The following is a 115,343-nucleotide window of genomic DNA, read 5'->3' as shown; positions in this document are numbered from 1 at the left end:
CTGGCCCAGGGCGATGGCCAACGTCACGATGATGACGGCGCCGATCACCAGGGTGACGAAGGCCACCCGAACATCGAACACCGCGCCGAGAAACAGCGACACGCCATAGAGCGCGATGGAAGCGGTCATCAGGGTGAGAAGGATCTGGCTCACCACATAGAAGAGTTGGGTGAACCTGCCGTAGCTCATCCGAATATTGCAGACATACGACTAAAGATGTATAACTCGAAACCAAGAGATAAAACCCTATTTCACAATTTCTGGAATCTTGGCCCTATGGCTACTGAAGCGAAGGTCGACAACGTCACAGCGGTACTCAAGGTCATGGCGATCCTGGAGGCTCTGGATGAGGGCGGAGAATCCAGCCTGGCGGTGCTGTCCCAACGCGCCGTGATGTCAAAGAGCACCGCCTATCGCTTTGTGCAGACGCTCAAGAACCTGGGCTACGTCGCCCAGAATCCGGAAAGCGAGAAATACCGGCTGACGATGAAGGTCTTTGCGCTTGGCAGTTCGGCGCTCGGCAAGGCCGACCTGATCAAGATGGCCGATCCCGACATGGCGGCACTGTCCGAACTGACCCGCGAAGCCGTGCACCTGGGCACCCTGGACACCACCACCGCCGAAGTGATCTACGTGCACAAGTACAACTCTCACTTCAACCTGTGCATTCACACCCGCATCGGCGACCGTAGCCCGGCCTACACCAATTCCATCGGCAAGGCCCTGCTGGCCCACCTGCCCCCGGCGCAGCTCGACGCCCTGCTCGCGAACGTCAAGTTCGAACCACGCACCCAGAACACCGTGACCACCGAAGCGGCACTGCGCGAAGAGCTGGCCGAAATCGCCGAGAGCGAGCTGTCCGAGGATCTCGAAGAGATGGATGAAGGCGTCTGCTGCTTCGCCACCCCGATCTTCGATCACACCGGGCGCGCCATCGCCGCCCTGAGCATGTCGATCCCGAGCATCCGCTACCACCAAGACAAGACTTCGGAGTACAAGCGCATTCTGGTCGAGGCCGGTCGCAACATTTCGGGCAACCTGGGCTACCTGGCGCGGCGCTGACGCGACCTCCCTGCCCTGCCGCCTGCCATGACGAAAGAAGCCGCCCCTTGGGGCGGCTTCTTTGGTTGCGGCCTGTCCCTCGCATCGAGGGCAGGTGTCGCAACGGGTCAGTGCGAGTTGCGCCTCACACCAGGGTGCGGTGGCCCTTTTTCGCCTCACGACGATCGCGGGCAACGGCGCGGCAGATCAGCAGCAGCACGCCCAGGGTGAGCGCAGGCCAGATCAATACGTAAAAGCCAAAAAGCAGGGTCATGGGGAATCTCCGTCGGTGGGCGCCGCCAGCCTGCGGCGCCCGTCAAACAAGGGTTCAGCGCTGGGTCGCAAGCCCTGCCGGGGCGGACTTGGACGGGCGCTCGTCGGCTACCGTCACGGCCTCGGCGGCATCATAGTTGCCGACCCGCTCGGCGATGGTGTCGAAGTCGAACCGCTCGCGGCTGGCCAGGCTCATCACCACGCACACCAGGGTGCTGGTGCCGTAGGCGGTCAGCGACGCCAGCAGCACCGTGTACTCCCTGAGGAAACCGGTGGCGAACACCAGCATGGCGACAAAGGCAGCAAGCCCGGCGACGGCGCCGGCCACGCGGCCGAGGAAGCCGAACACCATCAGCGCGATGATGATGCCGCCACCGATGCTGGCCAGGAACTCGAAGCCAAGACCGGCCACACCGGTCATCGGCAGCCATTCAAAACGCGCCACGCAGAAGGTCACCATGGCCACCAGCACCGAGGTGGTGAAGGCCGCGTTGGTGACCCGGCTCCAGAAGCAACTGGCGATCACCGGGAAGACGATGGCTCCCCACAGTGCCCCGACGAAGACCAGCATCACCAGGATATCCAGCGAGAAGCTGGCGAAGACGATACCGATGGCGGTGGCCACGATCATGGTGATGCGCCCTACCAGCAGCATGCGGCGGGGGTCGGCCTTGCCTCGAGCGATGTTCTTGCCGTAGACGTCGGCCATCATGATCGCCGACAGCGCCGACAGGTCGGAATCGGCGGTCGAGGACAGCGAACCGATCACCAGAATAAAGAAGGCAGCGATGAACACCGGCGGCAGGTAGCTGGACACCATCTGCGGGATCAGGTTGTTCATGTCACCGTTGAGCGGCTCGACCCCCAGGGTCAACGCCATCAGGCCGATCATGCCAAGGCCGATGACGATGGCACCGTAGCCCACGGTGGCGGTGAGGAAAGTCGGCTTGATGTGGTCCTCGTTCACCGCGAACAGACGCTGGGAGATGGTCTGGTTACCGATGGCATAGGCCAGCACCGCAACGAAGAAGGGTGCGCCCTGATTGAGGATGGCGTCCATCGAGAAGAAGTTGGCCTGCTCGGCGGTGAGGTTGTCGAGCCCGGCCACCAGTTCAGTGGGCCCGCCCATGGCGAAGAACACCGCCGGGATGATCACCACGGCGATCGCCATCAGCGCCACCAGTTGGGCGAAGTCCGTCAGCACCGAGGCGCGGAAGCCCGACCACAGCGTGTACAGCAGCACCCCGACACCGGCGATGATGACGCCGGCCTGGAACGACAGCGGCGAAAGCACCGATACCAGCGCCCCGGCGGCGGTGAAGTTGACCATCAGGCTGATGATGCTGCCCAGCAGGTTCGATAGCGCCAGGATCAGCTGGCTTGAGGAGCCGTGGCGCGCGTGGATCAGTTCGCCCAGGGTGTGGGCATTGGGCGCCAGCCGCCGGAAGCGGCGGCCGAACGGATAGATGAACAGGATCATCAGCGCGCCCCACAGCCCGTAGTGGATCGGGCCGGACACACCATAGGTATAGCCGGAGGTGGCAGCGGCGTAGAAAGAAGCGGCCCAGATCCAGGTGGCCGTCATGCTGGCGGCACCGATGCCGAAGCCGACCCGGTGGTTCGAGACCATGAAGGCGTCGGCGTCTTCCTTCTTCTTGCGGATGCTCAGGGTCAGCAGGTAGGTGCCGCCATAAAAAGCGATCATCAACAGGATGACCGTCAGGGTCGAAAACTGGTGGAGGGAGGCGCTATTCAAGGGCAATTCTCTTGTTGATGGAACACAGGCGAGCGACGGTTCATGCGAACGCATGCCGGCACTTCACCGCGAAAAACTCACTAAACGAGCACGACAACGCCAAAGGAATACCGCCCACGAAAAGGACGAAACTTCCTCGGGATCATTGAAGTCTCAAGGGCCGAAATAAAACGGATTACTGCCGCTTTTTCGGTACAGAAAGGCGTCGGGACGCGCCGCAGCACATGGCCAGCCATTGCAGCAGGGGCAGGCGGGCCGACATTGCGACAACCAGCGGGGCGTATCGAAGACGCCAGCAGACCTCAGATGGGTCAGGGAGGCGGGCGGCGCGGCATGCAGCGGCCCTGGTCGGTGTAGTGGGGCGACATCTCGGTCCTCTCCAGCGACAACGCAGGAACAGCATTAGACAAGACAAACAGGTCCCCGCCGGGCCATTGGCCCCGGGGTAATCCAGTCGGGAAGGTGCCACATCCATCCAGCGATGGCACTTCTCCTGGCGGTATAACGCCAGCTTGGCATCGGATCGCGAGCCAGGATAAGGGCTCGGCGTCCAGAGCGACGTGAGGCCTGTAAAAGGCGGGATAAAACCATCGCTGCGGCGCACATACCCTACTGTGCTGTGCAGAAAATGTCCAACCTGACGGACGAAGGATAATTTACCCATTTTCGACAAGACGTCAAGATAGCGAAAATCCCGCGGCTCGCGACGCAACCTTTCCTGCATTAAACCCAGTAACGCCCCCCCTGAACCTGCTTCTCCAATAGACGGACACACCAGAAAAAATCAAGCGAACGATAGCGTTGAATTTGACGCCCCCTGGACGATTTCTCGCACGCGACAGAACACCCACTTGCGCCTGGTACGCGTCGGTTACGGCCGCGAGTTCGACCAACTACGATGCTATTGAGTCGTCGTCGGGTCAGCGTGCTGGACGGCCACGATGAGTTCGGTCATTCGTGGCAGAGCGTCAAACGATGCCTTTCCGGCAACAACATGGCGCCCCTTGCCGATCAGCGGTACGCCGGACACACTGACGATTAGCGGCGGCGGCGATGGACCGGCGCCGCGGTACCCCAGCCGACAACAGACTTCCGTCGCCCCCTCCCCGGACAAGCGAGGCCGCCGTGACCACATCGACTCCCACTTCCACCCTGTCGGCGGCCTGGAGCCTCTGGGCGCTGCTACTCGGCGTCGGCCTGCTGATGCTCGGCAATGGACTGCAGGGCAGCCTGCTCGGGGTGCGCGCCGCCGAGGAATCCTTCGGCAACACGGTCACCGGGCTGGTGATGTCTGCCTACTTCGTCGGCTTTCTGGCCGGCTCCACCCTGACCCCACGCAAGCTTCGCGACGTCGGCCATATCCGGGTGTTCGCCGCCCTGGCCTCGATCACCTCCATCGCCATCCTGGTCCACGTCATGTTCATCGACCCCTGGGTGTGGGCGGCGATGCGGTTGATGACCGGCTTCGCCTACGCCGGGCTCTACGTGGTGACCGAAAGCTGGCTCAACGGCCACGCCAGCAACCACCTGCGCGGGCGACTGCTGGCGTTCTACATGGTCATCAGCTATCTCGGCATGGGCGGCGGCCAGCTGCTGCTGAACGTGGCGGACCCCAGCGGCATCCTGCTGTTCTTGATCGTCTCGATACTGATGTCGCTGGCGCTGGTGCCGATCCTGTTGAGCTACACCCCGCAGCCGGACACCAGCCAGCCCGAGGCGATGAACCTGCTGCGCCTGTATCGACTGTCGCCGCTGGGCACCCTCGGCTGCCTGCTGACCGGGATCGCCAACGGTACCGTGTTCGGCATGGGCGCGGTGTTTGCCGCAAACCATGGGCTGGAAACCCACCAGATCGCCGCCTTCATGGGGGCGTTCATCCTCGGTGGGGCGCTGTTTCAATGGCCGCTGGGCAAGCTCTCCGACAAGACCGATCGCCAGTGGGTGATCCTCATCGTCGCCGCCCTGGCCACCGCCTTCTCGCTGGCCGGGCTGCTGTTCGACCAGGGCGCAAGCCATGCGCTGACGCTGCTCGGCGTGCTGCTGGGCGGCACCACCCTGACGCTCTATTCACTGTTTCTCGCCTGCGCCAATGACGTCCTGACGCCGCAGCAGACGGTGTCCGCCAGCAGCAGTCTGGTGCTGGCGCTCGGCATCGGCGCCATCCTCGGCCCGCTAAGCACGGGGCTGTTGATGGACCTGCTGGGCTCTGCCGGCTTTCTGTGGGACCTGGCGCTGATCCACGCGCTTATCGTGGTCTTCGGCGGCTACTGCCTGTGGCGCTATCCGAACCAGCCCTCGGACACCCACGGCCACTATGTCGCGGTCCCCGCCGGCACCGCCTCCCTGGGGGCAACCTGGGTCGAGGAAGCGGCCGACGATCCGGTGCAGCTCGACCTGGAACTGATGGACGCGGACGAGGACTCCTCCCTGGAGGAAGGTCAGGTGAGCGCCACCGAACCCGAGCGTACCTGACAGGCCCCTGCCGAACGCGCCCGCCAGAACACGCCTACCGTCGTTTGTCCCCGCCAGCGCCTTGCGCTGGCGGGCCTCGCATCACCGCCAATGCCCCTTCCCACCTCCAGCGGCGTCTTCTACCGCCGGCCGCCTTCTGCCAGATCGTCGTCTTGCCCCTGGTCGTTCGCGTCAGGGCTGCTCTTCTTGCCTGGTTTCCTCTTCTTGCCTGATCTTCTCTTGGTTCCTGACCTTCTCCGCTTGCCCGGCCCCTGCACCAGGCCAATGGTGCCACTTCGCCAAAAAGTTCTGCCGTTTTGTGCATTTGTGGCATCTCGCATAGACAACTTGGCAGCGCTCATAAACACCCGCCATTGGAAACGTGAATAATTTGCATTCTTAAAACATAAACAGGGAACCCCTTTCGTGCCGTACCATTCCGCTCCCCTCACCTGCCTTGTTCCAAGCCGTCTCGTTCCTGGCCACCTCGTTCCTGGCCGCCTGGCTATCGCCATTGCCCTGGCCTCCGGTGCCGCCCTGTCGACCCCGGTGCTGGCCCAGGACGCCGAGCAACTCGCCAGCATGACCGTGGTCGGTGACGACCTGCGTGCCACCACCGAATCGACCGAGAGCTACCAGGTGGCCTCCAGCACCAGCGCCAACGGCCTGACGCTGACGCCGCGCCAGACGCCACAGTCGATCAGCTTCCTGACCCGCCAGCAGATGGACGACGAGGCCATCACCAGCACCACCGAGGCGGTGGAACGGCTACCCGGCGTCTCGTCGATCCGTCTGGACGGCACTCGCACCAGCTTCCAGTCCCGCGGCTACACCATTCGCAACTTCCAGTTCGATGGCCTGCAGAGCAATACCAGCGCGTTCTGGCCGTTCGGCGACGCCGAGTGGGATACCGCCATCTACGACCGGGTCGAGGTCGTGCGCGGCGCCACCGGCCTGATGACCGGGGTCGGCGACCCTTCCGCCACCGTCAACTTTGTGCGCAAGAAGCCGCTGGACGAGGCGGCGGGTAGCGTGACTGCCGCGGTGGGCCGCTGGGACCGGGGGCGCGGCGTGGTCGATGTCAGCACCCCGCTGGACAGCGAGGGGCGCGTCGGCGTGCGCTTCGTGGCGGCCAAGGACAGCTCGGACAGCTTCATGGACGGCGTCGAGAACGACCGCGAGACCCTTTACGGGGTGATCGCCGCCGAGCTGACCGACAACACCGAGCTCAGCGTGGGCATCGAGTACCAGCACTACGACCAGGACGGCGCCTACATCGGCGTACCGCAGTACTACCTGGACGGTGGCCGTACCGACTTCGACCGCTCCACCGCCAACAACACCGACTGGGCCAACTTCTTCACCGAGAACACCCGCGCCTTCGTCGACCTGACCCACCACTTCGACAATGGCTGGTCCGCCCGCGCCGCCTACAGCTACGGCGACGCCAACTATGGCCTGACCTACAACTACCGCGGCGGCTATCCGGATCGCGAGACCGGTGTGCTTTACTACGCCCCCGGCGTCGCCACCGAGTCCTACCTGGTCGACTATCGCGGCGATCGCACCCAGAAGAATCTGCATGTCAGCGCCGAAGGTCCCTTCACCCTGTTCGGCCGCGAGCATCAGCTCGGCTTCGGCTACATGGACCTGCACGAGGACTACCAGATCAACAGTCGCGGCCCGGCCGGCGACGTGCCGGCGCTGGGCAGCTTCAGCGACCGCAACGACCCGGCCCTGGCAGAACCGGTCTGGGGCGAGTGGGGCCTGACCGATGACACAGTGACCGAACAGCAGGGCTACTACGCGGTATCCCGCTTCTCGCTGGCAGACCCGGTGCACTTTATCGTCGGCGCGCGCATGACCGACTGGAAGATCGACCAGGACTATCGCGGCGAGCGTGAGTACGAATACGACAACGAGTTCACCCCCTACGCGGGTCTGATCGTCGACATCACCGACGACCTCAGCGCCTACGCCAGCTACACCGAGATCTTCAACACCCAGAGCGAGCGCTCGCCCAGCGGCGCCCTGCTGGATCCGCTGGAAGGCATCAACTACGAGGCCGGTCTCAAGGCCGAGCTGTTCGACGATCGTGCCGACGTGTCCTTCGCGGTGTTCCACAGCCAGCAGGACAATCTGGCGGTGGAAATCCCCGGGGTCTTCGTCGCGGGCACCACCGACCAGGCCTACACCACCACCGACGGCGCCGAGGTCGAAGGCTTTGAGCTCGAGATCGCAGGCGAGGTGGCCGACGGCGTCAACCTGTCCGCCAGCTACGCCCTGGTGGACGCCGAGGACGCCGACGGTGAGCAGCTCAACACCAGCTATGCCCGCCAGCAGGCCAAGCTGTTCGCCAGCTGGCAGCTGCCTGGCCGCTGGTCGAACCTGACCCTCGGCGGCGGTGCACGCTGGCAGGGTGACACCTACCGCGACAACGACACCCCCAACGGTACCGAGAAGATCGGTCAGGGTGACGTCTTCGTCGCCGATGCCATGGCCCGCTATCGCATCAACGACAGCATGAGCGCCCAGCTCAACGTCACCAACCTGTTCGACGAGGAGTACTACTCGCAGCTCGGCTTCTATAGCCAGGGTATCTATGGCGAGCCGCGCAGCGCGCTGCTGAGCCTGACCTACGACTTCTAGTGCCCTGGAACGCCGAAACCTCGACATCCGCGTCGGGCGCTGTGCGCCCGACCGGCACTCGCGACACCACTGTCAAACCGGCTCTCCTGCGAGAGCCGGTCACCGCCTCTACACGGAAGACCCCATGCCCCTGATCCCCCCACGCTGGCCGCTCGGCCTTGTGTTACTCGCCGCCGTCCAGCCTGTCTTCGCCGCTGGCGACGATGGCTATCCGATCGAAATCGAGCACGCGCTCGGCGTCACCGTGATCGAGGAACAGCCCGAACGGGTCGCCACGGTGGCCTGGGCCAACCACGAGGTGCCGCTGGCGCTCGGAGTGGTACCGGTGGGGTTTCCCGCCACCACCTTCGGCGATGACGATGGCGATGGCCTCTGGCCCTGGGTGGAGCAGCGTCTTGACGAGCTCGACGCCGGCCCTCCCAACCTGTTCGACGAAGGCGATGGCATCGACTTCGAGGCGGTGGCCGCGAGCCAGCCCGACGTTATCCTGGCGGCCTATTCCGCCCTCAGCCGCTCCGACTACGACACCCTCAGCAAGATCGCCCCGGTGGTGGCCTACCCCGAAGCCCCCTGGTCGTCGGGCTGGCGTGACATGATCCGACTCAACAGCGCTGGCATGGGCATGGCCGAGGAAGGCGAGACCTTGATCGCACGCCTGGAGGCCCAGGTGGAGCAACAGATCGCCGAGCACCCGGAACTCGCGGGCAAGAGCGCCATGCTGATCAGCCATATCAAGCCCACCGACCTCAGTCAGATCAACTTCTACAACGACAACGACGCCCGGGTGCGCTTCTTGCACGAGATCGGCCTGACCTCGCCCCAGTTCGTCACCGACAGCTCCGTTGACGGCCGTTTCGCCGGCTCCATCAGCGCCGAGCGTATCGACGAGATCGCCGATGTCGACATCATCATCACCTATGGTGGCGAGCCGCTGGTGGAGCGACTCAACGAGCATATGCTGACCTCGCGCCTGCCCGCGGTGGAACAGGGCTCGCTGGTGCTGCTCGGCAACAATCCCACAGGAACCGCGGCCAACCCGACGCCGCTGTCGATTCCCTGGGTACTCGACGACTACGTCGAACGACTGGCCGAAGCCGCTCGCAAGCGTCAGCAACCCTGAATCAAGCGTCAGCAACCCTGAATCAAGCGTCAGCAACCCTGATTGGAGCGTCTGGACGGGATGGATACGTACAAATGAGCAGGAAGGGAAGGATATGAAGGCAAGGCCGCTGGCGCCTGGCAGGACAGGCCATTCGCGCCCGACCGGCGTCTATCTGCTGCTGGCGGCGCTGGCCGCCAGCGTCATGATGTCGGTGGTCATCGGCGCCAGATCGACGGATCTGACCGCGCTCATGGGTCTGCTGGATGGGCGTATCGACTCCATCAACGAAGCGGCGATCGCCAGCCGTCTGCCCCGCACCCTGCTGGCGTTGCTGGCAGGGGCCGCGCTGGCCGTGGCCGGGGCGACCATGCAAGGCCTGACCCGCAATCCTCTGGCCGATCCAGGCCTGCTCGGGGTCAACGCCGGCGCCGCGCTGGCAGTCGTCATCGGCATCGCCTGGTTCGATATGCAGCAGGCCTCTGGTTACATCTGGGTCGCCATCGCCGGCGCCGGCGCCAGTGCACTGCTGGTCTACCTGGTGGCCAACCTCGGACGAGGCGGCGCCACCCCTCTCAGGCTGGCGCTGAGCGGCGCGGTGGTGACCGCCGCCCTGACCTCGCTGACCTCCGCGGTGATTCTGCCCCGCGCCGACATCGCCGGGCTGATCCATTCCTGGCTGATCGGCGGCGTCGGCGGCGCTACCCTCGATCGCATCACCCCGGTGCTGCCCTTCCTGGCCCTGGGCCTTGCCGCGTCGCTGCTGGCGGCGCGCAAGCTCAACCTGATGGCGCTGGGCGATGAGGCGGCGACCGGCCTCGGCGAGCGCGTGGCCCTGGCCCGAGCGCTGGCCGCGGTGGGGGCCATCCTGCTGTGCGGGGCGACCACCGCGGCCTGTGGTCCCATCGGATTCGTCGGCCTGGTAGTGCCCCACGCGCTGCGCCTGCTGGTCGGTGCCGACTACCGCCGCCTGCTGCCGCTGTGTGCCCTCGGTGGCGCCCTGCTGGTCATACTGGCCGACACGCTGGGCCGGGTGCTGGTCCGTCCGGCAGAACTCGACGTCGGTATCGTCACCGCCCTGCTCGGCGGTCCGGTCTTCATCTGGATCGTCCGCCGCCATACGCTGAGGTCACTGTGACGACGACACCGACCACCTCCCCGCGAGCGACGCCCACTCACGCCATGTCCTGCCGAGCGACGTCCTCTCAAGCGAGGTCCACACCGTCGACCGTCAGGCACCTGCGACGGCAGCGCCAACGCCAGCGCCGGTGGATCATTGCGCTGCTGCTGGTCGCGGTACTTGCCGGGGTCTGCCTCACCCTGATGCTGGGCCAGTCATGGATCGACCCTGCCACGGTGATCGCGGTGCTGTCCGGCGAGCAGGTGCCCGGCGCCTCCTTCACCCTGATGGAGCTGAGGCTGCCCCGGGCGCTGATTGCCGTACTGGCCGGGGCCTGCTTCGGCCTCGGCGGCGCCGCCTTCCAGACCATGCTGCGCAATCCGCTGGCCAGCCCCGACGTGATCGGTATCAGCGCCGGCGCCAGCGCAGCGGCGGTCTTCGCCATCGTCATGCTGTCGCTGCGTGGCGCTCCGGTGGCACTGGTGGCCATCGTCGGCGGTCTTGGCGTCGCCCTGCTGATCTATGCCCTGTCGTGGCGCCGCGGTGTCGCCGATACTCGCCTGATTCTGACCGGCATCGGCCTCGCCGCCATGCTCCAGAGCGCCATCGCCTACCTGCTGACCCAGGCCCCGGCCTGGCCACTGCAGGAGGCCATGCGCTGGATGACCGGCAGCCTCAACAGCGTGCACCTGGATCAGAGCCTGCCCCTGCTGCTGGCGCTGGTCGTGCTTGGCCTGCCGCTACTTCACTTCGCCAGGGACCTGGAGGCGATGCGCCTGGGCGATGACATGGCCCGGGGGCTCGGTGTCAGGCTGTCGCTCACCCGCCTGGGCATCGTGATCGCGGCGGTGGGGCTGGTCGCCTTTGCCACCGCGGTGACCGGGCCGATCGCTTTCGTCGCCTTCCTCAGCGGCCCGGTCGCCGCCTGGTTGATCCGTCACAATGGCTCGGTGCTGATCCCCGCTGCCCTGGTCGGCGCCCTGTTCGTGCTGATGGGTGACTTTATCGGCCAGCATCTGCTGCCGACCCGCTATCCCGTGGGGGTGGTCACCGGCGTGATCGGCGCCCCCTACCTGATTACCCTCGTCATGCGCGACAACGCCCGAGGATCCACCTGATGACGCCTACCCGACTCAGTGCCCGAGGCCTGACCGCCGGCTACCGTGCCCGTGCGGTCCTCGACAACATCGATCTGGAGGTCAAACCAGCGGGTATCACCGCCATCGTCGGCGCCAACGCCTGCGGCAAGTCGACCCTGCTGCGTTCGCTGTCACGCCTGCTGGCGCCGCAGCGCGGCCAGGTATTGCTCGACGGCCACGACCTGCACCGGCTGCCCGCCAGGCGCCTGGCCCAGCGCCTGGGACTGCTGCCTCAGGCGCCACTCGCCCCTGAAGGCATCACCGTGCTGGAGCTGGTCAGCCGTGGCCGCCACCCTCACCAGGGCATGTTTCAGCGCTGGAGCCGCGACGACGATGACGCCGTCAGCGAGGCGCTGGAAGCCACCGACACCACCGGCCTCGCCGAGCGTGTGCTGGAGGAACTGTCAGGCGGCCAGCGCCAGCGGGTATGGATCGCCATGGCCCTGGCCCAGCGCACCGACGTGCTGCTGCTCGACGAACCCACCACCTATCTCGATATCCACCACCAGGTCGAGGTGCTCGATCTGCTCGAGGACCTCAACCGCCAGCGCGGCACCACCATCGTCATGGTGCTGCATGAGCTCAACCTTGCCGCGCGCTACGCCGATGAGTTGATCGCCATGGCCGCCGGCAAGGTCTACTCAAGCGGCCCGGCCAGTGAGGTGATGACCACCACCATGGTCAGGGAGGTATTCGGACTGGACAGCCACGTCTTCGCAGACCCCGTCAGCGGCCGTCCGATGATGGTCCCGCTGGGTCGACAGGACCGCAGGCCACACTCGCAGGCAAGGGCAGTGCACAAGGATCGTCGATCGACGGTCCCCGACACCGAAGCGTCATCATCGTGACATGACCTCGGCAGCACGCTGGGACTCGCGGTGGCGACGGTCGGCCGCCCTGATCACGATGCTGGCCATGATGTTGGCCAGGATACGGGCCAGGGTGCCGACGCGATGCTGGCGCGATGGTTGAGCAGCGCCGTCGCGGCACGTTAGGGTCCCGGATTGTCAAACGCCCAGAGGCAAGCACCCAGAGGCAAGCGCCCAATGGCCTTGTCAGGCGCTACGCCCAGGCGTGCCGCGACCGTTCCTTTTCCCAGACAGGAGCACGATGATGAAGACCATTCTGATCACCGGCGCCGGCAGCGGACTCGGCGAAGGTACGGCACTGGCCCTGGCCAGGGCGGGACACAAGGTCATCGCTACCACGGAGATCTGGCCCCAGGTCACCTCGCTCAAGGAAAAGGCCCGGCAGCAGGAACTGACGCTCACCGTCGAAAAGCTCGATATCACCGACAAGCGCGACCGCGACGCGGTGTTTTCCAGCTACGGGCACCAGGTCGATATCGTGGTGGCCAACGCCGCCATCGGCGAGACCGGTCCGCTGGCCGAGATCCCGGTGGACCGGGTACGCCGAGTGTTCGAGACCAACGTCTTCTCGACCCTGGAATTCGTGCAGCCCTACGCCCGCGAGTTCGTCGAGCGAGGCAAGGGCAAGATCGTACTGACCTCCTCCATCGCTGGTTTCACCACCTTCCCCTACCTCGGTCCCTACGTCGCCTCGAAGCACGCCCTCGAAGGCATGGCGCAACTGCTCTACGAAGAGCTCGCCCCGCTGGGCGTCAAGGTGGCCACCATCAACCCCGGCCCCTTCCGCACCGGCTTCAACGACCGCATGTACAACACCCTGGACCAGTGGTACGACCCCGACGCCTGCTTCACCCCTGAAAAACCGATTCGCTCGGTGCAGCAGCAGTTTGCCGGCGACGACCTGCAGCAGGACCCGGCGGCGATGATCGACGAGATGGCACGACTGATCCCGCTGGACGAGCACCGCTTCCGCAATGTCTACCCGGACAGCTTCGAGGCCAGTGCCAGGGAATATCAGGATGGGCTGTGGGATCGACTCATCTGAGGCTTTCCCGAAAAGTGCCTGCGCTCGGTAATACGGCGTTAAAAATCGGCTTATAATGCTCATTTACACCCCGTAAACTGCGCTTTCTCACCGATTTTTGCCTTGTCTAACCTTCGCTCGTCGACTTTTCGAATAAAGCCTGGGCGCCCCTGTTGATCGTGTCCCGGGGCCTGTAAGGTTGGTTGCCCTGCTAACGACCAACCCGGGACACCTTTCTTCAGGAGTAGAGGCCGACATGCCCACATCCCCAGATAGCCGCGACAGCGACACCACCATCACCGTCGACATCGTCTCCGACGTCGTCTGTCCCTGGTGCATCATCGGCTACCGCCAGCTCGCCGAGGCGGCGCGCCAGAGCGGGATCGACATCGAGGTGCACTGGCACCCCTTCGAGCTCAATCCGCAGATGGGCGAGGAAGGCGAAAACCTGCGCGAGCATATCGCCGCCAAGTACGGCACCAGCGATGAGGACTCGCGCAGCGCACGGGAACGGCTCACCCAGATGGGCGCCGACCTCGGCTTCACCTTCAACTACACCGATGACATGCGCATGGTGAACACCTTCCGCGCCCACCAGTTGATCGACTGGGCAGAGCAGCGCTCTCCAGATGAAGGCCACCGCATGAAGCAGGCCCTGTTCAGCGCCTTCTTCACCGAGCGCCGCGACCTCCACCGAGTCGACGTGCTGGCCGATGTGGCGGAGAGTCTCGGCCATGACCGCGACGAGGTCGTGGCGATGCTCGAGTCGGGCGAGCGCGGAGAATCGGTGAGACAGCGCCAGGCCTTCTGGCAACAGCAGGGCATCAGCGGGGTACCCGCCATGGTGTTCAACCGCCGCTACCTGGTCACCGGGGCCCAGGGCGTCGAAAACTACCAGGAAGTCCTTGCGCAGGTGGCCGCCGAGCGAGCCGAAGTGACGTCATGACGACAACGCCGGGTGCCACAACACCCGGCGTTATTGGTCAGGCCCGCGGGCCTGACCCTACGTTCTGACGAACGGAAAGGTCAGTTCAGCTCAACCCTAGATGGCTCTAAGACTCTTCGAGCGGAAGATCGACCGAGGCATGTAGAAGGACACCACCCAGTTGGGCTGATCGACGATCTCGCTGACCCGCAGCCGCCCTGCCACGCTGCAAAGCGCGTAGGCCAGCTGCTCATCCATGCCGGCCTGACGGTGCAACCGATCGATCATGAAGCGCACCGCGTCACGGGCGCCCTGCATCAGGTCCGGCCCCACCCCGGTGGTGACCAGAAAGCCCGCATCTTCCTCGCTCGACGCTCCCGGCGGCATGTCGAACATCGGCGCAGGAATATTGCCTGCCTTGTGCAGACGCAATGTGGCCGTGGCGGCCATGCGGGTCTCTACCGCCGTTCCGCAGACCTCACCATCACCCTGGCAGGCGTGGGTGTCGCCGATGCTCAGAAGCCCTCCCTTGACCTGCACCGGCAGGTACAGCCGAGCTCCCTTTACCAGGTCACGGATGTCGAGATTGCCGCCGCAGATGCGCGGCGGCACGATGGAGTGCTGCCCCGGCTCAGCAGGCGCGAGCCCGATGGTACCGGCGAAGGGCCGAAACGGAATCACGATGTCCTCGTCGAAGTACACCGACTCGCTGTCGTACTCCGACACCTTGAGCCAGGGCGAGGTGAAATCGTCGGCCAGCAGCCCGAAACCCGGGATCAGCCCCGTCCAGCCCCACTGCCCCGGCTCGAAGTCGACCAGCTCCACCTCGATCACATCGCCGGGTTCGGCATCCTCCATATAGAGGGGGCCACACACCGGATTGAGCTCCCCTGCCGGCAGTCGGGTCAGCGCGTCGGCCTGGCTGTGTCGGGTAATCAAGCCACCGCTGGCATCGAGAATATCGAAGCGCCGAGTATCACCGGAACTGATCGTTTCCTGCGGCTCGAGGGCGTGGTCAAAACAGTGATGAACGTCGTGTATCGTCTTGATCTTCATTCTTGCGTCTCCACCTCGAGGCGCCGGTCGTCTCCGCCGACCGGCGCCTCGAGAGTTTTTTTTTGGCCCTGGGCGCTGTTCTCAACATCGACGAGCGCAGGCACTTTTCAGACAAGCCTTAGATTTCCATCTGCACGGCACGTCCACCGCGCTTGGCAAAGGCGTAGACGCCGACACCGACAACCGCCCAGGCCAGCCCGATCAGCACGGTATAGGACTCGAACCCGCTCCAGATGTAGCCGACCACGGCGAGGCCGAGCAGCGGACACAGGATATGCAGGAAGGGATTGGCGGCCTTCTTCTTGAACACGAAGTAGTAGAGCGTGGTGATATTCAAGATGATAAAGGCGGTCAGGGCGCCGATGGTCACGATGGAGGTCAACAACGCCAGCTGCTGCATGAAGGCGATCCCCGCGACGATGGACACGGCACCGACCAGCAGCGCACTGACGTAGGGCGTCTTGAAGCGCGGGTGAACCCGAGCCAGCGGCGCCGGCAGCAGCCGATCACGGCCCATGCTGTAGAGGATCCGCGCGGTCGCGATCTGGGCCACCAGGGAGTCGGCGACGCCCCAGGCGATAGCGGTGGTCGCGGCGGTCAGCACCGCCAGCCAGCCGCCCCCGGCGATACGTGCGGTTTCATAGAAGGCGGTGTCGAGATTGTTGAACGAGGCGGGATCGGGCTGGATCAGCGCCGCCACCCAGGTCTGGGCGATGAACAGGCCACCGATGATCAACAGCACCAGGAAGATCGCCTTGCTGACCGCCTTGCCACCGCCCTTGGCCTCTTCCGCCAGGGTGGAGATGCCATCGAAGCCGAGAAAACTGAGCACCGCGATCGGCACCGCAGAGATGATCAGCCCCAGCGAGAAGTTATCGGCATCGTAGACCGGGGCCATCGAGAAGACGGCACCGTTGACGTTATTGCTGATGGCCACGACCCCCACCACCAGAAACACCGCCAGCACCAGCAGTTCGGCCACCAGCATCCAGCGGTTGAAGGCGGCGGTAAAGCTGATGCCGCGAATGTTGATGTAGGTGTTGAATACGACGAAGGCCACCACCAGCAGGATCGGTGACAGCGACGGGAAGATGTCGTGAATCGCCAGCGCCCCCACCACGTACAGCAGCGCCGGAATCAGGATGTAGTCCAGCAGCATGATCCAGCCCGCAACGAAGCCGGCAAAGCTGCCCGCCCCGCGGGACACGTAGGAGTACACCGAGCCTGCTACCGGAAATTCCTTGGCCATCTGGGAGTAGCAGATGGCGGTAAACAGCATCCCCACCAGTCCGATGACATAGGCGGTGACGATCATGCCACCGCTGGCGCTCATGACGTGGCCGAAGATACCGAAGGGAGCAATCGGCACGATGAAGATCAGGCCGTAGATCACCAGATCTCTCAGCTTGAGCGTTCGTGAGAGTTCCTGGGTGTAGCCCAGACTCTCCAGGGTATTGTCACTCATCGGTGATTTCCTCTTGTTCTAGTTGGCAAGGCGGGGATCTCCCGCCATCGAGCGGTCGAAGACGTCCACCGGGGGCGAGGCTGCCTGCGTGGCGACACTGGGCGGCCTCTTGCTGTGCATTCCCATGGCCGGTCAAGAATCTGACGGCGCCGTGTATACTCGAACCCGCCAGCAGACCCGGACGCGGTTCGCGACCTGCGACAGTGCGCCGGACACAGCGACGTTGGCCGCTTCATTTTTAGAAAATCACACTTAAAGGTATTGTGACAATACCTTTTGGAGAGAACCCTATGCTTGAACCGTCTCGAACCGACCTGCCAGGCGCCGGCGGCGCCCGCTCGGCCACCCAGGAGCTGGCGGACCGGATCGTGACGGCGATCGCCATTGGCGCCTACTCCCCCGGGGATCGCCTGCCGCCGGAGCGCGACCTGGCGGAGCGCCAGGGGGTCAGTCGCGTCACCGTCCGCGGCGCCTTGAAGATCGTGGGCGAGCTTGGCCTGATCGAATCCCGCCGTGGTCGTGATGGCGGTACCTTTGTCACCTTCAAACGGGTCGACGAGGCCTCGCCCAACACCGCCCAGCGTATCCTCGGACAGGAGCTGCCCCAGCTCAGGGACTTCTTCGACTATCGCTGTCTGGTGGAGGGGCTGGTGGCCAGAACCGCCGCCGAGCGTCACGACGAGGCCCAGGCCAAAACGTTGCAGGCGCTGCTGGACCGCTTCTGCGACACCGACGACGCCTCCGTCGCCCGCCAACTCGATGAGCGCCTTCACGACTGCATCATGGCGATGGCCGACAATCACCATCTGGTCGCCCAATCACGTCAGCTGACGGCGCGCGCCACCCTGGGATTCGGCTCCGAACCCTACCCCGCCGAATCATTGCCAAGGGCAAGACGGGAACATCGTGAACTGGTCCAGGCCATCCTCGAGCGACGCGCAGACGACGCCTTCAGCGTCGCCCAGCATCACTTCACACTGACGCTTGCGATCATGGAGCATTCACTGGATGGGCGACCGCTCTAGCCCGGCTCCCGGGAAAGCGGCTTTGGTGAGGGGTTTGATGAAGGGCTTTGGCGCAGAGCTCAGGCGTAAACGAAGGGGGAATACTGGCCAAGCGGTAGGGACGTCGCACTAGCCTCAATGGCACCTCCCTGGTGGGGCTCCACCTCCACCATTGTCATGGTGACGAGATGGAACCCTGGTCGTTTGAAAACGTTCTTCAAACAGAAAAGTCGGTCGACTTCATGACCACAGATGGCCGTACCACCCAGGGACGACGATAGCGAAGCGGGCCGGCGACGTCGCCTTTTCTCCCATCGCGTCTTCGGGTACGGCCGGTTGCGCACGGCCCTTCAAGGCAATGGGCTAGCCGGAGGCGTCGTCGATCCAGCTATCGACCAGATCACGATTGTCGTTGATCCAGTCCCGGGCACCCTCTTCGGGATCCCCTGTTTCCTCTATCCGAGCCATCAGCGTTCCAAGGCTATCATCATCCATATGCCAGGCATTGAGCACCGATGTCAGCCAGGGATCATCCTCGTCCAGACCGGGGCGTGCCATCCAGTAGATGTCCTCGTTGTCACCATAGATCCCCTTGGGATCCTCGAGGTACTTGAGGTCGTACTCGGCGAAGGCCCAGTGAGGACTCCACAGCGTCACCACCATCGGCTCTTCGCGGCTGTAGGCACCATCAAGCGCCGCCATCATCGCCGGTCCAGAGCTATTGATCTGGTCAAAGGGCAAATCATAGGCGCTGATCACGTCGTCGGTCAGGCCCGCAATGGCAGACCCCGAATCGATGCCAAGAATTGAGGGGCCGCCCTGATACTCGTAACGCTCAGCCTGTTCCTTCAGCTCGGCAATGCTGTCGATATCGGCGTAGCTTGGGACCACCAGCCCCAGGCCAGTCCCGCGATACCAGACATCGTGGACGTCGATGCGATCGCGGTATGGTTCCAGAAAGGGCGCATCGGTGGTCGGCAACCAGATCTCGAGTGAAAGGTCGAAGTCGCCACTGGCAAGACCACTGTAGAGCACACTCTTGCCGACATCCGACAGCTCGATGTCATAGTCATGCTCCTCCTCGAGGAGAATCTTCCACATGTTGGCAACGGCGATGTTTTCGGCCCAATTGTTGGTGCCGATGGTCAGTGACTTGTCGTCGGCAACGGACACATTGCCAGCAGACATGACACCCAGCGCCAGCAGAGTTACGGAAAATTTCTTCATGAAAACTCCTTCTTCTGATTGTCGGCAAGGCAAGTGGAAAAGCCTAGCATGAGACGATGCTGATCAAGCCGACGCATTTCTCATACCTTGCATGAGTTAACGGAATGCGCCACCCACGATCGGTGGCGCATCCTGGGGATCGTCAGCCCAGCAGACGGGCATCGAATGGATAGTCCGACAGCAGCTCCACCTGGCCGTCTTCGCGGACGTATAGCTGTTCTTCGAGCTTCACCCCTTCGCCCCCAGCTTCATGACCGATGAAGCTCTCGACACACAGGGTCATGCCGGGTTCGATAACGCCGTCGTAGCCCTTATCGTCGATGTCCTCGCGGTGCACGATGTAGGGATACTCGCCATTCATGCCGACCCCGTGAGCCAGGGCAAAGTAGCGGCGAGACTTGTAGGCGGGAGGAATCTCCCAGGCACGCTCGGCGTATTCCTTGAAGCTCACCCCAGGCTTGAGGTTAGCCATGTTGGTCTGAATCTGGTCGTACGCCATGCGATACAGATCTTTCTGCGTCTGAGATGGGGCATCACGCCCGCACAGGAAGGTGCGCGAAAAGTCGGCGTAGTAGCCGTAGCGTCCGACCACATCGGTATCCAGCGCTACCAGCTCTCCTGACTGGATACGGCGGTCGGAACACTCCTGAAACCAGGGGTTGGTTCTCGGCCCGGAGTTCATCAGACGCGTCTCGATAAAATCCGCATCGGTCGCGACGATATGCTGGTGCAGCTTCGACCAGGCTTCGTTCTCGGTCACGCCGGGCCGAATGCTGGCCTCAAGTTGACGCACGCCCTCCTCCACAGCGCGCAACGACGAGCGGATCATCTTGATCTCATTGGGCACCTTGTAGGCACGGGCCTGCTCGAGTGGCTCCTGGGCATCCAGCACCCGGTAACCACGCTCCTTCAGCGCAAACGCCGCCTGGGAGGTCGCGCTCTCCAGTGCCACCTTGCCGCCACCGCCGCACTGGCGCTGAATCAGGTCGTCGATTTCATCGGCCCAGGCCTCGGTGACCGCGTGGGTATTACGCTCGTTGAAGTAGTACGAGATCGCCTTCGCCGGACGGATCTCGTCGATCGTCGGCAGATGAGAGGCCAGATGCTCGCACCCGGAAAACTCGAACAACACTACCGGCCCCTCGGCGGGCACGAAGGCATAGCGCGCCGGGTTGCGCGAGCTGTAGACCTGCATGTTTCTGGAACCGGTGGCATAGCGCACATGGGCCGGGTCAAACAGTACCGCGGCTGAAATGTCGCGCGACTTGAGCTGAGCCCGTACGCGAGCAAGCCGGTCAAGCAGGATCTGCGGGATCTCCTGCTGCGTCGGTTCACAGTCTTCGGGGCGATGGGTCGGGGGCAGGATGCCCATTGCGTCCAGATCCATATTCATCAGCGTTGCTCCCTGGGATTGAATGGCGAAGGGGCTCAGTCGAGCAGGCCATCGGCGCGTTCGGCCCGATCCTGTTCGGCCTGGATATGCAGCTCGGACACCCGGCCATACAGCTGGCGGGTGCGCTCGAGACGACCGACCACGCCAGGCGTCTTGGAATACGCAAAGATCGCCGTCAGTCGCGGCGTGTCACCCTCCACACGAGTCACGCGATGCAGGCTGAAGCGCCCCTTGAACAGCTGAAGATCACCGGGTTGCAGGTCCAGGCGACGCACGCCTTCACGTGTTTCGCCGCGAATCACCGCGCCGACTCCCTCGTAGTTCTCCTCCTGGGGCGTACGGATGTCCGGGCAGTACTCGAAGCTGCCGCCTTCTTCTGGCGCCTGGGTCATCATGGTGACGATGAATTCATTGGTGTCGTAGTGCCATGGCTGCTGGGTGCCGTCGGGCAGCACGTTGAGCACCAGCCCGGCATAGGGATCGGCATACTCATACACCTTGTCCTCGCCAAGGCAGCGGGCGACCAGCGACTTCATGCCTGGCGAAACGTACATGCGCTGCATGATGCGATCCGCCGTGATCATGTCGCGGGTCACGAAACCGCTGGTGCGGGTCATGAACAGCCGGCGAGGATCCTGCTCAGGCAACTCGGGATCGTCAGCGGTAAAGTAGGCGTTCACCTCACGGCTGTTGTAGAAGCTCTTCTGCGCCAGTTCATGGCACTCCTCGCGCATCTGCGCCAATCGGTCCTGGCGCAGGAAACCGCGAAGCACCGCACAGCCCTCGCGATCAAGGTCCTTGCGGGCCGTGGCGATGGCCGACAGCAGGACAGGATCATCAGGACGATCGAGAGGATAGCGTTCGCTATCGACCAGGTCTGTCAGGTCATGGCGTTCGGCATCGGCCAGTTGCTGTGCAGTAAGCATCAGGGTTCTCCTCGGTGAGCCGGGGAAGGGACGACCAGTCGACGCTGGTCTCGTCTTGGGTTCAGCGGCATAGTGGGGAAACTTCAATCATCGAGGAAACGATTCGTTCCGATGCATTCCATCGACAAAACCGATGGGCATAGCCTGCCGATCCTGGACACCGAACTGCTCAGCGCCTTCGTGGCGGTGATCGAGAATGGGGGATTCACGGCGGCCGCCCGGCAGTTGCACAAGACGCAATCGACCATCAGCCAGCGCATTCGCACCCTGGAAGAGCGCGTAGGCAGTCCGCTGGTATATCGCACCAGCCGTCAACTCAGCCTGACCGAGGATGGCGAGATCTTTCTGGTCTACGCGCGCCGCCTCCTGCAGTTGCAGCGCGAAGCCATCAGCGCTCTCGGTCATGGGGATCGCGACGGGGTGATTCGTTTCGGACTGCCTGAAAACTACGCCGAGATCTGGCTGCCGCGACTGCTGGATCGCTTCGCTCAGCGCCATCCTCGTATTCGCCCGCATATCCACTGCCGCATGTCGAGCGAGCTGATCGAGGCACTCGAGGCCGGCGAACTCGACCTGGCGCTCACGGTGCGTCACGCCAATCATGGCAATGGGGACATCCTGGCCGCCGAATCCCTGGTGTGGGCCGCCCATCGCGACTTCGATCACGACCCTCAGGCGGCGCTACCGCTGGCGCTGTTCCCCGACCACTGCCCCTACCGGCAACGCGCCCTCGACAGCCTGACGCGCCAAGGTCGCCAGTGGTCGCTGCACTACACCAGCCAGAGCCCCACCGGCCTGCGCATGGCGGTGAACCAGCGCGACGCAGTGACCGTCGCTGATCGCCGCACCCTACCCGATGATTGGCGCATACTCGGCGACACCGATGGCCTCCCGCCGCTGCCACCGGCCGAGCTCGAGCTCCATCGTTCGCCAAGCTTCCAGCACCCCGCAGGGGACGATCTGATCATGCTGATCCGTGAACTGCTGACCTCTGACGCAACGATCGGCTGAAGCGAATTGGCGCGTTTCCAGTGAGCGTCGACGCCACACTCAGGCAGGTGGATCGCTGATCTCCTGGCGCAACCAGCGACGAAACAGCGCCATGTTGGTGGAATCCTGCTGCTCTTGACGCGTCACCAGCCAGTAGGACTGATGGCCGGTGACCTCGACGTCCAGCAGTTGCACCAGATCCCCGCGCATCAATTCACGGCCGATCATGTGTCGATCGGCCACCGCCACCCCGATGCCATTGATGGCCGCCTGGATGGCGAGCTCGAGGACGTCGAAGGCCAGCCCCCCATCTGTCTCGACGCCTTCGATGCCTGCCGCTCGCAGCCAGTGCTGCCAGGTCTGGAAACGGTCATCGTCTCGAAGTACATGCAGCAGGGTATGACGAGTCAGATCCACCTCACGCCCTCGCCGCCCCTCCAGCAACTGCGGGGCACACACCGCCACATGGGATTCCTGCATCAGCAGCTCGGCGTCGAGCTCCGGCCATTCGCCGGCACCGAAGCGAATCACGCCGTCCATCTCGGCATGATTCAACAGATCATCTTCGAATCGGGTGGTGATCGACAGGTCCAGCGAGGGGTGCAGCGCGTGCAGCCGACCGAGCCGCGGCACCAGCCAGCGACTGGCAAAGGTCGGCGGCACATTGATCCTCAAGTGGGATAACTGCTGCTGGTCCTCCAGCGCACCGACGGTCCAGGCGATCCGATCAAAGGACTGCCTGAGTACCGGCAGCAGCCGATTGCCTGCAGCGGTCAACCGCAATTGCCCGCCACTTCGGTCGAACAGCGCCACTCCGAGCTGCTCCTCGAGCAGCTTGACCTGGCGGCTCACGGCGCTCTGGGTCACACACAGGCGGGTCGCTGCCTGGGTAAAGCTCAGACACTGGGCGGCGGCCTCGAAGGCCTTGAGGGCGTTGAGTGGCGGTAGTGAACGCTGCATGGGCTCCCCTTAGAAAAACTCGTGACGAATCATCAATTCTGCACAAAAAATCGAAGAATACCCCGATCTTCATGACTTTTACGAATGGCGCGACTGCAAAATGGTCGTTTGTTGCAGCGTCTGCTGCTGCCTAGGATGCCGACTACAGTTCATGACCTCGGGAGATTCACACGATGACAGAGCGCTCAATGACCGACTGGCAGCAACTGGCCAGTAGCCTGAGCCTGCCGCACCAGGCCTACCTGGGCGGTCAGTTCTGTGACGCGGCCGGTGGGGCGACCTTCACCGCCGAGAATCCCGCCACCGGCGAATCCCTCGTCGCCGTCGCCGCCTGCCAGGCGGAAGACGTCGATCGTGCCGTCACGATTGCCCGTGACACTTTCAATGCGGGGACCTGGCGCGACCAGCCACCCACCGAGCGCAAGGCCTGTCTGCTGCGCTGGGCGCAATTGATCGAGCAACACACCGACGAAATTGCACTGCTCGAGACCCTCGAGACCGGCAAACCCATCTCTCAGACCACCAGCGTCGATGTCCCTGGGCTGATCGGTGGTCTGCGCTACTACGCCGAAGCCCTCGACAAGCTCTACGGCGAGACCGCCCCGAATGGACCTTCCAGCGTGTGCATGATCGACCGGGAGCCGGTGGGCGTGGTCGCGGCGGTAGTGCCCTGGAACTACCCCTTGATCATCGCCGGCTGGAAGATCGGCCCGGCGCTAGGCGCAGGCAATTCCCTGATCCTGAAGCCCGCCGAGCAGTCCAGCCTGGCGACGTTGAAGGTTGCAGCGCTGGCCGCCGAGGCGGGTATCCCCGACGGTGCCTTCCAGGTCGTCACCGGACTCGGCCACGAGGCCGGTGAAGCCCTGGGGCGCCACATGGACGTCGATGCGGTTGGCTTCACCGGATCCACCGAGATCGGCAAGCGGTTTCTGGCCTACTCGGCGGAATCCAACATGAAGCGAGTCGGCCTGGAGTGCGGCGGCAAGAGCCCACATATCGTCACTCGTGACGTCGAGGATCTGGACAAGATCGCGATGTATGTCGCCTACGGCGTCTGGTACAACCAGGGCCAGACCTGCCACGCCGGCACGCGACTGATCGTCGACCGCGAGGTCAAGGAAGCCCTGCTGGAACGACTGGAAAGCTGGGCCGGCAAGCTGGCACCCGGCGATCCCCTCGACCCCGCCAATCAGATCGGCGCCATGATCGAGCAGCCCCAGCTGGAAAAGGTCCAGCACTACCTGGCCGAGGGCCAGCGGGAAGGCGCGCGGCTACGCTTCGGTGGTGAACGGGTTCACCGTGACAGCGGCGGCTACTACATGACACCGGCGGTGCTGGATGACGTCAGCAACGATATGCGTGTGGCCCGCGAGGAGATCTTTGGTCCCGTACTGGTGGTGCTCACCGTGGATTCACTCGATGAAGCCATCACCATCGCCAATGACACCGACTACGGTCTGGGCGCCGCTATCTGGACCGACAAGTTGAGCGACGGCCATCGCGCCGCCAGAGCCTTGCGCGCCGGTACCGTGTGGGTCAACTGCTATGACCACACCTCCATCAACGCGCCCTTCGGCGGCTTCAAGCAGTCGGGACAGGGCCGCGACAAGTCGCTTCACGCCTTCGACAAGTACACCGAACTCAAGACCACCTGGATCGAGATCTGAGGAGCCCAGCATGCGACAGGACTACGCAAACGGCCGCCAGGCTCCCGTCTTCGCAGGCCCCGGCTGCCTATCTCGCCTCCCGGAGCTGCGTCGACAGCACGCAGCCAAGCGCTACCTGCTGATTACCGACGCCGGACTCGAGGCCAGCGGTGTGCTCGCCCCCTTTGTGGCCGAACTGGAGCAGGATGCAGCGCTTAGCCGCTTCGTAGCTCCTCCTGGCGAGCCTACCGTGGCGACCGTCGACCAGGCGGCTCGGGTGGTCCGCGAGCTCGACGCTCCGCTGGTGATCGGCATCGGCGGCGGCACCGCACTGGACATCGCCAAGCTGGTGGCGGCTCTGGCGGGAAGCCCCGGACAAATGGATCAGTATCTGCTGGGCCGCAGCCCGTGGTGTGGCAGGGCACCGGCGGTGATGGTCCCCACCACCTCCGGAACCGGGAGTGAAGTCACCCGCACCTCGATACTGGCCGACGACACCAGACGCAAGATGTGGGCCTGGGGTGACGAGCTGCTGCCCGATGCCGTGCTGCTCGACCCGCGACTCACTTGCTCGCTGCCTGCCCCGCTGACCGCGGCGACGGGCCTGGACGCCTTCGTCCACGCCCTGGAGGCGACCACCGGCCGCAATCGCAACCGGCTGATCGAAAGCCAGGCACTGGCCGCCATTCGCCTGATTGGTGCCTCGTTGCCCGAGGCGGTGCATGACCCGCACAACCTCCAGGCTCGCCAACAGCTTCAGGAAGCCGCCTGCCTCGCCGGCATGGCCATCGACAACGGCGGCACCGGCATCGCCCACAACATCGGTCATGCCCTGGGCAGCCTCTACCATCTGCCCCACGGAGTGGCGGTGGCGATCGCCGTCGAGGCGACGCTTGGCTGGTCGGTCACCGGGCATGAAGCCATCTTCGCCCCCAGCGCCCATGCGCTGCTGCCTGGCAGCGGTGCCGAGGAGTTGCCGGCGCTGATCCGCGAACTCGCCGACGCCAGTGCCTTCGACCTGGCACTCGCGCCGTTTACCGGCGTCGAGATGGACGCCTCGCGATTGGCCGAGGAGATGCGCGACGAGGCCAACGCACCGATGGCCAACAACGCGGCACGCCGACCCGAAGGTGATGACTGGCAGACCCTGGCGGAACTCACCGTTACCAGCTTCCAGCGTCGCCGGCAGCGTCTGCAGCAGGGTTCGTCCGCCGAAGCGCAGGAGGCACTCGCATGACGACGCCGCGACTCAACGATACGCAGACCCCGCTCTTCACCGTCCCCGGCCAGGCGTGTCGAATTGCACGCATCGAGATCAGCCATCACCAGTTCGAGCTTGATCCCCCCTTTCCCGCAGCCTGGGACAGCCAACCGCGCCGTCGTTTCCCGGCGACCCTGGTGCGGGTGATCGACAGCGAAGGACGCGAAGGGATCGGCTCCGGGGATGTGATGTACGGCTTCGATGACTTTCGTCATCTGTTCATCGGCGAGGATCCACTCGATCTGGAGCGCCACGCTGGCGTGATCGATAACATCGGCTTCCACGCTGGCCGCTGCTGGCCCCTGGAGGTCGCCCTGTGGGACCTCGCCGGCAAGATCCTCGAGACCCCGGTCTGGCGCCTTATGGGCGGTGTCTCGAACCGTTTGCGTGCCTACGCCTCGAGCGGCACCCATCGTCCCCTCGACGAGGTGGTCGCTCTGGCAGAACAAGTGAAGGCGTCAGGCATTGCTGCCTTGAAGCTACGCTTCGGGCGTCCCCGTCTGGAAGAGGATCTGGCCGTGCTCGGCGCCGTTCGCAGTGCCGTCGGCGATGCACTGGAGCTGATGGTCGACTGCAACCAGGGATGGCGCATGCCCTGGGACGTCAAGGCACCCTGGCAGTTTTCCCAGGCGCTGGAAGTGGCCCGGGAGCTCGAGAACCAGGGCGTCTACTGGATGGAGGAACCTCTGTACCGCGGCGACTACGAGGGTATGGCCAGACTGAACGAGGCGACCTCGCTGCACATCGCCGGTGGCGAAATGACACGAGAACCCTACGAGTTCACTGAAATGCTGCGTCAGGGATGCCTCGATGTCTATCAGCCCGACGCCGTCTGCTCGGTGGGCATGCTGGGGTTGGCGCGCCTGGCCCGTCAGATCGTCGACGCCGGCAAGCTGTTCACGCCACATACCTGGGGCAACGGCATCGGCGTCATTGCCAACCTGCACCTGACCGCCGGTGCTGTCGGCCCGGCCGGCGCGCCCTATCTGGAGTATCCCTTCGACCCACCGGAATGGACACCGGAAAAGCGCGACTTCCCGCTGACAAGCCCACTACTGGCAGACAAGGAAGGATGGCTGACGCTGTCGGAGGCTCCCGGCCTCGGCCTTGACCTGGACGAAGAACGCCTGGCCGCCACCCGTGCCGACCAGGCCACCTACCAGTAGTTCGACCCACAGTCGTTCAACAAGGCTGGCACAGATCCAACTCGGCCGAGTTTGCACCACGCCGTCGTGCGTCGACGCCTGGCTTCCCCGCTCCACTGACTCTGGCAGGTCGCCCCGTGGCGTCCTGCCAGGGCTTCGCCCTCGCCTCCACAATAAAAGGAGTCGCTATGTTCCATCGGATGCGACCTCTGGTCTTCTGGCCCCCCTTCATCCTGCTGATTCTGTCGCTCGCCGCCAGCATGCTCGATCTAGAGCGTTTTCTGGACGTCACCGGCGGCCTCAACAGCGCCATTCTCGACAACGTCGGCTGGCTGTTCTCCCTTACCTCACTGGTGATGGTGATGACTTGCCTGATCGTCTTCCTGTCCCCTCTGGGACGAACCCGGATCGGCGGCGAAAACGCCCTTCCCATCCTCTCGCCGTGGCGCTGGTTCTCGATCACCCTGTGCACCACGGTGGCGGTAGGCATCATGTTCTGGTCGACGGCCGAGCCGCTCTATCATCTGCATAACCCTCCGGCGTCGCTGGATATCACCGCCAATAGCCTGGATGCGACCCGCTTCTCGCTGTCGACCATGTTCCTGCACTGGTCGTTCACGCCCTATGCCATCTATACCGTTCCGGCAGTGATGTTCGCCATCGCCCACTACAACATGGGCAAGCCCTTCTCGCTGGGTTCCCTGTTCACCCCTATCCTGGGCGATCGCCTTATTGGTCGCCCCGGGCGCCTGCTGGATGCGCTGGCGCTGTTTGCACTGGTCTGTGGCATGGCGTCGTCACTCGGCACCGGCGCCATGACCCTGGCCGGTGGTGTCGACCGTTTCCTCGGCACGGGAACCGGGCCGCTGGCACTGGGCATCGTGACCCTGGCGATCGTGGCGGTGTTCACAGCCTCCGCCGCCAGCGGTCTGCAACGCGGTATCGCAGTGCTGTCAGCCCTCAACGCTCGAGCCTTCTTCGCCTTCATGGCCTTCATCTTTCTGTTCGGGCCGACGCGTGACATCCTCGGTTACGGGGTGGAGTCCAGCGGTGCCTATCTCGGCCAGTTCATCGAAAAGAGTCTGTTTACCGGCGCCCTGGCCGATGACCCCTGGCCAAAGGACTGGAGCATCTTCTACTGGGCCAACTGGATGGCGTGGGCGCCCATCACGGCGCTGTTCCTCGGTCGCATTTCGCGAGGCTACACGGTGCGCCAATTCATGCTGATCAACCTGGTCGCCCCCGCACTGTTCGCCATTGCCTATGTTTCTGTCACCAGCGGCAGCATCCTGCACATGGATCTGAGCTCGGGCGGCAGCATGCATGCCCTGCTTCAGGAAAGCGGTCCCGGGGCCATGGTCTACGCGCTCCTCGACGAGCTGCCGCTGGGTGGGCTCAGCGCCATCGCCTTTCTGACAATTGCCTTTCTCTCCTACGTCACCGCCGCAGATTCCAACACCGAGGCCATCAGCCAGCTATGCAGCAACGACAGCCAGGCCGCCCTCGCCGGCGATGGCAACGATGACAATGCCAGCTACCGTCTTCCGCTGAAGATCCTGTGGGGCTGCACCATCGGTGCGGTCGCCTGGATCATGACCAGCTTCGTCGGCGTTGATGGCATCAAGATGCTGTCCAACCTGGGCGGCTTCCCGGCACTGCTGATCGTCATCCTGGCCACGGCGTCATTGCTGCGCCTGGTCAGTATGGGTACCGCTGGCGCAGGCATGGAACGCACCCCCTCGCGCACCTACTCGCAGGAGGCCCACGAACGCTGGCAAAGACACCAGCAGCTCAACGAGGCCGTACCGCCCGATAACCAGTGAATCCTCTGTCCCGATTCTCAGGCAGGCCAAGGCAAGGCCTGCCCCATAAACTGAGAGCCTCGGCTCCCGCATCCTGTTCGGCAGGCAACCTCGATGCCGGGCGGCTCGCCCCTTCGCCGCCATCACGTCTTGGCTTTCTACGCCTAAAAAAATGGCCCGCTATTCGCGGGCCATGGTCGTCTCGGCGCGTCCGTCTTCAGGCTTCGCAGAACTGCGCCACGCCATCCCTGAACGACCAGTCGATGTCCTGGTTCTCGGTGATGGTGATCATGACGTTGTGCGGGGGGATGCCGGGGTTTTCGGCAAGTGACTCGACGACCCTGGCGTAGAACGCCTTCTTGTCGGCGTCCGGACGGCCACTTCGCATCACCAGGTGCATCATGACGCGATCAGAATCACGCCGTTGCAACTGCAGGTTCTCCGGCTCGCACTCATTGATCACCTGGTAGCGATCGTCGTCGGGGAAGCCCATGGTATCGATGACGGCGGCGTTGACCTGATCCGCCACGGCCCTGACGTAGTCTCTCGACTTCCCTTTCACTAGATTGATCGTCACAAACGGCATCCACCCCTCCTGTCCCGGTCAATGATTGACGCTCTGTATTCGACGCTGTTGGTCGTCTTTCGTCGCGAGCTCGGCCGACGTCTAGCGATGGCGGAAGACCGGCGCACGCTTCTTGACGAAGGCATTCATGCCTTCCTTCTGCCCCTCGGTGGCAAAGGCCGCCTGGAACAGTAGACGCTCCTGGCGCAGGCCTTCCGCCAGCGGGGTCTCGAAGGCCGCGTTGACCGCTCGCTTGGCCATCTTGACGGCTGGCGCGTTGTAGCCTGCGATGGTGTGCGCCGCCTCGAGGGCAGTCTGCATCAGCTCATCCTTCGGCACGACTCGCGCCACCAGACCGATCTCCTTGGCCTCCTGGGCGCCGATGTTGCGACCGGTCAGCACCAGGTCCATCGCCATCGCCTTGCCGACCGAACGTGCCAGACGCTGGGAGCCGCCGATGCCGGGCAGGATCCCCAGCTTGATCTCGGGTTGCCCGAACTGGGCATCGTCTGAGGCGATGATCATGTCGCACAGCAGGGCCAGCTCGCAGCCTCCGCCCAGCGCAAAGCCGGCCACCGCAGCGATGATGGGCTTGGAAATCTGGCGCACCTCGTCCCAGGGGGCCAGGAAGTCATCCATGTAGAAATCGGTGAACGACTTCTCGGCCATCTCCTCGATATCGGCGCCGGCAGCGAAGGCTCTCGGGTTGCCGGTAATCACGATGGCACCGATGCCGGGGTCGGCGTCCAGCTCGCGCAGTACCGCGAGCGTTTCTTCCGCCAGTTGGCGATTGAGTGCGTTCAAGCTTTTCGGGCGATTCAGGATGATCAGCCCGACCCGTTCGCGGCGTTCCACCACGATCATTTCTGGCTCACCGTTACCTGCCTCAAGCGACGCCTCCGAGGCGACATTCTGTGTTTGTTCTTCGACTTTCTTGTTCATCTCTTGTCTCCTGACGTTACCCGTAAACCAGCTGCGTATCGGCTCGACACGCTCCCACCTGCGGCCGCCTTTTCGTCTGGCCGTGATGCGACCTGACAGCGCCGCGCCCCACCGGATATTCACGACCCGGTATCGCCAAGCGGCGTACATCTGATGAAAAAACGCGTCTGACGACTATGGTTTTCCGACCCGCTTGCCCAGATCTCGAGCGGGTTCTTGACCCTGTTTGTCGGAGGCCGACCGGCCACCCTTTATCCGGGTGGCGGCGCTGCCACTCGCCTTGCGCGAGTCTTGCCTGGCCATCGCTGCTTGATCGCTCTGGGCTCCTTGACGTTGCCCCGAGGATGTCGCGCCGGCCTTGGCCGACCGCGCCTTGCCGGCTTGCCCTGGCGTGGAAGGCAGGCAATAGGAACCGTGACGCGCCATCAACTCATCGAGAATGGCCTGTCGATGTTGACCCAGGCCTGGCGCCACCAGCGGTGTGTCGCTGCCAAGGTCCACCCTGCCGGTCATCTTTATCGGGTTGCCCGCCGTCCTGAAGGGCTTCCCGGCGCTTCCCTGGACCTGGACGATCATGTTTCTCGCCTTCAACTGGGGATGATCGAGCAGTTTGTCGATGGTGTTGATCGGTGAGCAGGGAACGCCTTCCTCGTTGAGCAGGTCGACCCAGTGCTGCACGGGCCTGGTCGTCAGGATGCGCTCCATCTCCTCCACCAGCGCCGGGCGATTCTGGCAGCGAAGATCATTGGTGATGAACCGGGGATCGAAGGCCAGTCGCGAGGCGCCGATGGCATCGGCCATCAGCAGAAACAGGGTGTCGTTGCCGGCGGCGATGACCAGCTTGCCATCCTCGGCCTTGAAGCTTTCGAAGGGCGCCAGCGACGGGTGGCAGTCACCGGTTCTATTCGGCACGACGCCTTCGATGTCGTAGCGTGCCAGCGCCGTTTCCATCATCGCCGCCTGGCAGTCCAGCATGCCGATATCGACACGGGTCCCCTGGGCGTCCTTGGTTCGGCTGTACAGCGAAGAGATGATGCCCACCGCCGCAAACAGGGCCGCGCTCAGGTCGCCAAAGCTGGTACCGACTCGGGCCGGTTCACCGTCCGGCCAACCGGTCAGACTCATCACGCCGCCCATGGCCTGCACCACCATGTCGTAGCCTGGCAACTCGCTGAACGGGCCGGTGTGGCCGAAGCCTGAAATCGAGGAATAGATCAGGTGAGGATGGGTCTGGGCGAGACGCTCCGGCCCATAGCCAAGACGCTCCATGACCCCGGGCCTGAAGTTCTCCACCAGCACATCGGCCTCGTCCAGCAGGCGCTCCAGCAACTCGCGATCACGCGGCGACTTGATGTCCAGTACGATGCTTTCCTTGTTTCGGTTGAAGCAGCTGAAGTAGGCGCTTTCGTTTTCGACAAAGGGGCCGAACTCTCGTGTATCGTCACCGGTGCCGATCTTTTCGACCTTGATGACGCGAGCGCCAAGGTCCGCCAGGACCATGGTGCAGTACGGCCCTGCAAGCACCCGCGAGAAGTCCAGTACCGTCACGCCGTCCAGAGGCCCTTTCTTTGGTTCGTCCAGCGGTGTGTTGGCCATCAACTTGTCTCCTGTGTTGTTGTATCGAGCGCCAGCGTCAGCTGGCGACTGGCCACACCGGAGGCACGGTGGCAGGCGTGCTGATGGCCCGGAGAGGCACGTTCACCGATCTGGCCAGCGACGAGATGGGAAGCGATAGCGGTCATGGGGATCGGCCCTTTATAAAACTTATTTAATCTGCACCGAGGGGAATCGACCCTTGGTGGGGCTCCTTCTTGGTTATGCCCCAGAATATGGGGGCTACAGACCAGTACAATTCAGTTATTCGCAATCCAGATATAATTTTTGAAAATATCAAAACCCACTAAGTGAGAACCCGATACGGTACTCACCGCCCGAGGCGCGCCAGCATCACGATGGTGTGCCCAGCCGATCGACATCACGACGACATCTCCGGCTGGTGAACATGTCCTGGCGTTGCATCTAAAGTTGAAGCCACAAACAACGACGCCCGGGGGACCGGGCGGTATTGGGCGTGCACGGGTTGGGGATGGTGTTCGAGCGCCGTTGCCTGGCCATCGGCGTGCAGGGGGCGGACAACTACCGCAAGGGGCTTGCCGTGGGGGCTGTTGAACAGGCCGATGTGTCTTCATGGCCTGAAAACGGACGCGGACGGTCTGAGGAATCGCTTTCAGGCCCCAGCCGCGCCCTGTTGCAGATCTTAAATCGCCTGCCATGCCTCCGGCAGTTCCACATGCCCACTCAGTGCCGATCCGACAAAGGAGGCAGCAGCCTCGAGTCCGGCCAGCGCCATGGCGCCACCATGCCAGCCGAAGATGCCGTCGCCCGAGTCCCGAGAAGATTCAGCGCTGACGGAAGCCTCGTCATCGAACAGGTCACCAAGGTGAAGGGCGTCGTCACGGGCCCCGGCCGAGAAGACGCTATCGCCGGCATCGGCAAGCGCGACCTCTTCCCTCCACCACTCGGCGCCTTGGCCGTCCTGAGGTGCATCGACGAAGGCAATATCGCGATCGAACCAATCGAATCGAAACTCGTCTTCCAGACGATCGTCTTCGATAACGTAGCGCAGGCCGGGACCGGCACCGCGAAAGCCGCCGCCATACTCGAACTCGATGCGCTCGATGCCGCCCGCCAGGGTCAGGGAATCATGGCCGGACACGCCAATCCGCCCATCATCCAGCCGGTAGACCTCGTAGTCATCCGCCTCTCCCTCGAATAACAGGGTGTCGGTGCCCTGCCCCCCTTCGACCTGGTTGGTGCCGGTCGAGACCCGGATCTCGTCGTCTCCGGCAAAGCCTTCGATGTAATCATCGGACGCGCCGTCACGCAGCAGGTCGTCAAAGACACTGCCGACAATAAAGGCCGGCTCGCCCGCGTGATTGGATGTCGGCGAGTCGATATCGCCCACCCAGTGTATCGCGCGCCCACCGGCACCAAGTGAGGACACCACCACTACGCTGTCCTGACTCATCAGCTCATAAAACGATGAGGAGACAATGCGCGCGACCGCGTCCGACGTGATGCCACCAAGATGCGCGCCCCAGGCGAAGGGATTCAGGCCGCTGTCGCTGGCCAACAGCCAGGGCGACTTGCTGTAGACAGCATCGAACAGCACCAGATTGTCCACGGAGCTTGAGTAGTTCTCATCGCTGTTCTCCAGAAAGCCATCGAAGCCCTCGAGCGCCGACTTCAGATCCTCGTGGTCACCGACGAAACGATGGATGACGTCGTTCTCGAAACCGATATTGAGCACATTGTCGGCTTCGAAGATCAGCGGTGACGCATGGCCAAGATAGTGACTGTCAGCGAAGAACCCACCCGCCAACTGATCCGAGAAACGCGCCTGGATATTGGCCAGCGCCCCACCCAGGCTGTAGCCGGTAATGATGGCGTCATCACCCTCAAGCCCATGCTGGTCCATGAACGACGCCACCCCGGACAGCACGGGCGCCATGGTCTTCGCGATCTCCTTGCCGGAATTCAGAAAGGAGTAGTCGACGATATCTACCGGGGCATTGGTACCGGCATAGGACACGCTGACGCGGCTGATGTTGCCCAGGGCGTCCTGCTCGGCCAGGACCTTGAGCTGGGGGCCACGGGAAACATTGCCGAGCAAGGGGCTCTGAAGCGTGATGTAGCCATCGACATCCACCAGAGAGGATGGCAACCCCAGTTCGCTGGCCGAGACTTCTCGCCAGCCACCCGGCAGGCCACTGGTGACCTGATTGGCTGAAAAGGTCCCCGGTCCTGCGATGTTGTCCAGAGTCACCAGCATCTGTCCAAGGGGAAGCCCGAGCGCACGGTCTGCCTGCGAGTAGGTCGCCAGCGCATGCGAGGTGACGGCAAGCTCGGCAGAGGCCGACGAGTCAAGCCCGGAGATCGTAAAAAGTGGCATAAGGCATCCTCACCTGTGAACTTCAGCACAAGAAAAGACAACAGCCTAGCCCAGTTTCTACGCTTTCCTACCCCACCATTGCTTCACCGACTTTTCAGGCAAAGCAGCTGCGATAAAGCGTCGAAAAAAGAAGCGATATGGAAAGAAGATTCCTCCCATCCATCTTGTATTTTACGAGCTATCAAGACGGTGAGTTTTACCGGGCCTCCATGCCGGAACCAGTGTCGATTGCTGCGTAGATGTGCCCGAACGGTGTCCTGGCAATGGCCCGCCAAGCACCTTGCCTGCTAGGGCTTGTCTGAAAAGTGTCTGCGCTCGGTAATACGGCGTTAAAAATCGGATCAAAATGCTCATTTACACCACGTAAACTGCGCTTTCTCACCGATTTTTGCCTTGTCTAACCTTCGCTCGTCGACTTTTCGGACTGAGCCTAGCGCTCACGGGCTATCGCGCTGCCGGACCAGCTATGGTTCAGCTAAGGTTCAGATAAGGTTCAGATAAGGTTCAGAAGAATGGAAATACATCGCTCTACGGGCGCACGACGGGCGCAACTCTCACTCAGTCTTGGTCCGATGCCTCAAGCACGCGAGTAGCCCCTGAAGCGGATGTGGCAAGTGGGCGCCAGAAAACCGCCGAGCCTGGCAGCGACAGGAATAGCCGCTGGCCAACAGGCGTCCCTGAAGATCCGGATCCTCGACTCGGGGCTGCCAGGATTGCGCATAGATAAGCGCAGACGTCTGGCGATGCTCCACTTCATGGCCGTAGGTGCCTGCCATGCCGCAACAGCCGCTTTGCAGCACCTCGAGCGACAGACCAAAGGCTTCGTACAGACGCTGCCAGTCCTTGGCCGCCCCGGACACATGGGTCGCCTCGGTGCAGTGAAGCAGCAACCGATAGTCCGGGTCCTTGACGACCGACGACCGTGCGGCTTGTTGCGCCGCTCGCGGCCTGCTCGTCAGCCACTGCGCCAGCCAGGAGCCCAGCAGTTGCACCTGGGGCACCGCAGCGGCGCCCAGTGCCTTCACGTACTCCTGGCGATAGGTCAGCGTCATGGCCGGGTCGATGCCGACCAGCGCCACCCCGGCCTCGGCCAGCGCCCGCAGGCGCTCGGCCTGCCTTGCGGCGGTGCGTTCGAAGGCTCCGAGAAAGCCCTGGACATGCAGCGGCTTGCCGTTGGGGCCATAGGGGGCCACGAACACCCTCACCCCGAGCCCTTCCAGCAACTCGACGGTATCCATCACCAGACGGGATTCGAAGTAGCTGGTGAAGGCGTCCTGTACCAGCACCACGCTGCGCGCCTTTTCCGCCTCGTCCAGGCGCTTGAGCGCCTCTGGCGTGGCCCGCTCGACCCCATGGCGATCGAGCCAACCATCAAGGCGCTCTGGCGACAGCCGCGGACTGTCGACCACACCGAACACACCGGCCATCAGGCGCGAAACTCCTGGTATTCGCAGCGTGGCGTTGTACAGCGGCGCAAACCGCGAAAGTGTCGGCAGCATGACTTCCAGCCCCCCGACCAGGTAGTCCCGCGGCGCGCGCAGGTAACGGCTGTGATAGAGCTCGAGAAAACGCGCCCGGAAGCTCGGTACATCGACCTTGATCGGACACTGGCCGGCGCAGGACTTGCAGGACAGACAGCCGGCCATGGCCTCATGCACCTGATGCGAGAAGTCTCGCTCGCCGCGACGGCGCCCCAGGCTTCGCCCCAGCCTTGCGGGGAAGGCCCTGAGCGCCGCCCAGGCGCTGCGCTTGCGCAGCCGTCGGGACACGTCCAGCACATCGACACCCGCCAGTTGCTGCTGGCGTAGCCATTCACGCATCAGGCTGGCACGCCCCTTGGGTGAGTGGATACGCTGCCGCGTCGCCTTCCACGAAGGGCACATGGCGTCGTCGGGATGGTAGTTGTAGCAGGCGCCGTTGCCGTTGCAGTACACCGCCTCGCCGTAGGCCTGCCACACCCGCTCATCGATCTGGCGATCGAACTGACCACGCAACGCCACCCCATCCACCGCGAGCAGCCCCGGGTCGCTCTCACGGCCCGTCGTCTGGACGGCGTCGTCGAGTGGATCGGTGGGGGGATCAGTGAGCGGTGTCGCGATCTTGCCTGGGTTGAGCTGATTGCAGGGGTCGAAGGCGCCCTTGAGCCGTTGCAGGCTGGGGTAGAGCGGGCCGAAGAAGGCCGGGGCATACTCCGAGCGAATGCCCTTGCCATGCTCGCCCCACAACAGCCCGCCGTACTTGTGCGTCAGCTCGGCGACCTCATCGGTGATCTCGCGAATCAACGCCACCTGGGCGGGATCCTTCATGTCCAGCGCCGGACGCACGTGCAGGACCCCGGCATCGACGTGCCCAAACATCCCGTACTCAAGCCCCCTGGCGTCGAGCAAGGCGCGAAATTCTGCGATGTAGTCCGCCAGGTGCTCGGGTGGCACGGCGGTGTCCTCGACAAAGGGCAGCGGACGCTTCTCGCCGGCCACATTGCCCAGCAACCCCACCGCGCGCTTGCGCATGGCATAAACCCGGGTAATCGCCTCGCGTCCCTGGGCCAGGGTGTGGCCCAGACGCCTGACACTCGAGTCTTCGTCCAGATACCGGCAAAAGGCCTCAACCCGGCGCCCCAGCCGTGCCGGATCATCATCGTTGAACTCGACCAGGTTGATGCCCTGGGTCCGGATATCGCCGGCATCGGGGAAGAACTCGCTGACCGAGTCCCAGACATAGTCACCACGGGCCAGCTCCAGCACCCGCTCGTCCACCGTTTCGATGGAGGTGGGAGCAGCGTCGCTGGTCATCAACGCCCGAGCGTCACCCAGCGCCTCCATGAAACCGGCGTAGCGAACATTGACCAGGGTCGAGTGGGCCGGGATCGGCAGCACCCGGAGCACCGCCTCGCTGGTGAAGGCCAGCGAACCCTCGGCGCCGCACAGCACGCTGTTGAGGTCGAAGCGGCCATCCGCCGTGGTCAGATGGGCAAGATCGTAACCGGTGAGGCAGCGATTGAGCGGCGGGAAGGTCTCGTCGATACGCTCACCTTCGCACTCGAGAATGTCGCGGACGACGCGGTGCACGCGGCCCACACCGTCCTTGCGAGCGCACAGCGCCGCCAGCTCGAACTCGTCCACTGGCCGGCTGACTAGGCGCTCGCCGCCCAGCAGAACGCTCTCGAGTTCCAGCACATGATCGCGGGTCTTGCCGTACTCGCAGCTGCCCTGGCCGCTGGCATCGGTGGCGATCATGCCCCCGAGGGTGGCGCGGTTGGAGGTGGACAGTTCAGGGGCAAAGAACAGTCCGTAGGGCTTGAGCGCGGCGTTGAGCTGATCCTTGACCACCCCGGCCTGGACGCGCACCCGGCGGCGTGCCACGTCGATCTCGAGGATGGCGTTCATGTGCCGCGACACATCCACGACCAGACCATCGGTCAGGGATTGCCCGTTGGTGCCGGTTCCTCCTCCCCGGGGCGCCAGCACCACCTGGCGGAACGCTTCGCGCCCCGCCAGCTCGGCGATACGCACCAGATCCTCGGTCCCGCGAGGATAGAGCACCGCCTGGGGCAGGCGCTGGTAGATCGAATTGTCAGTGGCCAGCACCGTGCGATTGGCGTAGTCAGGGGCGACCTCCCCTTCGAAGCCCTGGTCCACCAGGGCTTCGAGAAAACGCCGATAGCTCGTGGCCACGTCCATCCCCGCATCATCCCAGGCGTGGTGGCGGGAGTCGTGGCGGGCGTCATCACGGAGGGCGATCCGGGCAATCATGGCGTGAGCGTCGACAACGCGCGCTCCAGCCGCGCCATACCTTCTCTCAACACCTCAGGCTCTGCGGTCAGCGGGGCCAGCAGGCGCAGCACGTTGCGGCGACGCCCACTCGGCATCAACAGCACCCCCGCCTCGCGTCCGGCGGCCAGCAACGCGGCCAGGTGCTCGGCGCCGCTGGCCCCCGCGGTATCGTTGAACACGATGCCGCGCATGGCACCTACCCCGGTCAAGGCCCCCACCATCGGAAAGCGCTCCTTCAGGCGGGCGTGGGTCGCCACGATCAGTGACTCCTGGGCCTCGCTCCAGCGCGCCAAGCGCGCCTCGCTCATCACCTCCATCACCGTACGAGCCGCCGCACAAGCCACCGGGTTGCCGGAATAGGTCCCGCCGAGCCCACCCTTGGGCAGGGCATCCATGAATCGGGACTTGCCGGCCACCGCCGCCAGCGGCAGCCCCGCCGCCATGCTCTTGCCCATCAACAGCAGGTCAGGCTCGACGCCCAAATGGGTGAACGCAAAACGCCTACCGGTACGCCCGAATCCGGACTGGATCTCATCGAAGATCAGCGCCATGCCGTGGCGGTCGCAGAATTCGCGAAGGTGCGCGGCGAAGGTCGCATCGAGCAGGCGGAAGCCGCCCTCGCCCTGCACCGGCTCGACGATGATCGCGGCGATCTCGTCAGCGGGCAGCTCGACCTCGAGCAGACGGTCGAGGGCGTGTATGGCCTGCTCGGTGCTGACATCGTTGTCCCGGCTCGGGAACGGCAAGTGATACACCGGCCCCGGCAGACTGCCGAGCCCGGTCTTGTAGGGCTTGACCTTGCCGTTGAGGTTGAGCGCCGCGAGGGTGCGGCCGTGAAAACCGTCATCGAAGGCGATGACCGCCTGACGACCGGTCGCCGCTCGCGCCACCTTGAGGGCATTCTCGGTCGCCTCGGCACCGCAGTTGGTCAGCATGCACGACAGCGGGTAGGACACTGGCACGAAGGCATCGAGCGCCTGGGCCACCTCCAGGTAGCCGCGGTGGGGCAAGGCGTTGAAGGCGGAATGCATCAGCCGATCCACCTGGGCTTTCACCGCATCCACTACCGCCGGATGTCCATGGCCCAAATTGAGCACGCCGATGCCGCCGATAAAGTCGACGTAGTGTCGACCGTCCTCGTCCCATAGCTCGGCGTTGCGCCCATGCTCCACACACAAGGGGTGAACGATGCCCAGCGAGGCGCTGACGTGAGGAAAGTCCATGTCCGGTACCTGTCGAATCGTCGAGGAATTCAGGACGACGATGTAACCAGCGGCACTGGAGCTCTTCAAACGAAAAAAAGCGTCTTATGCATTCCAGAAATGAATACCAGGCGCGTCGATATCCTCTCGAAAAACTGCGGCATCGGCACGTGAATGAGCAAAAGGAATAGATCGAGTATTAGATTTCTTTTGTGGGTAACAAAGGCACGTGGTAACAATGCCCGCCGCTCTGCATGCGCCAGCAACAATAGCCAAAAAAACATGGCCAGAGAGCCACGACATCCCCTAAAACGACAGGAACGTCACATGACTCATCCCCTGAAGCCGACCGCGATCGCCATCGCCGCATCCACTCTTCTCAGCGCCTGCAGCGACGGAGCCTCCTCTACCCCGAACGTGGCGATCGGCCCGCCCGCCAGCACCACCCAACTGGTGTCCAAGCTGCTGCTCGACGCCCACGGGGTGAAGGAAGATGACTACAGCGCCTATCAGGAAGGTTTCGGCGCGGCGCTCGACGGTGTCCAGGACGGCAATATTGACCTGTCGATCGGCATCCTCGGCTTGCCGTCCGGAAGCATCGAGAACCTTCAGGCAGCCGCCGGTGACGTTCGCATGATCGGCCTGAGCGACGACGCGGTGGACTATATCGAAGCCAATAGCGAGTACCGTCGCTTCGTCATCCCCCAGGACAGCTACGAGTTTCTTGACCAGGACGTGACCACGGTGACCGCCTACGCCGTGCTGGTGGGCAACACCCACAGCATCGACGAGGAGCTTGGCTATGAACTGGCTCGCCTGATGCACGAGAAGGCCGAAGAAAACACCCACGCCCAGTCCGCCTTCATGACCCTGGAGAACGCACTGAACGGCTCCGCTGGCATCCCGATCCATCCGGGTGCCAAACGCTACTACGAAGAGCAGGGACTGGAGGTGAGCAACCCGGTGGCTCAGCTCGAGATCCAGGGCGACAAGAGCGAGTACATCCTCGGTACCGGCAGCCAGGGCGGCACCTACTACCCGCTGGGTGGCGAGATGGCCACCATCTGGAACAACTATCTCGACGGGGCCAACTTCACCAACATCGAGACCGGCGCCTCCATCGAGAACCTCGTCAGCATACGTGACGACCGCATGGACCTGGGCATGACCGTGCATGCACCGGCCAAGGACGCGGTATCCGGCAACGGTGAGTTCGACGACAACGCCATCGGCAACGTCGCCTTTATCGGCCACATCTATCCGGAAGTCATCCAGATCGTGACCCGCGAAGACAGCGGTATCACCAGCCTCGACGACCTCGCCAAGTAAACCATGTCATCGTCAGGCGCCGGCGTGTCGGCGCCTGGCGATCATCGGGAGATTCACGCCATGGTCGAAAAAACAACGGCCGATGCCCCTCGGCAATTGCTCGAGAAGTACGACCGGGAGTCCAGCGTTCGCGCTCACCTGGGCCGCTGGGGCTGGGCGGTGTCGCTGCTCGGCATCGCGCTGACATCCTTTCACCTCTATACCGGCTACTTCGGTACCCTGCCATCGCAACAGCAAGGGGCGGTACACCTGGGCCTCGCGCTCGGGATGATCTTCCTGCTATTCCCCGCCTGTCGCGGCGAGCGCGCCCGCCGAGCGGTGCCCTGGTACGACGTGGTACTGGCCTTCACCGCCACCTTTGGCGCCTACTACAAGATCCTGTTCTACGACGAGGTGCTGCGCGCCCGCATCACCGGCTATTCCACCCTGGACCTGATCGTGGCCGGCGCCGGTGTGCTGTTCGTGCTGGAAGCGACGCGTCGCACCGTCGGCTTGCCCATCGTGATCGTGGCCCTGCTGGCGCTGGCCTATGCCCTGCTGGGCAACCATATTCCGACGGCGCTGCTGTCCCACCCCGGGTTCTCGCTCGAGCAGGTCGCTCCCTATCTGTGGTTCCGCGAAAGCGGCGTGTTCGGCACGCCCCTGCAGATCTCGGCGAAGTTCATCTTCCTGTTTCTGTTCTTCGGCGTGGTACTGATCCAGACCGGGGTCGGCCGCTTCTTCAATGACCTCGCCTTCGCCGCCACCGGTCGCTTCACCGGCGGGACCGCCAAGGCGGCGGTGATCGCAAGCTCGCTGCAGGGCATGATCTCGGGCAGCTCGGTCGGCAATACCGTGGCCTCGGGCTCTTTCACCATTCCGATGATGAAGAATGCCCGCTTCCGTCCCGAGGTCGCCGCCGCCACCGAGGCGTCGGCCTCCACCGGTGGGCAGATCATGCCGCCATTGATGGGCGCGGCCGCCTTCATCATGGTCGAGTACGTCGGCGTGTCCTATCGCGAGATCATGTACGCCGCACTGATACCGGCGCTGATGTACTTCACCGGTATCTTTATCGGCGTGCACTTCGAGGCCAAGCGCAGCCGTATCCTGGGCATCCCCAAGGACCAGCTTCCCAGCAAGCGCAAACTGTTGATGCGTCAGGGGTACATGCTGCTTCCGCTGGCGGTGATCGTGACCACCGTCAGCGTCGGCTTCACCGCCCAGCGTGCCGCCCTGCTGGGCATCGCCGCAGCGCTGGCGGTCAGCCTGCTACGCAAGGAGACCCGACCGTCGCTTGCCGACCTGGTACGCCTGCTGGACAAGGGCGCCAGGGTCGCGCTGCCGGTGATCGCCGCGGTGGCCACCGCCGGCATCATCGCCGGGGTGGTGGGCATGACCGGGCTGGGCGCCAAGTTCGCCGCTGGCATCATCAGCCTGGCCGACGGCACCCTGATCCTCGCCCTGATCTTCACCATGCTGGCCTGCATCGTGCTGGGCATGGGCCTGCCGACCACCGCCAATTACGTCGTCACCGCGACCATCGCCGCGCCGGCGCTGATCAACGAGTTCGGCCTGGCGCCCATGGCGGTGCACCTGTTCGTGTTCTACTTCGGGATCGTTGCCGACATCACGCCACCGGTGTGCCTGGCGGCCTACGCCGGCGCAGGGATCGCCGGGGCCAATCCGATGAAGACTGGGGTGACGGCGCTGAAACTGGCCATCGGTGCCTTTATCATTCCCTACGCACTGATCTACAACCCGGCGCTGGTGATGATCGACGCCACACCGCTGGGCCTGGTACGCGATGTCGGCTTCCTGCTGGTGGGCCTGGTCGGCGTAAGCGCCGCCCTGATCGGCCACTTTGTGCGCGATGCCCTGATGTGGGAGAGGGCGGTGCTGCTGGCAGCGGGCCTGGCCATGGTGGCCCCGGCCCCCATCACCAGCAGCCTGGGACTGGTGGCCCTGGCGCTGGTGGCATTGTGGCAGTCACGCCGTCCCGAGGCGCCCATGGATACGGCAACGTCGGCCCAGCGCTGACGGCGACGGTGTCGATGAGCGCCAGTTCCCGGCGACCTTGGTCCCGGTAGCCCTGTTTTCGGCGGCCCTGTTCCCGGTCCCCCAGTGGCCGCCGGGAACAAAAATGAGCACCTCAGCAGGAGGTCGTTTCGAAAAACGTACCGGCAACAGCGGTAGTCCCTCGGTTGGGGTAGAATGGCGGTTTTTTACGCTGGAGTCAGCGTTCGATGAAGGCCCGTCATCTCCCCTCGACCACCACGCTTCAGTGTTTCGAAGCCGCCGCCCGGCACCTGAGTTTCACCCGGGCGGCGGATGAGCTGAGCATCACCCAGAGCGCCATCAGCAAGCAGGTGGCCCAGCTCGAGGACTACCTGCAGCACAAGCTCTTCCGTCGACTCAGGCGCACCCTGGTGCTGACGCCGGAAGGCTCGCTGTACCTGACCGAGGTGCGCAAGATCCTGGCCCACCTCGAGATGTCGGCCAACGCCATCATGACCTACAGCGGCCACGGTGACGTGCTCAAGGTGGCCACGCTTCCCACCTTCGGAACACGCTGGCTGTCGCTGCAGCTACCGGCCTTCTTCGAGGCTCACCCCGGTATCACCCTGCACCTGTCCGACCGCGTGGAGACCTTCGATCTGGAAAACGAAGGCATCGACGTAGCGATCTTCCACGGCCACGGCAGCTGGCCCAACCTCGAGTGTCACAAGCTGTTCGAGGAAGAGGTGATGGCGGTCGGCGCACCCGGCTATCTGGCGCGCCAGCGCATCGTCAGCCCCGCCGATCTGGCCAACTGCCGGCTGCTGCACCTGTCGACCCGCCCCGACGCCTGGCACCGCTGGTTCGACGAACAGGGCATTCGCACCGATCGCAGCTACCACGGTATCCGCTTCGAAACCTTTCAGACGCTGATTCGCACGGTCATGGCCGGCGGCGGCCTTGCCCTGATTCCACGCTTCATGATCGACCATGAACTAGAAGCCGGCGCCCTGGTCCCCGCCTGGCCCACCCTGTTGCGCGGTCCCGACGCCTACTACCTGGTCTATCCCGAGCACCTGGGCGAGCTCGCCAAGGTGCGCCAGTTCGTCGACCACCTCAAAGGCTGCGCCGCGCCACAGGCCCCAACCGAGTAGGCCCGGTCAAAGTAGTCCCCGCCCGACTAGGCCCGGTCAAAGTAGTCCCCGCGCGAGTAATCCCCGCCCGAGCTAGCTCCGCCCGAGTAAGCGCCATCCGAGTAAGCCCCGCCCGAGTAGCTCCCAGGGGGGCAGCCGGCTGAGACCCTCCGTTTTCGGTGGCTCGGCACATGGCCTGGCCCCTTCCCTGCTCCCGCACGAAAAGTTTGCTTCTGGTTGTAAGGTCCCGCTTTCAGGTGCGACACAGCCCCCCACGGCGCTCGCCCATCGAGCGCCATCCTCTAGAAGACGACCAAGGAAGCTCAGATGCACACTGAAGGAAACGAGATGGCGGGCCTCAAGGGCGGGCTACTGGCGATGCGTATCGGCATCTTTCTGGTACTGCTGGTCTGGACCCTGAGCAAGTTCATCAATCCAAGCCAGGGCAGCGGGATCATGGACAAGTACTTCGGCATCGCCGGCGTCGGCACCGCCGTCGTGGTGGCGCTGGGAGTGCTCGAACTGGTGCTGATCCTGGCCTTCGTCAGCGGCAGCTTCAAACGCATAAGCTATGGTGGTGTGCTGCTGGTGCACGGCGTCTCGACGCTGGTGACTATCCCGGCGATGGTGACCGATCCCTTCGGCCATATGCTGTTCTTCGCCGCCCTGCCGATGCTGGCCGCCTGCTACACCCTCTATCGCCTGCGCGACCACGACACCCTGCTGACGCTGGAACGCCCGGCATCACCCGTCACCGCCTGAGGCGACGTCGCCAGAACAGACGCGCCCCCGGTGAGCAACCACTCGCTCACCAGGGGCGCTTGATGTAGCGACTTCGCTAGCTCACTACTGGCGTACTGCGAGGCTCCAGCCGCCTCTCGGGCTCACTGAGTGGTCACCCCAGGCACCCAGGTCTTCCGCTCGACCCAGCCAAGCAGGCTTGCCACACTGGACGTCAGCACAAGATAGATGATCCCCGCCCAAAGAAACACGTGGAAAAAGTCCAATGTTCGCGAGCCGATATCCTGAGCAATTGCCGTAATCTCAACCACGCCGATGGTATAGGCAATGGAAGTGAACTTGAGCTCGATGATCGCTTCGTTGGACCACTGAGGTATCACCCGCCGTAACGCCTGCGGCAGCATGATGTGTCGGATAGCCTGCCATTTGCTCATCCCGCACGCCCTTGCGGCGGTCAATTGCCCTGAAGGCACCGACAGGATCGAACCACGAAAGTACTCTGCCTGGTAGGCGGCACTGTTCAAGGTGATGGCGATCACCGCGGAGGTGAAAGCATCAAAGACAATCCCAACGTGGGGGAGCCCCAGATAAATAAAGAACATCTGGACCAGCATCGGCGTCCCGCGAAAAAGTTCTATATATGCGGTACTGATCCAATACCAGACTCGCCCGCCGTAGACACGCGCCCAACATAGTGCAAGCCCGAGAAAGAAACCAAGCGTGATCGCAATCACCCAGAGGGCGAGGGTGATCGGGACCCCTGTGAGGAGTTGCGGCAGCCACTCAAGACCAAAGCTCAAAAAATCCATCATAGCGCTCACCCATGCTCTGCGATGACGTTGAGGAAAGCCCTGGTGCGCTCATTCTCTGCGCCTGTGAACAGGGTCTGAGGGTCACCCTGCTCAACGATATAGCCTTTCTCCATAAAGATGATCTCGTCGGCAGCCTGACGTGCAAAACTCATCTCGTGAGTTACCACGACCATCGTCATCCCGTCACTGGCGAGTTGCTGCATGACTTTGACCACTTCCCCCGTCAACTCCGGGTCCAACGCTGATGTCGGTTCATCAAACAGCAGCACGTCAGGGTCCATGGCCAGCGCCCTTGCAATAGACACACGCTGCTGCTGACCACCCGAGAGTTCTGCCGGATACGCATCCGCCCTGTCCGACAACCCCACTCGCTCCAACTCCTCATAGGCACGACGAGTCGCCTTATCTCGCTCGACCCCATTCACTCTGATTTGGCAAATTCGTACGTTATCCAAGACGGTCAGATGGGAGAACAGGTTAAAATCCTGAAAAACAAAGCCGATCCTCGCCCGCATCTTGTCGATATTACTGTCGGTAACTTCTTCACCCTTGAGGTAGACCTTGCCATCGTCGGAGTGAGTGAGATGGTTGATACTGCGCAAAAGCGTACTCTTGCCAGATCCGGATGGACCAATAAGAACTTTTGTTTCACCCCGATGGAGAGAAAAGCTGATGCCTTTCAGAACCTCGACACCGCCATAGCTTTTCTTCACACCTTTTACATCGAGAACCAGATCGCTGTCCATATCATTATCTCTCATCTTATTTTTCGAACCCCGGAACCGACAACTTCCTTTCAAAAGCATAAAGGGCACTATTCCCGGCTCTATTTAGAATAAAATAGAGAAGGGCGACTACCGCAAATACGATGAGGACGTTTCCTTGGGTACTGGTAATTATATAGTGAGCTTGACGCGTCAGTTCGACAACACCGATCACGTATGCCAGAGACGTTTCTTTTATCTGAGATGAAAACTCATTTGTCCAAGGCCCTATTGCATGTCGTATGGCTTGAGGTAAAACGATATATGCAATCGCCTTGGAACTAGACATTCCCATCGCCCTTGCAGCCAGCATCTGGCCCTCAGGAACAGACTGGAAGGCACTACGAAAAATCTGAGATTGATAAGCAGCAGACCTTAGCCCCATTGCCAAAACTGCTGCAGCGAAAGCGGAGATATCGTATACCCCAGATAATCCATAGAAAAAAATGAACAGCATTATAATGATTGGAATACCACGAAAAATTCTCTCGTAGACGACCAACGGCCACTGAACAAAACGAGAACGCGGCCCGTACAGCTGTACCAGGCATATAGCCAGGCCAAGAAATAAACCAATAACCAAAAGACAGAACAAGAGGGCAATCGCGACCCCCAGCCCTTTCAAAAGAAAGGGAAAGTCTCTAATAAGTACATCATAGATATCCATGACATCTGCCCCGATGAAAAAAGGCGCTTCCGGTCGAGGAAGCGCCTACAGCAATATAACGCTAGACTTATTCGTTTCCGAGCTCGGGAAGTCCACTCACCGGCTTGTCATAGGTATCTACGAAATCCGGCATATGGCCAGGAATGGCAGGCGCCACAACCCCGGGGATATAGCTGCTTACGATTTCCTGCCACTCACCAGAGTCATAAATATTCATGATACCCTGGTTCAACTTTCCAAGGACCTCCTGCGGATCATCCTTGGTGACAGCCAGCGCCAAAGGAGCACGAATATAGATCTTGCCAGCCATCTTTACCGGTCGGCCAGAGTTGATATATTCCTGAGCCGACGTATCGTCCACGATGACCGATGAAATCCTGCCGATCGCCATGTCATCGACAGCGGTCACATAGCTGTCGTACTTGGAGAGAGAAACGTCAACATCGCTATTGTTGATAACGTTCTCTTCCATCCATGCCTGCTGGGACGAACCACCTTGAACGCCGACACTAGCGCCGCAGCAGACTGCCGTAAAGACATTGGCGTCAGAGTCTTCAGGAACCAACACAACATCGTTGGTTTCCCACCAGGGTATACTGAAATCGATAGCCCCTGCCCGCTCCTCTGTCACAGTCAGTCCGGTCGCCAATATATCAATCTTTTGAGCCGCCAGCGCTGGAATCAGAGAAGGGAAAGGCATGTCCTGAAATTCAATCTCAAAGCCTTGATCTTCAGCAATTGCACTCATCGCATCGATGGCAATGCCCTTGAACTCACCACTTTCTACATATGCCCAAGGTGGAAAAGAGGCTTCAATACCCACCGTGTATGGATCTTGAGCCAATGCCGTCGAGGAAAGTCCCGTTCCTGCAAGACCCACTGTTGCTAGAGAAAAATAGGTGACCCAGGATGGCTTCTTGTTCTTCATAATTGCCTCATATTGTCTAACGAATTTATCGATTAACCAATCCAATATGGTGGCTATTAAGGCTGCATGTCAAGCCAGCATCCCTTCGTTAAAAATGAGTTGATGCATAATCGCGAATCAAACAAAAAAACCTTAACCCTCCCGCTGAATACAGAAAAAACCCATATTCATTGCTGCTCCGACAAAAAAAATGGCAGGCAGGCGCCCCTTGCCATCTTCTCGGGCATTCACTCACGGTGACGGCCATCCCCCGGAGCAGTTCAGCATCCGGCAGGCCCTGCCCTACCCCCGCCGTGCCGCCCTTTCCGCCAGCGTTGCCACCACCGAGCGCACCTGTTCGTAACCGGTCCTCAACAGGAAAGTGGGGGCGCGGCCGTAGCTCTTGATGCCCAGGATATACAGTCCCTGCTCCGGATGGCGGAGCTCCTCGGCGCCGTGGGAGGGTACCGAGCCACAGCTGTGTACGTTGGGATCGATCAACGGCGCCAGACGAACCGGGCTCTGGGTGGCTGGGTCCAGCTCGAGGCGAAGCTCGGTCAACAGCGACAGATCCGGCCGGAAGCCGGTAGCGACGATGACCTCATCCACCGGCGGCAGGCTCTGACCTTCCCCGTGGATGAGAAGACCATCGGCCCCCTTCTCAAGTCGCTCGATCCTGACCCCGGGATAGACCTCGATCCTGCCATCGCTCACCAGGCGCTGAACCTCCAGAGCGAGCCGACCACGTTCCTCGAGAGGATCGTCGGCGCACCCACAGAACATTCTAGCCGGTGAATCACCTCGGATCGCCCACAGAACCCTGGTATCCGGGGCTGCCTCGCCAAGCTCGGCCAGATCGCGGAGTAGATTGAAGGCCGAATGCCCGGCGCCGACCACCAGCACACGACGGTTGGCGTAGCGATCGCGCCCTTCCTTCAGCACCGCCGGCAGACCGTAGGTCACTCGCTGTGCCCGTCGCGCTTCCCCCAGCGCTGGCATGCCGTGGGCTCCCATCCAGTTGGGCTGGCCGAAGGTACCGGAGGCATCGATGACAGCATCGGCCAAAAGGTCGCGCTCGCCATCGGGGTCTTCGATCCTCAGGATGAACGGCGCCTCGAAGCGCCCCTTGTCCTTCAGCACATCGATCCCGGACCGACTCACGCCCACAACTCTACTTTGCAGGTGCACGCGGTCTCGGAGCTCAGGCAGGTTCGCCAGCGGCTCCAGATAGTGCTCCACAAGCTCCTGCCCGGTCGGGCAAGCATTGCCGCCGGGTGCTGCCATCCCGAAGCCTTCAACAGTGCGGCAGCGTGATCGTCGAGGTTGCATTCCCAGGGCGTGAACATTCGCACATGCCCCCACTGCCGCAGATGCTCACCGACGCCCGTGCCCGCTTCGATGACTACCGGATCGAGTCCATGCGCTAGCGCATGGGCGCAGGCGGCGAGCCCGATGGGGCCGCCTCCGATAATCGCGATCCTGCCGCTTGTCTGATTCATCTATCGCTCCTTCAATGAGTGGCATCTAGGCGGGAATGCCATCGCATCCGAACTTAGTTGTTAGTACCAACGAAATAGGCAAAAAAACTCAGGTCTCGTCCTCGACAGCACTCAGGGTCCCAGGCCCCGGACCACAGCGCCGTTGCGCGGCCTGGGTCAACTGCCGTATCAGGGTCAGCGCCGCCTGACGCATATCCGGGGTGAGTCCTTCGAGCATCGCCCGCTCTTCAGCGATCAGGTCGGCGCGTATCGTCTGGTACAGCGCTTCTCCCTGCACCGTGGGGCGAATCAGTGCGGCACGTCGATCTACTGGATCGGCAACCCGGTCGACATGTCCCTTGCGCACCAGGGCGTCCACCACGCGACTCGCCGTGCTCTTGTCCAGGTACATTTCGCTTGCCAGCCCCTGCAGACGCAACGGCCCTTGATGAACCAGGGTCTCCAAGGCATAGCACTGGGCCACCGAGAGGTCATAGCCGCAGATGCGATCACGATCTCGAAACTGATGGACCCGAATCAGTTGATTGAGCGCGTCGTAGAGTGCTCGGGCATCCCGGTCGAGGTTCTCGCCGCTCGGGAGGTCGCGAGGGTTGTCGCTGTCGCTTTGGTTGTCGCTATCGCTTTGGAGAGGCATCGTGTCTCAGGCAGTTTAGTTGGTACCTGCAACGTAAATGACCGCCCTGCGTGGGTCAAGCCGCTCTCTTGCCCCTCCTTCTCCCCTTTTCTTCACACCGGGCGCCTGTTGCCAGTCCTGCGACACCCCGGCCCCCGGGTCGGCGCTTGCCGACTCACAAGGGGGCCAGGAGACAGACATGACCACTTCCACACGCCCTGCTCGCAGCCTCACCACCTCTTCCAAGCCGTCCGCCCAACTCAAGACGCTGTGTCTGACACAGGACGATCTGGTGCGCCCGGAATTTTGCAATAACGCCATCCTTGCCGGCATCGGCCGCGACTCGAGCGGCTCCCACGAATCGCCGACAACCAAAGGGCCGACAGCACAATAGAGCCCGGTACAAGGGTCAGTCGTAGCCACATGACCTCGACCTTTCCCGCCTGAATCCAAAGAAGAAGTGATCGAACCATGCAGGACTCCCGGCCTATCCGAAGATAGCCTCACTGAAACATGGCAACGGCGTGACTCCCGCGGGACCCGACACGAATGTGCAATCTAGAAGCGCAAGGTAGTAAGCCCTCACTTTCTCTACCAATCGCTTTGTATCGGGTAAAATATGCTCAGCGGCGGGCATCATCACCCTTCTAATGATCTGTGACATCACCTTGGATAATCGGTGATTTCTTGTTCTGCTCTTCCGTCGATGCACTTGAACCAGGGCCAGCAAGCATTTACCATCCCCACCAAAATATAAAAAACTTCTTATATTAAGTTTATCGCAAGGGAATCAATAGAAAATGAAAAGAACTCGCACTTTTTTATCGCTTGTTGCGGCCGGGACAATGACCCTCGGCGGCTGCGCCAGTATCGTTGGTGAGCGTGAACAGGCAATCACGATCAATAGCACACCAGATCACGCCAATATCACGATTACTGACGAGCGTGATCAGGCAATATTTGAGGGAACGACCCCCACCAGCGTCACTTTGAAGAAGGCTGACGGCTCCTACTTTGGAGGAAAGGACTACGTCGTCACGATCAGCAAGGAAGGCTTCGAAAGTCGTTCCATCGACATCGAAAGCCACCCCAATGGATGGTACGTGGGCGGCAACCTGCTGTTCGGTGGCTTGATCGGCTGGCTGATCGTCGACCCGTTGACCGGCGCAATGTATTCGCTCAGCCCCGATGAGCTGAACGCTTCTTTGGGCGACAGCGTGGCAAACGCCGAAGATGGCTCCAAGCAGCTTAGCCTCGTGCTGATCGAAGAGGTTCCGCAGGAATTACGTCATGAAATGAAGCTGCTTGGCCAGCTATGAGCTTTATACGAAAAGTCGACGAGCGATGGTTAACAAGTCAAAAATCGGTGAGAAAGCGTAGTTTACGAGGTGTAAACGCGCATTTTTACCGGGCTGGCGCACCAGCAGCTTTTTTACGCCGTGTTACCGAGCACAGGCATTTTTCGTACAAGCCCTAGGTTCACCTGCATCACCGTAGTACCGGGACCCGCCCCCACTAGCGGGTCCTTTCGCCTTCTTTCCCCTTCGTCTTCCCCACCCTGCCCATCGCATCTGTGCTTTGATCGCTCTGCATGACCAGGTCGCTGTCGTTGGCGTCACAAGGAGCTACTGCTCCTTTAATGCCCTGCTCATCCGTCTCCCATTGGGCCGCACTGGACAAACGTCCGGCATACATCGGGTAAACCTCCATCCAGGTATAAAGAAAATGCATGGTGGAGGATAAGCCAGCGCCTCTACTCCTTCGCCGGGAGATGGCTCAGCATGCGCGCCGAACGTTTGCCAGACACCGGAGACCCGCGATGCGAAAGCCAACCTCCCGCCCTGAGTTCGTCATCCAAGAACAGTCCCCGGCCGTCGTTGTCGTCGACGGCCAGCAGTCCCGCGAGATCAGCCCGCTGTGGCTGCGCGAACGCACCCAGGCGCCGGATCAACTGGAGCCGATGACCCAGCAACGGCTGTTCGACTCCCACGCCATCGACGCAAATCTGACGCTGACCCAAGCTACAAAGGTCGATGAGCAGCAGGTGGCGCTGGCCTTCAGCGATGGCCATCGCGAGACCTACGATCTGCGCGTCCTGGCCGAGGAACTCGGTGAGAGTGAGCTGTTTCCGGCCGCCGAACCCTGGGACGCCTCGCTCGATCAGCAGCAGGTGCGCTTTGACTGGACCCAGGTGCTTGACGACCCCGACGTCTTTCGCGAGTCACTGGATGCCTATCTGCGCTTCGGCTATCTGGTGCTTTACAAGGTACCCACCGACCCGGAACGCATCCTTCAGGTCGGCAGCCACTATGGCTACGTCAAGGAAACCAACTTCGGTCGCTATTTCGAGGTCTATTCACGCCCCAGCGGCAATGACCTGGCCTATCGCAGCGTGGCGCTTGGTCCCCACACCGACAACCCCTACCGCAACCCGGTGCCGGGTATCCAGCTGCTGCACTGCCTGGTCAACGAGACCAGCGGCGGCCTGTCCACCCTGGTCGACAGCCTCAAGGTGCTCGAGCGGCTACGCCAGGAGACCCCCGAGGGCTACGAGCTACTGAAACATACCCCGGTACGCTTTCGCTTCGTCGACGCCGGCACCCAGCTGGTGACCCAGCGCACCATGATCCAGACCGATGACGACGGCCGCCCCACCGGGGTTCACTACAGCCCGCGCCTGGATGGCCTGCCGCTGCTCTCCGACGCCGAGACACGGCTGTTCCACCGCGCCCGCCAGCGCCTTGGCGAGCTGTTTGCCGACCCGACCTACGAGGTACGCTTCGCGCTCGGCGCCGGCGAACTGATGCTGTTCGACAACAGTCGCGTACTGCACGGCCGCACCAGCTATGACAGCAACGAAGGACAGCGCCACCTGCAGGGTTGCTACCTGGATACCGACGGCCCGCGGGAACGTTTTGCCAGTCTCTTGAAGCAACATGCGTCCATCGAGGAGGTCGCCTGAATGGAAAAGGTCACGTTTCGCCAGATGAAGGACGGGACCCGGGAGGAATACGTCTTTCTCGAGCAACTCGAAGATAACTTCAACCAGGGGTTAGTCGACCGCCTGCTGGACGCGCTGCGCCGACTCGAGAACAGCCTGAGCGGCTACCAGGTGACGCGCCTGGAACACTCGCTGCAGTCGGCGGCACGGGCCGAAGCCGACGGTGCCGACGAGGACATGATCGTGGCCGCGCTGCTGCACGATCTCGGTGACGACCTGGCGCCCTACAACCACTCCCAGCTAGCCGCCGCCATCATCCGGCCCTATGTGCGCGCCGAAGTGACCTGGGTGATCCATCACCACGGACTGTTCCAAAAAGTGTACTATGCGCACCACTTCGGAGAGGATCCGCACGAACGCGATCGCTACCGGGACCATCCCTGGTACCAGAGTTGCGTGGACTTCTGTGAACGCTACGATCAGGCGGCGTTCGATCCGGACTATCCGACGCCACCACTGGAACACTTCGAGCCCATGCTGCGGCGCATCTTCGCTCGCCAGCCCTTCGATCCGGAGGTGATCGGCGAGGAGCATCCGCTGGAGCCATGAGCCACAGGTCTGACGCGGCGGCTCGCCCCGAGCCGCCGCGCCGACAAGGCCGCTCACGGTAGCGGCAGCGGGATCGCCGGCCCGAGGTCCGGCTCAAGAGGACACAGACTATCGCTACTCCAGAATCATCTTCCCCGGGGTCTCCCCCCGACGACAATCCCCACGCGGTAATGGGCACCGACTACAAGGTGACCGAACTCGAACAACGCGGCCCCTTCCAGGGCATGCACCGCGGCATGACGATCACGTCAGGGGCGCTGATCCTGCTCTTCGTACTGTTCACCGGTCTCAGTTCCGACACCGCCGCCGTGGTCTTCGGCACCGCACGCGCCTGGATCGAGGGCACCTTCAGCGGCTACTACCTGGTGACCGTGGTCGCCCTGCTGGTGGTCTGCGCCTTTATCGTCTGCAGTCGCTACGGCAGCATCCGCCTGGGCACCGACGACAGCCGACCGGAGTTCAGCAACTTCGCCTGGTTCTCGATGCTGTTCTCCGCCGGCATCGGTATCGGCATCCTGTTCTTCGGTGTCGCCGAGCCGATCTTCTATCTCGATAACACCGACTCCTTCGGCTACCCCAACAACCCCCACGCCGACATGGCCGGGGCCACCGCCATCGGGCATGAGCGCGCCATCGACGCGCTGCGGGTGACGGTCTTCCATTGGGGACTGCACGGCTGGGCGATCTACGTCATCGTCGGCATGTCGCTGGCCTACTTCGCCTACCGCAAGGGCCTGCCGCTGGCGTTAAGATCGGCGCTGTACCCCTTTATCGGCGACCGCATCTTCGGGCCCGCCGGGCATCTGTTCGACATATTCGGCGTGCTGGGCTGCGTGTTTGGTGTGGCCACCTCGCTGGGACTCGGCGTCAGTCAGATGGGCGTGGGACTGGAAAAGTTGTTCGGCATCGACGATGGCCTGCCGACCCAACTGGTGCTGATCGCGGTGATCTCGACGCTGTCGATCATCTCGGTGGTCAGCGGCGTGCAGAAGGGCATCCGCATCATCTCGGTGCTCAACATCTGGGTATCCGCGGTGGTGATCGGCATCTTCCTGTTCGGCGGGCCGACCCTGTGGCTGATCCAGACCTTCGGCGAAACGCTGGCGGACTACGCCACCGAGGTCATTCCCATGGGCCTGTGGTACGCCGAGCAATCCGGTACCAGCGAATGGCAGCAGGCCTGGACCATCTTCTACTGGGGCTGGTGGCTCGCCTGGGCTCCCTTCGTCGGGCTGTTCATCGCGCGCATCTCCAAGGGCCGCACCCTGCGCGAATTCGTCCTCGGTGTGCTGCTGGTACCGACGCTGCTGGCCTTTGTCTGGCTGGTCATCTTCGGCGGCAACGCCATCCACCAGGAGCTGAACGCCGCCGGTGGCGCTGGCACTGCCGGCATCATGGAGATGGTGCGCGCCTGGGATCTGCCGTCTGCGCTGTTCGCCACCGCGGACGGGATCGTCGGCTCTGGCGTCTTCGGCTGGGTGCTGTCGGCCATGATGGTGTTCCTGCTGATGAGCTGGTTCATCACCTCATCCGACTCCGGCACCCTGGTGCTGACCACCATCCTGTCGCTGGGCGATGACGATCCGCCCAAGCTGTTCCGCGTCTTCTGGGGTGTGGTGATCGGCCTGGTGGCCGCCGTGCTGCTGGTGGTCGGTGGGCTTTCCGCCCTGCAGACCGCCCTGATCGCTGCCGCCCTGCCGGTCAGCGTGGTCATCCTGGTCATGACCCTCGGCGTGCTGCTCTCGCTGTTCCGCGAACCCGGCGATCCCTATCGCCAAGGCTTCCGACTGCGCCCGCGCCGGCGCTGACAGGCCGCCCCGTGCCCACATCGGGCACGGGGTCTTGGGCCCCGCCTCTCTCTATCCTCGTCACCTCTCTTCCTCTCTTCCTCTCTGCACCTTTGCCATCACCATGGCGAACGCATCCACGCCCAACGCATGCCCTGCTTTGCGTCAGTGCGTCTTATCAGCCCCGATCTGGCGCCCCTCAGCGCAACCGCCCCGGGTCTCCCGAGGTGGCTCCCTCGCCACGATGCACCGCGTCCAGCAGCCAGTCCCTGACCGGCTCCGTGACCGCGCTGCGCTGGTGTTTGACGCTCAGCCAGTAGCCATAGTCTTCCCGCGTGACCTGCGGTCCCAGGGCAGTGAGCTGGCCGGTGACCAGATACTCCTCGACCAGGTTCGACCAGCCCAGCGCCACGCCCTGATGCGCCAGCGCCGCGTTCAGCAACAGCGCGTAGTTGTGGTAGGCGAAGATATCCTCCGCCGGGGGTGGAGTGAGCCCCGCATGGCGGCACCACTGGGCCCAGTCGAGCCAGCGCGGATTCCTGATGTCCTGGTGCAACAGCGAGAGCCGTGACAGGTCCTGTGCTGACAGGGGGCCTGATAGCCCATGTGCCTGCGCGTAGTCTGGGCTGCACACCGGGAAGACCGCCTCCCGGGCCACCAGCCGCCCTTCTTCCTGGGGCAGATAAGGCCCGAAACGAATCGCGATGTCGGCGGCCAGCAGCTGCGGATCGTCCGAGCGATCGATCGGCATCAGGTGAAAGCTGAAGTCGGGAAAGGCCCGCTTGAGCGCCGGTAGCCAAGGCAACAGCCACAGGTGGGTAAAACCCGCGTCGGCTGCGATGACGACCGTTGGCGCTGGCCCCTGGCCGTGGCGCACGAAGCGATCACAGGTGTCTCTGAGGGTGGTGAGACTCGGCGCCATCTCACGGTAGAAGCGCTCGCCCTCGACGGTCAGGCTCAGCCGGCCGCCGTGCCGGTCGAACAGTACCAACCCCAGGTATTCCTCCAGCCCCCGGATTCGCTGGGAGATGGTCGGCTGGGTGGTTCGCTCGGCCTCCGCGGCGGCGGTCATGGAGCCGAGCCGGGCCGTGGCCTCAAAGGCGATCAGCGACTTCATGGAAGCGGGGTTGGGGTTCATAGGCAGAAGATGTGATGGGCCGGGTAGTTTGCAGGGACGCCCCTGGGGTGACAGACAGCGGCAGACAACGGCAGATAGCACCAGCCATCCAGTGCAAGGCAGGCGGTTGGCGAGCGCACCGCGAAGGGTGCGTTGATCTGGAGGGGATATGGTGAGGGAATAGGCAGGCAGATGCCAAGTCGTTACCGAAGACTGTGGTTTTCACATAGACAAAGACGTGACTGTCCCTCTTGCCACTGAATCCACACGAATGGCAAACCAGGACAACGCTTTGCTGGAGGCCAAAATGCTAAGGACTTGGAGCTGCCTCTCTTGCAGCTTCGCATGGGGTCGAATTGCGTCGATGTTGCTCAGCCAACTCTTTCTTCGACCAGCCCTATCAAGTTGTGCAGCGCAGGCGAGTCATTGTTCGAGCGCCAGGCGATCCACATAGGCATGTCACAGGTATCGAGCTCCGCCAGCTGTATGAAGCGGATACCAGGCATGGGGTGGGCACTGCTGGCCGAAGGTACGATCGCCACTCCAAGCCCCGCCGCCACCATGCTGAGGATGGTGATGTTGTCCGCCCCGTACTGGACGACACGTGGCGAAAAACCAAGACGTTCGAAGTGAGCCAACATGCGGTCGTAGTAGATCGGTGAGGCACTACGAAATCCCCAGACGAAATCGGTATCTTTCAGCTCATCAAGGCACGAGGGAGGCATTGATGCCCACGGCGAAGACTCGGGTACTGCCAGAGTCAGATGATCATGCGCCAAGGGGCGCATCGCAAGCCCTGGTTGTTCCGGGCCATCGAGATAGAGGATACCTACATCCAGGGTCCCCTCTTTCAGTCGCTCCAGCTGCGGGCCGGACAATAGCGGAAACACCTCGAAAGCAACTCCAGGGTACCGGGAGCGATAGTCCCCCATCAACTTGGCAACATCAGGCACCCAAAGATGGGTCACGGTGATCCCGAGACTCAACTTGCCGCTCACTCCACTCCCCAGCGACGTCAGGCGTGCCTTAATTTGTGCGCGCTGATCGAGCAACTGGACAGCCTCATCATAAAGCGCGCGTCCTGCCACTCCGAGGCGGACACCTCGGGCATGTCGCTCGAACAGGAGGGTCCCTACGTCGTCTTCCAGAAGCCGCATCTGACGGGTAAGCGCCGGCTGGGCAATGTGCACTCGACGACTGGCCGCAGAAATGGACCCCGTCTCCACAACCGCAACAAAGTACTCAAGCTGCCGAAATTCCATATAAGTCTCCACGCCTCGCTGACTCCAAGCTCATCAGTATCGACGCTGGCGACCTCTATAGCCATGCCCAGATTCTATGCCTAGCATCCAAAACCCATATTTTTGGTATCGAAAGAGCTGTTCCATAGTGATTGAACAATCCATAACAAGACTCGCTTCGGCGAGCTGGACAGCCACATGACCAAGACCTATCACCTGCTCACGGGCCTGCACTTTACGCTGTGCACCCTGGCGATGATCTGGCCCGGCGCGCTAATCGCCAATCGAATCGAGCCGACCGTGCTGGGACTGCCCTTTCTCTTCTTCTGGTACGCGCTGTGGATGCTGGTGCTCTTCGCCGGCATGTGGGTCGCCTTCGTCGTTCGTCACGGGGGAAGCCGTCATGAATGACACCGCAATCATCATCGGTATTACTCTGGCTTACCTGGCAATGGTGCTGGTGGTAGGCCTGCGCGCCCGAGGTCAAGCTAGTTCCAGTCTGGAGGGTTATGTGGCCGGCGGACGCCATGTCGGGGTAGTGATCCTGTTCTTTATACTCGGCGCCGAGATATTCTCCGCCTTCGCTTTCCTCGGCACCCCAGGCTGGGCCTATCAACACGGCGCACCGGCATTCTACATTCTGGCATACCTGTCACTGGTACCTATCACCATCTGGGCGCTGGGCCCGCGGGTGGCCAAGCTCGGCCGCGAACGCGGTTATCTTACCCAAGGCGACATGATCGCCGACCACTATCAAAGCCGCTCCCTTGGCATGCTGGCCGGTATCATCGGCGTAATGGCATTGGTGCCCTACCTGACCATCCAGATCGCCGGTGCGGGGCTGCTGTTCCAGGCCGCGACCGACGGCATGGTACCTTTCTGGCTGGGCGGCCTGCTGGCCTTTCTGGTGGTGGCCGCCTACGTGTTCTCCAGCGGCCTTAGCGGTATCGGCTGGACCAATCTGGTGCAGGGGCTGATGATGATCGTCATCGCCTGGTTCCTGGGACTCGCCATCCCCGGGCGTCTCTACGGTGGAGTGGGCGAGATGTTCGCCCAGATACAGCAACAGGCCCCCGAATATTTGACCATGCCTGGCGCCACCGACATGGGGTGGGGCTACTTCAGCACTGCGGTACTGGTCAGTGCCTTCGGTGGCGCCATGTGGCCGCACCTGTTCATGAAGTTCTATTCAGCGGACAGCGGCAGAACCCTGCGCCAGGTCAGTGTCTTCTACCCGCTCTATGCCTACCTGCTGGTGCCCCTACTGTTCATTGGTTTCACCGGAATCCTGGCCTTCGCCGATACTCCTCTTGCCCGCTCCGACACCGTACTGCTGAAACTGGTGATGGACGTGGCCAATTTCTCGCCGTGGGTCATCGGCCTGATGCTCTCCGGCGCACTGGCTGCGGCCATGTCCACCGGCGCCAATCTGGCTCACACCGCCGCCGTCGTGCTCGTTCGCGACGTGATGAGCCCCACCGTCATGAAGGGTGCCAGCGAGTCGACCTGCGTCGCCACTACTCGCTGGAGTGTGCTAGGCCTGTCCCTGGCTGCCTACCTGATGGCACTCCTCAATCCTGGTTCACTGGTCATGATCCTGCTGACAGCCTACGGGCTGATCGTGCAACTGTTTCCGATGGTAATTGGCGTGCTGTTCATACCTCGTTTGCGCCGAATCAGCGTGATGACGGGCGCTCTGGCCGGCAGCCTGTCCTTCCTGCTGATGGAATTCGTCGTGGGATCGCCGCTGGGATGGCACGCCGGTGTATGGGCAATGCTTGTGAACGCCACCGTCGTGACTCTCTGCCAGGCCCTGAGTCATGCACCCGACAAAAGCCAGATTCAAACCAGCAACAGCCACTAGTTTCCGGAGACCACAATGACGACAACAACAGCCGCAGCGGACCTGAAGCACGCCATCACGTCCCAGATGGAGAAGTCCTTCGAAGAAGTTCAGTCGCTTTATCACCAGATTCACCAGAACCCCGAGTTGCCGTTTGAGGAGCACGAAACCAGCAAGCGACTCGCCGAGGCCCTGGAAGCAAGAGGTTTCGAGGTGACGCGAGGTGTCGGAGGCACAGGTGTGGTCGCCTTGCTGCACAATGGCAACGGTCCGACAGTGATGCTGAGAGGAGATATGGATGCCCTCCCGATCAAGGAAGACACCGGCCTGGCGTTCGCCAGCACACGAACCGCGAAAACCCCGAACGGCAGCGTGCCGCTGATGCACGCCTGTGGCCATGACCTGCACAGCAGTTGCGTGGTGGGCGCAGCCAGTGTGATGGCCGGCCTACGGGAGCACTGGCAGGGGTCCTTGATGCTGGTCTGCCAGCCTGCAGAAGAGATCTTCGGCGGTGCCAAGGCCATGCTGCAAGACGGACTCTACACCCGCTTCGCCAGGCCAGATGTGGTTCTTGGCCAACACAACATGCCAGCCCTGGCGGGCACGGTTGGCCATATCTCCGGAACGGCCATGGCTGCCTGCACCAATCTTGCCATCACCCTCCACGGCGCTGGTGGCCATGGCTCCATGCCCGCCCAGGCGGTAGATCCGGTGGTCATCGCCGCCCACGTGGTCACCCGCCTGCAGTCCATCGTCGCTCGTGAGGTGCCACCGGACCAGTCAGTGGTCGTGACCGTCGGCAAGCTGCACGCCGGCACCCAGGCCAACATCATCCCCCACTCTGCAGAACTCGAGATCAGTATCCGCAGCTTCGACGACAGCCTTCATCGACAGGTGGTCGACGCCATCAAGCGTATCGTGCACGCCGAGTGCGACGCGGGCCGCTCCCCCAGGCCACCAGAGTTTCATACACTCAACGAGACTATCACTCTACAAAACGATGCCTCAGTGGTGGCGCGCATCCGCGACGCCCACGCGAATCACTTTGGCGAAGCCAACCTCTATGACATGCCGCGACTGAACGGCAGCGAGGACTTCCCCTTTTTCGGCAATGCCGAAGCGGGAGGCTTCAGTGGCGAGAATATCCCCTACGTCTACTGGTTTATCGGTGCCACGCCAGAAGATCGCTGGCAGGCCACACCAGGCAAGGACGTCGCTGAAAAAATGCGACATCTGGAAATGCCACATTCCCCCTACTACTTTCCGGGCAACCCGGTCACCCTGCGCACCGGTATCGAAGCCTTGGCCGCGGGTGCACTCGCCTACCTGACCTGAAGTCCTCCACCAAGACGCTCTCGATCTACGATCGCGAGCGTCTTGGTGTCTGAAGCAGCTACACATCACGCCTTGATGGGAAGCTCTGCAACCAGCGGCGATGTAATCCAGCAGGTCCCGGCCTACCGACAGCGTCACCCTGCAAAGGCCCGGTTCTCGAGTAGCTAGCCACCGGGTCAGACGCGTACAATGCGCCCTCCACTTTGGTCGAAGCCCCTTGCCGTGCCGGCCCAAGTCTCTCATTCATGTTCATCCCGCGAGATACTCCGCCGTGCTCTCTACCGCCAACATCACCATGCAGTTTGGCCCCAAGCCGCTGTTTGAAAACGTTTCTGTCAAATTCGGCCAGGGCCACCGCTACGGTCTGATCGGGGCCAACGGCTGTGGCAAGTCGACCCTGATGAAGATCCTCGGGGGCGACCTCGAGCCGACCAGCGGCCAGGTGATGAAGGACGCCACCACTCGCCTGGGCAAGTTGCGCCAGGACCAGTTCGCCTTCGAGGACGAACGTGTCATCGACACCGTCATCATGGGCAACGAAGAACTCTGGAACGTGACCGCTGAGCGCGAGCGCATCTACTCCCAGGCCGAGATGAGCGAAGAAGACGGCATGGCGGTGGCAGACCTCGAGGTGCGCTACGCCGAGCTAGACGGCTACACCGCCGAGGCTCGTGCCGGTGAGCTGCTGCTGGGTCTGGGGATTCCGCTTGAGCAGCACGACCAGCCGATGAGTGTGGTGGCACCGGGCTGGAAACTGCGCGTACTGCTGGCCCAGGCGCTGTTCAGCGACCCCGATGTACTGCTGCTCGATGAGCCGACCAACCACCTGGACATCAACACGATTCGCTGGCTCGAGGACATTCTTCGGGCGCGCTCGTCGACCATGATCATCATCTCCCACGATCGCCACTTCCTGAATAGTGTGTGCACGCACATGGCGGATCTGGACTACGGCGAGCTGCAGCTGTTCCCCGGCAACTATGACGAGTACATGACCGCCGCCACCCAGGCGCGCGAACGTCTGCAATCCGAAAACGCCAAGAAAAAGGCAGAAATTGCCGAACTCAAGCAGTTCGTCAGTCGCTTCTCGGCCAATGCCTCCAAGGCCAAGCAGGCGACCTCACGCCAGCGCAGGATCGACAAGATCCAGCTTGACGAGATCAAGCCGTCATCACGGATCAGTCCGTTCATTCGCTTCGAGCAGAACAAGAAGATCCACCGCCAGGCGCTGGAAGTGGAAGCGCTGTCCAAGGCCTGGGACGACAATGTCCTGTTCGAGCGCTTTGGGCTGCGTATTGAAGCCGGAGAGCGGGTCGCCATCATCGGCCCCAACGGCATCGGCAAGACCACCCTGCTCAACTGCCTGGTCGGCGCGATGGAGCCCGACGCCGGTGAGGTCAAATGGACCGACGCCGCCGAAGTGGGCTATTTCGCCCAGGACCACGCGGCGGACTTCGAGGGGGGCGAAACCCTGTTCGAATGGATGCAGCAGTGGACCACCGCCGGTGAGCAGATCGTGCGCGGCGCCCTCGGGCGGATGCTGTTCTCCAATGATGATATCGGCAAGTCGGTGAAGGTGATTTCAGGCGGCGAACAGGGACGCATGCTGTTCGGCAAGCTCTCGCTGCAGAACCCCAACGTGCTGGTGATGGACGAGCCCACCAACCACCTCGACATGGAGTCCATCGAGGCGCTCAACCTGGCGCTCGAGCACTATCCCGGCACCCTGATCTTCGTCAGCCACGACCGCGAATTCGTCGGCTCACTGGCCACCCGCGTCATCGAGATGAAGGACGATGGCATCGTCGACTTCAGTGGCAGCTACGACGACTACCTGCGTAGCCAGGGCGTGCTCGGATAAATTACCGCTCACACACGCAGGGCAGCGCGTGCTGCCCTGTGTCGATAGTAAGTGGAGACTCTACTGAGAAGCCGCCAGAAGTTTGAAAAACTCGATACGACTATCACATCGACAAAGCCCCCCTGCCGGCACGCACCGGCAGGGAGGCCTGGCCCTTTGTCAGCTCAGGTAATCTGACCCAGGAAGTTCTGCAGCCGTTCGTTCTGCGGGTTGGTGAAGAACCCGGTCGGTTCGTTGATCTCGACGATCTTGCCCGCGTCCATGAAGACGATACGATCGGCCACGGCCTTGGCAAATTCCATTTCATGGGTCACGCACATCATCGTCATGCCCTCCCCAACTAGACAAAACAGTCTGAGCCAATCGGCCAGCATAAACTTGCATCAAAACCGCACGTTTGTTGCACTACCCTTCCCCCTTCTTCTCGTGAATGGGATCAAAAAAAGGCGCGGCGACGAGTATCTTGTTCTCCTGGCTGACCAGGTACCCCGCCTCGGCGCTTTTCGCGAGATATTCTTTCCACTCCGGGTCTGCCTGTAGTTTCTGGCGCTTGGCTGCGCGGTCGGCCGCATCCTCGTACATCCACACATGAACATAGGAGTTGACATCACCCGTTTCAACCGCCCCATAAACAACGGGATAACCCAGGTGTTTACTCTGCACCTTCCACCCGTGGTCTTCATAGAGCTTCATGTGTTTCTTGATGGTACCCGGGCGGCAGGTGTATGTTCTTAGATCGTAGATCATCTTACTTCTCCTTCATCATGGTAGAAAATGGCGCTTTAACGTCCGCGATCGATTCAAACAGATCACGCAATGAGTAAATCATCATCAATGTTCCCGAGATGGGGATAACGGCATAGAAAAGCCCCGTCGGAAGGTTCAGTACAGGCGTTACTGCACTGCTCCGTGCCGTCAGCTCCCATCCGTACCACGTCATGGCGAGCATGAACCCAAGGGATAGAAATGCCAGAAAGGCCCTGAGCAACGGTGCCGCACGCTTTTGCCCTATCACCTGCTCGAGCCAATCCACTCTGAAATGTGCCCGCTCTCGCCATAAGGCAGCGGAGCCCATGAATACCATCCAGGAAAACAAGCCCCTTACCACCTCATCCAGCCATGCGAAGCTCGCAAGTTGAAAGCTGCGCGCAATGACGCTTGAAAACAGCAGGATGAACAACGCTGCCAAACAGAACGAGGCAATCGCGCGCAGGAGTTGGCCCATCACTCGATCAAGTTTATTCATGAGTTCATCACCAGATCAGGCAGCCATGTCGATATCGCTGGAATCACGATGACGGCCATCAACACCACGAAAAGACCAATCAAGTAAGGCGTCAAGGCACGCGACAAGCGGCCGACGCTGATTTTGGCAATCGACGATGTTGCAAAGAGAACCATACCCACGGGAGGCGTCAGCAAATCGAGCATCGAACACATGATCATGATGACGCCGGCTTTTAGGCTCAAATTAGTTTATGTCAGTTTGTCTGACAACTGTTTTTAATGCTACCTTTGTCGCACTAGCCCCTTGCAGGTCGCATGGCCTACGCTTCAACGACGCGTCGCGGCTTGAGCTGTTCAGACGATCAGGAAGACATCCCAATGCTGGATTTTGAAATCTATGGGCGTATTGATCGCCCTCGCCGGCTACCTGATGAGGTCGCGGTAGCCCTGACCAAGGCGATCGAAGGAGGCCAGCTTCAGCCTGGCGACCGCCTTCCCACCGAGGCGGTACTTTCCAAGAAATTTGGCGTCGCGCGCACGGTGATCCGCGAGGCGATTTCGCTTCTCAAGTACGATGGCGTCGTCGACTCACGACGTGGCGTCGGCACTTTTATTACGGAAACCACCAATCGGTCGGCGTTTCGCATCAGCCCGGGATGTTTCGAAAAACGCAAGCAGATCATAAAGTTGCTTCAGCTTAGAGCAGAGGTGCAGGCAGGAGCCTCGGCGCTTGCCGCCGGAACACGCACGGCTGAGCAAATGCAGGCTTTAGAAGAAGTCTTTGCAGAAATGGAGCGACTCGACGCACTCGGTCCAGATGGAGCACTTGAGCAAAGAGTCGACACCGAGCTCGAATTCTATCGCCGCATTACCGAAGCTTCTGACAATGAATATTATGTCGAGGTTATCGGCATGATTGAGGGAAATATACAGAGCAACCTGCGCTCGGCCTTTCTGAAGAATGCAGCGGCTTCTGAATTCGGCCCTTCCATTCTGGATGAACATCGCGCGGTGAGAGATGCACTGGTAATACAAGACGCATCGCTAGCTCGCAGCGCGACACGCCTACGCTTCGAACGCGCGGCTGAGCGCCTGGCAGCTCGCGAAGACTTTCTATAAGAACAAAGGTCTAGATTTATGAGTGAACTACCGTCACGTCATGGTGGAAAAGTTCTCGTCGAAGCCCTCGAGGCACAGGGGGTGGAACGGGTATTTTGTGTGCCTGGAGAAAGCTACCTGGCCGCTCTTGATGGGCTTTTCGAGTCCGGCGTGGACACCATCGTGACGCGACACGAAGGCGGGGCCTCGCTGATGGCCGAAGCCGATGGGAAACTTACCGGGCGTCCCGGCATCGCTTTCGTCACGCGGGGCCCCGGCGCCACCAACGCTTCCTGTGGCGTACATGTCGCCTACCAGGACTCGACGCCCATGATCCTCTTCATTGGGCAGGTGGCGAGCGATCAGCGCGACAGAGAAGCCTTCCAGGAAGTCGACTACCGGGCCATGTTCAATCCATTGGCAAAATGGGTCGCGGAAATTGATCGCGTCGACCGGATTCCTGAGTACGTAAGCCACGCCTTCCATGTCGCTCAAAGCGGCCGTCCGGGTCCTGTTGTGCTCGCTCTGCCCGAGGACATCCTTTCATCAGACTACACTGGCGCCCCGGCTGTACCGGCTGCCACGCTTCCTTCGGGCAAGGCGGCTGAGAGCGATGTCGGCGCCATTGTCGACATGCTGGCGAAGGCCGAACGCCCGTTGGTTATCGTCGGTGGTGGCCCCTGGTCACAGAAAGCCGCCAATGCGCTCGGACGATTTGCCGACAAGGCCGCGCTACCGGTGGGAGCCTCTTTTCGCTGCCAGGATTATCTCGACAACCGACATTCACACTATGTTGGCGACGTTGGTATCGGCATCAACCCCAAGCTCGCGGAACGCGTCAAGAATGCCGATGTCATTCTCTCACTCGGTGCTCGACTGGGTGAAATGACGACCAGCGGTTACACCTTGCTGACGCCTCCCCTGCCGCGACAGACCCTCATACACGTCCACGCAGACGCTGCGGAAATTGGTCGCGTCTATCGACCGGCCCTCGGCGTCGTCGCGAACGCTGCTGAGCTCGTCTGTCAGCTGGCCGATGCAGCAAGGTCGCCGGAGACACCGCGTGATCAATGGATCACCAGCGCGCGCTCGGACTACGAGGAGTGGCAGCAACCACAACAGAGCCCCGGTGACCTGAAGATGGAGCAAGTCATCTCTCACCTCAACGAGGCGCTCGGTGAGGATGCCATCCTGACAAATGGTGCCGGGAACTACTCCGCGTGGCTTCATCGCTACTATCGCTACCGCAACTGGCCCACCCAGCTTGCCCCCACCAGTGGCTCAATGGGCTACGGCTTGCCGGCAGCGATCGCCGCCAAATTGCGCCACCCCGAGCGAGACGTGGTCTGCCTGGCCGGGGATGGCTGCTTTCAGATGGTGATGCAAGAGTTTGGTGTTGCCTGTCAGTACGGCGCAAATGTCATCGTTCTGGTGTCCAACAACGGCATGTACGGCACCATCCGCATGCATCAGGAACGAAAGTATCCGGACCGCCCCTCGGGAACACGAATGCACAATCCCGACTTCGCTGCACTCGCCAGAAGTTACGGGGGCTTTGGCGCAACCGTGAGCAGCGATAGCGAATTTCCAGCCGCGCTGCAGGCAGCCAGAGAGGCAGGGGTCCCCGCGATCCTGGACTTGAAGGTAGACCCACACGCCCTGTCGCCCAAGCTGACCCTGGCTCATCCATGAAGGCAGTAGCCAAGAGATACCCGCGCGGACAGGAAGCTGCCCTGCCATCGCCAGGGTAGGCTTGATTCACCCCGACAAGCCTTCCGGGCCGCAGCAGCATCTCAGTCTCAAGCTGCACTTAATAGGAACCAGCTGCTCGCGTAGAAAGCAGCGCTCACGCAGAAAGCTGCCCTCGCGGCCCGGGATCGGCTAGCCTGATGGCATCTGATGTACAGCTTGGGCTATGGCATCCGCGGCGAGCGAGGATGGTATTTCACAGACCTTTCACTGGTAAGTGATCCACCGCCAATGCGAAAAGCTCGCCACACGTATTTCGATAGCCGGTGATCTTGCGGTACGGGCAATGAGCACCATCAGGCTGGTTTGCCGCGTCTTTCCACACCAGATCAGCCCCCCTCGTCAGGCCTCTCTGCGCAGGGCGTAGACGTAGGCCTCGACCCTACCGTCATCATCGAGGCTGACGGTGACTGGAGTACGTTGGTACTCGGGCCCCTCGAACTCGTCCAGGGCCGCCCAGTGTTCCGGTAGTGCGTCGGATACGAAGACGTGACCTCGGATATCGTCGCCGGCGTCATCCAGCACCAGGCCAGGGAAGCCCATCTCGGCGCCCCAACCCGCCTGGTGCAGCCGTCCCTTGATGCTGCCCGGTTGCCAATGGCCGCCGATGGCCTGCATGACGTGTTCGTTGGGTCCGCCCGGCCCCAAGGTCCCGTAGATAAACAGGTGTGCCAAAACGCACCTCCCTCTCAATAGGTAAACGACTAATTTTCTCCGCTAGCCCCTGGGCTGGGCAAGCCCGGCCTGCTGCCAGCGTGCTGTGCCACGCGGTGGAGATCTGCCGTTTGAGAGTGGGAGGTATCGTCAATTCCGGTGCTGTGAAGCGAGGCTTTACCGCTGCCAGATGGATCAGGCTGGCGAACCTGAGGAAGGACAGACACCCTGCATGGATTGGGGTGGGGTCAACGCGGATAGAATTCACATAGAAAAAAGCCGCTGAAATCAGCGGCTTTTTCGATATTCGTGGCGGAGGGGGAGTCCGCCTGTTTAAAATACAGAAAACCCCAGCCTAATCCATTTACTTATTGTTTTAGCTATTTTTTGCGATTTTCCGTCCAGTGGCATCCAATGCTGTATCGCTGATAGCAGAATCAAAGTATGGGCTAGAGTATGGGCCGGGATATGGTACGCTAATCCCTCCGACAACGAGGAGGCGGCCATGGGCAAGCTCACCACACGTGGGGTACAGAAACTGGTCAGGGAGGCCAAGCCCGGGTTGACCAATGATGGCGAGGGCCTGTATCTCAAGATCGGCAAGAAGGGAGGAGCAAGCTGGATCTATCGGTTCCGGCGCAATGGTAAGCTTCGCGATATGGGCCTTGGTAGCTACTCGGACGTCAGCCTTGCTGAGGCGCGTGAGCGTGCCGGCAAGAACCGTAGCCTGGTCAAGGAGGGCCTTGACCCCCTTGAAGCAAAGGTAGAGAAAGAGCAAGCAGACGAGACGACTCCCACCTTCACCAGCTGTGCCGCTCGCTACATCAAATCTCACCGCCGCAGCTGGCGAAACGCCAAGCATGCGCGGCAATGGGTCAGCACGTTGAAGGCCTACGCTCGACCGGTCATCGGAAGCAAGCCTGTCAATGAGGTCACCACCCAAGACGTCCTGAAAATCCTGTCGCCGATCTGGACCAGCAAGACCGAAACGGCTAAGCGCGTGCAAGGACGTATTGAGAACGTTCTCGACTACGCCGCAGCGCACAGCTATCGGGACCCCGTAAATCCTGCCCGCTGGCGTGGACACCTCGACAAGCTACTGGCCAAGCCATCAAGGGTCAAGAAGGTGACCCACCACCCAGCCATGCCATACGACGATGTCGCTGCCTTCATGGCCGAGCTTCAGGGCTATACCAGCATGTCCTCCAGGGCACTGCAGTTCCTGATCTTTACAGCTACGCGCACTTCAGAGGTCCTGCGAGCTGATTGGATGGAGATCGACGTCGACAATGAAACCTGGACAATCCCAGCTGACCGGATGAAGGCACGCCGCGAACACCGTGTGCCGCTGTCGCGGCAAGCGGTGGAACTGCTGACTCAGCTCCCAAGGATAAAGGACAACTCCTATGTCTTTCCGGGCGCACGACAGGGACGCCCCATATCGAATATGGCTATGCTCCAGCTGATGCGTGGCATGGGCTTCGGCCTCGACGGTGAGCGAGGTGACTACGTGCCCCACGGCTTCCGCTCGAGCTTTCGTGACTGGACTGGAGAGGTCACAAGCTACCCCCGCGATGTGGCCGAAATGGCGTTGGCGCACACCATCGAGAACAAGGTCGAGGCCGCCTACCGCCGTGGCGATCTTTTCGAGAAAAGGCGGGAGATGATGCAAGATTGGGGTAACTTTATTCAAAAATGAGTCACTGCCCAGACTATACATTGAATTCTGTTCTGCATACATCAGCTACTGAGAGATCACAGTTTTCATTTCACCTAGTCGGCTTTTCTTGAGATTACTACCATAGTGTCATCGAAAGCCCGAAGAAAAAGCCGCTGCCTGGCGCTGAGTACTATGGCGTCGCTTCAATTGGGTTACCTCTATGAATAGGTGCTGGACGCCATCACTACTTTAGAAAATGACTCGGTAACAGTCGCGCGGCCAGGGATAGTGCCCATAAAAAATGTCTGATAGATGACATTGGAACGCTGGTCAAGCCAATACAACGGCTTGTCACCAATTGAACTCTTCACGCAAGCCTTGAATGATATTCTTGACCATCTTGAAGACCTCCCTGGCCCCTCGACTGATAGGGCGATTTGTTGTGCTGGTTAAGATGGCCTGGCGGGTCAAGACAGGATTGATGATGTGGCTGGCACTCAGGGATCCTTCTGCCACTTCCTCGAACACCGCCTGGGGGCTCAAAATGGTGAAACAGTCATGCTGTTTGACCACGTCTTTTTGAACCTTCAATGAATCAGCTTCCAGCACGATGTTAAGCTTTATCCCATGGCGTTTGGCCGTGTCATCCACCAAGACTCTTAGCCCATTGGGATAAACTGGCAAGACCAATGGCAACCCCTGTAGGGCATTGAACGCCACGTCAGAGCCTGTGAGTGGATCACCAGAGGATGCAACAAGCATCAATCCCGAGTCCAACAGCACCTCTTCCTTATCCTGCCTGGCTGCGCGATAACGGCTTAGCACCCCGATATCCACGTGTCCCGTTGCCACCCAGTGCTCAATCTGGTCACTAAATCCCTCATAGATACGCAGCTGAATGCCCGGGAACCACTCCCGGATCTCATTAAACAACCTTGCCACCAGTGGCGTCGTCATGGATGGCAGCACCCCGAGTGTCACAATCCCCGTTGGCAACCCCCCGAGATCACGAAGATCCGAGGCCACCTCGTCGGCATGAGTGATCAGGCTGCGAATCCGAGGCAGCGCCGCCTCTCCAAGCTCGGTCAGGACAACCCCTCGCCCGGTTCGATGGAACAGTGCCCCTCCGAGCTCCTCTTCCAGTGCGCCAATAGCCCGGCTGAGTGACGGCTGGGTGATACCGAACTGGGCCGAGGCCTTGGTCAGGCTGCCCGACTCATGGACTCTCAAGAAAATTTCTAGGTTTTTCAATTTCATAACCAGACATCCACAAAACGCATACCTGATATGTTCGCCATGCTGTTCACAAATAACAAGACCGAAACCCATAGTCACGACAGCCCTGATGCCACCGCCACGCTCAGCGTGGCAGGCCATGAACCTAGCCACTCAGGTCAAAACATATAAGAACCCATCGGCAATCAAGAGATCCGCTCATGTCACAACTGGTAGTCAGGGAAAGCAGAGGTGATATTGCCACTCTCACCCTCAATCGTCCGAGTGTCCTCAACGCGATCAATGGCGCCATGCGTGATGCCTTGATCGAATCCCTTCAGGAGCTCAACCAGGACAGGTCGGTAAAGGCGATCGTTCTGACGGGCTCAGGGGATCGGGCCTTCTCCGCCGGTCAGGACTTGACCGAGGCCGCCGCCTTCTCGCCCGAGGAGGTGAAAGCCTGGATGACTCATCAGTGCCGACTGTTGCAGGCCATGCGCGACCTCGAGAAGCCAGCCGTCGCGGCCTTCAACGGCGTGGCCGCAGGCGTCGGTTTCCAACTTGGCTTGCTGGCGGATCTGCGTGTCGGCTACCAGGACATGCGACTCGGTCAACCCGAGGTCAAGGTCGGGCTGGCAAGCATCATGGGCTCCAGCTTGATGGCGCTCCATCTGGGCCATTCCCTCAACAGCGAATTGTCCCTACTCGGCAACTTGATCACGGGCCAGCGAGCCCATGATATCGGCCTGCTGAACCGCGTGGTGACCAAGGAGCAAGTGCTAGCCGCCGCCCGGACGCTGGCAGAAGAGTTCGCCGCTCTACCGAGCGAAGCCGTGCGTCTCAGCAAACAACGCTTTCGCGCACAGTCACAATCGGCGTTCGATGCCGCCTGTACGGATCTGGTCCGATATCAGTACGAACGCTACCTGACAGGAGAGCCTCAGGCCATCATGCAACGCTTCCTGAAGAAAAGCGCATAATTATCCTTTCAGAGCACAGTATTCTCATGAGCCATAACAAGACAACACACTCACTGATGGAACATGCCTTTCAGGCGCGTTCGATTGCCATCATCGGTGCCTCGGAGAGCCCCAATAGTGTGGGTGGCCGACCGATCCACTATATGACAAGGTTCGGCTATCACGGCGCGCTCTTTCCCGTGAACCCCAAACGCGAACAGGTTCAGGGCTTGAAATGCTACCCCAGTCTGGACGCCCTACCCACGTCGCCGGAGCTGGTCATTATCGCGGTATCCGCCAGGCGGGCATCGGAAGCGATGCAAGCCTGTGCCCAACAAGGCGTTCGAAGTGTGGTCATGATGTCCTCCGGCTTCAGCGAGACCGGAGACGCCGGCCGCCAGGCCGAGCAGGAACTCGTCGCGATCGCCCAGGAGGCCGGGATACGCCTCATCGGGCCAAACTCACAGGGCATCGCAAACTTCCGGGATGGGGTCGTCGCCAACTTCTCGACCATGTTCATGGAAGTGCCACCTCAGGACGGCAACATCGCCATCATCGGGCAAAGCGGTGCCGCAAGCGTCATGCCTTATGCGTTGTTACGCGAGCGAGGACTGGGCGTCAGGTATCTTGCGGCCACTGGCAACGATGCCGATGTGACCAGTGCGGACTTGATCGAGGCAGTGCTCCAGGATTCCGACATTCGTCTCGTCTTGCTTTACCTGGAATCGATCAAGGATGCGCACTCCCTCGCCCGAGCCGCAGAGAAAGCTCGTGAGCAAGGCGTCGCCATCGTGGCCCTGAAGTCTGGCACCAGCCGGAAGGGACAGTCGGCTGCCAGCTCTCACACCGGCGCGCTGGCGACAGAAGATGCCGTCGTCGATGCCTTCTTCCGCCGTCATGCGATATGGCGCGTTCGCGACATCCAGGAGCTGGCTGCCGCCAGCGAGCTGTACTTGGCGAACCTCTCCCTTGGCCGTGGCCGGATGCTGACCATGAGCCACAGCGGAGCCGTCGGGGTGATCTGCGCAGACGCGGCAGAGCGACTGGGGGTAATCCTCCCCGACCTGAGTGACACCACGGTCCACCGCCTGCGCGAGATCATGCCGGCCTTCGGTGCCATCCATAACCCCCTGGATCTGACGGCCGGCCTGCTGAGTGATGGCACTTTGTTCGGCAAGGCCCTCGACGTGCTCTGCGCCGACCCTCGCCTGGACATACTTCATATCGGCATGCCGGTGGCAGGCGAAGGCTACGACGTCAAAGGCTTCGCTCGCGCCGCCAGAGATGCCAGCGAAAAAAGCGGCAAGCCGGTGATCGTCTCCGGGCCCCAGCGCGCCATCCTGTCTCACTTCTCGGCCCAGGGGCTGCTGACGTATCAGAGTGACACCGAGGTCATTCGGCAAGTCCATCAGGTCGTTCATCATCGGCGTATCATGCAGCAGCCCCCATCTCAGATGGATGAAGCACCTCTGCCCCTGCACATCAGTGCCTCGGACGGGGGCATGGATGAAGCCGCCAGCCTGGGCCTGCTCAACGCCATGGGGCTCCCGGTCGTCGACCACCACGTCTGCCATGGTGCCGAGCAGGCTCGGCAGGCCTTTCAACGACTCGGCGGGACTTGCGTACTGAAGGCTTGCACGTCCGCCATTCCTCATAAGTCTGAGCATGGCCTGGTCTGGTTGAATCTCGATTCCGAAACGGCTGTCCAGGCGGCCTATGGCGATTGCCACACCCGGCTCGAGGAAATGGGCATCGACGGAACCGTCATCGTCGCGCGCCAGGAATCGGGCTTGCATGAGATTGCACTGGGGGGGCGTCAAGATCCGTTGCTTGGCCCCGTGGTGCTGGTCGGGGACGGCGGCAAGTATGTCGAAGCGGTGAAGGACTACCAGTTGCTGGTGCCCCCTTTCACCGCAGCCGAGGTCCGCGAAGCCCTCCAGAAAACTCGGATCTGGCCGATCCTCGAAGGCGTCCGCGGCGAGCCCCCTGCCGACATCAGGGCACTCTGCGATGCCGCGGTTCTACTCGGCAACACCCTCGCCGTGACCCGCACCCTTGACGAGATCGACCTCAACCCGGTGCTGATCAAGCCAGCCGGGCAGGGAGCCGTGATCGTCGACGCACTCATTTCGGTGAAGGCGACCGTCGACACCAACAATACCCACATGCTTCATCATCATGAGCCTGCTGGCGGGACCCGCGTCCGCCGCTGACCTGCTCACCATCAGCCGCGATGCCCTCGAGCACAACAGTACCCTGGCCTCGGCGCGCGCCCAGTTCGGTGGCGTGCAGGCGGGCGTCGACGTGGCCCGCGCGGACCTGCGCCCGCAGCTCGAGGCCTCGGGCGAGATCACCCACGACCGCCAGTACGAGAGCCCAGGCTCCTCCCTCGCCGGCACCGGCGGGAGGCAGGACGAGGACTACAACGGCGCGGCACTGACCCTGGCCGCGACGCAGGCGCTGTATGACGCTCGCAACGGCGCCGAGCTCGAGCAGGCCGAGCGCCAGCTCGACCAGCAGACCTATCGCCTGGCCGCCACCGAGCAACAGGTGCTGGTCGATGTCGGCTCGGCCTACTTCGATATCCTGCGGGCCCATGAGGTCCTGGAGACGCGCCGCGCCCAGGAGCGCGCCATCGGCCGCCAGCTGGAGCAGGCCGGAGAGCAGTTCGAGGTCGGTCTGATCGCCATCACCGAGGTGGAAGAGGCCCGGGCACGCTTCGACCAGTCTCGGGCCGAGCGCATCACCGCCGAGAGCAACCTGCAGGTCAGCTTCGAGGCCCTGGAGCGATTGACCGGCGAGCGCTACGACAGCCTCGCTACCCTCCAGGCCGCCATGCCGGTGATGCCGCCGACGCCCATGCGCCGGGACGACTGGGTGGCGATGGCCATGGAGCGCAACCCGCTGGTGCTGGCGAGCCAGGCCGGAGTGGAGGTGTCGCGCAGCGGCGTCGACGTCGCCCGGGCCGAACGACTGCCGGTGATCGAGGCGTTCGCCCGCTACCAGTACAGCGACGACGATCGTGAGGAGCTGGACGGCCATGCCTCCGCCAGCCAGGTCGGCGCTCGGGTGAGCCTGCCGCTATACACCGGCGGGCGCACCAGCGCCGGCATTCGCCAGTCCACCTACGCGCTGGAGGCCAGCCAGTACGACCTCGAGGACCGGCGTCGAGAGACCATGCGCCGGGTGCGCTCGCTGTTCACCCAGGTGCGCAACGACGTGGCCACGGTGGAGGCGCGGGCCCAGGCCATCGTCTCCAACCAGAGCGCCCTGGACGCCACCCGAGCCGGCTACGAGGTGGGCACCCGCAACATCGTCGATGTATTGAATGCCGAGCAGAACCTCTACGATGCGGTGGCCGCCCACGCCGAGGCGCGCTTGGAGTATGTCATCAATCTGCTGAACCTCCACCAACAGGCGGGCAGCCTGGACGTCGACTTTCTCACCACGCTCAATGGCTGGCTCACAGCCGAGGCCGCGGTCTCCGTGAGGCCCACGGCGCCGGATGCCTGAGACCGGTATGGACTGCCACATGGCGTGGAGACACCGCCCGCGACTAACCCCATCGTGACTTGGCGGCGGGCTTCGGTCAGGGACTGGCGGTACTCTTTGTGCTCGACCATGCCGCCATCTCAGGGCGGTAACGGCGAACTGAGTCATCCCGTGTCTTCCGGTGATTGGGCTGGGCGCGGGTCACGATAAGCGTCGCCTTGGATGGCATCGCTGTTGTCGCTCATCAGAAGGCCAGGGAAGCCCATCTCGGCTCCTCTGCCCACCTCCCACAAGCGCTCCTTGATGCTGCTCAGCAGCCTATGGCCACCGATGGGAGACTCGAGGTGATATTGGGGCCCACACCCGCGAAAAGATAGATAGGCTCGTGCGAAAAGCCCAGGCTCGATGGCCTGGGCTGTTGTGAGGACGACATTGATTCATGAGTCGTCCACTGGAAACGGCTCAGGGCGTGCGTGCTGATGCCATGTTGGCCAGACTTTGCCGTTCGGTGAGCAACGTGATGACGAGCCCCACCACCAAGGCCCAGAACGGCGCGGTGATATTCAGAAAACTCACACCACTGAGTGCCACCACGAAGGCTGCAAAGGCGCCTAGCTGAAAGGGAGCTTGTTTACTGCTAGAGAATGCCATCTGTAACGACTGCAGAAGGACATTGATCATTGCCAGACCCGCCACCGTGGCGATCAAGGCAATCGGCACCAGTTTGATGAAGCCGACAGCGTAGCTCGAGAAGACCCCAAACGTCAGGCAGATCACCCCACACACAATGGAAGCGACGTAGCGCTTGTCCTTTTGCTCACCGGCGACATCCGACGAGCAGATGGCCGTCATCGGTCCTGCGATATTGGCATTGTGAGCGCCAAAGAAGCAGGCCACCATGCCGCCGATACCGGAAAGCGTGGTCATCGTGTTCACCGGTGGCTTGTAGCCCTCGCTCATCAGCACGCCGGCCGCCTGGGCATTCTCGGCACCGATCACCAGAATGGCAACGGGCAGCGAAATGGCGATAAAGGCCTCCAGAGAAAACGCAGGCAGAAAGACGCCTGGCAACTGAAACTGCGATGCCGCCTGAACGCTGCTGTCTTCGCCGAACAGGAAGAATAGGGTCAGCCCGACGACTAGTGCCGGAATGATAGGCGTAACTCGAGGCAGCAGGGCCAGGGCGACGAAATACGTTAGCACGGTCGCCCCCGCCATCAAGGGAAGGTCCGCTATCCCGCCCATGATTCCCGTCGCAAAGCGCATCAGCGCTCCGGCTATCATCGCCATGATGATGGGCATTGGAATCAACCGGATCAGGCGATTGACCAGCCCCGTCACTCCCAGTAAAAAAACCAACCCGCCCGCCATGAAGTAAGCACCCACGGCTTCTTCAAAGGTAAAATTACCGAGCGTTCCTCCCAGCATGACCGCAGCGGGAATCGACCATGCACCACTGATCGGCTGACCTGTCTTCCAGGCCAGGTAGACACCCAAGCTTCCACCGAAGAACCAGCAGGAGAACAGCCAGCTGACGACCTGCTTATCGCTCAGCCCTGCTTGGGCGCCAGAGTTGATGATGATCAGTGACGTAGCAACGCAGCCAAAGATCGCTGCGAGCAACCCCGCGGAGACGTTCTCCTGGGTCAGATCCTTGATCGGATTCAAGATTCGACTTGTTGTTTTCATGTTGGTGACCTCAGAGAGCGCTGCCGTAGTCGCGCATGATCTGGCGAATCACGTTGCCGGAGAGGCTGCGCATCGCCACCCGATGATCCAGTGAGTACACCGCGGCCTGGGCGGCGGCATGGCCGTACTCGAAGCACTGGGCCGTTACCCTTGAGGAAGCCAGAGCTTCATGCTCTGCACTCAGGCACCTGCCGGCGACGATGATGTTCTCCCCGACTTCGGGAATCAGGGCCCCGAAAGGGACCTCATAGTAGTCATCCAGAAGCCAGTGTAGTTTGGGCTTTTCGCCATCGTGCAGCTCAATCGGCCAAGGCACCCTGCAGATGCCGTCATCGCGCTTTCTGCACTCAAGCACGTCCTCATTGGTCAGCATCTCGATGCCGACGATCGAGCGAGTCTGGCGAATGCCGACCTCGGTACCGGTGTCGACGACATAGGCATTCTCGCAGCCTGGTATATAACGATTGAGAAAACGTGCGTACTCGCGCACCTGCCGACGGCCCAGCAACTCGGCCTCGGTGAAGTCTGCCGGATCGATCACGTTCAGGGAGCGCCCGTCCTTTCCGGAGATGCGCGTGGCGTTGACCATCAGCTCCCCCGGTCGGGTCGTTGGGAACATCCAGATCTTGTTCCTCGGCAGGTCATAGTTCCCCGAGGACCTGGCGTCATTGATCGCATCGGTCACCTTGGGCGGGCAGATGGTGTCTTTCCCGTAGTAGTCGAGATAGGTCTCGATATCGACGCCACCGATCCGGAAGAACATCGTCGGGTTCTGAATGCGCCCATTGTCGCCATAGAAGTAGCGATAGCCCGCCCTGGCGATGACCGCGGCATCGCCGGAGGCATCGATGATGCGCTTCGCCATGACCACCGAGCGCCCTGCATTGGACTCGACGACCACTCCCGTGAAGGTATCACCATCCATGATGACGCCCGTCACGGCGGCATGCAGGTATAACTCGACACCCGCCTGCTCAAGCAACTCATCGGCCGTCTCTTTCCACATGAGGGGGTCGTGGGTCGCAGTATAGGTCTTGCCATAGGCCTGGGGAGGCGTTAGGCCGCCTCGCTTGGCCAGGGCGTTGCGAAACCGATCCGTAAAGCCAAAGACCACCTGCTCGGGCCCATTGGGATGCTCCTCCCTGGCGTAGTACATCCCGCAGATGGTGCCCGACATGCCCGCAACCGCTGCACCACCGCAGAAGCCATACTTCTCGATCAGCAGCACCGACTTGCCAGCTTCCCCCGCCACGGTCGCGGCTGCCACCCCGGCGGCACCGCCACCCACTACCAAGACATCCACACTGGCCAGCTGCGGTAAATCCGGCGGCTGTGTGAATCTGCATGGCGTCTTCCACGCTGCGAAATCCATCATCGTTTCTCCTTACGCTACTGATATATCACTGACACATCAAAAATACGTCAATGACATACCTTTCGTCATGCAACTTTAGTCGCATGAAAGGAAGTGACCTGAAAAGAAAGGGATTTCCAGAGGAAGGAAGGAGCAAACAGCGATCGCATCAGTGCTTGCGGAAGCGGTGCCGGAGCATCAGGGCGCGAATCAGCCCCTGCAACGAGAACAGCAATGATCAACCACTGCGACTCGGAGATTAGCTACTGCAAAGGAAGGCGTGCCGTATAGGGCACGGCACATGGAACATCAAAGGCCAGACATGGCCTGAACTGGAGACAAAGGGTAGTTACGCGATATCGCCGGCCTGGGCCATCGGGCGTCAGGCTTCCCTGCCGATCGTGGCGTATGCGAATTCGGTGAGGTAGTCGTTCAGCGCGTAGGAAGCATTCACGGCAGCATCTGCGTCGGTGTGACTAATGGCGCGCAAGACTTCACTGTGCAGTCTTGCTGCCTTGGGCAGATCGACGGACTCCCGCAGGTGAGCAAACCAGAAGCGTCGGGAAAGGCCTTGCAGGGGGGCCATGGCGAGTTGGAGGTAGTCGTTATTAGCAGCCTCGGGCATTAACTCGTGAATACGCTTGAGACAGTCCGCGAAGGCACGTTGATCCCCTAGACGGGCACACTTTTCGAGATCGGTGGCAAGAGCAAGCATCTTCTGCTTGGCTTCCACGTCAGCACGCATCACCGCAAAGCGAACACAGAGTGCCTCCACGCTGCGGCGCACCTCCAGAATCTTGAGCTGGTTTTCCACCGAGAGCGGCGCTATCTGGATACCGCGTCGGGAGTGGATATACACCATTCGTTCATAGGCCAGGCGCTGCAATGCCTCTCGGACCGGCGTACGCCCCAGCCCAAGCTCTTCGGCGAGCACCTTCTCACTGATCATGGCGCCGGGCTTCAGCTGCTGGAACGTAATGCGCTGCTCGATTTCGTTGTAGGCAACAGTCGTCTTGTTGATCTTTTCTTTCATCATGTGTCCTGAAACCATCTATATCCCGGCGCTGCAGCCATAGCGGGACACTTGACGACAAGCTTACCGACGCCCGCTCACCCTAGCAAACCAAACGACTCGACATGACCTTGCCCCCCTTCTCTTAAGCCAGATCGAACAGGAGAATCTCGGAGGCCTCGATGCCGACCACCTCGATGGGCTCGCCCGGCTCGAAGGCAGCCGCATCGCCGGCCGAGAGCGACTGGCCGTTGACCCTAGCCTCTCCCCGCGCGATGTGCAGCCAGGCATGGCGGACGGCCGGTATCTTCGCCTGCTCCCCGGCATCGAAAAGCCCTGCATAGAGGTTGACGTCCTGGTTGACGCTGACGGAACCGTCACGGCCTTCCGCGGAAACGACCAGGCGCCACTCACCCTGACGCTGTGCTGCCGGGAAGTGCTTCTGTGCATAGCTCGGCGCGACGCCCCGTCGCTGCGGCTCTATCCAGATCTGCAGGAAGTGAAGCTCTTCGTCGGTGGAGTGATTGAACTCGCTGTGCCGGACTCCGGTCCCCGCCGACATGCGCTGTACATCACCGGGACGCATGACCGTCCCATGTCCCATGCTGTCCTTGTGGGCCATGGCACCCGACAGGACATAGGAGATGATTTCCATATCCCGGTGCGGGTGAGTGCCGAAGCCCGCGCCTCCCTGAACACGGTCCTCGTTGATGACACGAAGTGTCCTGAACCCCATGTGGTCGGGATCGACATAGTGGGCGAAAAAGAAGGTGTGGCGGGAACGCAGCCAGCCGAGATCGGCATGGCCACGTTCATGGGCACGTCGCAGGATCATTGGGGGTCTCTCTTGAAGGCGGGCATCTCCTCGTCAACATCCGACCAGGCATGCTCTCGTGAACGAAAAAGGAAAGGGGCAAGAAAAAACGGCAAAGAGCGTCACCAGACGGCGCCTTGCCGAGGCGATTTTCTCGGGTGCTATCGGGTCACGATATCGCCGTCAGCCGTCGGCCTTGAGACGAACCGCCATCTTGGCCACCGTCTCACCCTGGAAGGGCGCTGTGGTCAGCTCGTGCTCATCGGGCTGGCAAGAGCCATCGCCTCCCGCAATGGTCAGCCTTGTCGGGATTCGGCCATGGCGGCGCTTTGGTCTGCATGCTCGTAAGCGCTGGCCATATCCATCACTGCTCCCTCCCTAGACGCATGGTAGGTGGCCGCTTGTTGGACCGCGGACAGCGGTTCGCTTAACTGCCTGGAGAACGCAGTAGCCAGACCCGCCTGTGCAGCCATGGCAATAGCAGCGATAAGAAGAGCGGCAAGGGTTGGCTTGATTGCCATGGTGTATCTCCTTGGCTTAGGTGAAATGTTTATTTGGTCGCGTTGCGAGCCAGCAGAAGTCCGGCATTGGTCGACTTCCCGCCATGACCGTCACCGGCCCGATACATCGCGTTCAGTCTTGCTCGGGAGTCGGCCATGGCGGCGCTTTGATCGGCGTGCTCGAGAGCGCCGGCAAGCGCCCTCAGGGTTTCCTTCCCAGACACACTCTGGGCGGTGCCCTGCTGGACGGCGGAGAGTGGTTCGCTGAACTGCATGGAAAGCGCCGAGGCCTGACCGGCCTGAACGGCCACGGGCATGGCGGTGATAAGAAGGGCGGCAAGGGTTGGCTTGAAGGTCATGATGTATCTCCTTGAGGTTGATCAGAGAAGCTCGGCGTGTGGATGAGCGCATACTAGACCTTTCAGTTAATCGAACAAAAGCGGCTTTAATAGACATATTTATTCGAAAAAATAGAAAAGAATTGCACCTAGATCAGGCTTGCGCCACGACCCACGCCGTTTCTGACCGGCGCCAGACACGACATCTCTGCCCCGGCACCCAGGACGAGAGGCTCCGCAGGGTTGGTCAGGTCGGAACGGAAGGGACGTTCGTGATGGCGGAGATGGCCAATGGAGAGCATGAAGACCGGATTAGATGAGTCGTTCGCATCATCATGATGGCGACTCGGTCCTCAGCAGAGAGATGGCGATATGTGCCTGACCTAAAGTTCTCGCGACAATCTATGCCAGGAACTCTGGCACGGATGGAACGGTGAACTCCTGCCAACAACCGCCGGCCCTCATCGCCCTCGGGGTAAAGAAAAAGCGATTCGCGGATTTACCGCAACGATGAAGAGCGAACAGCCGGTCTCATGCCTTGGTGCCCGACCCGCCCGCTACCTGGCCCCCTTCGCCAAGGGGGCCGTAGCCTTGTAGAACGACGATTCCATCACGCCATCGCCTCGGCGACTCGGGAGCGGTTCACCCGCCCCTGGAGCCACAGCGCGCCCAGCGCCAGCACCGCCAGGCCACTGCCGGCCAGCGGCGTCATCCCCAGCGCCTGCTGTGCGACCAGCGCACTCCCCACGGCCGAGCCGGCCGAGATGCCGATGTTGAACGAGGAGATGTTGAGCGCCGAGGCGAAGGCCACCGCCCGCGGCCGATGCTGCTCGGCCGTGGCCAGCATGCCGGACTGAAAGGCCGGCGACAGTCCGAAGGCCAAGGCGCCCCACACCGCCAGCCAAACCGGCATCAGCCACCTCGTCTCGCCCCAGGCGTGGATGATCGCCAGGATCGCCGCCAGTCCGACCAGCAGCCAGGCGGCCGTGCGCCGCCAACCGATGGCGCCGACCAGTCGCCCGCCCATCAGGTTGCCGACGAGAGTGGCGCCACCGAAGACCACCAGCAGGCCACTGGCGGCCGCCGTGGAGAAGCCCGTCTGCTCGGTCAGCCAGGCGCTGATGTAGGTAAACAGCGGGAAGGTCGCCCCGAAGCCCAGCGCCGTCAGGGTCATGGTCAACACGATGACCGGATGCCCGAGGGCCGACAGCTGCTCCCCCCAGCTCCCCGTCGGCTGAGCCGCCAGCGAGGCCGGGACCCAACGCCACAGCGCGATGAGCGCGATGGCCGCCAGGGCCAGAATCGCCACGAAGGGCATCCGCCACCCCATGCCGTTCCCCAGCAGGCTGCCGATAGGCACGCCCACGACCATGGCCAGCGTCAGCCCCGAGAACATCAGCGCGATGGCACTGCCGGATCGCCCCTCCGGGGCCAGCCGACTGGCCACGGTGGCCCCCAAGGCGAACAGGGCACCATGCGCCACGGCGGTAATGACGCGACCGAGCATCAGGCTGGTGAAGTCCTGGGCGACGACCGCCAGCAGGTTGCCGATCACGAAGAGCGCCATCAGCCCCGTCAGCACCCGACGCGGCGCAAAGCGGGACAGCGTCAACATGAGCAGCGGCGTGCCGATCGCCAGGGCCAGGGCGTAGCCACTCACCAGCGCGCCGGCACGATCCTGAGTGACGCCGAGATCGGAGGCGATCGCGGGCAGCACCCCGACCACGATGAACTCCGCCATGCCGATGGCAAAGGCGGCCACCGCCAATGCGAGGACGGCAGGATGCTGGCCGCGCATCATGCCGCCTCCCGGGCCATCAGGCGCGGCCCCAGCTGGGCAAGGGTCTCGTCCAGCTCGACGGTCGCGCCGGCCACGCCGACCGCCCCGACCACGCGCCGTTGTGCATCGCGCAGCACCACGCCGCCCCCGAAGCTGATCAGGCCCCCGTTGGTGTTCTCCAGGGTATAGACGGCCTCCCCCGGGGCGGCGATCTGGCCCAGCTGGGCACTGTCGGTCTGGAACAGCGACGCCGTGCGCGCCTTCTTGATCGCGACATCGATACTGCCGGGGACCGCGCCATCCATGCGTTCGAAGGCGACCTGGAGCCCGCTGGCGTCCACGATGGCCAGCGAGACGGCGAATCCCTCATCGGCGGCGGCCTGGCGGATACCGGCGATGATGTGGTGGGCATCGTCAAGGTGCATGTCATTCTCCTCAAGAATCTGGTCAAGATCAGCGCCGTCGGCGACGACGCGGTGAGGAGCATGCCGATGCCGCGCAGGCAGGCACAGGGGGGAGCGGCGGATGCCGACCAGGATTCGACAATGTCGAACGGCGAGGCGGACAGGAGGATCAGCGCGCCAGCAGCTGCTTCGCCAACCGATTCAGCCGCGACGGCGACCAGCGCGAGGCCGGGCCCGCCATGCCCAGTGCCGCCACGCAGTCGCCCCGCTGCCGCAAGGGGATCGCCAGGCAGCAAAGGCCCGCCTCGACGTCCTCGAGGTCCAGCGCGAAGCCGCGGGCGCTGACCTCCCGAAGCCAGGCCTCCTGCGCATCGCTCAGGGGGCCATCGCGCCTGACCTGGCGCAGCAGGTGGTCATCGTTGGCCAGGAAGACATGGCCGATCGCCGAATGACGCAACGATTCCCGGCGCCCTCGAGGACTCTGGACGCGACGCGGCTGCCGACCCTCCACGGCCTCGAGATACAGGTACTCCTGGCTGCCGCAGGGGGTGGCCAGATAGACGGTCTCGTCGCTCAGCGCCGCGGCCTCGTCCAGCAGCGCGCGGTAGTGCTGGCGGAGCTGCTCGCGCTCCTGCGCCAGGGGCTCGGCCAGCTCATCGAGTCGCAGGCCGAGCCAGTATCCCTCGGACAGGCGACGCACGTAGCCCAGCGCCACCAGGGTATCCAGCAGCCCATGGACGGTGGTCTTGCTCAGGCCCGCCTCGGCACTGAGGCTCGCCAGTGTCTGCGGCCTATCTGCGTGACGTAGCGCCTCCAGCAGCAGGAAGCTGCGTGATACCGACTGAATCATCCTGGTCACGAGCATGCCTCATCGTTTCGTCGGGGCCACTTCATAGGGTCTCCCAGAGGTCGCGGCGATCGCCCCGAGATCCTGTACAGGGTGCCGTCACTCCGCCACGACATCGGCCGGCAAGGACTCGCTCCATTCGCGCAACTCATCGAGCACCTTGATGGCCGTCTCCCCCAGCGGCGTGATCGCATATTCCACGATCACCGGGGACGTCTCGCGCACGTGGCGGGAGATCAACCCCTTCGCCTCGAGGAAGCGCAGTCGCTCGGTGATCATCTTCTTGCTGGCACCGCCCACCATCCGGGCCAGGTCGTTGAACCGCACCGGCCCGTCCTTGATATGCCACAGCAAGGACCCCGTCCACTTGCCACCGAGCACGCGCATGCCCTTCTCGATGGCGCAGGGTTCCATGCAGGGCGCCGCGACCCGGCGCCGGCCTTTCGGATCTTCCGTCACAAACGCATCCAATCGCACATCTCCTGTCGTGTCTGCCCAGCGCCAATCGGGTTCTGGGCCTGAAACCGCTCATCGATTCCCGAGAGCTCCCCGGAAGAGGCCATCCCGGGGCGGGCCCGGTCGATCCTCCGAAGAACAAGGTTACCAAAAGTATACTGGTTGTTTTTGGTTACCCCTCGCGTCATCTTAACGCCTGCAGAGCTTGTTGATCCACTACTCGTTGCCCGTCGTGGCAGAGGATTTCATGCGTAAGATCTTGATCATCAACGGACACCAGCCCTACCCGTTTGCCAAGGGCACGCTCAACGACAGCCTCGTCGAGCGCGCGCGCTCCTGGCTTGACGACCAGGGACACGAGGTGCGCGTCAGCCGCATCGCCGAAGGGTATGACGTCGAGGAGGCGATCGCCGATCACCAGTGGGCCGACGTCGTGATCATGCAGTTCCCGATCAACTGGATGATGGTGCCCTGGTCCTTCAAGAAATACATGGATGAGGTCTATACCGCCGGCATGGACGGCCGCTTCTGCGAGGGCGACGGGCGCACCGCCGAGAAGCCGAAGGAGAACTACGGGCTGGGCGGCACTCTCACCGGCACACAGTACATGCTCAGCGTCACGCTCAACGCCCCGGCCGAGGCCTTCAAAGACCCCGACGAACCCTTCTTCGCCGGCAAGTCGCTGGATGACCTGGTCGCCCCCGTGCATCTGAACGCACGCTTCTTCGACATGAGCGCCCTGCCGACCTTCGGCGCCTACGACGTGATGAAGAATCCCGATATCGACAGCGACCTCGCCCGCTTCGACGCCCACCTCGAGCGCGTCTTCGGCTGATGCCTCCGTCACACTCAGGAGAATCCCCCATGACAACGCCTCAATGGCCCGACGCTGGGCGCCCGGTACCGCTGGCCGACCAGGCCTCCCCGGAGTTCTATCGCGAGCTCATCAACACCGGCGAGACACGCCTGGTACACATGACCATGGCCTCCGGGGCCGCCGATGCGCCTCACCGCCATCCCGAAGAGATCGTCTACTTCCTCTCCGCCGGGCGCCTGCGCATCGCGCTGGAAAGCGGCGATGTCGTGGAGCGGGACGTGGTGGCAGGCGACGTCGTGCACAACGAGGCCTGGGCGCACCAGGTGACCAACGTCGGCGCGACGCACGTCGAGGCCATCATTTTCGAGCGCCTGGATCGCGACGACCTGGCGTAACCCCACTTATCTCGAGGAGAGAGACGATGAAAACCATTCTGATGACCGGGGCCGGCAGCGGCCTGGCGGAAGGGGCGGCACTGGCACTGGCGAGGCAAGGGCACCGGGTGATTGCCACGGTGGAAATCTGGCCCCAGGTGTCGGCCCTGAAGGAAAAGGCGCAGCAGCAGGGCGTTGACCTGGAGGTCGAGAAACTCGACATCACCGATGCCCAGGATCGCGACAGCGTCTTTGCGCGCTACGGCGCCGAGGTGGATGTCGTGGTGGCTAACGCGGCGATCGGAGAGACCGGCCCCATCGCCGAGATTCCCGTGGCGCGCGTGCGCAAGGTCTTCGAGACGAACGTCTTCTCGACGCTGGAGTTCGTGCAGCCTTACGCCAAGGCCTTCGCCGACCGCGGCCAGGGCAAGATCGTGCTGGTATCGTCCATCGCCGGGTTCACCACCTTCCCCTACCTCGCGCCCTATGTGGCGTCCAAGCATGCCCTGGAAGGCATTTCTCAGCTCCTGCATGAAGAGCTGGCACCGCTGGGCGTGAAGGTCGCCACCATCAACCCGGGCCCCTTCCGCACCGGCTTCAACGACCGCATGTACGACACCCTCGACCAGTGGTACGACCCGAAGACGCACTTCACCCCCGAGGCGCAGATCCGCGAGACCCAGCAGCTGTTCGCCGGGGACGATCTGCAGCTCGACCCCTCCTCCATGATCGATGAGATGGTACGCCTCATCCCGCTGGACGAGCATGCGTTCCGCAACGTGCATCCCGCACGATTCGAGGAGGACGTGAAGCGCTATCAGGAGAGCCTCTGGGACCGTCAGATGTGACCGTCCACAGGCAACAGGCCATGCGCGTCGGGCCCGATGCAAGAGGGTACCGGGCCCGACGCGCATTGCCCTACATCGCGTTACCCCATGAGGACGTTCCCCATGTCACAGCCGGATATTCACCTGTACACCGCCGCCACCATGAACGGCTACAAGCCGGTCATCTTTCTCGAGGAAGCGGAGGTGCCCTACGAGCTGACCTTCATCGACTTCGGCAAGAAGGAGCAGAAGGCGCCCGACTATCTCAAGCTCAATCCCAACGGGCGCATTCCCACCATCGTCGACCGGGGCAACGACGACTTCGCCGTGTTCGAGAGCGGCGCCATCCTCTGGTACCTGGCCGAGAAGTACGACCGCTTCCTGCCCAGAGAGGCCAAGGCCCGCAGCGAAACGCTGCAGTGGCTGATGTTCCAGATGGGCGGCATCGGCCCGATGATGGGCCAGGCCATGTACTTCCAGCGCATCGCCGCCCCCAACCGCCAGCAGGAACCCTTCTCCATCACGCGTTACGTGGAGGAATCCCGTCGCCTGCTGGAGGTCCTGAACACCCGCCTGGAAGGCCGCGAGTGGCTGGCGGGGGATCAGTACACCATCGCCGACATGGCGACCTACCCCTGGGCCCGCGCCTACGTCTGGGCCAAGGTGTCGATCGAGGGTCTCGACCACCTGAAGGCCTGGTTCGAGCGGCTCGATGCGCGCCCCCAGATCCAGAAAGCCTTGACCATCCCGAAGGCACAGCCCGCCTTCTGGGGTGACGCCGACGAAAGCGAGTTCCTCAGGGAGAATGCCGCTCGCTTCGCCACCGATGTGCGCACTTGAACTCGACCCGACGTGGCCCATCGTTGAAGGTGTGTAGCGACGCCATAGTGACAGCCCTTGGCCAGTGTGTATCGTAGGCGCTGTTCAGAATTATCCTCACAATGAGATCACCACCATGACCACCGCCGACGATATTAACCGCATGCTGGCAACACACTGGCCAAGCTGTCCGTTTACCTGTCTCGAACTTGCCGAGCGCCACGCCATTGCCACGGTCGAGGTCCGAGAAGAGGACCTGCGGCCCGGTGGCTATGTGTGTGGCCCTGCCCTGTTTGCCGCTGCAGACGCGGCACTGTGGTTTCTGGCTTCTGCTGGCCGTGAAACGCCACAGGCCATGGCGTTGACCTCTGACCTGGCGATTCGCTATCTGTCGCCGGCTGTCGGCCAGCGGATCATCGCCCGGGCCGACCTCAACAAGAGTGGAGGCAGAACCATGATCGGCAGCGTATCGGTGTGGATGGATGACAGCGAAAGCGAGCCCTGCGCCATCGCACAGGGCGCTTATATTCTTCCCGCCTGATCGTTGATGTCGGCTCCCGCACGTCTATCACTTGGGAGCATACAACCCTTTGGCCGGCCGGGCGCCGATGGCCTCAGGCCTGCTCGGCGTTGGTCTACCGCGGTTCAGCGTCGTGCTGCTTGCGGACATCCTTCAACGAGTTCTGACCCGGTTTTTACAACGCACTAGAGCTTATCGAACCAACCCCAGATCCGGGAGAAGGTGAGATCGTATTGGCGCGCCGTTTACCGACAGTGACCTTGCCTTTCAAGGTGTCAGTAACCACAGCTTTTTGAGTATCCCTGTTCGTCGTTCATAGTTCAGGGGTCGACGGGAGGTTCGTTGCTCATTTCACCTTCCTGATGGCTGCGCTATTGCCTGTGCAGCTTGGGAGGAGGGCACTTCCGACCGTCGAATCATCCTGCAGCTTAAGGAGGCCGCTGGGGCTGGTCGAAACTTAGCTCATCGATCACATCGAGGTAGGCAGTGAGGGGTGTCAGTCTTTTGCGGTGCAGGGATAACTGTAATTCTCATGAAGCGGCATAACGCTAGGGCTGCCTTATGGCAGCCCTAACACGCCTACTCTTTATTTTTTTCTGTGAGGGCTCTACTCGACATGGCTACGCTCCGGCAGTAACCAAGGGCGGTCTCAATGAGCAAGTGCAACACCTGATCGACCAGGTATGCTATCGCTATGACTCATTGCTACCACCACCTTACTGCTGGAGAACGTGCTACCATCATGCTGATGCGTGAAGGTTACTCGATACGCTCCATCGCCAAGTACCATGGGAGAGCTGCCAGCACGGTTTCTCGGGAACTGGCTCGGCATGCGGTACCTTTTTCATGCTGACTATGACGCCAGTCTGGCGAGTTTAAGGGCCACGCTGACGCGACGTCGAGCACGACGACAATCTAAGTTGTGCCTTGGTACGCCTCATTTCGATCTGGTGACCTATCTGTTACGCAAGTACTTGTCTACTGGCCAGTGAATCGGTGTTTAATGATTCTCACACCTTGGAGATGTAACGCCTTGGTCGCCCGCGCCTGCCCACCTGCTTCTTGTTAGTGCAAGAAAGCTGGACAAAGGTTTTCCTGGCAGGTAGCAGAGCACTCATGTAGTAATCGCTCTTGACAACGTAATCGATCACCACCCCTTTCAGCGCATCGACTTTGTTTTTTTCATGGTAGTTGATCGTCCCGATCCCCAACTCTTTGTAGAGGTGTTTGATTCGATTGCAGTTAAAATATCTGCCTTCGCCACATGTCACTTCGCTGTACCAATACTGCCCCGCCATCTTGGCAAAGTTAATGTCTTGTCGATGGTCGGATCCTTTCATGATGAGGACCAGATGGTAATGAAAGCCAGCCAGGACCCCGTATTCTAGCTTGCCAAAAACCGCCATCACATTCGGTATAACCTTTCCCGACTTAATACGATCACTCATTATCCTCCATTCATTCTTCACCATTTCCATGTCTTGTAGAAAATCTTCCGACTCAACAAACTTACCCTTTCGATACCCCAAGTCCACCCTGAGCACCAGTAGACGCGCCCGCTCAGAAAAGCACTGATCGATAATTGATGTCGCTTTCTCTTTTCTGTCTTTAGCTGCTCGATCAGCACGCCGTAAAAAGTCCTGTATAATCGGCCTGCTGGCCTCTGCCTTGATGTCTTCCATGACCGTATTCATGATGAGTACTGTTCTGGCGACACCCCCTTCCAGCACTCCATATTCCACCATTTTCCTCAACTCATATTGCCATTTCCTGGTGACCTTATGGTAAATGCCCACGTAAGGGTTCTGATTCACAACATGCAACTGACCGCACCTATCATCACAGCCCTTCTTCACCAGCTTTAAGAACTCTTTGCCATGTAAGGATTTGAAGAGCTTCAGCTTCCCATTCGTTTTCTCCACCACCTCGAAGTGATCTTTCCGAGAGTCAGATATTCCTTTTATTACCGCTTCTGCACGACGCAGGTGCGCAGTAAATTGCTTACCATCTTCTGTGAGCAGCTCTTCTTGATCATCAGGCATCTCCTCCTCAAAAAATCTCTCATAATCTTGCATATCCCTTTGTTGTAAGTCCTCATCTCTTGCCAGACGCTCCTCTACCTCCCACCAAGGTACATCATCATCGTAAGAAGACTGCTTCGCCTCCCAGCCCCAATCAATATTCCAGTCTTGGTCAAAAGGATGCGACGACTCACCTTGGCATGTTTCATATTCCATACACCACTCCATCATCGACTTCACGGTTGAGCATCTCATAATGAATATAAGACACAGCCTCTCTGCTCTACCTCGAGAATCCAATTTCAGTCTTACAAGTGTCATCTACCCACATAAAATTGAGCCATATGGTAAATACTATTTCACTATCTTCCTATTGTGAGCTCTTCCACTAGCACTTCCATTGATATAGTACATAGCTACCACTACTACCTTGGTAATGGTACCTGATACCCTGATACCCTGATACAACATATAAAGCAAAAATAAAACTAACCACCTCCTCTTCGACACTGCAGACATATCAAGGGTTGTAGAAAAACATCAGAGTTTTCTTTGCCAATAAAATAACGTTAAAATAACTTCAGCTACAAATAATCACATTCTTAATCTCAAGCTCTAGAATCCTTGATAAATTTATGGCATAATTTTCCAATTCTAAATTTTCGATCAAAGGAAATCCGCAATGAGAAATAATCCATTACCGGCCACCACCTCCATTTCAGAAAAGAAAGGAGGAAAATACAACCAGCACCTCACAAACAGAAACCTCACCATCCCTGACTATTACCACCAGATCTCTTCCATCCCGCTTGAAGACTATATTGGGAGGTTGAAAAGAAAGCTTTGCGAAACCTATTTTTATATATCTCAAAAACCTCCAAGCATTGGTTCAGCTCCATCGGAAGAAAATGAAGAAGAATTAGCAAACAAGCTCTTCCACCAAGAGTACTCTTCAGCTGAAAGTGCATTATCTTCTGGCACGCCAGCTAGCGAGTATCAAAAGATTTTGGAACTCACGCTGTGCGAAAACATTGATGAGAAAATAACAAAGCTATTCTCTACCTCCTTTATGTGGCTAGTCTGCGCTGACCTCCTGGCTCAAGAAGGCTTACGCGATAAAGCTTGGGCAGCGCTCGTTGAATTGGCCTCTCTAGAGACAAGACTTGAAGACGCATGCATAGCTGAAGAAAAACGCAGGGAAAAGCTCCTTCAACAAGAATATGGAAGGTTAGCCAACCAAAATCTAAAACACTTGAGACTCCATCTCATAGACCTCCTGTATAAAGATTGTCCAGATAATGGTTGGCGCTCAGTAAAAGTTGCCACACACAAACTGCATGAAAAAATACTCCAATTCCACGAGCAGAGCGATCAGCGGTCAGTGATAAAGCTCAATGAAAGTGACATTCAACGAATGATCACCAACTGGATGAACAAGAACAAAGAAGTCAATGAGACCTTCAAGAAATTGAAAAATCTCTAGGCAATATCAGGGTCATTCTTGGATTCCCCCTTGGTTTGCAAGTAACCACCTGTCGACATCCGGCTCGGACCAGCCTTTAGATCTAGCACCAAGATTGATCGGCAGAGGAAATGTTGGATCATATTGTTTCATCCGAGGATTCATCTTCGCATAGATGGAAGATCGGCTGATGCCTAGTTTTTGTACCAACTTCCCCATTCTCAGGATTTTCAGGGTTCCATCGTTGCTCATCGTCAAGTTCTCCATATCAATCAACTTACATTACGAATTTTATAGGAACCTGTTAAATAATCGAGCCGACTTGGCACCTATTCAAAAACCGGGCGCAAATACTGTACATAGATCCAGAAACCAATCATCCAGCGCGATTAAAATCATGTTTATTATTTATTTTTCAATGACTTACTGAAGCGTGTGTATTAGTGTCTACCTAATGCAAAATATTACTGACCCTGCCCCCTCCGCCGGTGTCCTGCCTACAGGCACATCTGCATGGTCAGACAGACGCCAATGCGGTGCGCATACAAGCAGGATTCGGAGCTAAGCGTGCCTCAGGCAGCTAGCCGACCAAATTGCTGTCAAGCGACACCAGAATCTGCCTAACTCCAACAGTGAAATCTGACCCCTTACCCCTCTGGCGACCTGCTCGGGATGGTGGATGCCATCGGGCTTAATCAGCCCGGCCTTGCGCTTGGCACACAGTCGGTAACTGTCATCACAGATGGTGATTACGTGACTGCGATGCCGCAGCCGGTCGAGGATGGAGGTGGCGACCACGGCTTCACCGAACACCTCGCCCCACTCGCTGACTGTCCGGTTACTGGTGACCAACAGGCTGTAGCGTTCTTAGCGCCGGGAGACCAGCTGGAAGAACAGATTGGCCGCGCCCGGCTCCAGCGGCAGGTAGCCCAGCTCGTCGATGATTAATAGCTTGGGCTTGGCGAAGAGCCTCAGGCGCTTCTCCAGGGCGCCATTGGCATGAGCCTGGACCAGCTGGGTGATCATTGCCGTGGCGGTGGTGAACAGCACTGAGTAGCCGGCCTTGACCGCTTCCCTACCCAGAGCCACGGTGAGGTGGCTCTTGCCCAAGCCCGGCGGGGTGAGCAGCAGCAGGGTATCGCCGTTGGCGATCCAGCTTCCGCCGGCCAGTTCGCGGATCTGGCCGAGGTCCACGGTAGGCTGAGCGCTGAAGTCGAAGCCTTCCAAGGTGCGCAGGAACGTGCAGCGGGCGATGCTCAACCCCATCTGGATACGTCGCTGCTCCTTGTCGGCCACCTCCTGCTCGAACAAGTAGGTCAGCGTCTCGCTCCGGGTCAGCTCCCGGCGAGCAGCCTCGACGAGCAGGGTGTCGAGCCGCTCGCGGATGGCGGTCAGCTTGAGGCGCTTCAGCATGGCGTCCAGACGTTCAGTAGCCGGCGTAGTCATCATCAGCCACCTCTCACCACGGCCTCATATGCTGTCAGGTCGCACTGCAACGGGGCCGGCGGCAAGGTGGCCACGATCTCGCTGGACGCCACGGTGTCCTCGGTAGTCGCCTTGGGCGATCGGTAGCCGACGATGCCCTGCACGTGCTCCGGCAGACAGCGCACCTGGGGGTGCCCACCCAGCTCCGGGTGGCGGGCCACCTCACGGAACGACATGGTGCACCCGCAGTTCGCCGTCGGTCACGCTGACCTGGACGGGGTCACCGATCAGGCGCCAGGGCACGCTGAAGCGGTTGATGTCGACCTCCACAGTGGCATCGCGCTGGACCCGAAGGCTCAGTTCACGGGCCTGCTCGAAGGGCACCCGATCGTTCAGCGGCTGCAGGCTGGCCTGCTTGGCAACGAAGCGCACCGCTAGCAGCTCTCCGGTGGTGCCGTGTACCCGCTAGTCGGCAATCTCACGCATCCACCAGATCAGGTGGGCTTCCAGCGCCGCCCAGGAGGCGAAGGTCCTGCCGGCGATGGCGTTACGCTTCACGTAGTCAACGCCACGCTCGTCCTTGCCTTTGGTACGGGCGCGGTACGGCGCTCAGGCCACCGGCCGGCCCCCCCAGTAGCGCGCAAAGGCCGACAGCCGCTCGTTGAACACCACTGCGCGGTTCGTCTCGTTGTGGTGATCAACCAGCGCCCGGGCGTTATCCAGCAGCATCTGCTCCGGCACCCCGTTGAAGTGGCGGAAGGCGCGGCAAACCACGCCGACTGGTGCTCGTGACAGAAGGCGCGGATGCAGTGGCGGCGGGAGGAGCCGAGGGTGGCGACAAACAGGAAGACCTTGACCGACTCTCCATCAATGGTGATATGGCGGCTGCCAAAATCGATCGGAAGCGGCTTGCGGGGTGGAGTCTCGAAACTCATCGTCGCCTTGTCTTCGACCCGGCGCCTAGCAGAGGGGCTCGCAGGTGCGTTACACCGTCCGCAGGCTGACGGTAAGACCATGTTCGAGTGAAGGACTTGCAGCATGATGTCGGCATTGTCGGCGTGCTGCAGGCTGGCCTGTCGCGACTCCCACCATGGCGCAGATAGCGCTTGACGGTATTCTTTCTGATACCAAATTCGTGGCGGGATGCCTGAAGCCCCAATTACTGGACTTCAGGCGCCGCTCGGGACGGGCTTCTTGAAAAATACTCATATGAGCTTGGTTACCATGGATGTCCAGAAACATCCAAAATCGACTTTTATCATCTAACGACATTCAAATCCATATTTTAAAAAATCTCATTATCCACTCCCTTTAAAACCTGCTAAATTTTTCAACATAAGCAATGAAGGAGATGAAAAATGAAGTAGTTTACAGAGGACGAGCCAGGCAGGATAAATGCTACATCAACGAAGCCAAAAACTTTTCAATGCTAATGAAATACGGACTTCAATGGCAATATTCATCAACCACTATATTCATGAAAAACCTGAGCCTCCGCATGCTCATGCTTACGAATATCCTGCACAAAAGGATCAACAATTTTTGGCAGAATCAAGGCGGTGCTCTATAGCACATTCAGCCTGGAATAATAGGAGGTATAGAGTAAATAAAGCAACGCGACTGCTCCAGCTTAAAACTGAAAATCATATTCAACTGACAGGAACATTTATATGCAAATACGCTACCCCCTGATAGTCCCCTAGCTCACAGGTACCGCTACGAAAAAAATGAGAAGGCAAGTAAAAAGCACGAATCTCATACCCTAAAAGCAAGCTAAGGACTCAGCCTAATGTACGATAATCCATATCCCCTCAACCAACCCTCAACAGAGAACGGTGCATGCCTCCCCCATCCATCCGCGTATCCCCAGATGGACTATCAGGCAATCTCCCCCGAGAGCACCGGTCTGCACAACTCGGGCCAGCAACGGTCTTTTTACCGTGTGGGACGGCCACCCAAGCCCTGCAAGGCCAATCTCATCCGGCAGATCCTTCACCAAGCCTATCGCCTTGTAGCTGATCCTAACGGCGTATATTTCCTTGTACCGAACTTAGGCGGTCCCGTACTGATGTTGGAAGCGGAGATGATTTCACCGATTATCAAGCACATAGCAGCGAGCACTAACAACCGCGACGTTTCCGACCAAAATGTCCGGGACGCGTTGGAAATCATTCGGGGGGATTACTCGGATTTTTCGACAATCGGCAATGGCCGAACCTGGCTGGACAATTACGATAATCGATATATCGCACTGAATGGCAAAGTGATGATGCTTCCGCCGAAACAGGAGAACATGATTCAGCCAGAGCTAGCCTATCCTTACTGGCATCCCGCCAATAGTCGTCCCTTTCACACGATGTATATTCAGGGTCACAGTGCGATGGACCTCTCAGGCGTGCGCATCATCGAGTCATACGTGCCGATCCCGAAGGATCGAGACCTGCTGATCTATACGTTCATGGTGCTTTGCCTAATGCCAGAACGTCAGCAGCTGGTCCTGGAACTCACAGGGGAGCTTAAATCTGGTATGGCACAACTACAGGATATCATCAAGCGCATAGTCGATCCAGTGATCAAGGAGAATGCGATTCGTGATACACCCACAAAGGTCAGGGACGTGGATCAGAAAGCCTGGCGGCACCATGTGCTCAATCTGGAATACGTCGAAGACGGGCTGAGTTCAGCGGTACAGCGACGTATGTTTGAGTTGCTCTGCAAAAGCCGGCTGGAATGGAAGGCTATTGGTTGCCATGAGATCACATCAAGTCTCGCTGTGCGGCGTGCTTTTTTGCTGAGCAGTCTGGAGCCGGTCATCACACAACCTGAATTAGTGGAACTCACCTTGAGTCTGGAAATGCCATCACCGTCAACAGATAAGACGGGCAAGGCGTCTTCCCAATGCCACACGCAGGAGAGTTTACCAAGCGAAGATCAGAGTCGCGTCTTCAACGCACTGCTGGGATTGCTCGGTAAAGCACATGCCAATATCGACCAAGTGCTCTTAGATCGGAGAGTACCAGAAGGCTGGCACGATCTCTGTCGAATCGGAATGATTGTTGCCGACACACTGACCGGCAGAGCAGAGGCCTTTTGGGCGCAGTACGAGGCATATCTCAATGAGCGGCTCTGCGAGATGACTGAAGAGGAGCCGATCGCCAAGGCAGTTGTTGAATATCTGAGGATCAACGGCATCACGGAAGCCATCGAAAATCCAGCGGGGGTCTGGCTGGCTATCTTGACCGAGTATCGGCCGACCTGGGTCTCGGATAGCCAATGGCCGCGTGAGGCGCGTGGCCTTGGCGCGGCCTTCAAGCGTGCCGCCCCGCTGCTCGATGCCCAGGGCATAACTTGCTACAGCAACGGCAAACGTGGCTCGAAACGCCATTGGGTGATAGGCCCAATAGGGCTTGCCATGCAGCATTTCTGACCAATCGGCCTTCATCGCGTGTCGAGACTAAGGCGGTTACCTGCCAGTTTGGAGGAGGAGTTGGTGGACCTGGCAGGTTTTCTACGTCGGCAGCCTAGCCTGTGTGTCTTTCAGGTAGGCGCGGGGCTCGTGGCGGTTAAAGTTGGTAGGCCGTCTCAGGCTGATCATGTTGGTGGCCTGCTGGCTCATTCGCAGTGGCCGGGCGAGTAGCCAGTTGGTTTTTCCCGGCGATGTGCCGTCATCGAAGTAGCGCGTGATCACCGTCCAGCGTTTCCGACGACTACCCTACCCCCTCGCCAGGACTCGGTTCAGTGGAGCGTGTCCAAGCAAACTCCCGAGGGCGGGCCAGATGCCCAGACCACTGGGAACCAGCATCTCCATCCGATTGCCACTACGTCGGCAAGAGGCAAGCACAGTGGGTCCGAGGCGAACCGAATGCCTTGACCACCCGGACTTTCGCAATATTTGGACCAGCCGACATATCCATCAGCCAGATCACCAGGCAATGCTCGCTGAACACCGCACAGCGTCGGTCCCTGGGCAACCCACGGTCATCGAGCCCCATGCCGACGAGTCCTGAGAACGACTCCTCAGAATAAGGCAGTGGCATCGATTGGTTACTGATTTCTGCCGGACCGGGAGAGGCGGCGCGGCCAACATCCAGCTCTGCCGCCTGGCCTTGCGAGTCAATGCTTGTCCAAGTTTGATATGGAGCCCCTGCTGCTGGGCGACCTAGACAATCGAGGTATCGTGCTGCAGGCAATCTGCCACGATCCAGGACTTGAGATCCGGATGTGTGCTCACTGGACATATACGAGACGTCCATGACAAGACGACGTTCGCTGCTGAAAATCTTGTCTGTTGTCCACTCCTGAGGCTGTTTTTTCGAAAAGCCTGGTGTTCAACGTCGTGATGTCGTGCTCAGAGGAACCCCCTTAGCATCGTGTTGGCCAGTTGCGATGACCGCTGCCCGGCCTCCCGCTCCTGACAAGCATGTCCAGAAGCAGCACTGACACGCTGTCGAAAGGTCCATCGGAGAGGTGGTATTCACTAAAATAGCAGGTTTTCTGTAGAGGTTATGTTCCAGTTTTTTTGAGACCTATATCACTCCTGTGAGCCCAGCCATTCCCAGGCTTGCTGCATCGCCACAGGAGACATGACATGCCCCCACCCTGCTCGCGCTGTGTCTCGCAGCGCGTGATCAATCTCGAGACCGCCCGCACGTTGGGGACGGCTACCGGCGCGTTGGCCGGCTCGCTCAAGGGCGCCTATGCAGCGCTCTACTCGCCCGGCCGATTACCGCCCTCCTCATCGCAGTTTCCCCTCAACCGAGTCGCCGTTGTCGCGATGGCCGCCGCTTCGAGCGGTATCGCCGGAGCCGCCGCCGGCTACCAGATGGTCCAGCACCTGTTTCCCCCCGGAGAGGGCTCGCCCTGGCTCTGCCTGGGCTGCGGCCACGCCTTCCGGTTACTGGACTGATTCCGTCACCCCGCTTCCCCCCCCCCTCAATGCCGGCGACTTTCCGGCTTTTTTTCGTCTTGGAGGTTTCTCATGGCACATGAGCTCGAACAGATGGCATACGTTGGCGATATCCCTTGGCACGGCCTGGGGCGGCAGTTGTCGCGTCATCAACCGCTAGAGGTCTGGCGGCAGCAGGCCGGCATGGACTGGCACATCGATGAATCCCCGGTGCGCTTCATTGCCGATGGCACGGGCCACCTGGGAAGCATCCATTCCTTTCCGGAGCAGAAGGTGCTCTATCGCTCCGACACCAAGGACCCGCTATCAGTGGTCTCCCAACGCTACAAGGTGGTGCAGCCGGAGGAGGTACTGGAGTTCTATCGCGATCTCACGGAATACGCGGGGTATGAGCTCGAGACCGCCGGTGTCCTCAAGGGCGGTCGCAAGTTCTGGGCGTTGGCCAAAAGTGGCCTGGGTGGGGCGCTGAAGGGTCAGGACCAGGTCAACGACTACCTGCTGTTGGCGACCTCCTGCGATGGGTCTCTGGCCACTGTCGCTATGCCGACCTCGGTGCGCGTGGTCTGCAACAACACCCTGACCATCGCCGTGGACGGTACTTCGCAGGGCGTGAAGGTGCCGCACAGCACCGAGTTCCGTCCGCAGCTAGTCAAGCAGCAGCTGGGGATCTCCGTGTCGCAGTGGGACGATTTCATGTACCGCCTGAAGACCCTGGCCGAGCGCAAGGTCAGCCAGGAGGAAGCGAGGACCTACTTCCAATCGGTGATCTGCAACGCCGAGGCGCCGCTGGAGGATCCGTCCAAGCTGCCCAACGTTCGCGCCCTCAATCGCGTTCAGAAGCTCTACCAGGGCGAGGGGCGCGGCTCCCAACTGTGCACGGCGCAAGGCACCGCCTGGGGGCTGCTCAACGCGGTCACCGAGTACGTGGATCACGAGAAGCGCGCTCGCAGCAACGACTATCGGATGGACTCCGCCTGGTTTGGCCAGGGGGCCGGTCTCAAGGACAAGGCCCTGGAGTCAGCCCTTGCGCTGGTGGGCTGATTTCCCAGTAGCGACACCCCCACTCAGTCTTTCCCTCACCACGGCATAACGCCCGGCCCCTTCAAAGGCCGGGCGTTACTGTTTCTGGAGATGCCAATGCAACCGCCCATAACGATCGAAATGTGTCGTGTCCTGACCCAGCTGACGCGTCAGTTGCTAGAGGCCGGCGAACACGAGACCGAGACCCATGTGCTGGCCGTGGGTCGTGTCTACCGCGTGGCCCTGACTCTTGAGCCAGTGCCTATCGAACAACTCCCTGACGTCATCCAACGCTATCGCTAACGGAGGTCATTATGGCAACACCCATTCATCCCAAGACCGTCAACAAAGCACCGGTTACCCAAGCCACCCCGGACAGCACCGCGATCATTCAGGTGATCGAGCGGGCCGCCCTCAATCCTGATGTCGATATCGAGAAGATGGAGCGCCTGCTGCAGATGCAGGAGCGCGTGCTGGATCGCCAGGCGCTGATGGCCTATAGCGCTGCCATGGCAGCCATGCAGACCGAACTGCCAAGCATCGCCGAGCGTGGAAAGACCAATAACGGGCACTACGCCACCCTGGAAGACATAGTCGATACCGTGCGTCCGATCATGAAGAAGCACGGCTTCGCGGTGAGCTTCCGTATTCAGACCCAGGAGCGTGGCATTCAGGTGACCGGCGTGCTGATGCACCAGGACGGTCATCGTGAAGAAACCAGCATGCTGTTGCCGGCCGATACCAGCGGCAGCAAGAACACCGTCCAGGCGTTCGGCTCCTCCACTAGCTACGGCAAGCGCTACATTCTGTGTGCCCTGCTCAACATCACCACCCGCGGCCAGGACGACAACGGTCACGCCGCCGCCCCGGTCAAGCTGGTTACCCCCTTCCAGGCCGGGCAGATCCGGCAGCTGATCGCCGCTTGTCCCCCGGCGACTCAGGAATGGTTCGTCGGCAAGTACGGCGATGCCGAGCAGGTGCCACGCGGCGACTTCGACAAGCTTCGGGCTTCCCTTCAAAAACGGGCTCACCCCAATCAGCACAACCATCAACATCACTGACCATCCGGCGCGGGGCCTCCCCTCGCCGGCTTATGCCGTGCCATCGAGAAGGAGAACGTCATGCAAATCCTGACACTGGACCAAGGCACGCCCGAATGGCATGCCGCCCGTCTGGGCATCATCACCATGTCCGAACTGAAGACTCTGCTGGTCAAGGGCAAGGGGCCGGGAGGCTTCGGTGCCGGTGCGATGAGCTACATGCACCAGCTGATCGGTGAGCGCATCACCGGCGAGCCCTCCGATGCCTTCCAGGGCAATACCTACACTCAGCGGGGACATGAGTTGGAGCCGGTTGCCCGCGAGTTCTACCAAGAAGCCACAGGACTACCGCGTCTCGAGCAGGTCGGCATCATCTTGAACCACGGGGTCGGCTATTCACCGGACTGTCTGGTGAACAGCCACGGCCTGGTGGAGATCAAGACCAAGTTGCCCAAGTACCAGATCGAGCTGCTGCTGGCCGACGAGCTGCCCCAGGAGCACGTCGCACAGTGCCAAGGTGGCCTGTGGGTCAGTGAGCGGGAGTGGATCGACTTCGTCAGCTACTGGCCAGGCATGCCGCTGTTCGTGAAGCGGGCCTACCGGGACGAAGCGATGATTCGCACCGTCGCCGAGCGTGTCGAGGCCTTCTACGAGGAGCTGGAGCGCCGCATGACCATGGTCATGGCGGCCTGAGGAGCAACATCATGAACCACGGCAAGCTGAGTGCCGGCGAGACTGCCGGCACCTATCGCATCACCGACACGGTGACCGAGGCGGAGCTCTTGGGCATCGCCAAGGCCTTCGCTCGTCGCCGGCTGGCCAAGGGACGCAAGATTACCAAACCCGGGCTGGCATTCGAGCACCTGCAGGTGCTGTTGCAGGAGTATGAGCACGAAGTATTCAGTGCCCTATTCCTCGACTGCCAGCATCGGGTGATCTGCTTCGAGGAGCTTTTCCGCGGCACCATCGACTCGGCGAGCGTTTACCCGCGTGAAGTAGTCAAACAGGCCCCAGCCTGCAATGCTGCTGCGGTGATCCTGGTTCACAACCATCCCTCTGGCGATCCCGAGCCCAGCGATGCAGACCGACGCATCACGCATCGGCTCACGGAAGCCTTGGGCCTGGTGGAAATCCGCATCATCGATCACATCGTGGTTGGGACAGAAGGGTGCTCATCCTTTGCAGAGCTTGGATACCTCTGAACGTCAACGAAACACAACGCCGACGCTGCCTTCAGAGGCGGCGCCGGCTTATCAGGCTACTAAATTTTTTTGGTGAACATTGGCAGGTACCGGCCAGGAGCTGACGTTAAGAAAGGGCTTATGTAACGCTTGGTACAGGTGTGCCGAAGGCATCACTTAGAACCAACTATTAATTTTTGGGTATCCGGAATAGATGGTTGATATGCCTGATAACACATTAAGGTCACATCTCGTCTACTCACCGGATTTTTTGGTTGATAAGCCTTTTCAGTGACGAATCCAAGGCTATCACTTCACCTAAGATGGCACCGACGCCACATGGCGATGCCAATGGAGAGCACGATCCAGGCATAGATGGCCGCCATGACATCATCCAGAACAATGCCCAGGCCGCCACCGATGGCTTCGATATGGCTGATGGGCAATGGCTTGGTGACATCGAACAGCCGGTATATCACGAATGTCACCCCCATCACCCACGGGCAGCGCGCCATGGCAAGCCCGATCATTACGATAGGAAACGCCAGGTATTCATCGGCAACGATCTGGGGAACATCTCCCCCCCAGCCACAGGGAAGCCCAGTGACAGAGCGGCACGGCCATGGCCAGCAGCACCACCATGATGACAACCCGCCGCCCTGGCGGATGGCCCAGCAGCCACCAGGCCAGCGGCAAACCGATTAGCGATCCGAAGGTCCCCGGTGCCCATGGCAGCCATCCCAGTCCGAAGCCGGTCGCTACCAGCAGAACCGCACTTTCTATCATCATGTTTCGTCATCCGCTTCATAGGTATTGAGACCACCCTCGATGCAGAATGCCCTTTCGGCATCTCGCTTAGGGGCCTAGGTGGGCGGGACTTTGGTAATGCGTTGCCTGGCGTCATTGGCCAGTCGTAGAAACTCGTCAGAATGCTTAGCCATTGAAGTTCAATCCTCACTCATGAGCGGAGAACGCCATCTTGTAATGTGGATGCTGGTTTGGTAAAACGAAAACCGATATCGATTTTCGTTTTTGGCAATGCAGGTGTAAACGCCATGGAGCATCATGACCTGCTCGCCGGCTTGGTAAGGCTACACGTCCTGCACCACGCAGCCGAGCATGAGATATACGGCCAGTGGATGATCGATGAGCTGGCTCACCACGGCTATCGACTGAGCCCCGGGACCCTTTACCCCATGCTGCATTCGATGGAGCGCAAGGGGTACCTGACCTCCCGGGAAGAATACCAGGGAAGCACACGCCGCAGGCTCTACCGTGCAACCGACCTCGGTCGGGAAGGGCTGGCGGTGGCCAAGCGACAACTGCGAGAGCTTACCGGTGAGGCCATGAATGACGAGACCTGCACTTCAATGAACGGTGGCAAGGAGTCCGATCAATGAGCCATACGCCACGTCCTGTCGGGCGCATCAGAGAAGTCTTCGGTGCCTTTCTGCTGCTGGGCCTGACCTCCTTCGGAGGCCCCATCGCCCACCTCGGCTACTTCCGCACCGAGTTTGTAGAGCGACGCCGCTGGCTCTCCGAACAGGCCTATGCCGACCTGGTGGCGCTGTGCCAGTTTCTACCCGGTCCCGCCAGTAGCCAGGTGGGATTCGCTCTGGGGCTGATGCGCGCCGGCCCCTGGGGGGCAGCGGCGGCCTGGACGGCCTTCACCCTGCCGTCGGCCATCGTGCTGGTGCTGTTCGCCTTGGGCTCTGCCGCGCTTGATGGCCCCATCAGCCAGGGCATCATCCATGGCCTAAAGGTGACAGCGGTGGCCATCGTCGCCCACGCAGTGTGGGGCATGGCACGCAGCCTCTGTCCCGATCCTCGGCGCGCCGGCATTGCACTGGCCGCAGTGTTCACCGTGGTGCTGGTTAGCGGCCCGCTGGGACAGGTGTCCGCCATCGTGATCGGGGCCCTGGCTGGCATGGCGCTGTGTCGAGCCCACGCCGAGGCCGACGTTCACGACCTGCCTTTGCCTGTCTCTACGCGTGCCGGCCATCTGGCGGGACTGGCCTTCGTTGCGTTGCTGCTCGGCCTACCACTGCTGGCTTGGGCCAGCCCCTCCGCCGCCCTGGCGGTCATGGACGCTTTCTATCGCGCCGGTGCCCTGGTGTTCGGCGGCGGGCACGTGGTGCTGCCGCTGCTCGAGGCAGAGGTGGTGCAATCCGGCTGGGTCGGTGCGGACGAGTTCCTGACAGGCTACGGTGCCGCCCAGGCCGTACCGGGGCCGCTGTTTACCTTTGCCTCCTATTTGGGCGCGGTGATGGCGCCGCTCGGCGGCAGCCTATACGGTGCCGCCCTGGCGCTGGTAATGATCTTCCTGCCCGGGATGCTGCTGTTGGTGGCAATACTACCCCACTGGAACCGATTCCGCCGCTGGGACAGCGCGCAAGCACTGATGCGCGGCGCCAATGCGGCAGTCGTGGGCATCTTGGGCGCCGCCCTCTACCAGCCGGTCTGGACCAGTGCCATTCTTGGCCCCCACGAGTTTGCACTGGCGCTGACTGGCTTCCTCTTGCTCAGTATCTGGAAGCTGCCGGCCTGGGCGGTAGTAGTCATCCTTGCCAGTGGCGGCATACTCATCACCATGTAGCCGGCACTGCCCTCCATGCCAAACAGGTACTATCCCGATAACCGATACTTGCCACGAAAACGCCCAAGACATGACGCGATTTGCTGACAGCATTCTCCATCTGCCGGAATACCACGTCCTGGGCGCCAAGGTAGAAGAGCATGATCTTCACTACCAGGTCGAAGCTCCTGAGCCTCTAGCTTGCGAGGAATGCGGCGTTGAGAGTGAGCTTGTCAGGTTCGGCAAGTGCGATGTGGCCTATCGTGATCTGCCCATCCACGGCAAGCGGGTCACCCTCTGGGTGGTCCGTCGCCGCTACACATGCCGAGCCTGCGGCAAGACATTCCGCCCAGCACTCCCCAAGATGGTTGACACTCATCGCATTACGCGGAGGCTTTACAGCCATGTCGAGAAGGAAGCCTTCAACCATCCCTACGCTTATGTGGCTGATACCACGGGCCTTGACGAGAAGACCATTCGAGAGATCTTCAAGAAAAAGGCTGAGTTCCTGGCGACCTGGCACCGCTTCGAGACACCCCGTTGCCTGGGCATTGACGAGCTGTACCTGAACCGCCGCTACCGCTGCATTCTGACCAACTTGGAGGAGCGCACTCTATTGGACCTGTTGCCCGGTCGTCAGCAGGATGCGGTGACGAAACGGCTCATGAGCATGACCGAGCGTGACAAGGTCGAGATCGTCAGCATGGACATGTGGAAGCCCTACCGACGTGCCGTTCAGGCGGTGCTGCCACAGGCCCGCATCGTGGTCGATAAGTTCCATGTTGTGCGTATGGCCAACGAAGCCCTGGAGAAGGTCCGAAAGGGGCTCAGGAAGGGGCTGACGGCCAACCAGCGACGGACCCTCAAGGGTGACCGGAAGATCCTGCTGAAGCGGGCTCACGACGTTTCAGACCGCGAGCATCTCATCATGGAAACCTGGACAGGGGCCTTCCCTCAGCTCCTGGCAGCCTACGAGCACAAGGAGCGGTTCTACCACATCTGGGACTGTGCCACCCGGCGAGATGCTGAGAAGGCGCTGGCTGCCTGGATTGACGACATCCCGCAAGGGCAGAAGGAGGTCTGGAAGGAACTTGTCAGCGCCATCAGCGGATGGCGTGAGGAGATGCTGACCTACTTCGAGACCGACATCCCGGTCACCAACGCCTACACGGAGTCGATCAACCGGCTGGCCAAGGACAAGAACCGCGATGGCCGGGGTTACTCATTCGAGGTGATGCGGGCCCGGGTGCTCTACACCACCAAGCACAAGAAGAAGGCGCCACAGACCAAGGAATCCCCCTTCCTGGGCAAGGCCACCATGACCTACAGCATGGGTCTACCCGAGCCCGAGAAGAACTACGGCGTCGATCTATCAACCTTCTGGGAAAATTAAGGTTTTGGTGGATCAGAAGGGATCATCAACCACTTAATCCGGATACCCTAATTTTTCTGATTATAAAGCTCTATAAACTGCTTAGAAAAGCCTTCAGCTAACTCTCTACTGTCAGTGACGGTTATGCTTTCGTTATTAAACTTGGCGTTGCTTGTCCAGTTATAGGACCCATGAATTACTTTATATAGATCAATTATGCAAAATTTATTATGCATCAACTTCTTACCCCAAGGGGAGTTTGGAGCAATAGTTTTATATTCAATACCTCTAGTATCAAATTTTAGCCCATGAAGCCTGGTAACTTCGTCATCGTTAACAATGACTCTAACATTTACCCCTGCCAAATGCTTTTCACGCAACTCATTTCCTATATCTTTATCAGTAAACCATGCCACAGCAACCCAAACAGTAAACTTCGCATCTCTAATACAATCAATGATTTGATTTTTAATTTCTTGGAAATGAGCTTCAACTAAGACAGGATCCTCGAGACCAAAGCCTGCCACCTTATAAATACCTGATTCATCCTTTTCTAGCGTGTAGCCATCATGCTTAATTATTTCTTTAATCTCATCAGCCACTTCATCAGGATTGCTTACTTTACGACTATCAGAAAGTGCTTCAACCAACCTCTTGAAGTCAGGTTTACCATTAACGTCTTTTAACCGCTCATAAGCATACTCATTCCTTGACCAAGCATTAGGCAAACCATTCCGAGCATATTCGTCTTTTAAGCCAAAAGCATTAAAGAACTTTATCAATTCTCGTCCTGACATATACGGGGCTGGAGAACCATCCCCAGTCACATACGGCTTGATAGCATTTAATGTTAGATCTGAAACTTTCAAGCTTAAATTAACTCCTTGCCTTTTCTGGACTGCTGACTTGGGTCGTCAGTTGCCGTACCTGATAAATATTATAGTCTGAAGTTCGGCGTTCGGCTAGGAACGGACTTTGTCGTCGGCGCCCTCTCCCTGCATCGGGGATAACTGCATACTCTATCTGTCAACCTTTACCCAACCGAAAAGAAACCTTGATATGGTGAACAGAACCTATCGACCAGTAGCGGACATTTAGGATAAGTTGATGTAACGCTACGCTCTTCGGCAGTTTTGGAGCGCAGCGGAAAAACTGTCCGAAAGCAGCTCCTGGTTATGTTGCTTATTACCGCAACCCGAATTCAGCAATTATCCCTGGTCTACTCGCAAGCAGTCGTTCCAAATGACTTTCCGCCCACATCTCAACTCGGAGAGCACTGTCGGATTGATTGTGCTTTTCAACAACGGAAACGGCATCTGATGTAAATCTACCCGAGGTCGCAATAACGTGAACATCCACTCTAGGAGGCTCCCAAAGCTTCATTTGTTCTTTAAGAGTCGCAATGTCAGCTGGCCCCACGCTCTTGGACTGCCAGTGTTTGCATTGAATGATGACTCTTTGCCTTAATGTACCGCCGAGTGCGTCGGAATGGAGCCGATGCACTGAGAGGTCTCGTCCACGATCTGGGGCATTGGTTTTCATCAACCATTCAGGATTTTCATAACCGCTCTCGGATGAAATTAGCGCAAAAATTAGACGTTCAAATTCTTCATCAGTAAGATTTTCCCATTTAAGCTTGGTTGCAACCGGGCCCCTCGGCTTTGCGCTTACCAAATCACCCAAATCTTCGACGTCTACTGGAACTGGCTCCGACTCGCCATACATCGATTTTCGAAGGCCCACTTTTACGCTCGGCCAATCGTGCTCGATAATGTCATGAAGGTCTCCCAGCGTTCCAAAATGCATGTGTCTGTGGAGGTCTTTCCAGCGCGCTGGCTTGGTTACGCTGCTGCCTAATAGTGTAGCGACCTGAGCAACATTCCCCTTGAGTGCATCAAACTCTGGGTCGGGAATTTCCTCATGCGACGGAGCCTCATCGGTAAGCAATTTCGCTAGGCTGCGTAGGTTAGCATCGACAGCATCAATAAGTTCATTCAGAGTATCCCGAATTAGCTCTCGTCGTTTTTGGTTAAATCGATAGCGATACTCCCGTAAGTTTCGTGACGGCTCCCCAATTTGCCTCTCAACAGAGACAATACACTCAATTTCACCTAGCTCATGCGCATCTAGCCGATTCTGTGCTATCTCATCTAGATCCATGAGGACTATTTCTGGCTTCCACCCGTCAATCTTGGGCAACATTGTAAGCAAAGCGTCAAAATTTCTGCAGTTCGTTTCATAGTCCGGATTATCGCTGAACGATATTCCTCTAGGAATCACAGCTTCAATCTCAGCCAGCAGCTTCTCGGCTTTAATAAGATTAGCCTCAACAGCCTCAAAGTGCCGAAGGGCTGCATTTAATGGGGTATCAGACATTCATCCTCCGAGGACGATAAAAGCAAAATAACGCCAAGACCAATCGCTATTAGATCGTCATCTCTTAAAAGCCATATTTATTGTCTCGCTGTACGTTTTCCGAAGTTTCTGATGTGATACTTCTAATAATAAAAGTACCACTATCTATTGCGTGTCTAATTAACTGTGGCGGGCACCCAGATAGACCATGCACATCACTAGCATTTCTTCGAAATGAACCCATAACATAAGCTGCTTGGTTAATCGAACCTCGATAGTTTTGCCATAGCTTATTAACTTCAGAGTTATCATCCGTCATCTGACTGAATCTGTGGCGATAGACATCTTCTAGTACAGCGAAAGAGCGAGACACCCTTTGCTGGTATGAGTCATCATGAGGATTCCCAAGATCGTGAACCGAATAGAGATGGTTTGTGACCGTATCGAGCGCACTACAAATGGCCGTCATTGCCCCTGAGTAGTCACTTTCACTAAATCTCCGATACGCATTGTTTAGAAGAACCTTCACTTCTTCGGAAAAGTCATTGACGGCTTCCTCCACTTGGAAGTCCAAAGGTCGAAGCTGTCCGTCAACAATCCTCCATCCAAATCTCTCGGCACAATCCGACATGCGGATTTCGAGATAGCGTTTTTGTTCAAGCATTGCGGCTATGAGATTCTGTATTGCCTTTCCCGGATCAGGCTCTCTAGCAATCAATCCATCTAGCGCATCAAGAAGCTCTCCCTTTGAGGCTCCTTTAGCTGGTAATGCTTTCTGTTGTAGGTGAGCTACCTCTTCCACCGGCAACGCAGCCGACGCGACCACATCCTTGGTTTCATTGAAGGTAAAATTTTCTTTAACCGTTGGCCTCAATGCCCGCCACACTTTTATAATATCGGCTTCCATATCTTACCCTTTCGTACAACAAGAATGAACGAGCATGCTGCCTTTGCCGGCATGTCGACTTTGGGTCGGCCCGCGACAGGTGGCGAGGTCAAGCCTACGCTAGGCATGGATTGAACCACACTTTCCTCTCCACCTATGGAGAACCATGCCATGAACGCGTCAACAACTGCAATTCGTGAGCCCTGGAACAAAGGCAAACTGGTTGGGCAGAAAGCACCACTTCGCCTAAAAGATATCTGGGCCATTCGTGTTCGGCTACAGCTCGCTGGGAAGAGACGCGATCTAGCGTTATTTGATCTGGCGATAGATAGCAAGCTACGGGCCTGCGACCTGGTCACTTTACGTGTCCGTGATATTGCTCATGGTAAGCACGTATCACCAAGGGCCATCGTTATGCAGCGGAAAACACAACAGCCAGTGCAATTTGAGATAACCGAGCAGACACGCGAGGCCCTAGCCGATTGGATTCAGCATGCCCGGCTTCGAAGCGAGAACTATCTGTTCCCGAGCCGCATCAGTAGCTCAGAACACCTGTCGACACGACAGTACGCTCGTATCGTCAAAGCTTGGGTAACCTCCATTGGCCTGGACCCTGCAATCTATGGCACGCATACCCTGCGCCGTACCAAAGCATCGCTGATATACCGCCGGACGAGAAACCTAAGAGCCGTTCAGCTACTTTTGGGTCATACAAAGCTGGAAAGTACTGTCAGATACCTCGGGATAGAGGTAGATGATGCCTTGGAGATGGCTGAACAAACAGAGGCATAGCAAGAGTAGAGGCGGTCTGATTCGGGCCGCCTCTACCAGCCAAAAGCGGACAATCAGTGTTCTCGTGCGTGTGATCAACGGCCTCGATGACATGCTGGGCAGCACCATTTACATCCATCAACTCTTCCGCCAAACTTCGTTCGTGCAGCCGCTGTCGCTGGGCCGCAGGAATCATGAATGCCCAAAGGCAGACGATTGTGGTCGGCTGGTGGATGCGGACATCCAGTCGTGTGGACTTCGTGATTTCCATTCTCGTCTGTATTCGTATTCGCGTAGTAACGTGGCATTCATTCTCTCCTTTGCTATCTAGTGGCGAATGGCGAAGAATGCAGTTTCAGTCGTGGTGTCATATCCCACTGCATCGCCAGCTTTTGCACTATCATCATCAGCATATACTAACATTCCTTATTCGGCCAGAAGCGGACGTAAAGTAATGATCATGTTCTAACGCTTTCAACACTGAAAACTTTTCGCAAAATGACAATTTAATGCGGTTTTCGCTAGTTATCCACCACACAAATCAGACAAAAAAATAAATCACATTACTTACAGTTAGCATGAACCAATAAACCAAAGAAACAGACCAGCCTATAGCCACAACAGGCTTATCTTGGTCAAATAAAACCGATAATAATTGCATTTTTCCTAAACAAGATATTATTAACATGCCACTAATTCCTCCATAAATTAGCAAAGAAAACAAAAAAAATGGCCATAATGTTGATACAACAATTACCCACCAAACCCCGTACTCCCAAGAAGTATAATAGCCTTCACCCAAACCAATAATATCGCTTGGAAAAAAGATATAATGGAGAGCATCCAATACAGAAGAAAACCTCCAGGATATCCAGTCAAGAAAATACTGTGCATTGGTTATAGCCTCGGGCCAAGTATCCAAAAGAATATCTATAATGATTAATGAAATTGCCACAAAACACATCGAGCTAACGAGGGTAATAAATGGAAGCACACAGAACAGAATGGCTTTTAGTTTTTTAAAGAACTTAAGCAGGAATCTTAAAAAACAGAACGAAATAAAATCTGTGAGTATATTTAATAAATAAAACAACCCTATGAAGGGGGTGAATATAAACCCTGGCTCTATTTCATCATCCATGATTCCAGAAAAATACAAAACAAAGAAGGCAACTATTATCGCCAGGTGTGTAAAAATGGCACTGGTGGCAATGGACTTTGCGCTAACTAAATGCTCCCCAAACACATTATCGCAAAAAGCATCAAAATATGTAATCCAAGCGACCATTTTTGGTATTTTTACGTCATAGGATATTAGATTTTTGGCTGCTTGGTTTAATGCTGGGCTACAGTCTTCTTGAATCTCACGGGAGAAGTATAGAATTGGTACGGCTGCTGAAAAAGCCACCAACAACGAAAAGAAACTGGAAAAGGTTGATTCTTCCATTTCAACTTATCCCTAATCATAAATCGATAAGACACGGTTAATTCATACCCTTCACTGGAACACATTTAAAGTGATTAAGCTGACCGATCTTATGATCGGATGAATGTGCCTGCGAATTATATACGGCTTTTACAGAAAATTTTCCGGAATATCGTCTCTAGAACGTCAACTTAATCACCAGTTTCATCAGAATAGACTAGAGTTCAACTTTCGGCCATAAACGGACGTTCAAAATTTGCTCATATAACTCCGAAGTTAGGCTTCATAAGATTATTGACAAATGAATCCACTTCCAGGGACTCCAGCACACCAACATGGGGACCCGGGAGGTCCGGGATTCACAGCTATTTGACACCATTTTCTACCCCATTGATCACAACAATATAAGCTTTGCTGCCGCGAGTGATCAGGAAATCGGTCTAAACTCCCCCTGTTTCGACTTACCTGACAGTCGGTTGTGTCGGTTCCAGTAGGACAAAGATTTGGTTCATCACATTCTCCGTCACGGGCGTACTCGCAACTATCCGGGCCTGAAGGCCTTAGCTCTTCGTCGCTACGAGTGCTCAGAGGACGCTCCTCAACTGGATCTCGCCTACTAGAACCAGCATCATCTTCAGCACCACATCGTGGGTCAGATTCGCAGGCATTTGTCCAGCCACTGGTAATGGCCGCTAATCGGTCATGCTTGGCTGGATGTGTAGCTGTTCCTGAGGGGCTTCCAAGTTCATCCATAGCAGTGCGAGCGTCATCTAAACTGGCTCCCAATCGTTGCAAGATAAACCCTGAATAGTAATCAGCCTCTAGCTCGATTCGAGGACGGCTACCACGGTTATCAAGAGTATGGCCGTTGAGATGGTGACCTACCTCATGAGCCATTATACTGATAGGTGCCCATGTATTATTGGTGCTTCTGCGAGTATTTTGCATGAAGTGTTGGTTATACAGAATATATCGCCTCTCTCCTCTTATTACTGCAGCAGCGTTTGGCACTCCTGCGGCGTGAACTGCGAAATTCTGGACCAACCCGGAAGCATCAACGATATCTTGAATAACTCTCTCAGCTTCTCGGTCAGATGAAAAGGTTATAACCGTCTCCGGAACTTGCTCACCAAAGTAGCTACAGGCTTCCCCCGTCTCAACTTCCTCAAATACCTGCCCCCAAATAATTGACGGCAGCGTGAGTGAAAGTAGTGGGAACAAGAATCTAGCAGTTTTTTTGATCGTGATTTTCATTCCACTCCCCTTACTAAGATGCCCAATAGATATTAGGCCGCATGCTTGCATAAACACCTGAACGCGCCCGTACGTTCTACAATGTTATACCGCATGTCACCTGCCCCCTAATCTACTGAAACACTTAATATTTAGTATAGCTCGGCAACATAACACCAACAATCTTGTATGCAGCATTACACGACTGAACGATCATGTATCCTTTGCCGACATGGTCTCTTTGGGTCGTCAGCCTCTATACTAGCTCAATCAGCGTAGCCTGAAGTTCGGCAGTCGGCCATGAGCGGACATTCATCTCAATCTAGTATACGCTTGAGTTTATCCGCAGGCCGTCAGGCCTAATCATCGGCAACAATGACTTGTTGAGCTGCAATGCGAGCACAACTCTGATGGTCATGCTAAAATAGCAATGAACACCTCTTCGAAAAGTATAAAAAATGTCGCGACGACAGAAGATAACACAAATAGTAACAACCCGTAAAATTGGCAAAGATCCGGGTGCTTGGCTAGCTGAAATGCACTTTTTCGCAAATTTTCAGATTGTTTTTGCAACTCATCTTTAGCGCCTTGTGGTGACATCTGATCATCCCGATCTAGCTCATGTATTTTTTCAATAAAACCAGCAACTCTTCGAGAAAAACTTGCTCGTCGAATCTGGGCAATGAGAACAGCAAATACAAACATCAAGAGGGATATGCAAAGCATCAACACAATTAAAGCAAGATGAGGAGAGAGAGACTCTGCTCCTTGAAGCTGCCTATATCCAGCAAGTGCGGCGATGCTCGCCAGCACGAGTGTTGTAAACCAACGAACATTGGCATCAATATCGGCGAGGTCTCGAGAGGCGTTGGAATGCAGTGTCGTGGTAAGTGACAACATTTGCTCTTTAAAATTGGAATCAATAGCCATTTTCAAGCCCTCACTAGACTAGACCTGTATCTTACCACCGCCCAATGCCGCACCAGCTCCATCAGCGTAGCCTGAAGTTCGGCATCCGGCCAGAAGCGGACCTTCAGTGAGTGCTGATTAGCGCCTGGGCTCAGCCGCCGTTTTTAGCGACAGCGAAAAACGGTCAGCTGCAGCCCCTTGTTCAGCATTTTCAATCTAATCCCGCGACAGCAAGCAATTCATCCCTATCTTGGTTATCCAACCAAATCAGAAAACTCCGATCCACTACGTTCAGCCGAAGATTAGTTTGATCGTAATCGAGAACCATAGGTTTGATGTCTTTCTTTATTTGCAGGGCAGCTGCAGATTGCAGTGCCTGCGTCACATTTCCCTGGTTTAGCGAATCAGCCCTAGGGTGGTGTTGCCGCAATGTGTCACGGATAGCTTTTTGTCTTAGACCAAAATTTAGGTCACTTGTATTACTTGTAAGCACCGGGTAAAGAAGCCACCTGTGCATTTCAAGCTCAGTCGCTTGAAAACCGTCGGCGAATTGAGTTATGAAGGAATTGAATCTACCTGACTGCTGATTGACTACGTCCTTGACTATAGCCTTTGCATCCAAGTCTTCACCGATACACTTAATTTCATCCTGAGTACTATAGATCCCGCTTTCAACGCAACAGCGATGACATGCCTCTTGGACCACATGAACGCTATTGAAACAGGATGAAAGAAGATCGTTTAGAAAATTAGCGGAAAACTCTACATTCAATAGCGCAGCGCCGCTATTGATCACTTCTTCCAGTTCTTCACGCTCCCATTTATCTGCATCAATCGACAGTACTCGACCAGTTAGATCACCGTTATAAACAGATAATCGATTTTCCTCCAGCCACACGCCAACTATAAGGAAACAAATACCTGAGTTTTCATGAAATGCTTTCAGTGCGACCGAAAAATCTTTTTGGGTCTCCACAGGAAGATAATGAAAATCTTCAAGCACGATAAACTTTGTGAACCGAATGCTCTCAAGAGCACTAATGATATCGTTAACATCCTCAGGCTCTAGTTCAAGCGGTTGGGTTGCTATCTCTTGACCTTCTTCCCTTTCCGCCTCAGCCCCGCCAGTTGCCCCAGCACCAAAAATACTTGCCTTTATAGAGGCAAAAATTTTGTATTTTCCTGAGCTACTCTTTGTATTTGATAAAGTAACCTCAAAACCACATTTTTTCAAAATCGCAGAATGCAGGTCGTCCAGCATCCACTTATTTGAGCAGTGAACTGTGATGTAATCGCCTTGTTGAAGACAATGCTTTCTCAGGCTTGTTTTACCTTGTTTAGAGCTTCCATAAATGACGAGATGCCGGTCTCGGCTCAAACTATCGACAAACACTTTATCTGCAGAGTCGCGCTCCTGATAATTCAAGGGAAGCTCACGAGTTATCCCGAACACATCGTCAGTTCTATGAGTCGCTTCTGGCACATCACTCTCCTTATAACGCTTGCCGGATAGTCATTATCCTTACTTGCACGCACATGTGATTTTAACAACATTATACCGCACGCCACCCAGCCCTTGGTCAACTAAAATTCCACAATATCAAGTATAGCTTTGCAGTATAATTCCCCATCAAAGTGCAGACTACATAATACCAATTGAGATGCTCGCTGCCCGTATCGAAAAGGCCGCTTTGGGTCGGTAGTAGACTTCACTCGAACCTCAACCGCTCGCTGGTCGGCTGCTGATAACTCCAAGCTACGTGAGGGTTTGTGTCGTGGGAGTAGCAATTGGTATCGCCCTTCAACAGGCAGTGGGTCACCTTGGGATCTGCAACCAAGGTGTCGCCGGCATAGATGGGTACCCGGCACGAATGCGGGGACAGGTTGATACGTGGCGCCCTTGAAGAGTCGGACATAGCGCAGTTACTTTGCGTCATACCTTATATACGACCCAGCGTACCAGCTTGACACCGGTTGTCACCTGCTATTGGCAAGTTTTCATCTACGCAATTGTTAATAATCGACAGGGTTGCGTCATCGCCTGCTCTGCTGCTGGGTGGCTTTCCCAGCAAGCCACAGCAGCGTGGCGACGGTGATTAGGTCCCCGCTCTCCATATCACGAAAGCGCGCCGCATGGGGCTTCCGGGAACAGGTATCGCCATGGTTCAGAAAACCACCACGCTACCCGAATGAGCTATCTCGTTCACGCGACACAAGAAAGCATAGTGCTCCGTGCACGTGGATCGTCCCAAGAAACACCTCTTCCAAATCCTGGATCGCCAGTAGATCGGAGTGGTTGGCCACATGGGCCACCTACCTGAACGCCTTTTCGTTGTTCTGGCTAAGGTGTCTGATGTTTAGCTGCCGATCACCCTATGCCAGGCTCGGCACCGTCAGTGACAGCAGAAGCATTGGAAAAGGAAAGCGGTGGGAAGGTGCTGCAAAGGGACGTACTGTCCAACAGTGTCTTGGGAAGGCTTATGAAAGCCAGGCACAAAGTATGGGCTGAAGTATGGGCCGTGAGGGTATAGAAAAAACAAAAACTTCTAAAATCAGCAGCTTATCTATATTCAGTGGCGGAGGGGGAGGGATTCGAACCCTCGAAGCCTTTCGACTTACACACTTTCCAGGCGTGCTCCTTCGACCACTCGGACACCCCTCCGCATTGTCATCCCGAGAAACATGATGCCCGCGTTGCGCGGTGCTTATCCCTCAAGACGGCGCATACTTTATCGCCTTAAGTTCTCGATTGCAAGCCGTTTTTCGGCTTACATCAGATTCGTCGTGTAGCCGTTCCGGGTCTGATGGCGAAGCGGCGCGATGGCGTCAGCGTGCTGCGATGGGAGGCTCGCTGGCCAGCACGGCGTAGTCACCCCTCGCTTCCAGGCACAGGGTGTCGCCGCACCACAGCTGCTGGACCAGGGGTATGCGACCCTTGCCGCGTTCCGCCAGGCGCTGCTCCAGCGCCGCTTCGGCGCCTGTTTCCCTGCCGACCTGCCCGGCACTACCCTGCCCTGCCGCACCACTGGCATCAACATCTGAGGAGCCGCTCGCCTCGGGTCGGCAGATCAGGCGGTAGTCGCCGGTCACCGGGGCGAGAAAGCGTTGGCTGGCCTCGGCCACCACCACGTCGCGGTTGTAGCCTCGACGGCGCAGCCACAGGGTGGTCCAGCACCAGCCGAGCAAGGTGGTCTGGGCGGCCAGCGAGCCGCCAAAACCGGTGCCCTTGTCGTTGAGGTTCGGGGTCAGGGCTAGCTCCCAGCGCAGCGAGTCCTGGTCGCGCGCCATGCAGGTGATGCCAAGCGATCCGACCAGGGGGATGGCC

At 59.8% G+C, this 115,343-nt stretch carries 107 protein-coding genes, 1 tRNA gene and 2 pseudogenes (2 of these 110 running past the window's edge); 52 read left to right on the top strand and 58 right to left on the bottom strand.

The annotated features are described in order from the left end of the window. Positions 1-189: the 5' portion of a hypothetical protein gene (locus tag NKF27_RS06645; RefSeq protein WP_253555813.1), read on the bottom strand. Its footprint begins 558 nt before the window's first position; the window shows 189 of its 747 coding nt (coding positions 1-189); the start codon lies at positions 187-189; its stop codon lies beyond the left edge, outside the window. An 87-nt stretch (positions 190-276) separates the two neighbouring features. Here NKF27_RS06645 and kdgR point away from each other — a divergent pair, with 87 nt between their 5' ends. Next, positions 277-1,062: a DNA-binding transcriptional regulator KdgR gene (gene kdgR / locus NKF27_RS06640; RefSeq protein WP_253555812.1), complete on the top strand. Its 786-nt coding sequence runs from the start codon at positions 277-279 to the stop codon at positions 1,060-1,062. Positions 1,063-1,186: 124 nt separating this feature from the next. On the opposite strand, the gene NKF27_RS06635 is transcribed toward kdgR, so the two are convergent. Both NKF27_RS06635 and NKF27_RS06630 read right to left on the bottom strand, forming a co-directional pair. Beyond that, positions 1,187-1,315 carry a putative transporter small subunit gene (locus tag NKF27_RS06635; RefSeq protein WP_213228344.1) on the bottom strand — a complete coding sequence of 43 codons (129 nt, stop codon included), beginning with the start codon at positions 1,313-1,315 and terminating at the stop codon, positions 1,187-1,189. A gap of 54 nt (positions 1,316-1,369) precedes the next feature. Beyond that, positions 1,370-3,070, bottom strand: a complete 1,701-nt coding sequence (locus tag NKF27_RS06630; protein ID WP_108131699.1) for a sodium:solute symporter family protein — start codon at positions 3,068-3,070, stop codon at positions 1,370-1,372. Between the two features lie 1,125 nt (positions 3,071-4,195). Between NKF27_RS06630 and NKF27_RS06625 the strand changes: the two genes are divergently transcribed. The 8 genes from NKF27_RS06625 (at position 4,196) to NKF27_RS06590 (ending at position 14,367) form a co-directional block, all read left to right on the top strand. Further along, positions 4,196-5,542, top strand: a complete 1,347-nt coding sequence (locus NKF27_RS06625; RefSeq protein ID WP_253555811.1) for an MFS transporter — start codon at positions 4,196-4,198, stop codon at positions 5,540-5,542. A 405-nt stretch (positions 5,543-5,947) separates the two neighbouring features. Continuing rightward, entirely contained in the window at positions 5,948-8,170 is a 2,223-nt protein-coding gene (locus tag NKF27_RS06620) for a TonB-dependent siderophore receptor (RefSeq protein WP_253555810.1), read from the top strand. Between the two features lie 124 nt (positions 8,171-8,294). Next, a complete protein-coding gene (locus NKF27_RS06615) occupies positions 8,295-9,290 on the top strand; it encodes an iron-siderophore ABC transporter substrate-binding protein (RefSeq protein WP_253555809.1) in 996 nt (331 codons plus the stop codon). Between the two features lie 94 nt (positions 9,291-9,384). After that, positions 9,385-10,407 carry an iron ABC transporter permease gene (locus tag NKF27_RS06610; protein ID WP_253555808.1) on the top strand — a complete coding sequence of 341 codons (1,023 nt, stop codon included), beginning with the start codon at positions 9,385-9,387 and terminating at the stop codon, positions 10,405-10,407. Between the two features lie 44 nt (positions 10,408-10,451). Then, positions 10,452-11,507 carry an iron chelate uptake ABC transporter family permease subunit gene (locus NKF27_RS06605; RefSeq protein ID WP_253555807.1) on the top strand — a complete coding sequence of 352 codons (1,056 nt, stop codon included), beginning with the start codon at positions 10,452-10,454 and terminating at the stop codon, positions 11,505-11,507. After that, positions 11,507-12,376, top strand: coding sequence for an ABC transporter ATP-binding protein (locus tag NKF27_RS06600; protein ID WP_253555806.1), 870 nt, complete (start codon positions 11,507-11,509; stop codon positions 12,374-12,376). Before NKF27_RS06605 ends, NKF27_RS06600 begins: the two co-directional genes overlap by 1 nt. A 265-nt stretch (positions 12,377-12,641) precedes the next feature. After that, positions 12,642-13,442, top strand: a complete 801-nt coding sequence (locus NKF27_RS06595; protein ID WP_108131693.1) for an SDR family oxidoreductase — start codon at positions 12,642-12,644, stop codon at positions 13,440-13,442. 235 nt (positions 13,443-13,677) lie between these two features. Continuing rightward, positions 13,678-14,367: a DsbA family protein gene (locus NKF27_RS06590; RefSeq protein WP_253555805.1), complete on the top strand. Its 690-nt coding sequence runs from the start codon at positions 13,678-13,680 to the stop codon at positions 14,365-14,367. Between the two features lie 96 nt (positions 14,368-14,463). Here NKF27_RS06590 and NKF27_RS06585 read toward each other — a convergent pair whose 3' ends face one another. Both NKF27_RS06585 and NKF27_RS06580 read right to left on the bottom strand, forming a co-directional pair. Continuing rightward, positions 14,464-15,402: an acetamidase/formamidase family protein gene (locus NKF27_RS06585; protein ID WP_253555804.1), complete on the bottom strand. Its 939-nt coding sequence runs from the start codon at positions 15,400-15,402 to the stop codon at positions 14,464-14,466. Positions 15,403-15,520: 118 nt separating this feature from the next. Continuing rightward, positions 15,521-16,867 carry an APC family permease gene (locus NKF27_RS06580; RefSeq protein ID WP_253555803.1) on the bottom strand — a complete coding sequence of 449 codons (1,347 nt, stop codon included), beginning with the start codon at positions 16,865-16,867 and terminating at the stop codon, positions 15,521-15,523. 290 nt (positions 16,868-17,157) lie between these two features. Here NKF27_RS06580 and NKF27_RS06575 point away from each other — a divergent pair, with 290 nt between their 5' ends. After that, positions 17,158-17,892 carry a FadR/GntR family transcriptional regulator gene (locus NKF27_RS06575; protein ID WP_108449868.1) on the top strand — a complete coding sequence of 245 codons (735 nt, stop codon included), beginning with the start codon at positions 17,158-17,160 and terminating at the stop codon, positions 17,890-17,892. Between the two features lie 342 nt (positions 17,893-18,234). On the opposite strand, the gene NKF27_RS06570 is transcribed toward NKF27_RS06575, so the two are convergent. The 3 genes from NKF27_RS06570 to NKF27_RS06560 all read right to left on the bottom strand — a co-directional run bounded on the left by NKF27_RS06570 (position 18,235) and on the right by NKF27_RS06560 (position 21,417). Beyond that, entirely contained in the window at positions 18,235-19,098 is an 864-nt protein-coding gene (locus NKF27_RS06570; protein WP_045990941.1) for a glycine betaine ABC transporter substrate-binding protein, read from the bottom strand. A gap of 142 nt (positions 19,099-19,240) precedes the next feature. Then, positions 19,241-20,491: a Xaa-Pro peptidase family protein gene (locus NKF27_RS06565; RefSeq protein ID WP_108131689.1), complete on the bottom strand. Its 1,251-nt coding sequence runs from the start codon at positions 20,489-20,491 to the stop codon at positions 19,241-19,243. 35 nt (positions 20,492-20,526) lie between these two features. Beyond that, complete coding sequence (locus NKF27_RS06560) at positions 20,527-21,417, bottom strand: phytanoyl-CoA dioxygenase family protein (RefSeq protein WP_045990942.1); 891 nt, start codon at positions 21,415-21,417, stop codon at positions 20,527-20,529. A gap of 111 nt (positions 21,418-21,528) precedes the next feature. Between NKF27_RS06560 and NKF27_RS06555 the strand changes: the two genes are divergently transcribed. Further along, positions 21,529-22,428 carry a LysR substrate-binding domain-containing protein gene (locus tag NKF27_RS06555; RefSeq protein ID WP_253555802.1) on the top strand — a complete coding sequence of 300 codons (900 nt, stop codon included), beginning with the start codon at positions 21,529-21,531 and terminating at the stop codon, positions 22,426-22,428. Positions 22,429-22,467: 39 nt separating this feature from the next. On the opposite strand, the gene gcvA is transcribed toward NKF27_RS06555, so the two are convergent. Further along, on the bottom strand, positions 22,468-23,367 hold the full coding sequence (gene gcvA / locus NKF27_RS06550; RefSeq protein ID WP_045990944.1) for a transcriptional regulator GcvA: 900 nt from the start codon (positions 23,365-23,367) through the stop codon (positions 22,468-22,470). A 173-nt stretch (positions 23,368-23,540) separates the two neighbouring features. On the opposite strand from gcvA, the gene NKF27_RS06545 reads away from it, so the two are divergent. The 4 genes from NKF27_RS06545 to NKF27_RS06530 all read left to right on the top strand — a co-directional run bounded on the left by NKF27_RS06545 (position 23,541) and on the right by NKF27_RS06530 (position 29,242). Further along, positions 23,541-25,034, top strand: a complete 1,494-nt coding sequence (locus NKF27_RS06545) for an aldehyde dehydrogenase (protein ID WP_253555800.1) — start codon at positions 23,541-23,543, stop codon at positions 25,032-25,034. Between the two features lie 10 nt (positions 25,035-25,044). Beyond that, positions 25,045-26,250, top strand: coding sequence for an iron-containing alcohol dehydrogenase (locus NKF27_RS06540; RefSeq protein WP_253555799.1), 1,206 nt, complete (start codon positions 25,045-25,047; stop codon positions 26,248-26,250). Further along, positions 26,247-27,440, top strand: a complete 1,194-nt coding sequence (locus NKF27_RS06535; RefSeq protein WP_253555798.1) for a mandelate racemase/muconate lactonizing enzyme family protein — start codon at positions 26,247-26,249, stop codon at positions 27,438-27,440. The genes NKF27_RS06540 and NKF27_RS06535 overlap by 4 nt, the downstream gene beginning before the upstream one ends. Before the next feature lie 167 nt (positions 27,441-27,607). Continuing rightward, complete coding sequence (locus NKF27_RS06530) at positions 27,608-29,242, top strand: BCCT family transporter (RefSeq protein WP_253555797.1); 1,635 nt, start codon at positions 27,608-27,610, stop codon at positions 29,240-29,242. A gap of 196 nt (positions 29,243-29,438) precedes the next feature. Here the strand turns inward: NKF27_RS06530 and NKF27_RS06525 are convergent, their stop codons facing one another. From NKF27_RS06525 to NKF27_RS06495, 7 genes are all read right to left on the bottom strand, one after another. After that, positions 29,439-29,807, bottom strand: coding sequence for a tautomerase family protein (locus NKF27_RS06525; RefSeq protein ID WP_124802326.1), 369 nt, complete (start codon positions 29,805-29,807; stop codon positions 29,439-29,441). Between the two features lie 81 nt (positions 29,808-29,888). Next, positions 29,889-30,650, bottom strand: coding sequence for an enoyl-CoA hydratase-related protein (locus NKF27_RS06520; protein ID WP_045990964.1), 762 nt, complete (start codon positions 30,648-30,650; stop codon positions 29,889-29,891). A 252-nt stretch (positions 30,651-30,902) separates the two neighbouring features. Then, positions 30,903-32,324: a CaiB/BaiF CoA-transferase family protein gene (locus tag NKF27_RS06515; protein ID WP_253555796.1), complete on the bottom strand. Its 1,422-nt coding sequence runs from the start codon at positions 32,322-32,324 to the stop codon at positions 30,903-30,905. Further along, on the bottom strand, positions 32,324-32,470 hold the full coding sequence (locus tag NKF27_RS06510; protein ID WP_156088600.1) for a hypothetical protein: 147 nt from the start codon (positions 32,468-32,470) through the stop codon (positions 32,324-32,326). Before NKF27_RS06510 ends, NKF27_RS06515 begins: the two co-directional genes overlap by 1 nt. 515 nt (positions 32,471-32,985) lie before the next feature. Beyond that, complete coding sequence (locus NKF27_RS06505; protein ID WP_253555795.1) at positions 32,986-34,680, bottom strand: hypothetical protein; 1,695 nt, start codon at positions 34,678-34,680, stop codon at positions 32,986-32,988. Between the two features lie 554 nt (positions 34,681-35,234). Next, the gene (locus NKF27_RS06500; RefSeq protein WP_253556422.1) at positions 35,235-38,360 is read right to left on the bottom strand and encodes an FAD-binding and (Fe-S)-binding domain-containing protein; all 3,126 of its coding nucleotides are present in this window, start codon (positions 38,358-38,360) and stop codon (positions 35,235-35,237) included. Between the two features lie 68 nt (positions 38,361-38,428). After that, positions 38,429-39,676 carry an aspartate aminotransferase family protein gene (locus NKF27_RS06495; protein WP_253555794.1) on the bottom strand — a complete coding sequence of 416 codons (1,248 nt, stop codon included), beginning with the start codon at positions 39,674-39,676 and terminating at the stop codon, positions 38,429-38,431. A gap of 306 nt (positions 39,677-39,982) precedes the next feature. On the opposite strand from NKF27_RS06495, the gene NKF27_RS06490 reads away from it, so the two are divergent. The 4 genes from NKF27_RS06490 to NKF27_RS06475 all read left to right on the top strand — a co-directional run bounded on the left by NKF27_RS06490 (position 39,983) and on the right by NKF27_RS06475 (position 44,856). Continuing rightward, entirely contained in the window at positions 39,983-40,984 is a 1,002-nt protein-coding gene (locus NKF27_RS06490; RefSeq protein ID WP_253555793.1) for a TAXI family TRAP transporter solute-binding subunit, read from the top strand. Between the two features lie 60 nt (positions 40,985-41,044). Next, complete coding sequence (locus NKF27_RS06485) at positions 41,045-43,003, top strand: TRAP transporter permease (protein ID WP_253555791.1); 1,959 nt, start codon at positions 41,045-41,047, stop codon at positions 43,001-43,003. Between the two features lie 206 nt (positions 43,004-43,209). Then, a complete protein-coding gene (locus NKF27_RS06480) occupies positions 43,210-44,115 on the top strand; it encodes a LysR substrate-binding domain-containing protein (RefSeq protein WP_253555789.1) in 906 nt (301 codons plus the stop codon). A gap of 306 nt (positions 44,116-44,421) precedes the next feature. After that, positions 44,422-44,856 (top strand): hypothetical protein, encoded by a 435-nt coding sequence (locus NKF27_RS06475; protein WP_253555787.1) that lies wholly within the window; start codon positions 44,422-44,424, stop codon positions 44,854-44,856. 122 nt (positions 44,857-44,978) lie between these two features. Here NKF27_RS06475 and NKF27_RS06470 read toward each other — a convergent pair whose 3' ends face one another. From NKF27_RS06470 to NKF27_RS06440, 7 genes are all read right to left on the bottom strand, one after another. Beyond that, a complete protein-coding gene (locus tag NKF27_RS06470; protein ID WP_253556421.1) occupies positions 44,979-45,647 on the bottom strand; it encodes an amino acid ABC transporter permease in 669 nt (222 codons plus the stop codon). 5 nt (positions 45,648-45,652) lie between these two features. Continuing rightward, a complete protein-coding gene (locus tag NKF27_RS06465) occupies positions 45,653-46,393 on the bottom strand; it encodes an amino acid ABC transporter ATP-binding protein (protein ID WP_253555786.1) in 741 nt (246 codons plus the stop codon). A 16-nt stretch (positions 46,394-46,409) separates the two neighbouring features. Beyond that, a complete protein-coding gene (locus NKF27_RS06460) occupies positions 46,410-47,078 on the bottom strand; it encodes an amino acid ABC transporter permease (RefSeq protein WP_253555785.1) in 669 nt (222 codons plus the stop codon). Between the two features lie 67 nt (positions 47,079-47,145). Beyond that, complete coding sequence (locus NKF27_RS06455; protein ID WP_253555784.1) at positions 47,146-48,006, bottom strand: transporter substrate-binding domain-containing protein; 861 nt, start codon at positions 48,004-48,006, stop codon at positions 47,146-47,148. A 282-nt stretch (positions 48,007-48,288) separates the two neighbouring features. After that, positions 48,289-49,146, bottom strand: a complete 858-nt coding sequence (locus NKF27_RS06450; protein WP_253555783.1) for an NAD(P)-binding domain-containing protein — start codon at positions 49,144-49,146, stop codon at positions 48,289-48,291. Beyond that, positions 49,143-49,484 (bottom strand): NAD(P)-binding protein, encoded by a 342-nt coding sequence (locus tag NKF27_RS06445; RefSeq protein WP_253555782.1) that lies wholly within the window; start codon positions 49,482-49,484, stop codon positions 49,143-49,145. The genes NKF27_RS06450 and NKF27_RS06445 overlap by 4 nt, the downstream gene beginning before the upstream one ends. An 88-nt stretch (positions 49,485-49,572) precedes the next feature. Further along, on the bottom strand, positions 49,573-50,118 hold the full coding sequence (locus tag NKF27_RS06440) for a MarR family winged helix-turn-helix transcriptional regulator (protein WP_253555781.1): 546 nt from the start codon (positions 50,116-50,118) through the stop codon (positions 49,573-49,575). Between the two features lie 178 nt (positions 50,119-50,296). On the opposite strand from NKF27_RS06440, the gene NKF27_RS06435 reads away from it, so the two are divergent. From NKF27_RS06435 to NKF27_RS06415, 5 genes are all read left to right on the top strand, one after another. After that, on the top strand, positions 50,297-50,491 hold the full coding sequence (locus NKF27_RS06435; RefSeq protein ID WP_253555780.1) for a hypothetical protein: 195 nt from the start codon (positions 50,297-50,299) through the stop codon (positions 50,489-50,491). A 406-nt stretch (positions 50,492-50,897) separates the two neighbouring features. Beyond that, entirely contained in the window at positions 50,898-51,416 is a 519-nt protein-coding gene (locus NKF27_RS06430; RefSeq protein WP_253555778.1) for a hypothetical protein, read from the top strand. 500 nt (positions 51,417-51,916) lie between these two features. Next, entirely contained in the window at positions 51,917-53,059 is a 1,143-nt protein-coding gene (locus NKF27_RS06425) for a TauD/TfdA family dioxygenase (RefSeq protein ID WP_253555776.1), read from the top strand. Next, positions 53,060-53,647, top strand: coding sequence for an HD domain-containing protein (locus tag NKF27_RS06420; RefSeq protein ID WP_213228390.1), 588 nt, complete (start codon positions 53,060-53,062; stop codon positions 53,645-53,647). Between the two features lie 188 nt (positions 53,648-53,835). Continuing rightward, on the top strand, positions 53,836-55,455 hold the full coding sequence (locus NKF27_RS06415) for a BCCT family transporter (RefSeq protein ID WP_231498529.1): 1,620 nt from the start codon (positions 53,836-53,838) through the stop codon (positions 55,453-55,455). A gap of 178 nt (positions 55,456-55,633) precedes the next feature. Here the strand turns inward: NKF27_RS06415 and NKF27_RS06410 are convergent, their stop codons facing one another. Together NKF27_RS06410 and NKF27_RS06405 are read right to left on the bottom strand one after the other, a co-directional pair. Continuing rightward, the gene (locus NKF27_RS06410; RefSeq protein WP_253555774.1) at positions 55,634-56,572 is read right to left on the bottom strand and encodes a LysR substrate-binding domain-containing protein; all 939 of its coding nucleotides are present in this window, start codon (positions 56,570-56,572) and stop codon (positions 55,634-55,636) included. 350 nt (positions 56,573-56,922) lie between these two features. Continuing rightward, the gene (locus NKF27_RS06405; RefSeq protein WP_253555772.1) at positions 56,923-57,813 is read right to left on the bottom strand and encodes a LysR family transcriptional regulator; all 891 of its coding nucleotides are present in this window, start codon (positions 57,811-57,813) and stop codon (positions 56,923-56,925) included. A gap of 177 nt (positions 57,814-57,990) precedes the next feature. Here NKF27_RS06405 and NKF27_RS06400 point away from each other — a divergent pair, with 177 nt between their 5' ends. The 4 genes from NKF27_RS06400 (at position 57,991) to NKF27_RS06385 (ending at position 62,831) form a co-directional block, all read left to right on the top strand. Beyond that, a complete protein-coding gene (locus NKF27_RS06400) occupies positions 57,991-58,203 on the top strand; it encodes a DUF3311 domain-containing protein (protein WP_253555771.1) in 213 nt (70 codons plus the stop codon). Further along, positions 58,196-59,656 carry a sodium:solute symporter gene (locus NKF27_RS06395; protein ID WP_253555769.1) on the top strand — a complete coding sequence of 487 codons (1,461 nt, stop codon included), beginning with the start codon at positions 58,196-58,198 and terminating at the stop codon, positions 59,654-59,656. The genes NKF27_RS06400 and NKF27_RS06395 overlap by 8 nt, the downstream gene beginning before the upstream one ends. Before the next feature lie 15 nt (positions 59,657-59,671). After that, positions 59,672-60,970, top strand: a complete 1,299-nt coding sequence (locus NKF27_RS06390; protein WP_253555768.1) for an amidohydrolase — start codon at positions 59,672-59,674, stop codon at positions 60,968-60,970. A 271-nt stretch (positions 60,971-61,241) separates the two neighbouring features. Next, complete coding sequence (locus NKF27_RS06385; RefSeq protein WP_253555767.1) at positions 61,242-62,831, top strand: ABC-F family ATPase; 1,590 nt, start codon at positions 61,242-61,244, stop codon at positions 62,829-62,831. A gap of 164 nt (positions 62,832-62,995) precedes the next feature. Here the strand turns inward: NKF27_RS06385 and NKF27_RS06380 are convergent. The 4 genes and pseudogenes from NKF27_RS06380 to NKF27_RS06365 all read right to left on the bottom strand — a co-directional run. Continuing rightward, positions 62,996-63,166 (bottom strand): annotated as a pseudogene (locus NKF27_RS06380) (amino acid ABC transporter ATP-binding protein); the annotation flags it as partial. Between the two features lie 70 nt (positions 63,167-63,236). Beyond that, positions 63,237-63,578: an NIPSNAP family protein gene (locus NKF27_RS06375; RefSeq protein ID WP_108131670.1), complete on the bottom strand. Its 342-nt coding sequence runs from the start codon at positions 63,576-63,578 to the stop codon at positions 63,237-63,239. Position 63,579: 1 nt separating this feature from the next. Next, positions 63,580-64,077 carry a TRAP transporter small permease gene (locus NKF27_RS06370; RefSeq protein WP_253555766.1) on the bottom strand — a complete coding sequence of 166 codons (498 nt, stop codon included), beginning with the start codon at positions 64,075-64,077 and terminating at the stop codon, positions 63,580-63,582. Continuing rightward, positions 64,074-64,301 (bottom strand): TRAP transporter large permease subunit, encoded by a 228-nt coding sequence (locus NKF27_RS06365; protein ID WP_301271183.1) that lies wholly within the window; start codon positions 64,299-64,301, stop codon positions 64,074-64,076. The genes NKF27_RS06370 and NKF27_RS06365 overlap by 4 nt, the downstream gene beginning before the upstream one ends. Before the next feature lie 135 nt (positions 64,302-64,436). On the opposite strand from NKF27_RS06365, the gene NKF27_RS06360 reads away from it, so the two are divergent. After that, complete coding sequence (locus NKF27_RS06360; RefSeq protein WP_253555764.1) at positions 64,437-65,177, top strand: FadR/GntR family transcriptional regulator; 741 nt, start codon at positions 64,437-64,439, stop codon at positions 65,175-65,177. 18 nt (positions 65,178-65,195) lie between these two features. Further along, the gene (locus NKF27_RS06355) at positions 65,196-66,848 is read left to right on the top strand and encodes a thiamine pyrophosphate-binding protein (RefSeq protein WP_253555763.1); all 1,653 of its coding nucleotides are present in this window, start codon (positions 65,196-65,198) and stop codon (positions 66,846-66,848) included. A 399-nt stretch (positions 66,849-67,247) separates the two neighbouring features. Here the strand turns inward: NKF27_RS06355 and NKF27_RS06350 are convergent, their stop codons facing one another. Continuing rightward, positions 67,248-67,580, bottom strand: a complete 333-nt coding sequence (locus NKF27_RS06350; protein WP_253555762.1) for a gamma-glutamylcyclotransferase — start codon at positions 67,578-67,580, stop codon at positions 67,248-67,250. A gap of 484 nt (positions 67,581-68,064) precedes the next feature. Here NKF27_RS06350 and NKF27_RS06345 point away from each other — a divergent pair, with 484 nt between their 5' ends. Then, entirely contained in the window at positions 68,065-69,258 is a 1,194-nt protein-coding gene (locus NKF27_RS06345; protein ID WP_253555761.1) for a site-specific integrase, read from the top strand. A 312-nt stretch (positions 69,259-69,570) separates the two neighbouring features. Here the strand turns inward: NKF27_RS06345 and NKF27_RS06340 are convergent, their stop codons facing one another. Continuing rightward, complete coding sequence (locus NKF27_RS06340; protein ID WP_253555759.1) at positions 69,571-70,476, bottom strand: LysR family transcriptional regulator; 906 nt, start codon at positions 70,474-70,476, stop codon at positions 69,571-69,573. Between the two features lie 179 nt (positions 70,477-70,655). Between NKF27_RS06340 and NKF27_RS06335 the strand changes: the two genes are divergently transcribed. The 3 genes from NKF27_RS06335 to NKF27_RS06325 are packed head-to-tail and all read left to right on the top strand — an operon-like array spanning position 70,656 to position 74,906. Beyond that, on the top strand, positions 70,656-71,414 hold the full coding sequence (locus tag NKF27_RS06335) for an enoyl-CoA hydratase/isomerase family protein (RefSeq protein WP_253555757.1): 759 nt from the start codon (positions 70,656-70,658) through the stop codon (positions 71,412-71,414). Between the two features lie 26 nt (positions 71,415-71,440). Next, the gene (locus NKF27_RS06330) at positions 71,441-73,606 is read left to right on the top strand and encodes an acetate--CoA ligase family protein (RefSeq protein WP_253555755.1); all 2,166 of its coding nucleotides are present in this window, start codon (positions 71,441-71,443) and stop codon (positions 73,604-73,606) included. Continuing rightward, positions 73,572-74,906 (top strand): TolC family outer membrane protein, encoded by a 1,335-nt coding sequence (locus NKF27_RS06325; RefSeq protein ID WP_253555754.1) that lies wholly within the window; start codon positions 73,572-73,574, stop codon positions 74,904-74,906. Before NKF27_RS06330 ends, NKF27_RS06325 begins: the two co-directional genes overlap by 35 nt. Before the next feature lie 441 nt (positions 74,907-75,347). Here NKF27_RS06325 and NKF27_RS06320 read toward each other — a convergent pair whose 3' ends face one another. The 10 genes from NKF27_RS06320 to NKF27_RS06270 all read right to left on the bottom strand — a co-directional run bounded on the left by NKF27_RS06320 (position 75,348) and on the right by NKF27_RS06270 (position 84,094). Then, positions 75,348-76,574: a benzoate/H(+) symporter BenE family transporter gene (locus NKF27_RS06320; protein WP_253555753.1), complete on the bottom strand. Its 1,227-nt coding sequence runs from the start codon at positions 76,572-76,574 to the stop codon at positions 75,348-75,350. 10 nt (positions 76,575-76,584) lie between these two features. Further along, a complete protein-coding gene (locus NKF27_RS06315; RefSeq protein ID WP_253555752.1) occupies positions 76,585-77,949 on the bottom strand; it encodes an FAD-dependent oxidoreductase in 1,365 nt (454 codons plus the stop codon). A 361-nt stretch (positions 77,950-78,310) separates the two neighbouring features. Further along, positions 78,311-78,961, bottom strand: coding sequence for a GntR family transcriptional regulator (locus NKF27_RS06310; protein ID WP_253555751.1), 651 nt, complete (start codon positions 78,959-78,961; stop codon positions 78,311-78,313). Between the two features lie 124 nt (positions 78,962-79,085). Next, positions 79,086-79,775, bottom strand: a complete 690-nt coding sequence (locus tag NKF27_RS06305; protein ID WP_253555750.1) for a pirin family protein — start codon at positions 79,773-79,775, stop codon at positions 79,086-79,088. A 275-nt stretch (positions 79,776-80,050) separates the two neighbouring features. Further along, on the bottom strand, positions 80,051-80,275 hold the full coding sequence (locus tag NKF27_RS06295; protein WP_253555749.1) for a hypothetical protein: 225 nt from the start codon (positions 80,273-80,275) through the stop codon (positions 80,051-80,053). A 29-nt stretch (positions 80,276-80,304) separates the two neighbouring features. Continuing rightward, positions 80,305-80,613 (bottom strand): hypothetical protein, encoded by a 309-nt coding sequence (locus NKF27_RS06290; protein WP_253555748.1) that lies wholly within the window; start codon positions 80,611-80,613, stop codon positions 80,305-80,307. Positions 80,614-81,202: 589 nt separating this feature from the next. Next, positions 81,203-82,393 (bottom strand): MFS transporter, encoded by a 1,191-nt coding sequence (locus NKF27_RS06285; RefSeq protein ID WP_253555746.1) that lies wholly within the window; start codon positions 82,391-82,393, stop codon positions 81,203-81,205. Beyond that, on the bottom strand, positions 82,390-82,797 hold the full coding sequence (locus NKF27_RS06280) for a heme-binding protein (RefSeq protein ID WP_253555745.1): 408 nt from the start codon (positions 82,795-82,797) through the stop codon (positions 82,390-82,392). The genes NKF27_RS06285 and NKF27_RS06280 overlap by 4 nt, the downstream gene beginning before the upstream one ends. Before the next feature lie 148 nt (positions 82,798-82,945). Beyond that, complete coding sequence (locus tag NKF27_RS06275) at positions 82,946-83,641, bottom strand: IclR family transcriptional regulator (protein ID WP_253555744.1); 696 nt, start codon at positions 83,639-83,641, stop codon at positions 82,946-82,948. 81 nt (positions 83,642-83,722) lie between these two features. After that, positions 83,723-84,094, bottom strand: a complete 372-nt coding sequence (locus NKF27_RS06270) for a helix-turn-helix domain-containing protein (protein WP_016854280.1) — start codon at positions 84,092-84,094, stop codon at positions 83,723-83,725. A gap of 232 nt (positions 84,095-84,326) precedes the next feature. Between NKF27_RS06270 and NKF27_RS06265 the strand changes: the two genes are divergently transcribed. The 6 genes from NKF27_RS06265 to NKF27_RS06240 all read left to right on the top strand — a co-directional run bounded on the left by NKF27_RS06265 (position 84,327) and on the right by NKF27_RS06240 (position 88,289). Then, positions 84,327-84,914 carry an NAD(P)H-dependent oxidoreductase gene (locus NKF27_RS06265; protein ID WP_253555743.1) on the top strand — a complete coding sequence of 196 codons (588 nt, stop codon included), beginning with the start codon at positions 84,327-84,329 and terminating at the stop codon, positions 84,912-84,914. A 29-nt stretch (positions 84,915-84,943) separates the two neighbouring features. Then, complete coding sequence (locus tag NKF27_RS06260) at positions 84,944-85,291, top strand: cupin domain-containing protein (protein ID WP_253555742.1); 348 nt, start codon at positions 84,944-84,946, stop codon at positions 85,289-85,291. 26 nt (positions 85,292-85,317) lie between these two features. After that, positions 85,318-86,118 (top strand): SDR family oxidoreductase, encoded by an 801-nt coding sequence (locus NKF27_RS06255; RefSeq protein ID WP_253555741.1) that lies wholly within the window; start codon positions 85,318-85,320, stop codon positions 86,116-86,118. A gap of 102 nt (positions 86,119-86,220) precedes the next feature. Continuing rightward, positions 86,221-86,937: a glutathione S-transferase family protein gene (locus NKF27_RS06250; protein WP_253555740.1), complete on the top strand. Its 717-nt coding sequence runs from the start codon at positions 86,221-86,223 to the stop codon at positions 86,935-86,937. Between the two features lie 115 nt (positions 86,938-87,052). After that, positions 87,053-87,457: a PaaI family thioesterase gene (locus NKF27_RS06245; protein WP_206942712.1), complete on the top strand. Its 405-nt coding sequence runs from the start codon at positions 87,053-87,055 to the stop codon at positions 87,455-87,457. A gap of 673 nt (positions 87,458-88,130) precedes the next feature. Then, positions 88,131-88,289 carry a helix-turn-helix domain-containing protein gene (locus tag NKF27_RS06240; protein WP_367399254.1) on the top strand — a complete coding sequence of 53 codons (159 nt, stop codon included), beginning with the start codon at positions 88,131-88,133 and terminating at the stop codon, positions 88,287-88,289. A gap of 157 nt (positions 88,290-88,446) precedes the next feature. On the opposite strand, the gene NKF27_RS06235 is transcribed toward NKF27_RS06240, so the two are convergent. Then, positions 88,447-89,673: an inovirus-type Gp2 protein gene (locus tag NKF27_RS06235; protein WP_253555739.1), complete on the bottom strand. Its 1,227-nt coding sequence runs from the start codon at positions 89,671-89,673 to the stop codon at positions 88,447-88,449. A 466-nt stretch (positions 89,674-90,139) separates the two neighbouring features. Between NKF27_RS06235 and NKF27_RS06230 the strand changes: the two genes are divergently transcribed. Then, positions 90,140-90,940: a hypothetical protein gene (locus NKF27_RS06230; protein WP_253555737.1), complete on the top strand. Its 801-nt coding sequence runs from the start codon at positions 90,140-90,142 to the stop codon at positions 90,938-90,940. Positions 90,941-90,952: 12 nt separating this feature from the next. Here the strand turns inward: NKF27_RS06230 and NKF27_RS06225 are convergent, their stop codons facing one another. The 5 genes and pseudogenes from NKF27_RS06225 to NKF27_RS06205 all read right to left on the bottom strand — a co-directional run bounded on the left by NKF27_RS06225 (position 90,953) and on the right by NKF27_RS06205 (position 93,118). After that, positions 90,953-91,171 carry an AlpA family phage regulatory protein gene (locus NKF27_RS06225; protein ID WP_253555736.1) on the bottom strand — a complete coding sequence of 73 codons (219 nt, stop codon included), beginning with the start codon at positions 91,169-91,171 and terminating at the stop codon, positions 90,953-90,955. Positions 91,172-91,480: 309 nt separating this feature from the next. Further along, a pseudogene (gene istB / locus NKF27_RS06220) lies at positions 91,481-92,332 on the bottom strand (IS21-like element helper ATPase IstB). Positions 92,333-92,367: 35 nt separating this feature from the next. Beyond that, a complete protein-coding gene (locus NKF27_RS06215) occupies positions 92,368-92,580 on the bottom strand; it encodes a hypothetical protein (protein WP_253555735.1) in 213 nt (70 codons plus the stop codon). Then, complete coding sequence (locus NKF27_RS06210; RefSeq protein WP_253555734.1) at positions 92,567-92,776, bottom strand: hypothetical protein; 210 nt, start codon at positions 92,774-92,776, stop codon at positions 92,567-92,569. Before NKF27_RS06210 ends, NKF27_RS06215 begins: the two co-directional genes overlap by 14 nt. Positions 92,777-92,953: 177 nt before the next feature. Next, complete coding sequence (locus tag NKF27_RS06205) at positions 92,954-93,118, bottom strand: hypothetical protein (protein WP_253555733.1); 165 nt, start codon at positions 93,116-93,118, stop codon at positions 92,954-92,956. 1,096 nt (positions 93,119-94,214) lie between these two features. On the opposite strand from NKF27_RS06205, the gene NKF27_RS06200 reads away from it, so the two are divergent. The 7 genes from NKF27_RS06200 to radC all read left to right on the top strand — a co-directional run bounded on the left by NKF27_RS06200 (position 94,215) and on the right by radC (position 100,512). Then, the gene (locus NKF27_RS06200; RefSeq protein WP_253555732.1) at positions 94,215-95,771 is read left to right on the top strand and encodes a hypothetical protein; all 1,557 of its coding nucleotides are present in this window, start codon (positions 94,215-94,217) and stop codon (positions 95,769-95,771) included. A 1,161-nt stretch (positions 95,772-96,932) separates the two neighbouring features. Further along, the gene (locus tag NKF27_RS06195) at positions 96,933-97,250 is read left to right on the top strand and encodes a hypothetical protein (RefSeq protein WP_253555731.1); all 318 of its coding nucleotides are present in this window, start codon (positions 96,933-96,935) and stop codon (positions 97,248-97,250) included. A gap of 72 nt (positions 97,251-97,322) precedes the next feature. Then, positions 97,323-98,291, top strand: coding sequence for a DUF932 domain-containing protein (locus tag NKF27_RS06190; RefSeq protein ID WP_253555729.1), 969 nt, complete (start codon positions 97,323-97,325; stop codon positions 98,289-98,291). Between the two features lie 96 nt (positions 98,292-98,387). Beyond that, on the top strand, positions 98,388-98,573 hold the full coding sequence (locus NKF27_RS06185; protein WP_253555728.1) for a hypothetical protein: 186 nt from the start codon (positions 98,388-98,390) through the stop codon (positions 98,571-98,573). Between the two features lie 11 nt (positions 98,574-98,584). Beyond that, positions 98,585-99,331, top strand: coding sequence for an ERF family protein (locus NKF27_RS06180; RefSeq protein WP_253555727.1), 747 nt, complete (start codon positions 98,585-98,587; stop codon positions 99,329-99,331). 60 nt (positions 99,332-99,391) lie between these two features. Then, complete coding sequence (locus NKF27_RS06175; RefSeq protein WP_253555726.1) at positions 99,392-100,003, top strand: lambda exonuclease family protein; 612 nt, start codon at positions 99,392-99,394, stop codon at positions 100,001-100,003. Between the two features lie 11 nt (positions 100,004-100,014). Beyond that, entirely contained in the window at positions 100,015-100,512 is a 498-nt protein-coding gene (gene radC / locus NKF27_RS06170; RefSeq protein ID WP_253555725.1) for a DNA repair protein RadC, read from the top strand. 293 nt (positions 100,513-100,805) lie between these two features. On the opposite strand, the gene NKF27_RS21225 is transcribed toward radC, so the two are convergent. Further along, positions 100,806-101,021 carry a phosphatidylglycerophosphatase A gene (locus NKF27_RS21225; RefSeq protein ID WP_367399253.1) on the bottom strand — a complete coding sequence of 72 codons (216 nt, stop codon included), beginning with the start codon at positions 101,019-101,021 and terminating at the stop codon, positions 100,806-100,808. 22 nt (positions 101,022-101,043) lie between these two features. Next, complete coding sequence (locus tag NKF27_RS21220; RefSeq protein ID WP_367399264.1) at positions 101,044-101,277, bottom strand: phosphatidylglycerophosphatase A; 234 nt, start codon at positions 101,275-101,277, stop codon at positions 101,044-101,046. A gap of 269 nt (positions 101,278-101,546) precedes the next feature. Here NKF27_RS21220 and NKF27_RS06160 point away from each other — a divergent pair, with 269 nt between their 5' ends. The 3 genes from NKF27_RS06160 to NKF27_RS06150 all read left to right on the top strand — a co-directional run bounded on the left by NKF27_RS06160 (position 101,547) and on the right by NKF27_RS06150 (position 104,459). Beyond that, positions 101,547-101,891 carry a PadR family transcriptional regulator gene (locus tag NKF27_RS06160; protein ID WP_253555724.1) on the top strand — a complete coding sequence of 115 codons (345 nt, stop codon included), beginning with the start codon at positions 101,547-101,549 and terminating at the stop codon, positions 101,889-101,891. Continuing rightward, complete coding sequence (chrA, locus tag NKF27_RS06155; protein ID WP_253555723.1) at positions 101,888-103,087, top strand: chromate efflux transporter; 1,200 nt, start codon at positions 101,888-101,890, stop codon at positions 103,085-103,087. The genes NKF27_RS06160 and chrA overlap by 4 nt, the downstream gene beginning before the upstream one ends. A gap of 70 nt (positions 103,088-103,157) precedes the next feature. Next, positions 103,158-104,459: an ISL3 family transposase gene (locus NKF27_RS06150; RefSeq protein ID WP_253555722.1), complete on the top strand. Its 1,302-nt coding sequence runs from the start codon at positions 103,158-103,160 to the stop codon at positions 104,457-104,459. A 47-nt stretch (positions 104,460-104,506) separates the two neighbouring features. Here the strand turns inward: NKF27_RS06150 and NKF27_RS06145 are convergent, their stop codons facing one another. The 3 genes from NKF27_RS06145 to NKF27_RS06135 form a co-directional block, all read right to left on the bottom strand. After that, entirely contained in the window at positions 104,507-105,307 is an 801-nt protein-coding gene (locus NKF27_RS06145) for a phospholipase D-like domain-containing protein (RefSeq protein ID WP_253555720.1), read from the bottom strand. A 316-nt stretch (positions 105,308-105,623) separates the two neighbouring features. Then, positions 105,624-106,814 (bottom strand): restriction endonuclease, encoded by a 1,191-nt coding sequence (locus tag NKF27_RS06140; protein WP_253555718.1) that lies wholly within the window; start codon positions 106,812-106,814, stop codon positions 105,624-105,626. Between the two features lie 64 nt (positions 106,815-106,878). Further along, positions 106,879-107,700: a hypothetical protein gene (locus tag NKF27_RS06135; protein WP_253555716.1), complete on the bottom strand. Its 822-nt coding sequence runs from the start codon at positions 107,698-107,700 to the stop codon at positions 106,879-106,881. Positions 107,701-107,850: 150 nt separating this feature from the next. Between NKF27_RS06135 and NKF27_RS06130 the strand changes: the two genes are divergently transcribed. Then, positions 107,851-108,471, top strand: coding sequence for a tyrosine-type recombinase/integrase (locus tag NKF27_RS06130; protein WP_253555714.1), 621 nt, complete (start codon positions 107,851-107,853; stop codon positions 108,469-108,471). Between the two features lie 520 nt (positions 108,472-108,991). Here the strand turns inward: NKF27_RS06130 and NKF27_RS06125 are convergent. From NKF27_RS06125 to NKF27_RS06105, 6 genes are all read right to left on the bottom strand, one after another. After that, positions 108,992-109,897 (bottom strand): hypothetical protein, encoded by a 906-nt coding sequence (locus NKF27_RS06125; protein ID WP_253555713.1) that lies wholly within the window; start codon positions 109,895-109,897, stop codon positions 108,992-108,994. Positions 109,898-111,523: 1,626 nt separating this feature from the next. Next, positions 111,524-112,039, bottom strand: coding sequence for a hypothetical protein (locus NKF27_RS06120; protein WP_253555712.1), 516 nt, complete (start codon positions 112,037-112,039; stop codon positions 111,524-111,526). A gap of 190 nt (positions 112,040-112,229) precedes the next feature. Continuing rightward, positions 112,230-113,501, bottom strand: a complete 1,272-nt coding sequence (locus NKF27_RS06115; protein WP_253555711.1) for a hypothetical protein — start codon at positions 113,499-113,501, stop codon at positions 112,230-112,232. 226 nt (positions 113,502-113,727) lie between these two features. Beyond that, the gene (locus NKF27_RS21215) at positions 113,728-113,934 is read right to left on the bottom strand and encodes a DUF427 domain-containing protein (RefSeq protein WP_367399252.1); all 207 of its coding nucleotides are present in this window, start codon (positions 113,932-113,934) and stop codon (positions 113,728-113,730) included. Positions 113,935-114,592: 658 nt separating this feature from the next. After that, positions 114,593-114,680, bottom strand: a tRNA-Ser gene (locus NKF27_RS06110). 164 nt (positions 114,681-114,844) lie between these two features. Then, a protein-coding gene (locus NKF27_RS06105) for a YiiD C-terminal domain-containing protein (protein ID WP_253555710.1) crosses the window boundary here: on the bottom strand, positions 114,845-115,343 show its 3' portion. 104 nt of this gene lie beyond the right edge of the window; 499 of the gene's 603 nt are visible here — the last part of the coding sequence; the start codon falls outside the window, past its right edge; its stop codon occupies positions 114,845-114,847.

Source organism: Halomonas sp. DN3, assembly GCF_024137905.1.
Classification (GTDB): domain Bacteria; phylum Pseudomonadota; class Gammaproteobacteria; order Pseudomonadales; family Halomonadaceae; genus Halomonas; species Halomonas litopenaei.
The sequence above is the reverse complement of the archived record's forward strand: the minus strand, read 5'-3'. Positions and strand labels throughout refer to the sequence as shown.

Bases quoted from the DNA above. Each gene is read 5' to 3' on its own strand.
- NKF27_RS06455 (WP_253555784.1), bottom strand. From the start codon at position 48,006: ATGAAGAACAAGAAGCCATCCTGGGTCACCTATTTTTCTCTAGCAACA.
- chrA (WP_253555723.1), top strand. From the start codon at position 101,888: ATGAGCCATACGCCACGTCCTGTCGGGCGCATCAGAGAAGTCTTCGGT.
- NKF27_RS06375 (WP_108131670.1), bottom strand. From the start codon at position 63,578: ATGATCTACGATCTAAGAACATACACCTGCCGCCCGGGTACCATCAAG.
- NKF27_RS06490 (WP_253555793.1), top strand. From the start codon at position 39,983: ATGACTCATCCCCTGAAGCCGACCGCGATCGCCATCGCCGCATCCACT.
- NKF27_RS06305 (WP_253555750.1), bottom strand. From the start codon at position 79,775: ATGATCCTGCGACGTGCCCATGAACGTGGCCATGCCGATCTCGGCTGG.
- NKF27_RS06285 (WP_253555746.1), bottom strand. From the start codon at position 82,393: ATGATGCGCGGCCAGCATCCTGCCGTCCTCGCATTGGCGGTGGCCGCC.
- NKF27_RS06505 (WP_253555795.1), bottom strand. From the start codon at position 34,680: ATGCCACTTTTTACGATCTCCGGGCTTGACTCGTCGGCCTCTGCCGAG.
- NKF27_RS06130 (WP_253555714.1), top strand. From the start codon at position 107,851: ATGAACGCGTCAACAACTGCAATTCGTGAGCCCTGGAACAAAGGCAAA.
- NKF27_RS06420 (WP_213228390.1), top strand. From the start codon at position 53,060: ATGGAAAAGGTCACGTTTCGCCAGATGAAGGACGGGACCCGGGAGGAA.
- NKF27_RS06635 (WP_213228344.1), bottom strand. From the start codon at position 1,315: ATGACCCTGCTTTTTGGCTTTTACGTATTGATCTGGCCTGCGCTCACC.
- NKF27_RS06465 (WP_253555786.1), bottom strand. From the start codon at position 46,393: ATGGACAGCGATCTGGTTCTCGATGTAAAAGGTGTGAAGAAAAGCTAT.
- NKF27_RS06445 (WP_253555782.1), bottom strand. From the start codon at position 49,484: ATGAATCAGACAAGCGGCAGGATCGCGATTATCGGAGGCGGCCCCATC.
- NKF27_RS06235 (WP_253555739.1), bottom strand. From the start codon at position 89,673: ATGGAATATGAAACATGCCAAGGTGAGTCGTCGCATCCTTTTGACCAA.
- NKF27_RS06400 (WP_253555771.1), top strand. From the start codon at position 57,991: ATGACCAAGACCTATCACCTGCTCACGGGCCTGCACTTTACGCTGTGC.
- NKF27_RS06295 (WP_253555749.1), bottom strand. From the start codon at position 80,275: ATGGCAATCAAGCCAACCCTTGCCGCTCTTCTTATCGCTGCTATTGCC.
- NKF27_RS06600 (WP_253555806.1), top strand. From the start codon at position 11,507: ATGACGCCTACCCGACTCAGTGCCCGAGGCCTGACCGCCGGCTACCGT.
- NKF27_RS06360 (WP_253555764.1), top strand. From the start codon at position 64,437: ATGCTGGATTTTGAAATCTATGGGCGTATTGATCGCCCTCGCCGGCTA.
- NKF27_RS06430 (WP_253555778.1), top strand. From the start codon at position 50,898: ATGAAAAGAACTCGCACTTTTTTATCGCTTGTTGCGGCCGGGACAATG.
- NKF27_RS06265 (WP_253555743.1), top strand. From the start codon at position 84,327: ATGCGTAAGATCTTGATCATCAACGGACACCAGCCCTACCCGTTTGCC.
- NKF27_RS06595 (WP_108131693.1), top strand. From the start codon at position 12,642: ATGAAGACCATTCTGATCACCGGCGCCGGCAGCGGACTCGGCGAAGGT.
- NKF27_RS06485 (WP_253555791.1), top strand. From the start codon at position 41,045: ATGGTCGAAAAAACAACGGCCGATGCCCCTCGGCAATTGCTCGAGAAG.
- NKF27_RS06225 (WP_253555736.1), bottom strand. From the start codon at position 91,171: ATGAGCAACGATGGAACCCTGAAAATCCTGAGAATGGGGAAGTTGGTA.
- NKF27_RS06540 (WP_253555799.1), top strand. From the start codon at position 25,045: ATGCGACAGGACTACGCAAACGGCCGCCAGGCTCCCGTCTTCGCAGGC.
- NKF27_RS06370 (WP_253555766.1), bottom strand. From the start codon at position 64,077: ATGAATAAACTTGATCGAGTGATGGGCCAACTCCTGCGCGCGATTGCC.
- NKF27_RS06500 (WP_253556422.1), bottom strand. From the start codon at position 38,360: ATGGACGTGGCCACGAGCTATCGGCGTTTTCTCGAAGCCCTGGTGGAC.
- NKF27_RS06310 (WP_253555751.1), bottom strand. From the start codon at position 78,961: ATGAAAGAAAAGATCAACAAGACGACTGTTGCCTACAACGAAATCGAG.
- NKF27_RS21220 (WP_367399264.1), bottom strand. From the start codon at position 101,277: ATGATAGAAAGTGCGGTTCTGCTGGTAGCGACCGGCTTCGGACTGGGA.
- NKF27_RS06475 (WP_253555787.1), top strand. From the start codon at position 44,422: ATGCACACTGAAGGAAACGAGATGGCGGGCCTCAAGGGCGGGCTACTG.
- NKF27_RS06355 (WP_253555763.1), top strand. From the start codon at position 65,196: ATGAGTGAACTACCGTCACGTCATGGTGGAAAAGTTCTCGTCGAAGCC.
- NKF27_RS06395 (WP_253555769.1), top strand. From the start codon at position 58,196: ATGAATGACACCGCAATCATCATCGGTATTACTCTGGCTTACCTGGCA.
- gcvA (WP_045990944.1), bottom strand. From the start codon at position 23,367: ATGCAGCGTTCACTACCGCCACTCAACGCCCTCAAGGCCTTCGAGGCC.
- NKF27_RS06215 (WP_253555735.1), bottom strand. From the start codon at position 92,580: ATGTCGTTCCGTGAGGTGGCCCGCCACCCGGAGCTGGGTGGGCACCCC.
- NKF27_RS06560 (WP_045990942.1), bottom strand. From the start codon at position 21,417: ATGCTTACTGCACAGCAACTGGCCGATGCCGAACGCCATGACCTGACA.
- NKF27_RS06320 (WP_253555753.1), bottom strand. From the start codon at position 76,574: ATGAAAACAACAAGTCGAATCTTGAATCCGATCAAGGATCTGACCCAG.
- NKF27_RS06565 (WP_108131689.1), bottom strand. From the start codon at position 20,491: ATGAATATGGATCTGGACGCAATGGGCATCCTGCCCCCGACCCATCGC.
- NKF27_RS06195 (WP_253555731.1), top strand. From the start codon at position 96,933: ATGCCCCCACCCTGCTCGCGCTGTGTCTCGCAGCGCGTGATCAATCTC.
- NKF27_RS06605 (WP_253555807.1), top strand. From the start codon at position 10,452: ATGTCCTGCCGAGCGACGTCCTCTCAAGCGAGGTCCACACCGTCGACC.
- NKF27_RS06330 (WP_253555755.1), top strand. From the start codon at position 71,441: ATGAGCCATAACAAGACAACACACTCACTGATGGAACATGCCTTTCAG.
- NKF27_RS06515 (WP_253555796.1), bottom strand. From the start codon at position 32,324: ATGGCCAACACACCGCTGGACGAACCAAAGAAAGGGCCTCTGGACGGC.
- NKF27_RS06125 (WP_253555713.1), bottom strand. From the start codon at position 109,897: ATGGAAGAATCAACCTTTTCCAGTTTCTTTTCGTTGTTGGTGGCTTTT.
- NKF27_RS06525 (WP_124802326.1), bottom strand. From the start codon at position 29,807: ATGCCGTTTGTGACGATCAATCTAGTGAAAGGGAAGTCGAGAGACTAC.
- NKF27_RS06190 (WP_253555729.1), top strand. From the start codon at position 97,323: ATGGCACATGAGCTCGAACAGATGGCATACGTTGGCGATATCCCTTGG.
- NKF27_RS06610 (WP_253555808.1), top strand. From the start codon at position 9,385: ATGAAGGCAAGGCCGCTGGCGCCTGGCAGGACAGGCCATTCGCGCCCG.
- NKF27_RS06570 (WP_045990941.1), bottom strand. From the start codon at position 19,098: ATGAAGAAATTTTCCGTAACTCTGCTGGCGCTGGGTGTCATGTCTGCT.
- NKF27_RS06140 (WP_253555718.1), bottom strand. From the start codon at position 106,814: ATGTCTGATACCCCATTAAATGCAGCCCTTCGGCACTTTGAGGCTGTT.
- NKF27_RS06260 (WP_253555742.1), top strand. From the start codon at position 84,944: ATGACAACGCCTCAATGGCCCGACGCTGGGCGCCCGGTACCGCTGGCC.
- NKF27_RS06255 (WP_253555741.1), top strand. From the start codon at position 85,318: ATGAAAACCATTCTGATGACCGGGGCCGGCAGCGGCCTGGCGGAAGGG.
- NKF27_RS06180 (WP_253555727.1), top strand. From the start codon at position 98,585: ATGGCAACACCCATTCATCCCAAGACCGTCAACAAAGCACCGGTTACC.
- NKF27_RS06290 (WP_253555748.1), bottom strand. From the start codon at position 80,613: ATGACCTTCAAGCCAACCCTTGCCGCCCTTCTTATCACCGCCATGCCC.
- NKF27_RS06590 (WP_253555805.1), top strand. From the start codon at position 13,678: ATGCCCACATCCCCAGATAGCCGCGACAGCGACACCACCATCACCGTC.
- NKF27_RS06135 (WP_253555716.1), bottom strand. From the start codon at position 107,700: ATGGAAGCCGATATTATAAAAGTGTGGCGGGCATTGAGGCCAACGGTT.
- NKF27_RS06460 (WP_253555785.1), bottom strand. From the start codon at position 47,078: ATGGATATCTATGATGTACTTATTAGAGACTTTCCCTTTCTTTTGAAA.
- NKF27_RS06410 (WP_253555774.1), bottom strand. From the start codon at position 56,572: ATGAACCCCAACCCCGCTTCCATGAAGTCGCTGATCGCCTTTGAGGCC.
- radC (WP_253555725.1), top strand. From the start codon at position 100,015: ATGAACCACGGCAAGCTGAGTGCCGGCGAGACTGCCGGCACCTATCGC.
- NKF27_RS06245 (WP_206942712.1), top strand. From the start codon at position 87,053: ATGACCACCGCCGACGATATTAACCGCATGCTGGCAACACACTGGCCA.
- NKF27_RS06480 (WP_253555789.1), top strand. From the start codon at position 43,210: ATGAAGGCCCGTCATCTCCCCTCGACCACCACGCTTCAGTGTTTCGAA.
- NKF27_RS06240 (WP_367399254.1), top strand. From the start codon at position 88,131: ATGACTCATTGCTACCACCACCTTACTGCTGGAGAACGTGCTACCATC.
- NKF27_RS06495 (WP_253555794.1), bottom strand. From the start codon at position 39,676: ATGGACTTTCCTCACGTCAGCGCCTCGCTGGGCATCGTTCACCCCTTG.
- NKF27_RS06175 (WP_253555726.1), top strand. From the start codon at position 99,392: ATGCAAATCCTGACACTGGACCAAGGCACGCCCGAATGGCATGCCGCC.
- NKF27_RS06150 (WP_253555722.1), top strand. From the start codon at position 103,158: ATGACGCGATTTGCTGACAGCATTCTCCATCTGCCGGAATACCACGTC.
- NKF27_RS06530 (WP_253555797.1), top strand. From the start codon at position 27,608: ATGTTCCATCGGATGCGACCTCTGGTCTTCTGGCCCCCCTTCATCCTG.
- NKF27_RS06585 (WP_253555804.1), bottom strand. From the start codon at position 15,402: ATGAAGATCAAGACGATACACGACGTTCATCACTGTTTTGACCACGCC.
- NKF27_RS06120 (WP_253555712.1), bottom strand. From the start codon at position 112,039: ATGGCTATTGATTCCAATTTTAAAGAGCAAATGTTGTCACTTACCACG.
- NKF27_RS21225 (WP_367399253.1), bottom strand. From the start codon at position 101,021: ATGATCGGGCTTGCCATGGCGCGCTGCCCGTGGGTGATGGGGGTGACA.
- NKF27_RS06435 (WP_253555780.1), top strand. From the start codon at position 50,297: ATGACCACTTCCACACGCCCTGCTCGCAGCCTCACCACCTCTTCCAAG.
- NKF27_RS06315 (WP_253555752.1), bottom strand. From the start codon at position 77,949: ATGATGGATTTCGCAGCGTGGAAGACGCCATGCAGATTCACACAGCCG.
- NKF27_RS06470 (WP_253556421.1), bottom strand. From the start codon at position 45,647: ATGATGGATTTTTTGAGCTTTGGTCTTGAGTGGCTGCCGCAACTCCTC.
- NKF27_RS06615 (WP_253555809.1), top strand. From the start codon at position 8,295: ATGCCCCTGATCCCCCCACGCTGGCCGCTCGGCCTTGTGTTACTCGCC.
- NKF27_RS06230 (WP_253555737.1), top strand. From the start codon at position 90,140: ATGAGAAATAATCCATTACCGGCCACCACCTCCATTTCAGAAAAGAAA.
- NKF27_RS06405 (WP_253555772.1), bottom strand. From the start codon at position 57,813: ATGGAATTTCGGCAGCTTGAGTACTTTGTTGCGGTTGTGGAGACGGGG.
- NKF27_RS06520 (WP_045990964.1), bottom strand. From the start codon at position 30,650: ATGATCGTGGTGGAACGCCGCGAACGGGTCGGGCTGATCATCCTGAAT.
- NKF27_RS06440 (WP_253555781.1), bottom strand. From the start codon at position 50,118: ATGCCTCTCCAAAGCGATAGCGACAACCAAAGCGACAGCGACAACCCT.
- NKF27_RS06340 (WP_253555759.1), bottom strand. From the start codon at position 70,476: ATGAAATTGAAAAACCTAGAAATTTTCTTGAGAGTCCATGAGTCGGGC.
- NKF27_RS06555 (WP_253555802.1), top strand. From the start codon at position 21,529: ATGCATTCCATCGACAAAACCGATGGGCATAGCCTGCCGATCCTGGAC.
- NKF27_RS06250 (WP_253555740.1), top strand. From the start codon at position 86,221: ATGTCACAGCCGGATATTCACCTGTACACCGCCGCCACCATGAACGGC.
- NKF27_RS06545 (WP_253555800.1), top strand. From the start codon at position 23,541: ATGACAGAGCGCTCAATGACCGACTGGCAGCAACTGGCCAGTAGCCTG.
- NKF27_RS06335 (WP_253555757.1), top strand. From the start codon at position 70,656: ATGTCACAACTGGTAGTCAGGGAAAGCAGAGGTGATATTGCCACTCTC.
- NKF27_RS06185 (WP_253555728.1), top strand. From the start codon at position 98,388: ATGCAACCGCCCATAACGATCGAAATGTGTCGTGTCCTGACCCAGCTG.
- NKF27_RS06160 (WP_253555724.1), top strand. From the start codon at position 101,547: ATGGAGCATCATGACCTGCTCGCCGGCTTGGTAAGGCTACACGTCCTG.
- NKF27_RS06325 (WP_253555754.1), top strand. From the start codon at position 73,572: ATGAGCCTGCTGGCGGGACCCGCGTCCGCCGCTGACCTGCTCACCATC.
- NKF27_RS06280 (WP_253555745.1), bottom strand. From the start codon at position 82,797: ATGCACCTTGACGATGCCCACCACATCATCGCCGGTATCCGCCAGGCC.
- NKF27_RS06425 (WP_253555776.1), top strand. From the start codon at position 51,917: ATGCGAAAGCCAACCTCCCGCCCTGAGTTCGTCATCCAAGAACAGTCC.
- NKF27_RS06580 (WP_253555803.1), bottom strand. From the start codon at position 16,867: ATGAGTGACAATACCCTGGAGAGTCTGGGCTACACCCAGGAACTCTCA.
- kdgR (WP_253555812.1), top strand. From the start codon at position 277: ATGGCTACTGAAGCGAAGGTCGACAACGTCACAGCGGTACTCAAGGTC.
- NKF27_RS06200 (WP_253555732.1), top strand. From the start codon at position 94,215: ATGGACTATCAGGCAATCTCCCCCGAGAGCACCGGTCTGCACAACTCG.
- NKF27_RS06510 (WP_156088600.1), bottom strand. From the start codon at position 32,470: ATGACCGCTATCGCTTCCCATCTCGTCGCTGGCCAGATCGGTGAACGT.
- NKF27_RS21215 (WP_367399252.1), bottom strand. From the start codon at position 113,934: ATGTCCGACTCTTCAAGGGCGCCACGTATCAACCTGTCCCCGCATTCG.
- NKF27_RS06345 (WP_253555761.1), top strand. From the start codon at position 68,065: ATGGGCAAGCTCACCACACGTGGGGTACAGAAACTGGTCAGGGAGGCC.
- NKF27_RS06535 (WP_253555798.1), top strand. From the start codon at position 26,247: ATGACGACGCCGCGACTCAACGATACGCAGACCCCGCTCTTCACCGTC.
- NKF27_RS06390 (WP_253555768.1), top strand. From the start codon at position 59,672: ATGACGACAACAACAGCCGCAGCGGACCTGAAGCACGCCATCACGTCC.
- NKF27_RS06275 (WP_253555744.1), bottom strand. From the start codon at position 83,641: ATGCTCGTGACCAGGATGATTCAGTCGGTATCACGCAGCTTCCTGCTG.
- NKF27_RS06575 (WP_108449868.1), top strand. From the start codon at position 17,158: ATGCTTGAACCGTCTCGAACCGACCTGCCAGGCGCCGGCGGCGCCCGC.